Here is a 113,956-nt window from a genome sequence, read left to right as displayed (position 1 = left end):
TGGGTTAACGGGCCGGGGATGATCGGGGGATTGGCGCACGAGACGGCAGGGGGTTTGTAGCACCTCCGAAAACCAAGCGGCAGCTTCAGGGCCTTGGTCAAGGGCTTGGGTCTGGTTGCGCCAGATTGTCACAGGTTTGAGGGAGCCTACGGTTTTGGGAGACAGTTTCAGGGGCGAAAAATCATCAAAAGTTAAGGTGAGATTATCCTCTGTCATGTGGGGCTTAACCCTGGCCAGTTGGGGATATTGCCGTTGACTGAGAAATTTCCCGTCGGCATCAACAATCATCCATTGGCGATCGCCTTGAAAACCCTGGGTCAAAACTTCCACTGTCTCCAAAGCGATCCCGCCGCAGGACTTCACCGGATAAATCCATAAAGCCGAAACCCGTACCACTCGCTAAACCTCTAACAAATCGTGTTGGGCCATATAGCTAAGGAGCCAACTGGCCATGGTCGCCCGCCGCGTCAGGCGCGGAATCAGTTGATCAACTGTGTAGCCCTTAAAGCCCATTTTTTCCTTAAGTAGCGCTTTATAGGGTTTGGGGATCGAGCGGGTCAGTTGCACCGTGGGGGGACGCTCCTCGATAAATTTAGGTGGTTCTGGATATTTTTCGGCCCAGGCTGGATCAACTTGGTCAAGATTCCAGCATTTTTGAGTTTCATCGTAACGGTAGCCGAGGTAATGCCAGACCAACTGATGGAGCGTTTCATCCTCAAGGCGATCGTCGATGATTAGCTGAATGGTGTCCGTTGTTAGGGGAGGCAAAGTCACGATAACAGAAAGAAAAGGTGTAGAGAAAGCTGGTTCAATTTTAGGCGATCGCCTCCACAAAATATGTGGCCGTTGCGCCGGATTCCCAAACCGTCTAGGTCACTCTCCAGGAAGTCTCGATGCGAGCAATAGAGATGGGACAATTCCTATCCAAATTTACTCAAAATCCGTAGCTGTGACCCTGGAGTGGCACAAACCGCACAGCGATCGCCTTTTCCATTTCCAGGTCAGTGCTAGTTTTGTGGAGGACTTCAAGGCGTTGGCCGACGGTGCCCACAGGAATTACCAGGTGACCGCCCACGGCCAATTGTTGCAGTAACGGTTGGGGCCGATGGTCTGGGGCCGCCGTAACAAGGATCGCGTCGTAGGGAGCAAACTCTGACCAGCCCTGGTAACCGTCACCAATCTTGTAGTGAATATTCTGATAGCCCAATGCTTCCAGGCGATCGCGGGCTTGCCGGGCTAATTCGGGCACAACTTCAACGGTAAAAACTTCCTGGGCAATTTCGGCGAGGATCGCCGCTTGATAACCGCACCCCGTACCAATTTCTAAAACTTTGCTTCTGGGCGTCAGGTGGGCCGCCTCGGTCATGTAGGCGACGATATAGGGTTGGGAAATGGTTTGGCCATAGCCGATGGTGAGGGGTTGATCGGCGTAGGCGAGATGTTGGAGAGAATCAGGCACAAAGCGATGCCGGGGCACTTGCTGGAGCGCGGCTAAGACGGCTGGATCGTTCACGCCCCTGGCGATAATTTGCTGCTTAACCATCCGCTGACGTAAAGCAACGGTGGGATCGGCACAGAAATCATTGGTGGGTGGAAGATCCATGGTCGCTGGCGAGGATCATTTCAGTATGAATCCTTCGACTTCCTCCTACCTCCATTGTACTCCTGGAAGCTAGAGAAAGTCGGGCCGTTGTCGTTGGGTCGCTGTGAGGAATTGGGCGATCGCCTCCCAGTTTTCTGCTTCAAGATCTGCAATGACTTGATCTAACTGCTGCCGATAATGGGTGAGGGATTTTAACAACGCCTGTTGATTCCCCTGGGCCATCATCAACCCCAATTCTGGATTGCCACCGCCGACACGACTGGTATCCCGAAAGCCAGAACTTGCCAGAGCTTGGGCCATTTGTAGCACTTCTGGATTTATTTCCGACCCACAGGCGGCGATTAAACTGGCACTGACGTAAACGGGTAAATGGGAAATCCAGGCCACCGCTTGATCATGAATCTCCGGGGCACAGCAGTAGAAACGGCTCTGGAGCAGCGTGATTAAGTCCTTGAGGATTTTTACCGCATCCGGAGAGGTTTCGGGAGTCGGTGTTAAAACGTAAGGTGCGTTGATAAACAATCCGGGGAGCGCGGCGTCAATACCCTGTTCGGCTGTGCCCGCCATGGGATGTCCTCCGACAAAATTGGGCCACAGCGGGGCGATCGCCTGGACAATTTCCCCCTTCACCGAGGCCACATCGGTCAAAATCGCCGTGGATTTGAGGTGGGGAATAAGGGTTTGAGCCGTGGGCAAAATCGCTTTGATCGGCGTGCAGAGAAATACCACATCCGCATCCTTGAGAAGAGCAAAATCTGTGCTGGCTTGGTCGACAATTCCCTTCCTCAAGGCCGTTTCGCAGGTTGTATTTTTCCGAGAAACTCCCAACACTTCTAAGCCTTTTTCCCGGAAGGCGATCGCCAAAGATCCACCGATTAAACCCAGCCCGACAATGCCAATTTTCATGAATTTTTTCCCCATTAAAAATCCCCCGCACCGCAAGTGTCATCGGGGGAGCCGAACACTGTCACGCGACAGCAATCACAAAAAAATTTAGAGGTCGCCGCGAATTTCTTCAACAACACCATCCCGGACCACAAGTTCAACATTCAGCTTGCGCACCAGATTATCGCCCACTTTCACTTCAAAGAAACTCTCCATCTGACCCTGGAGAAACTCTTGATCTAATTCTAAGTTTTGTACCTGTTGGAGCTGCTGGAGCACTTGGTTTTTTTTCTCAAGGAGTTCCCGCTTTTTTTGGTTAACCTGGAGTTGAATATTTTCCATTTGTTGAGCGACCTGGGGGGTATTGCCCTGTTGTTGAAGTTCACTAATGGTGCGATTTCCTTGGACATCCAGTTGTTGTAATTGACCATCAAAAGTCGCTATTTGTCCCTGGAGTTGCTGCTGTACTTCCTCTTTCCAGCGGGGGGTCACGATGACCTTCAGATTAATTGGGCGTTTGAGGGTAACAGTAGGCACTTGGTTTCCGTCCATGTAAATGTTTTCCTAGAGAAATGTAACTCGGTTTTGTTAAATCAGTGGGCTAAGAGGGCCCTATCTACAAAATATTTTCAGGGTAGCATCAATACCCGAAGATTCCGCCATTCGGATCGCTTAATCTTTGTCGTAAAGGGAAGCAATTAAGGCCGCATATTTCTCTGCCACCACTGGCCGCTTTACCTTTAGCGTCTGGGTCATTAGGCCATTCTCAATGGAAAAAGGCTCTAGAATCAACGCAAAATCACTAATGCGGTCATCCACCCGATAGCCAGGCCGATTTTTAATTTCTCGATTCAGCTCCTGTTTAAATAAATTCAAGACAGGCTTACTGTACAGATCCGTTTGGGGCAGTTGTTCTGAAGGAATGTCAGGATCTGGCAATTGCAAACCGAGGCCACCCTGGGACACCCACTGACCGAGGGCTTCGAGGTTCGGCACAATTAAGGCACCGAGGGATTTTTGATCCTGGCCCACCAGCATAATTTGATCGATGTAGGGACTGCGGGCGCAGGCATCTTCAATGGGCTGGGGTTCGATGTTTTCGCCGTTGGTGAGGACAATAGTATCCTTTGCCCGGCCCGTTAAAACGAGATCCCCATGGGGCGTCACCCAACCGAGGTCGCCGCTGTCAAACCAGCCTTCGGGATCAATGGCCTTGGCGGTGGCTTCGGGTTTGCGGTAGTAGCCCTGCATCACCTGGGGGCCGCGAATAAGAACAAGCCCCTTTTGGCCTTGGGAGAGGGTTTGTCGCGTTTCGAGATCGACAATGCGAATTTCGGTGCCCTTGAGGGCGGGGCCAGCGGAGCCACGCACATTGCGTTCGGGCCGCCGGGCATTGGTCACTGGGGAGGTTTCAGTGAGGCCATAACCCACAAGGATATTGATCCCCACGATTTCAAAGAAGGTGTCGATGTGTTGGGCGAGGGAGCCGCCGCCGCTGATTACGTAGCGAATTTTGCCGCCAGTGGCCCCCCGAATTTTTTCGTAAACGAGTTTGTTGCCGAGGAGATGAAAAGGATAAAGGGCGATCGCCTTTGCTCTAGCCATTAACCGCGTTAGGGGAGAAACATGGAAATGCTCCAGGCTGAGGTTGTTGGCGATACGCTGGGCCAGGACATAATTTTGGGAGCAGGTGAGGAAAAAGTTCACCAGCTTTTGTTTCTTGGCGGGTTGTTCCCGGAGATTTTTCTGCACTCCTTCGTAAATCGATTCCCAAATGCGCGGTACCGCAACCATGTAACCGGGCTTGTAGGTTTGGAGATCTTTTTTGATGTTGCGGATATTGGTATAGATCTGGGTGCAGCCCTGGGACAGGAGAAAATATTCAGCAGCCCGTTCGTAGGAATGCCAGGTGGGGAGAATGCTGAGGGTGACATCGCCAGGATTCGGTTGGATCACCTGGTCGAGGTTGCGCACTTGGTAGAGGACATTGCCGTGGGAAAGCATCACCCCTTTGGGTTTGCCCGTCGTCCCAGACGTGTAGATCAGGGTCATTAAATCTTGGGGTGATCGCCCAGGCATCGTCAGGGGTTCTTGGCTGCCGAGGGTCATCAGTTGGGAAAAGTTGAAAATCGGAAGTTCCGTTTCTGGCACTTCTTCGTCGGTGAGGAAAATAACGGCCCTGGGTTGGAGATTTGTAATTTCTGGATTGAGGCGTTCAAAGGTTTTGCGGTCTTCGACGATGAGAAATCGACTTTCGCTGTCAGTGTAGATGTAGAGCAGTTCTTGTTTTTCTGCCTGGGATGAGCGCACCGCATTCACGGCCCCCGCCGCAATACTACCTTGATCGGCGATGAACCAACGGGGGCTATTATCCGCAATCAGGGCGACTTTTTCCTGGGGTTGAAGACCGAGGGCCTGGAGGCCAGCCCCAAATTGCTGAATCCCTTGCCAGAGCTGATGATAGGTCAGTTTGAATTCTGGTTTTTGGTGGGGATCATAGAGGGCAACAATGTCGGCATAACGCTCGGCGGCGATCGCCCAAATTTCTGATAAAGATTGGATCTGGTCGTAGGGAGCAGTGCTCATGGCAATTCCATTTAAAAGCGCAAAAAACAAGCCGAAATCATGGCTACAATCCTACTTTAAAACCAGATTTCACCCATCTCCCCAAAAGTAGACAGTTTTTCAAGTGTCACCCCCTTGGGATCGCCATCAACATTTCCTGACGAAGACCAGTGGCGATCGCCCTTGCAAGCTTTTGTGGAATCTGGAGGGGAGCTTATAATGATTTTTTTGCCACGGTAAGGAGCCGAAAACAGGATGAATGCACTCAAGGGTCGGGATCTTCTGAGCATTGCAGATCTCAGCAGCACAGAAATTATTACCCTGCTAAACCTGGCGGCAGATCTCAAACAGGGAAAAATCGCCCCCACCTGCCCCAAAACCCTCGGCCTGTTGTTCTATAAAGCCTCTACCCGCACCAGAGTCTCCTTTAGCGTGGCCATGTACCAACTGGGTGGCAATGTCATTGACCTGAACCCAAACCGCACCCAAGTGGGTCGCGGCGAACCCATCGAGGACACCGCCAGGGTTTTAGACCGCTACCTCGATATTTTGGCGATTCGTACCTTTGATCAACAGGATCTCGAAACCTTCGCTGACTACTGTGAAATGCCGATTATCAATGCCCTTACAGATCTAGAACACCCCTGTCAGATGTTGGCGGATCTGCAAACGATGCAGGAAACCTTCGGCCAACTAGAAGGCCTGACCATGACCTATGTGGGTGATGGCAATAATGTCGCCCACTCGATCCTCCTCGGTGGCGCGTTAGTCGGCATGAATATTCGCATCGCTACCCCCAAAGATTACGAGCCCAGCCCGAAAATTGTCGCCCAGGCCCAGGCCATTGCGGGCGATCGCAGTCAAATTTTAATTACCCATGATCCCAAGGAAGCCGCCGAAGGCTGCCACGCCATCTACACCGATGTGTGGGCCAGTATGGGCCAAGAAGACCTCGCCAACAGTCGCGTACCCATTTTCCAACCCTACCAAGTTAACGCCGAACTCATGGCCCTCGCCGATAAAGAGGCGATCGCCCTCCACTGTTTGCCCGCCCATCGGGGCGAAGAAATTACTGCCGATGTGATGGAAGGCCCCCAAGCCAAAATTTGGGATCAAGCCGAAAACCGGATGCACGCCCAAAAAGCGCTGATGGCCAGTCTTCTTGGTATTGTCTAACAGGATCTAGCGGAGGGTGATTTGTAGCTGGAGATTGCTCATGCCCCACATCGCAAAAAATTTCCGCGATAGCTCTAGGCTGGCTTCGGTCATATCACCATCGGGAGCAACCAGCCCTCCCTCTAGGTAGCGACCCCCGTCCGTAACCAGATCAAGCCGTTGTTGATCGTTTTCGATCGGGGTTAAGACTAGCTTCCCTCGCGCCAGAGTTTGACCAGCACGACTAATAATGGCACATCGCATCTTTTGGCGCTCTCCTTGAACTTGAATAAAAAAACCTTGTTGAGTATAGCCGAAAGCCCCGACCCCACAACATCCATTGGGGGATTTCTCACCTGTTTTCCCCTAGTCGATCTTGTTACGATACAAAGCAGTGCAACCCCACTTTTGGAGACAAAACACCACCATGACCGACAAAGTTGTCAAAACTGACGCCGAATGGCAAGCGCAACTTTCCCCAGAGGCCTACAAAGTTACCCGCAAACATGGCACCGAGCGGGCCTTTACGGGTGAATATCACGATTTTAAGGGGGAAGGCACCTACAATTGTGTGTGCTGCGGTGCGCCCCTGTTCACCTCGGAGACGAAGTTTAATTCGGGTACTGGCTGGCCGAGCTATTGGCAACCGGTGAATGATCAGGCGATCGCCGAAAAAAATGACTTTAGTTTCTTTATGAAGCGGACAGAAGTGCTCTGTGCGAAATGTGATGCCCACCTGGGTCACGTATTTAACGATGGCCCCCCTCCCACGGGCTTGCGCTACTGTATCAATTCCGTGGCCCTGAAGTTTGAACCGAAGACCGAGTAGACGCCCTCACACCCTCCGCCTTTGGCACCTCCCTCTAGGGAGGATTTTTTTATTCATTGACTATTCTCTCCTATGAAAACTCGCCTCGCTTTGACTATTGGTGATCCGGCCGGGATTGGCCCAGAGGTACTTTTAAAAGCTCTGGCGGATCCAGAAATTAGAGCGCTTTGTCCGATGACGGTCATTGGCGATCGCCCCTTGCTCGAAAAAACCTATCAGCACCTCAAAACTCGGACGGAATCTGATCTCCTTGATCCCAGTGAGTTAGAGATTGTCGAACCGAGTGGCAATGAATCTCTGAGAAATTTCACCTGGGGGGAAGGTTCGGCAGAAACAGGCGATCTCGCTTTCTGGTACCTCGACACGGCGATTGAAAAAACCCTGGGGGGAGAATTTTCGGGCATTGTCACCGCCCCCATTGCTAAATCCCTCTGGAAAGCAGCGGGCCACGACTACCCTGGCCAAACGGAGGTTCTCGCCCAAAAGAGCCAAACCACCCGCTATGGCATGGCTTTTATTGGCAAATCGCCCTATACGGGCTGGACATTGCGTAGCCTGCTAGCGACGACCCACATTCCCCTAAAAGCGGTGCCGGAAACCTTGAATCCAGGGCTGATGGATTTGAAACTTAGTCTTCTTTTGGAGTCGCTCCAGCAGGATTTTGGGTTAGCCAATCCCCAAGTGGCGATCGCCGGCTTAAATCCCCACAGTGGCGAAAATGGCCAGTTGGGCACCGAAGAAATGGACTGGTTAAACGATTGGCTCCAGAGAGTGCGGCAACAATATCCGAAGGCTAATTTGTTGGGGCTTTATCCCCCCGATACGATGTGGGTGAATGCGGGCAAAGCTTGGTATGGTAAGCCGGAATTTAAACCCGCCGCCGATGCTTATCTGGCCCTTTATCACGACCAAGGGTTAATCCCAGTGAAACTGATGGCCTTTGACTACGCGATCAATACCACCATCGGTTTACCCTTTATTCGAACCTCCCCCGACCACGGCACCGCCTTTGATATTGCCGGTCAAGGTAGCGCCAATCCCACCAGCATGAAAGAAGCGATCAAACTGGCCGCCAGCATTAGCCAAAATCGCGCCGCCACCACTGTCCCCCCACTTCTAACCCCCCTAGATCGCTCGTTGCTTGGATGAGGGGCGTTTTGTCCGGGGCGAATAGTTCAAGGGAAATTTGGCCCCGTAGAGTATCCTGACAACAAAACTGTAGGCCCGTGTGGGTCGGTGCTCGCAGGGGTTGTCCCGGTAGATCGGTTTTCCCACTGAGATGAACCGTAAACCCTTGGCGATCGCCTGCGGTCATTTCCCAACTTCCCCAGGGAGAAAAGTGCCAGGTGAGGGTACTTGTCCAGGGGGCAAATTCATAGAATTTTCCTTGGTGGTGAATGCCAATTAGACCAACTTCCTCTTCACTCGCTAAGATTTGACGGATACCAGCAGCGGCAGTGAGGGCGAGATCTTTCTCTTCCCTAAAGCCATTGCAATTGAGCCAAAACCAAGCCTTTGGAAAGGATTTGCCCCAATTTTTTTCGCTGTAGGCCGGGGCATTGCTAAATTCATAGCGTTTGCCCTGCCATTCGATCCAACCTGTACTCAACCCATGGGCCAGCAAGACTTGCCAACCGGGATCGTAAATGGGCAAAAAAGAATACCAGTTGGCAGTGGGTTTAGCGGGCGTTCCCCAACCGTAGATCGGCTTCGTTTCGTAGTGCCATTGGCAAACTTCCCCGCTGGCTGGGTCGATAACACGACCTTGGTTGAGGGTCGCTGTTGCTTGGTAGCCTTCATGGATTTTTTCCTGGAAAACCCTGGGAGCGAGGAGTTGGGGTTTTAAATTGGGGGGGCAATATCGCCAATGACCCAGGGCGAGGCGTCGATGATCGGCCCAAAAATTTTCGACATTCGGTAAAGTGCGCCAAAAATACTCATCCTGGAGGCCCAAAACTTGCACGGCACCACCACTATGGGGGCGATCACCAAGGGGATCTTCGATGGAATACATAAAGGCAAAATTGTCACCTAATTCTGCTAAGGTGACGCGAAAATACCAACCTTCAAAGAAACGGGGCGTGTGGTAATCCCAATGGTAGCCACTGTGGGGCGGTTCACAAAAATTCATACAAAAGGACGGTTATGGGCTTAAATCTAAAAGCGATCTTAAAAAAAATTGGTTTTCCAGGCTTAGACAGGTGTAATCGCCGCTGGTCTTCTCTTTTCTCGATAGGATAGGGACGATGGGGACGGCGTACTTTTAGGGGTTATATGAAGCAAGAAGAAGATAGATATATGGCGACTGTAAATCAAGTTAAACAATATTTAGCCTACTGGTTTCAGGTGGGTAAACCGGTGATTTGTCCCAAGGGCGATCGCCAAATTTTGCCGATGACCGTGCTCGAAGGAAATCAATATTCCCCAGATTTTGAGGCCTGTTGGCAAGACCTCAACGCAAACCGTGACTGTTATCTCCAGGGTACAACCCAAACCATCGCGGATCTGCTCTCAGAGCGGTGGGATATTGCCGATTGTCCCCGCTGTGCGATGCCGATGCCCTTCGATGCGGTGGGTTTGAAAAATGGCTGCCCCTGTGCGGATCTCGCAGATTGGCCGAATGTGAATATTCCCGTGCCCCACTGTCCTCACTATGCCCGCGACCAACTGTCTGCGATCCATAAACGCCTCCGGTCAAGGCAACACCATTCTGATCTATAGACCATAGCGCAGTCCGGTTTCCGTTAGGGAGTCACGTCCACCAGCATCAAATTCCATTGCCCCCGTTCGTTGCTCTGGAAAGCGACCCGACGTCCATCGCCGCTAATGGTGGGATTTTGTACCGACCCCCGTAAATTCACCGTTAACAACTGCGATCGCCCCTGGTTGCGATCATAGACAAACACATCCTGGCGGCCCCGTTCGGTGGAAACATAGGCGATAAAACGGCCATCTTCACTGAGATCCGGTTGGTCTTGGCTAGAGTCGCGGCGGTTGAGATTAGGCAGGTTGACTAATTGATTGGTTTGTAGATCGTAGAGAAAAATATTGCGGCGGCCATCCCGTTCTGAGGCAAAGGCGAGATAACGGCCATCACCGCTGTAGCTCGGAAATTCTTCGGCAAAATTACTATTGATTCCCCCCGTGGCAATCTGGGGCTGATAAAACAAGGCCCGACCACAGCCCCCCAAGATCAATCCCATCGCGGCGATCGCCAACGGCCAAAACTTTCCCATGGGATTAGTGGTCATTCGCCAAGATTGTGACCTGGGCATTGGGTTGATCCATGAATGTACTAGCCTTTTGTTCAACACGTTGGAGTTGCCTCAGGGCCAGGGAACAGGGGCTGCCATAGCGCTGTTCGACCCGCTTACTGGCCAGGGTCAGGGCCGTTTGGGAGCGATGCACAAAATCCGCCAGGGCGTAGCCTTGTCCTACCTGAAAGTAGTCATGGACGACGGTGGAGGGGGAATAGAACTGATCCTGGGAGCCGTCGGGCCAAACAATATCAAAAGTAACGGCTGGCATAGAATTTAGGAGCCTCCGGTAAAGCCAGTGAGCGGAACATGGTCGAGGTGCCAAAAATCGAGGCTAGTTTCCCCCAGTTTAAGGGTCAAGGTGTGGCCTGGGGTGATGGTGGCGATCGCCTCGGCGACTAACCCCTGATCTTTGCACAACATTTCTACTTCAGAGACCTGCTCTGGGGGCACAGTCAGCAAAAAACCGTAGCTTGGAAAACTGAGGAGCCATTGTTGCAAATCGAGCTGTGGTGGACAGGGAACTGCGCCAATATCCAAGATCGCACCGCAATTAGACGTTTCCAAGAGCATCAAAGTTGTGCCGATAATTCCCCCCATACTGACATCTTTTCCGGCGCTACATAAACCCCGTTCGGCGAAGAGCGGTAATAAATCCCACTGGGCTTGGAGTTGCGCTGGATCGGCTTGGGTGGCGGCATCCCAACAGTAGGGGAGGTGGGGCCGGGGTTGCCCCTGAAAATTAGCGACTAACACGAGGCGATCGCCCACCTGGGCATCAAAACTGGTAATCAGTCGTTTTGCCCGACCGAGAATCGCGACCCCCAAAGCATCATATTCACTATGGGTATTGGTATGACCCCCGACAATTGGTACCTGAAACTTTTCTGCCGCTGCCTGCATCCCGGCCCAAATCTGCCGCGCCTGCTGATCTCCACAGGCCCACAGAGCATCCACAACCGCCAAGGGTCGTCCCCCCATGGCATAGATATCACTGACATTCACGAGCACCCCACACCAGCCCGCAAACCATGGATCCTGTTGCACCAATGCGGGGCTCATGCCCTCTGCGGCGAGAAGGAGAAAACCAGCTTGGTCGGGAATGGCTGCACAATCATCCCCAAGGCGAATGGCTTGCCCCTGGGCTGTAAATTGCCGTTGAAATTGCCGGGAAGCGAGTTGAATATCCCGTTTATGTAAAAGGCCCAAATTGTGGCGTAGGGTCTCTGCCAACTGGGGTAAAGTGATGTTCACGCCAAGTATTTCGATTATTTTTTCCTTTAGGAAACAAGCCAAGTCCCCAGGTCAAGTTGGGGTCGCGGATTCACTGCCGGTGGGTAAAAGTTTAAATCTGCCTCCATGAGATGGTGGGGGCGATCGCAAATGTCCATTTCCGCCAGAGAATGCCAATGTTGCCGCTGGAAAAAACGCACATTCTGTCGCTGTACCGTCGCCAGAAACTTAGTACAGCCCCAACCATGGGCCGTTGTGACCGCTTTGTAGATTAACCCCTTACCAATGCGTCCCACGCGCCGAAACTCTGGCTGGACCCCCAGGCGGCCACCATACCAAACCTGAGGCTCACTTTCGTAGATGCGCACAACCCCAACCACCTTACTCTGGGGGGATGAGCTCTTGTCCAAGGCAACAATCGGATAGGCAATGGGATCGAGGTCATCAAAATCATTACCGCTAAAAATCCCCTGTTCTTCACAAAAAATATCCCGTCTCAGGGCAAAATAGGCGCGGATTTCCGCCGCAGACTGGGCGAGTTCAAACTGAAATCGTTGACGACTCATTTCCCGTAACCTCCCTAATTTTCAAAGGTAGACAATGCTGAACAGGCACCACATTTCGCACAACCAGCTTTAATTGCCTGGGAAGACATCCCCGCCTCCTTGAGAATCTGACCCACCTTTTGGTAGAGGGCAAACATGAACTCCGGATCAGGGGCTGGATGGGTTGCCAAGGGCGTGCCAGAAATGGGGACAAAAGGCACCACAAAGGGGTAAACACCAAGGCTGACTAATTTTTCTGCCGCCGCCACAAGGGTTGCAAAACTATCGCCTAAACCGGCTAGCAGGTAGGTGCTGACTTGGCCCCAACCAAATACTTGCACTGCCGCTGTATAGGCTTGGTAGTAGTAGGAAACGGGGACTTCTGCTTTGCCAGGCATGATTCTGGCACGGACTTCGGGATCCACGGCCTCTAGGTGCATTCCTAAACTATCGACACCAGCGGCTTTTAAGCACTCAAACCAGACAAAATCGGCGGGGGGTTCACATTGAGCTTGGATAGGAATATCGACTTTTGCTTTGATGGCAGCGGCACATTTGGTCAGGTAAGCTGCACCGCGATCGCCTGTGTTGGGAGTCCCTGTGGTCATGATCACCTGCTCAATGCCATCGAGCCGCACCGCCGCTTCCACAACCTCTGCTAACTGTTCCGGGAGTTTGCGGGCAATGGTGCGTTCTGCTTCTAGGGATTTTTCGATCGCACAAAATTGACAGGCTGTACTTTCGTCCCGGTAGCGCATACAGGTTTGTTGCACCGTTGTGGCGAGCACATTATTGCTATGGAGAAGGGCAATTTTCCAGTAAGGAATCCCTTCCGCTGTCTCTAGGTCGTAGAATTTGGGACGCTCTTGCAGGGTAATGGGGGCGATGTCTTGATGATGTTTTTGGAGCTTGGCTTCACTCTGTTGGGAATCTAGGGTGGCATGGTAAGGCGATCGCCCAGCACTATTTGTATAAACAGGAACCATCACCGTGGTGCCAGCAATGGTCACTGCCCGGTGATCCGAAGGCCCTGCCCCCCCTTGGCGTCCCGTCATCGTGGCCTCTGTCAGGCGGAGGCCGTGGGACTGGAGTTCTGTAATCAGACGTTGTTTATCCATGGGCATAGTCATAGGGATGGGTGATGGCGCGCTAGATTAGGGACAGGAGGCGGGAATATCTGGGGCCGGGGTATTCGGCAGTGGTGTTACTTCTGAGGGAAAGGGCAAGGAACTCGTGTTGAGGGTGGCCCAAGGTGCGTCATTGAGTTGTACCTGGAATAGATCAGGGCGGGAGTAATGTCCCACCGAATCCATCATCCGCTTACGTTTGGTAATCAGGGAGAAATCTAAATCGGCGATCGCCAAACCTTCCCCTTCATAAATGGGTTCACAGAGGTGTTTGCCTTCAGGACTAATAATGGCCGTATAACAACCACCACTAAGGGCCTTGTGCATCTTGTCATTGCTGGTCAATTGGACCTTCTGTTCTGCCGAGAGCCATCCCGTTGCATTGACCACGAAACAGCCGGATTCGAGGGCATGGTGGCGCATGGTCACTTCCATTTGCTCCGTAAAAATTTGCCCCACCATAGATCCCGGAAATTGACCACAATGAATCTGTTCATGTTGGGCCATCAGACTATAGCGAGCGAGGGGATTGTAGTGCTCCCAACAAGCTAAAGCACCCACACGGCCCACAGCTGTATCGACCGTCGTTAAACCAGCGCCATCCCCTTGACCCCAAACCATCCGTTCGTGGTAAGTAGGGGTGATTTTGCGGCGTTTAAGGCGCAATGTCCCATCGTGATCAAAAATCAATTGGGTGTTGTAAAGGGAACCTTCTTCCCGTTCATTCACCCCTAAAACCACGACCATGTCATGGGCTTGGGCCGCTTCAGCCACCGCTGTCGTGACTGGGCCAGGGACTGTGACTGCTTGCTCATAGAGCTGGAGATGGCTTTTCCCCATCAGCACCGGTGGCTCGATAAAAGAAAAGTAAGGATAGTAGGGGACAAAGGTTTCTGGAAAGACAATCAACTGCACGCCCTCCTTGGCCGCCTGGGTAATTGTCTCCAGCACTTTTTCCGTCGTACCTGCACAACTAAACAAAACCGGACTAATTTGTGCTGCTGCCGCCCGAATTGTTTTCGAGTAATCAAGCATAATCGCTACCGGAAAAATAACAAACTCACAAAAAACGGATTTGGTAACCGAAAATATTCCAACAAAACCCTTTTAAAAAATACTCGGAAGTTTTTAAAGAGTGCAAAAAAAATCTAAAAATCACTCTTGTGAACTCTTTGGAAATTTTCGGAAGTAAAACCTTTGTTTTTACATCGTCCAAGTATCAAGGATAAATGCCCCTTCTTTGCGATGCATTAAAATCAAATCCATCACATCTAAGGGATTAATCGGGCGGATACCAGGAATCAAAGAAGGTTCTCCGTGGCCATAAAAAGCTTGTAGTGCAAAACGACAGGCATAGACCTTTCCGCCAGATTCCATAATCTTGACCAGGCGATCGTTCATGGCTAAGTGCCCCGGAAATCCTTCATCGCCCAGCTTCGGGAAGCCCCGCTGCACCCCTAAAGTTACCCCAGGGCCATAAAGTAGCACAGACGTTTCAAACCCTTTTTTGATAAGGCGACTTGCTTGTAATAAATTGACTAAACCAATGGAACCCTCAAAGGCCACTGTATGAAACGTAATCAGTGCTTTTTCGCCAGGTTCTGCTTGGACATCAGGAAAAACCTTTTCTTCGTAATCGACAAGAAAGTCACCGGTCTGATGGGCAGGGATTGTTACTTCAGGCATGGGAAATTTTCCTTTAGTTTTTAGGTTTTAATGTGTTGAGTTGTGCCTCACTTTAAGGGGAGAACTCAAGGCGACCTGTATCATTGCTGACAAAAGGAGACCTTCTGTTTAAAGGAATAGTTTTTTGATTGAAAAGCCAATTTCTGGATTGTCTTTTTGGCTAGACTCAAGCTTGTTTGATAATAGCTATCTGAATGGTTTTGTCCTGATTAGAGGATAGTGATTGTGTCCTAAAAAGAACTATTGATTTTGCTAGGTTAGGCCACCAAAATAGCAGCTACTGGGTCGTAATTCATCGATCGCCTATGGGTAGTCACAAACCGCTGGGATCGGTAACAACCCTTACAGGAACGGGGGTTGACTAGGTTTACAGTTGAGCCAAACACACCTAAGAGCAACGGCAATGCAGACCCATTACCCGGTAATAATTGTTGGGGGTGGCCAGGCGGGACTTGCCCTCAGCTATCTCCTCAAGCAAAGCGACATTGACCACCTGATTTTTGAGAAACACAAAATTGGCCATGCGTGGCGTGATGAACGCTGGAATTCTTTTTGTTTAGTGACCCCCAATTGGCAATGTCGGCTCCCCGGTTTCCCCTATGCAGGGCCTAATCCCAATGGATTTATGGCAAAGCAGGAGATCGTCTCTTATTTAGAAGCCTATGCCCGCTCCTTTAATCCCCCAATTCGAGAGGGGGTCACAGTTTCAAGGGTGAGTTCGTCTGGAACCCAGTTTGCAGTGGCAACATCCATCGGTGATTACACAGCTGATCAAGTGGCGATCGCCACGGGTGGATACCACGTTCCAAAAATTCCGCCCATCGCCGCCCAACTGCCCCGTGAGTTGCAGCAAATCCATTCCGTACAGTACAAAAATCCCCAGGATCTTCCCGATGAAGTGTTGATTGTGGGCACTGGCCAGTCGGGTTGTCAAATTGCCGAAGATCTTCATTTAGCAGGGAAAACAGTTCACCTTGTTACCGGTAGTGCGCCCCGGGCGCCGCGCCGTTATCGGGGCAAGGATGTGGTAGAGTGGCTCGAACGCATGGGTTATTACGCCCTCCCCATCGACCAGCACCCCCAGAAAGAAATGGTTCGCCATAAAACCAATCACTACGTTACAGGACGGGATGGGGGCCGCGATATTGATCTGCGCCGCTTTGCCCAACAGGGAATGCACCTCTATGGTCGCTTGCAAAGTATTACCGGGCAGACTCTCCACTTTGGGAAAGATTTAAAACACAATTTAGATCAGGCTGATGCCACCGTGGTGCGCATTCAACGGAATATTGACAAATTTATCGCCGATAACAACATCACCGCTCCCCCAGAGGCCCATTATCAACCCGTCTGGGAGCCAGAATTAGAACCATCATCCCTCAACCTCAAAGAAACTAATATTGGTGCAGTTATTTGGGCGACGGGCTTTCGCTTGAACTTTAGTTGGATTGATCTCCCCGTCTTTAATGAATTGGGCGAACCCTTACATGACCGAGGGGTAACCGCCGTGGATGGATTATACTTCCTTGGTTTGCCCTGGCTCTATACCTGGGGTTCTGGTCGTTTTTCCGGTATTGCTCGCGATGCAGTATATTTGGCGACACAAATTACAGCAAGGCTTTTGGTTCCGGCTTCTGCTTAAATCAGACCTTGTTTTGTGGCTTGGTAAATGGCTTGGTAGCGGTTTTTAGCTTGTAGTTTACTCAAGGTGCGGTTTAGGTGGAATTTTACGGTACTTTCACTGATGTGGAGCTGTTGGGCAATGTCGCGATCGCGCAATCCTGTTGTGAGGAGAATTAAAATCTGACGTTCCCGTTGGGAGAGTGAATTCTTTGATTTGTGGGCTTGGGTAGTGGCCCCATAGGGCAAAGTGAGGCTAATTTGGTGAGCTGCTTCTTGGGAGTCGATCCCGACATTGCATTGTCCCCCAAGGGTTTGTACAAAAAATTCAATGTCGGCAAAAGGCGATCGCCCTGTGTTTTTCGTCGGGTTAGGGGCGGCGATAATCCCTTCGAGACAAATTTCCGTATCACCGTAGATGAGTCGGCAATAGTGACAGTTGAATTGATTGAGAATTTCTACGGTTTTGATTAAGAGATAGGTCGAACTTGGTGTCAGAGGTCGCTCCGTACCAATCAAACTAAGCTGGCTGGTACTTAAAAGGCTGCCCAGGTGATCCGAGAGGGGGTGAGATTCTCTTGTCTGGCTTTTGCTGGGATCTTGGGGGCTTTTTTGGGCGGCATCTAAGGCGATCGCCCCAGCCATACATAACACCTGCAAAACCTCTAAAAATTCTGGTAAAAAAGTTTCATGGCTAAAGGCCGCTAACACACCAATAATTCGCTGTTGACTGGCAAGGGGATAACCCGCAAAACCTTGAATTTCGTTGGCGATCGCCCAGTCACGGTCTTTTACCCAAGCTTCTTCCGCCAGGTGATTACTCAGGAAAGGAATCCCATTTTTGGCAATTTTTCCGACCTTATAGGCGCCCATGGGAACCCGTGCAAAACTGCCGTTAATGTTTTCAGACAGACCCGATGAGGCCACCAACCGGAGCGATCGTTGATCTGGCTCAATTAACCAAATTCGCGCAAAGGCGCAATTAAAGTCTTTAATCAATGCTTCGGTTAAACGTTTGGCGATCAGCGTTGGTTCCAGACAACCGGAAATGCCCTGGGTAATGCGCTGAACCTTTTGCAAATCAACAATCAAGCAAGCAGAATCAAGCACGGCATCGGTAAATTAAGCACAAAATCTCTTTCTAGTTAACGCGAGCCAGCTCACCTGCGTCAGTCAGTAGTGAACATTAGTACAGAAACCCGCAATTATCTGGAACTTTGGAGGGGATTAATCCAGAAAAGTTTCAGCGACTCGCTCTCCCAAAAGAGCGGCTTTCAGTAATTTGGCGTATTTGCGAATACTGGCTGTTTTTCTTTTGACACCCTATAGATGGCTGAAATCACACTATAAACGCCTTAGGAAAAACCAAAGCCAATGCTGCTGATTTCGGGTTAATTTTTCTGCCCATTGATTGAAACGATACTTTTCCCGTTGAGACCAGCCTTGGGTTAATTTCTGGCTATGCCAAACCAAAACAGCACAGGTATAGGCGACACAGATCGTCAAGGCAACGCTCGCCCAGTAATGGTAACCGAGACTCAAACGCACCACGGCCCAGGTGAGATAATCACGCCAGAGGGCAAATTCTCCCCGCAACGCCCAAATGCCGTAGCTCCCCAAGATCAGCCACAGCAAGGCGACCAATAGCCAACGCCAGAGGAAAGTAAACCGCACCAGCTTGCGGGCCAAGGGACTGAAATGATGGTCTGTTGGTGCTTCCTGAAGTTGGCGATCGCCCATATTTTTTCACCCTAAACATCTTTACCGAGTGGGTCAGGCCAAATCCTGGGATTGCTGCCGCCGTTACCGGGAAGTTCCCCTGCAATGGCTAGGACAATTCTGTGACATTCACCGCTTCTTTGGTGACCGTGGGGGGTTGGCCATTACGATTACGCCACCAGGCCAAGAGGGTACTGGCGACAAAAATACTAGAGTAAGAGCCGCAAATAAACCCAATAATCAAGGCGAGGGCAAAAAACTTGAGGGTCGAACCACCGAACAAAAAGATCGCCACCAGCGGCAATAGGGTCGTAAGGGTGGTATTGATCGAACGGCCCAGGGTTTGCTGGACGGAATGATCAACAACTTGATCGATGTTGTCTCCCTCGTCGGCCTTGAGATTCTCACGAACGCGGTCATAAATGACCACCGTATCATTCACAGAAAAACCAATAATCGTCAGTAGGGCCACGAGGAAAAGGCTATCTACTTCAACGCCCAACACCAGACCAAGTAGCGCAAAGACGCCAGCCGTGACCAGCACATCATGGAATAATGCGGCGATCGCAAACAGCGCATAATCGAACTGAAAGCGGATACTTAAGTAGACAATAATCCCGAAAAAAGAAACCAGGAGGGCGAGCATCCCTTGGACAAACAATTCCCGACCAATGGTTGGCCCCACCGAGTCAATTTGGATCGTGCCAGGATCTAGGGCGCCCACTTCGGATTCTAGGGCGTCGAGCAAACGGCTGCGTTGATCCACATCAAGCTGCGGTGTCCGCACCGAAAACGTTGTCCGCTCTTGGCCCAAAATTTGCACCGTACTACTGCCGACCCCCTGGTTATTCACCACGGTTTGAATTGTCGCTGTTTCTAAAGGATCAGTACAGTTGCCAGCCACCGTACAGTCGAGGGCCACTTGGATTTTTGTGCCCCCAACAAAGTCGAGACTGGGTCGGAGGGGTGCTTGAAGTTGGTTGAAGGAAATGCCCATAAACAACACACTCGCAAGGATGGCGATCGCCGAGATGGACCACCAAAGGAGACGCTGTTTAATGACGCTAAATTTAAAAGTCATCGGGTTAACAACAGACTAGAGGGCAAAGGAAATTAGTTGGGGACTTTGGGCGCAAACAACTTGGGATTTTGGCGCACCGCCGGTAAGCCCAATACCGTTAACAGCAGTAAAGTGCGGCTGCAAGTCACTGCCGTAAACATACTCACCCCCACCCCGATCGCCAAGGTCAACGCAAAACCTTTTACCAAACCCGAACCCAAGAAAAAGAGGGCCGCACAGGCGATCAAAGTGGTGACATTACTGTCGAGAATGCTGGAGAAAGCGTTAAAAAATCCCGATTCCACGGCCCGGTATAGGGTATTTCCCTTATAGATTTCCTCCCGGGTGCGCTCGAAGATCAGCACATTGGCATCCACGGCCATACCGATACTGAGAATAAAACCAGCAATCCCCGGTAACGTCAGCGTAACCCCCACAAGGGAGTAGCAGGCCAAAGTGAGGAGGGTATAAACCACTAACGCCACATCTGCGATCAGCCCTGGCAAACGGTAATAGACTGCCACAAAGACCAACACCAGAATTAGGCCCGCAATCCCTGCATAGATACTTTGGCGAATGGAATCTTGGCCTAGGGTTGCCCCTACGGTACGGTTCTCGACCACAGCCACCGGGAAGGGTAACGACCCACCCCGAATCTGAATGGCGAGATCACTGGCCGTATCAATGTCAAAGTTGCCGGTAATGGTCACGTTCCCCCCGGCGATCCCTTGGGCGGTATATTCTGGGCCAACGGTGGGGGCGCTGAGGAGGGCATCATCTAAGAAAATGCCGACACTCCGGCCTGTACCAGCTAGACCTTTTGTGATTTCTGCAAAAAGTTCGGCCCCTTCACTATTGAAATTGAGAAAAACTTGCCAACTGTTGCCCGTTTGGGTGGGGGCGGGTTGGGCATTGGTGACGTATTCGCCGACTAGACCAACGGGTTCAAACAGAGCGAGGATCTCTTGATCGAGACTGTCAATATTGGTTTCTAATTCTTCGATTTCGGCATCGCTAGCGGCAGGGCTTGCACTGCCACGGAGACTGGTTAACTGGGCGTCGAGTTGGCGACGGAGGGCGTACTTTTCTTGGAATTCGGCTTCGGTGCCAGGGTTTTGGGGCCGAAACTCGAGCTGAGCGGTGCCACCGAGAACCCGTTCAGCCTGCTCAGGATCTGTCACCCCAGGCAATTGCACGAGGATCCGGTCGTTCCCCACGAGTTGAGTGATGGGTTCGGCCACTCCTAGACCATTGATGCGATTTTCGATGACTCGCTTCACGGCAGCTGTATCATCGGCCTCAACGACGACTCCTTCAGCATTGGGTTGTACCTGGATCGTCAATTGGGCACCACCTTTGAGATCCAGACCGAGCTGGAGGGGTAAGGTTGTCAAAATCGTGATGGCGATCGCCACCAAAAAAAGAATTGCAACTATGATTAACCGTTGTTTTTGCATGATGGATCTAGGAGGATGAACCGCAGTTGGTCGCTGGTGTTTAGACGTTCAGGGCCAACATATTTTGCACTGCTTCGACGATGTTGTCCGGTTGGACGATGGTGAGTCGCTCCAGGGTGCCGTTGTAGGGAGTGGGAATATCCTGGGACGAGAGACGCATTACGGGGGCATCTAATTCGTCAAACAGTTGCTCGTTGATCAAGGACATCACTTCCGCCGCAATCCCCGCCGTTTTCATACATTCTTCGACGATGATCACCCGGTGGGTTTTCTTCACGGATTTGGCGATCGCCTCCATGTCGATGGGCTTCAGGGAGATGAGATCAATTAATTCTGGATCGATGCCTTGTTTTTCGAGGGTTTTAATCGCCTGGGTGCAATGGTGACGCATCCGCGAATAGGTCAGAATCGTCACATCTTTCCCTTCCCGTACCAATTCCGCCTTATCGAGGGGCAACACATATTCCCCATCGGGCAAATTCTCTTTGAGGTTGTAGAGCAGCACGTGTTCAAAGAAAAGCACGGGGTTTTCGTCACGAATCGCCGCTTTTAATAAACCTTTGGCATTGTAAGGGGTGGAACAGGCGACGATCTTTAAACCAGGGACAGCTTGGAAATAGGCTTCTAGACGCTGGGAGTGTTCAGCCCCCAACTGCCGACCGACCCCCCCAGGCCCACGGATCACCATCGGAATTGTGAAATTACCGCCGGATGTGTAGCGCAACATCCCAGCGTTATTGGAAATTTGGTTAAAGGCCAACAGCAAAAAGCCCATATTCATCCCTTCGATGATCGGCCGCAGTCCAGTCATGGCAGCGCCAACAGCCATCCCGGTGAAGCTGTTTTCTGCGATGGGTGTATCCAGAACGCGCAGGTCACCATATTTTTTCGCAAGATCCTTCGTTACCTTGTAGGAACCGCCGTAATGACCCACATCTTCGCCCATAACGAAGACAGTTTCGTCACGTGCCATCTCTTCATCGATAGCTTGACGCAGCGCATTAAAAAGTAAAGTTTCCGCCATATGAAATCGTTCTAAAACCTATCGCAGCAAGTGACATCGTATCATTCCTGAGCCTTTCTTGCGCCATCAATCTAGGTGGGATTGAAGCCGATATTTTTAGGGCTCTGGGGCCGGATTGAGAAACCCCGTCGGCAGGGAGGCTCTGTCCGGTGGCGATCGCCTTTTGCAGGGGGAATGGCCAACTAGCCCCAATGGTGATCGAAAAACCCTTAAAATTTTCCTAAAAAAATGCAATTTGTAATCCCAAAAAAAACAGCAATTCTGCGGTAATTCCACCAAAAAAAATACGGTTTTTGTCATCTACAAACCCCTTGAAGATAGTAGACAATAAAAATGTAGCAAGAAGTCGATTCTCTTAGGAGGTCATATATGTCTTTAGTACATTTCTCGCCGTTTTCTGAACTAGAAACAGTTCAGACCCAAATGAATCGCATTCTCGATGAACTTGCCGGCTGGCAAGGGGAAGGTCGCTCCCCCTGGCGTCCCTCTGTCGAGCTACTCAATGGGGACGCAGAATTAACCTTAAAAGCCGCCCTTCCTGGCATTGCCGCTGACGATATCGATATTCAGTTGACCCGTGAATCAGTCCGCCTCTCCGGGGAATATAAATACGAAGAAGAAAAAGAAGATGAAGGCTGCTATCATTCTGAATTCCGCTATGGAAAATTTGACCGCACCATTGCGCTTCCGGTCGCCGTCGACCATGAAAATGCCACAGCAGAATTTAAAGATGGCATTCTTACCCTGAAGCTGCCCAAAGTTGTTCCCGCAGCGAAAAAAGTTGTCAAACTACAACTGGGTAAAAGCCCCGAAACTCAAAAAGTTCTCGAAGAACCGACTGAATAGTTCACGGACTGTCATTTTCCATGACGCTGTCAAATCATAAACACTGTGCTGGCCTTCCCGAAAATTTTGGGAGGCCATTGTTTTTTTGAGTAACTGACAGGGCCTGCACCAATGTGAATTTACAATAAAGTTTGGCTATATATCTAAAGAAGAAATGAAGTATAAAGCTTTTCTTTGAATTGTCCAAGAAAGCAATGCTCAACAGACCTGGAACTTTATCATGGAGGTAGTCAAGAAAACTGGGGATTGCCGAGGGGAGAAACGTCATGAAGCAACTGTTGCCACTGAACCACCTACGGCCGATCACGTCGAAATCGGTTCGCCGCAGCCCAAAGACTGACCCATCAGGGCGAGCCAATGTATCATCGGAAGAGACAGTACTGCAATCAACAGAGATGATCCCGGACATGACTCCAGGCCGTGATTTTGAAACCTCCTTAGCTCCCGTAGAATCATCGTTACCGAAGCCAGAAATCCCCCCGGAACAGGTCATTTTTGATTTCTTTGCCCAAACGCTACAAACCGCTTCCCTTGATGAGTTCTTGGGGTTATTTCAAGGGTTTTTCGTTGGTTATGACAAGGCCCAATGTCCAGAACCCCTACAACAAGCAAGTTATCAGCTGATTATTGGCAATCGGCGCACGGGATTTATTGCGGTTCTTAAACGGTGTTGTTATCTATTTATCGAAACTTGCCTTAATCAAGAAAGCATCCAGCACATTACTCAACTGGCCCATTTGCTGTTGACGCCAACATCGCAGACGGGTGATGCGTCGTTGACCACAGAGCGATTTCAGGATTGGCTACGGGGATTTATTCAGAGTGAGGAATGTCGGGTCTTGCGGGTCTTGGCGCCTCCTAGTGAGACAAATCAACGGACTTGGGGCGATCGCTATGTCGGTTTTATGTTATTTGCCCAAGCGACAGATCCACAATCTTCCCCCGAACAACAACGGGCCTCTAAGCTGCTTTACCAACTATTTAATAACCGCTATCGCTACCGCTTGGTAATGTACCTGTCAACGAAGGGAAAAATGACAGCGACAGGGGAGGCCATTAAAAATCCTACCCTCATTGAAGATGTAACCCTGAATCTGATTCACCGTTTAGTGGTTAAAAAGCAGCCCAGTTACCCTGATATTGCCACGCAATTTTTAGCCCAGACAGATGAACATACCTTTGTCACTTGGCAGCCCTATTTTGTTGATTATTTGTTTTGTGCCATGACTTCACCACGCCGTTTGAAGTGGCTGCCCGATAAGATTTTGCAACATCTGAAACAATGTTATTCCGCAGGAGACACTATCACTTTAGGCCGGGCGCTGATTACTGATGTTTGCCGCAATTTGATTCATTACCTACTCAATCCTGAACATTTGCAAGATTTATCCCATCCTCTGCCGGTTTTAATGATTCAGCGGGAATATTTAACCCACAGTATTTTGTTGTTGAAATTGGTATTGGTCGCGCCAGAAACCTATGGTGAACTGATGCAAGCCCTCAATCTTCTGCTCGGACAATACCAAGACCAGCCCAAGGCAGAGTGCCAGTGGCTCATGGGCTTTTTTGAGACAGTTCAGGTTATTTTGGCGTTGGTGCTGACGGCTCCCCAGTATTGCCCGGTTGTGCCTGAGTAGTCGTGGTTAACTTTAGGCAGTCCCTATCCAAAAGCTCGAAAAAACAGGACAATAGAAAGGTTATTTTGATGTAAATCTTGATTTCTATTTGTTATGAGCGACAATCGACGTAGCCGGGTAGTCACCGAAGGTCATCAGCGGAGCCCAAACCGCGCCATGCTCCGGGCTGTGGGCTTTGGGGATGATGATTTTAGTAAACCAATTGTGGGCTTGGCGAATGGGTACAGTACGATTACGCCATGCAATATGGGAATCAATGACCTCACCCAGCGAGCGGATAAGGCGATCCGGGAAGCGGGAGCGATGCCGCAGATGTTTGGGACGATCACCATTAGTGATGGGATCTCCATGGGTACTGAAGGGATGAAATATTCTTTGGTTTCCCGTGATGTGATCGCTGACTCCATTGAGACGGCTTGTAATGGCCAAAGCATGGATGCGGTGCTGGCGATCGGTGGCTGTGATAAGAATATGCCGGGGGCGGTTTTGGCGATCGCCCGGATGAATATTCCCGCAATTTTTGTTTATGGTGGCACGATCAAACCGGGTCATCTGGATGGGGAAGATCTGACCGTTGTGAGCGCGTTTGAGGCTGTCGGTGAATTTAGTGCCGGAAAAATCGACGAAGAAAGATTATTAGCCGTTGAGAAAAATGCTTGTCCGGGGGCGGGTTCCTGCGGCGGCATGTACACTGCCAATACGATGTCCTCGGCGTTTGAGGCGATGGGGATTAGTTTGCCCTATTCTTCGACGATGGCCGCTGAAGACGAAGAAAAAGCTGTCAGTGCGGAAGAGTCGGCACGCGTTTTGGTCAATGCGATCAAGAAGCAGATTTTGCCGAAGGACATCCTCACGCGCAAGGCCTTTGAAAACGCGATTTCTGTGATTATGGCCGTGGGCGGCTCGACGAATTCCGTTTTACATTTGTTGGCGATCGCCAATACTATCGGTGTGGATTTGACCATCGACGACTTTGAAACCATCCGCCAGCGCGTCCCCGTCATCTGTGACCTCAAGCCCTCTGGTCGCTACGTTGCCACCGATCTCCACAAGGCGGGCGGCATTCCCCAGGTGATGAAAATGCTCTTGGATCACGGTCTTCTCCATGGCGACTGTCTAACAATTACTGGCAAAACCGTCGCTGAAACCCTCGCCGATATTCCCAGCGAACCCTCTCCCGATCAGGATGTGATTCGTCCCTGGGATAAGCCGATGTACGAAAAAGGACACCTGGCGATCCTCAAGGGCAACTTGGCCGAAGAAGGTTCCGTGGCGAAAATTAGTGGCGTGAAAAATCCCCGGATCACTGGCCCGGCGCGCGTTTTTGAATCCGAAGAAGAATGTCTCGATGCAATCCTGGCTGGCAAGATTGTTGCTGGTGATGTGGTGATTGTTCGTTATGAAGGGCCGAAGGGTGGCCCCGGGATGCGGGAAATGCTTGCCCCTACCTCCGCGATTATTGGTGCGGGTCTGGGCGATTCCGTGGGTCTGATCACTGATGGTCGTTTCTCTGGTGGTACCTATGGCCTCGTGGTCGGTCACGTTGCCCCGGAAGCGTTTGTGGGTGGGAATATTGCCCTCGTGGAAGAGGGGGACAGCATCACCATCGATGCCCACGAAAAACTGTTGCAAATCAATGTTTCTGATGAGGAACTGGCAAAACGTCGCGCCGCTTGGAAACCCCGTGAACCCCGTTATAAGCGTGGTGTTTTGGGTAAATATGCCAAGATTGTTTCCACCAGTAGTAAAGGTGCAGTGACAGACATCGATCTGTTTTAAACCAATAAACTAAATGAACTTAATCTCCGTGTTGTCTCCTTTCAACCGGAGATTTTGTCTTTTTCAATATTATGGATAACAAACACAAAGCTTCTAAGATTCTGAAGGTGTACGGACGAAAAACAGTACGTTGTACTAGATACATAAAATTGATTCGTTTTGATTGGTGTGGTAAGCAGCACCAAAAAAGATCGGTTTTCAATACATATACAGTCAAAAAAGTTTTTATGGCATGGAATACAATAACTAATACAAACATATTGAAGCAATAGTCGAAAAGCCAATGCATAGCTTTCAGGAATATTTAGAGGAATCAAAACTACATAGTCTTCAGGAACGTTCAGAAGAATTGCGACAAAAGTTAGGTAATGACTTTGAGTATCGACACACTACACAAGATTTTGGACGATATCTAATCATTGAGGTTTCAAAAAAAAATTCTCTAGACCATAGTATGACCAGAGTACAGTTGAGATTTAACAACTGTTCAGTGCGAAATCCAATCTCTCCTAACAAGATTAATGAATGTAGAATATTCTTAGATTCAGAAGTCGATGAAGATCGAGAGATCGATGTTGATTGATAAGTTGAGGATTTTAGATTTTTACACTTGTTGATATGTATTGTTGAAAATTGCTACTTTAAGTTACTTAGAGAATCGCTGTTTTGAGAAAGAGAATGAGCGATGTTAAACTGTGAATATATTTGAGATAAGGTAAAGAGATGACGGCTTTAACTTCTCCAGAAATATCATTACAAGATTTTTTAGCACGTCCTGAAACAAAACCTGCAAGCGAATATATCAATGGTGCCATCTACCAAAAGCCGATGCCAAAAGGGAAACATAGCCGTCTTCAGTTAAAACTCAACAATCATATCAATACTGTTACTGAAAAAACTCAACTTGCCTATGCCTTTCCAGAATTGCGCTGTAGTTTTGGCGATCGCTCCATTGTTCCTGATATTGCGGTGTTTCAATGGCCACGTATCCCGTTGGAAGCAGATGGTGAAGTCCCAGATAATTTTCTGCTGTGTCCAGATTGGACAATTGAAATTCTTTCCCCTGAACAAAGCCCCAACCGAGTCACTGGCAATATTTTGTACTGTTTAGAGCATGGCTGTCAGTTGGGATGGCTTATTGATCCAGGCGATCGATCAATTCTAATTTTTCAGCCTAATCAACAACCACAACTACTCACGCAAGAAGATGCACTCAAAGTTCTACCGAATATTCCCTTAACTTTGACCGCCGCTGAGGTGTTTAGTTGGCTAAAAATGGGGTCATGATTATTTTCTGATGTTTGATTTGAAGACAAAATAGTTTTCCATAAAAATTTTCAACCTTCATCAAAAGTAAGTGCTAAGTTATTAAAGCCTGGTCTTAAATTACTGAGATCTTAGTCATAACTTGATCGCCAAAAATAAATAATTACTCAGCACTAAATGGCTAATATCAAACAACTCCCTAATGATGTCATCCAGTTAATTGCGGCCGGTGAAGTGATTGATTCCCTAGCGGCAGTGGTACGGGAGTTGGCAGAAAATGCCATTGATGCCGGGGCGACACGCATTAACATCGATATTCAGCCCCAACGTTGGCAAATTCGCGTTGTAGATAATGGTCAGGGAATGGATTTGGAGGATTTGCAACAGTGCGCCCTCCCCCACCGGACAAGTAAGATTGGCGATCGCCAAGATTTAGCCCACATCAAAAGCCTCGGATTCCGGGGGGAAGCTCTCCACAGCATTGCCCAGGTGGCGAAGCTGACCATCGCCAGTTGCCAAGATGGGCAACCCGGTTATCAACTCACAGTGCAGCAAAATCATGTTTCGGAACCACTGCTCAAGCCGATGGCCGTGGGAACGATGGTGACGGTGACAGATATTTTTCAGAATTTTCCGGTGCGACGCCATGCCTTACCGGCGATCGCCCAGCAATTAAAAACCGCCCAGCAAATTATTTATCATTTAGCTTTATGTCAGCCACAAATTACTTGGCAAGTGACCCAAAATAATCAACCCTGGTTTGCCATTAGTGCTGGAAAAAATGCCCAGGATATTTTGCCGCAACTGCTGAAATCAATTAATATTCAAGACTTACTTTATCGGTGCTATCAAGCCGCAGATTTTCTAACAGAATATCAGCCTAGTTTTGTAACAAGTTATTTAGAATTAATCCTTGGTTTACCAGACCGTTGTCACCGCCACCAAGCTGACTGGTTAAAGCTTGGCATAAACGGAAGAATTGTGAGATTTTCGGCCTTAGAGCAGGCGATGATGAAAGCTTTTTCTCGCACACTGCCGCGCGATCGCCATCCCGTTTGTTTTGTCCATCTCCACGTGCCGCCAGAACAAATCGACTGGAATCGTCACCCTGCAAAAAGTGAAATTTATCTGCAAAATCAAGCCCTCTGGCAGGAGATTATCCCTCAGGCGATCGCCAAAAGTTTAAGTTTTAGTGAAGTGAGTTTGCCGCGTATCGAAAATCAACGGGTTTTAAATCTCATTCAAGCCGCAGAAAAATCAGAAAATTATTCACTCAAATCATTAGAAAAACAAGCTGATATTACCTCAGAAAATCCATTAAAAAAATCCTTAAAAGTGATTGGTCAAGCTCGCAATACCTATATTTTAGTGGAGCATACCGAAGGGATTTGGCTGGTAGAACAGCACATTGCCGATGAGCGGGCAATCTATGAAGATTTACACAAAAATTGGCAGTTGGTTTCTCTCTCCCAACCGATACTTTTAAACCATTTATCTCCTAAGCAAATCGAGCAATTAACAGAGAATATTGGCCTTGAACTGGAAGTTTTTGGGGAAAATATTTGGCGAGTGAATACCATTCCGAGCGCTTTGCAAGATAATCCTGACTTAGAAGCAGCTTTACTAGAACTCAGCCTAGGGGGAGATCTCGATGCCGCCCAGGTAGCGATCGCCTGCCGGACTGCTGTCCGTAATGGCACACCGCTAGATTTCCCAGCCATGCAAACAATTATTGATCGTTGGCAAGGGTGTCAAAATCCAAGCACCTGTCCCCATGGACGACCCATTTATCTGGCCCTAGAAGAAACATCCCTTTATCGTTTTTTCCGTCGCCATTGGGTTTTGGGCAAGAGCCATGGCATTACCGAAAAATGAGTATTTTAAAAGTTAATTAACCTTTTACCGTTATCTAGAAAAAAATGCTTGAGCTTGACCAGATTTTTGTCACTGCTGCCCAAATGCAGCACCTTGAAACAGCAATTTTTAACCAAGGAATGCCGATACCAGCCCTTATGGAAAAGGCGGCGGGGTTAATTGCCCAATATATTCAAAATCATTATCCTTTAAAAGATTATCGAAAAATTAGCGTTTTAGTGGGGCCTGGTCATAATGGTGGCGATGCCTTAGTTGTTGCGCGGGAGTTATCTTTTGCGGGTTATGAAATATGCTTATTTCGTCCCCTAGAAAAGCTAAAATCCCTGACCCAAAGCCACTGGGATTATGCACAATTTTTAGGAATTTCCCATACAAAAGATCTTGATATTTTTCTGGAAAGTCATTTAATTATTGATGGTTTATTTGGCTTTGGTTTAACACGGCCGATTACGGGAGATTTAGGTTTATTAATCGATGAACTGAATGAATCAGGACGGCCCATTGTCAGTATCGATTTGCCTTCGGGGCTCCATACCGATACCGGGGCAGTGTTGGGTACAGCGATTCAAGCAACGGAAAGTCTTTGTTTAGGGCTTTGGAAACGAGCCTACGGCCAGGATGCCGCCACGCCTTATCTAGGTAAAATTAACCGCCTTGATTTTGGTATTCCCTCCCATTTAATTGCAGAAACTTTATCTGCCAAAAATACGATTCAAGGCATTTCCCAAAGCTTGTTACAACGTTTGTTACCCCTGGGGCGATCGCCGTTAACCCATAAATACAAACAGGGCCATTTATTGCTCATTGGTGGCTCCCAAACTTACCTGGGCAGTGTGCTGCTGGCGGCTTTGGGGGCGCGGGCAACGGGGATTGGTATGCTCACCATTGCGGTGCCAGAATCCTTGAAATTATTGGTGGTGGCCCAACTGCCGGAAGCTTTGGTGCTTGGTTGCCCAGAAGATGAAACGGGGGCGATCGCCCAACTGCCAAGCCTAGACTTTTCCCGATACCAAGCGGTGGCCTGTGGCTGTGGTCTGACCCTTGCGGGGGCGATTAATTTAATGCCTGACCTCATGCCGCGGGAAGTGCCTCTAGTGTTAGACGCCGATGCCCTCAATTGGCTAGCCGAGGAAGATCTAGAAGTGCTTCAAAACCGTCATTTCCCCACAATTTTGACGCCCCATCTCGGCGAATTTAAGCGTCTATTTGCTGACCAAATCCCCATCACCGCCGACCGATTCCAGATGACCCAAAAGGCGGCCCAACTGACCGGGGCGATCGCCCTTTTGAAGGGGGCAAAAACCGTCATTGCCCGTCCCGATGGCGTGACCCATTGCATTACAGAAAGTACCCCAGCTTTAGCTAGAGGCGGTAGTGGTGATGTCCTCCTTGGTTTAATCGGTGGCCTTTTGGCCCAAGATCCAGAAGCACCCTTAGAGGTCGCCGCGGCAGCCGCTTGGTGGCATGCCCAGGCCGGAATCCTCGCTGCCCAGGCCAGAACTGTTGCCGGGGTTGATGGGGTCACTTTGGCGGAATTTCTCGTTGAAGTTTTACAGCAATGGCAAACAAAATCTGTCTGAGCACAAACTCTTGAACCCTTAGGAACGACCTATGGAGTAGTGGGCAACCGGAAAACTTGCAACAAAACCTTGAGGGGCGGCTTTTGCCAGTAATCGATGTGAGAGATGATCAAGTTATCGGCGTTGACCTCCAACAGGCTATGGCCAGAAATGCGCAACCGGGGTTGCCAGGGCAGAGGGCAAGTCATGGATAAAGTCCACTTGCTGCGGATGGTCTGTTGAGTTTGCTGGAGATCGTGGAGTTCCAAGTGAATATCCCGAAACCAGCGCCCTAAAAAACCAATCATTTTTTGATAGCGATCGCGCCCCCGGAACTGATTGAGGGGGTCTTGGAAAAAAACATCGTCGCTGTAAATGGCAAAGGTTTGATCCTGGGGAAAGTTTTGGTAATCCTGGCGCAAGATATCGAGGAGATCCATCGGCAAAACCGGTAACTACTGGGTACTAATTTCAAGGCGGGCTTGGCTGCTGGTTTCCGTTGTGTCTTCTGGGGGGTCAGCGGTGGCTTGTTCACCATAGCCCACCACGAGCCAGCGATAATCACCGGGGAGAGCCTCGGCCAGGTAAGTTTGGACGGCCTGGGCCTGCTGTTGGGCGAGGCTTGTCGCTTTAGTGGCATCCTCCCCAACTTGATAATTGCGAATGGTGATCGTTTGCCGCTCCTGCTGCTGGAGATCGATGGCGATCGCCCCTAGAATTTCGGCGGCATCGGCGGCGAGTTGCCCATCGGCACTAAATAGGGCATTGCTGGGCAGGGTGATTTTTAACGGTTCCGGAGTTTGCGAAGTTGCTGCGGGGGTCGCCTGGGGGTCAAAGGTGCTGGGATCAGCGGCGAGGAGTGCGGTCAAATTGATGAGGCGATCGCCGAGATCCGCCTGTTGTTGACTCAGATCAAGTTCTGCCTCTAGTTGTTGGGTGCGCGCTTCGAGGACATCCAGTTGGGCCTGAATGCCCGCAATTTCTTGTTCGATGGCGGCCCGGTCTTCAGCCGATAATTCAGCAATGGTTTCGTTGAGGGTCGGCTTGGCGATTCCAGCAGAATTTGTCGCCCATAACCGTAAAAATAATGGCGGTTTTGGCTCGGCCCGTGGCATAAAATGACCCACCAGGATCCCCAAGGCGATCGCCCCGAAACCAGAACCCAGCAAAAGCGCTGTGCGGCCCAAGGTTGCGATGATCCATTTTGTTACAGAAAAGCGGGATTTCGTTGACGGTATTGGGGGGTGGGGTGAAGATGAACTCACAGTTGTCGTCGCCATCGGCACAATAATTTATCGCTATTCTAATGCCCTAGAGACCCCACCGCTCAGGTTTATGTAAACCATTTCCTGGCCGTTCTGTCCTTTTTTTGCCGCTCTTTCCCCCCTGAGATCATGTCCATCTCCACCGCCGACCCCCAGCTCATTACGGATCCACTCCACAGCCCTTTCCCTATCCCTTGGCAGTGGATTTTAGAGACCCAAGCCACGGTGGCCGCCGGGAACCAGAGTAGCGCCGATGTGTGTCGCAGTCCTGCCTTAAATAATGGTCGCCATCAGTACGCCGCCTACAGTCGCATCCAGTTAGCACTGCGCCCGCAGCTCCAGGAGAGTCAGGTCACCAGTGTTTTATTTGTGGAAAATTTGCAAACAGGCATTTTAAGCACGGTAATGGCGCGATCGCCCCTCGCCCCTCAAGCATTTCAAGAAGTCGAAGGAAATGATGCTGCAGGTTTAATTTCGCTATTGATTCCCGTATCTTGGTCTGCCGATGGCCAAAGGCTCCTGGCGCGGCAGTTTGAAGGCTTTTTTAACAGTGGCGTGATGTCAGATTTTGCGGTGGTCTGGGATGCCAAAACCCAACGGAGTATCACCCTCCAACCCAATATCGAAGCCGAATATAGCCATGCCATTTTGTTGGGCTGGAGTGAGCAATATGCTGAGGATGTCCTATTCCAAACCGGGGTGATGGGGGAAGAAACCTGGCCCATTTGGCGGGTGAGTCCCAGTGGGGATACAAACCTTGCCAGGGAAAATCACGGCGTGGTCTACGGCGATCTCCTTTCTCCGGCTTGGTTTGGCAGTGACGGGGAATTTAACATTTAATGTCAACTTCGGAAAAAACTGCGGCGATCGCCCCCAGCCCCTTTTACACTGACTAAAAACGATATAAAGATTTTTATCGAAACTTGCTATGACACAGTTTTGGTCAGAGATTGCTCCCCAGGCCTATTTTTGGTTCAAGGCTTTCCATATTATCGGTGTGGTGGTTTGGTTTGCGGGGTTGTTTTACCTCGTGCGCCTTTTTGTCTACCATGCCGAAGCCGAAAAGGAACCCGAACCCGCCCGGAGCATCCTCAAAAAACAATATGAGTTGATGGAAAAGCGCCTCTACAACATCATTACCCAACCGGGAATGTTTGTGACTGTGGCCATGGCGATCGCCGTGATTAGTACCGAACCGGGGGTTCTAAAAGCCTGGTGGCTCCATGCGAAATTGGCCTTGGTTGTCCTGTTATTGGTCTACCATTTTTTCTGCGGGCGGATTATGCGCAAACTGGCAGAAGGCACCTGCACCTGGACAGGTCAACAGTTCCGCGCCCTCAACGAAGCGCCGACCCTCCTGTTGGTAACCATTGTGATGTTGGCCGTGTTTAAAAATAGTTTGCCCCTCAATTGGACAGGAGGTTTAATTCTGGCGTTGATTGTTTTTATGGCCGCCGCAATCCAACTCTATGCGAAAAAACGTCGTAAGGATCAAGAAAAACTCCGGGAAGCCCAGAGCCAAGTGGCCACCTCTAATCCTTAAAGTCAGCCCTTGATTTTGTACGTTTAAACCAAGTAAAAGTCCCTGGATTCTGTCAAAAATCTAGGGACTTTGCTATGTACATCAAACTTGAAATTTAAAAAAGAAAAACCCAGTGATTTTTAAATGGCTTACCATTTTTTGTAGGGTAAAAACTTACCGCACATGGTTACTTGCACGCGATCGCCTTTGGGGTCTTCGACCTTATCCACTTCAATGGAAAAATCAATGGCACTCATGATCCCATCGCCAAATTTTTCGTGGACGACTGCTTTGACGGGCATCCCATACACTTGCATTATTTCGTAGAAGCGATAGATCAATGGATCGGTGGGAATGACGGGCTCTAGGGAACCTTTGAGGGGCGGTTCGGTAAGTGCTGCGGCGAAATCTTCCGGTAAACCGATGGCGGTGACGAGGGTTTTTGCTTCCGTCTCATCGGCACTGGCTTGACGGTAGAATACAGCAGCGACCCAAGTTTCATCGCGGCCAACTTTTTCGCCGAGGGTCGCAAAACTAAGACCTGTTGCTTTTTTGGCAGCAAGTAACTTTTCGGTAATTACGGCGATCGCCATAGAAATGTTTCTCCGTTATCAAATAAATTCAACTGCACAGAATTTGCGGACAATTTGAGTAATTAACTCAGAGCAAATTTGTCCGGGCCATATCACGAAATATCAGCCCCTAACTTGATTTACTGAAATGATTTTTGTGAGGAAAATGTTCCAGCAAGTGTTAGGAGGAAGACTTTTGGTGGAGTGGTTGCTTGCTATTAAACGGTTTAAAAAATCAACGCAATGTAATTAAAGATACGCTTTTAAATGGCAACAATTGTATGTTGAACCTGGGAAACTATCACAAAAATCAACGCTCCACGACAAAAGCACATCGAATTAATCCTAAAAATACATGATGCAAATTGTCGCTCCGGCCGATGTAACTAAAGCTGGGCGATCGTCTTTCCCTCGGCTGACCCCGATTTGACAATGTGTTTTTAAAACACCACAATAAGGGTATGGCGAAAATATCTGTTGCCAATTGAGGTGTCGATGATGGCGAACCAACTACCCATTCCTGCTTTTTTTAATCCCCAGACCGTTGGTGAGATCTGGCGTGTCCCCTATCTAGACCGGGCTGCCGCGGCTGAAACCTGGGCCAAGGAACACGGGATTCAGCCGGCCACCACTGACCGCTGTCGTGTTTGCCTGCTGGTGGTCGATGTGCAGAATACCTTTTGTATCCCGGAGTTTGAACTGTTTGTCGGCGGCCAATCAGGGCTGGGGGCCGTGGAAGATAATCGACGTTTGTGTGAATTTATCTACCGAAATCTCGGAACAATTACCACCGTTACCCCCACCATGGACACCCACAAGGCGGTGCAAATTTTTCACCCGGTCTTTTGGGTCAATGGAGCAGGCGAACATCCCCAACCCGCGAGCAATATTAGCTTTGCGGAGGTTGAACAGGGTCTTTGGCGCGTCAATCCGGCGATCGCCTTTAGTACGAAGCGCGACTACGAAGACTTACAACAGTATGCCCGCCATTACACCGCCCAACTCAGCCAAGCAGGGAAATATCCCCTGACGATTTGGCCCTACCACGCCATGCTCGGAGGAATTGGCCATGCCCTTGTGCCAGCGGTGGAAGAGGCTCTGTTTTTCCATAATTTAGTGCGCCATAGCCAAACCCATTTTGAAATTAAAGGAGATAATCCCCTCACGGAAAATTATTCTGCGTTGCGGCCAGAGGTCTTAGATGATGCCCAGGGACAACCCATTGCTCAGGAAAATACCCGTTTCCTGCAAAAATTGTTGGCCTTTGATGCGCTGATTATTGCGGGGCAGGCGAAAAGTCACTGTCTAGCCTGGACGGTGGACGATTTACTCTCGGAAATTTTGCGTCATGATCCAGCCTTAGCAAAGAAAGTTTATCTTTTGGAGGACTGTACTTCTCCGGTCGTGATTCCTGGGGTAGTTGATTTTACAGCCCAGGCCGATCAAGCCTTTGATCGATTTGCCGCCGCCGGGATGCAGCTTGTCAGTTCGATGATGGCGATCGCCGATTTTCCGGGGTTAAATCTTTAGTTGTCTGGGGGAGGGAATTGTGTACAATCTAGCCAACGTGAAAACCTCCCCTACAATAGGAAAATAACAATACACAGACAAAAGAAGGGTCTATGGCTACGGAAAAGACGGCAAGTGAAGCGGCTTTATCGGAACGGGAGATCGAAATTGTCGATTTGGTGGCAGCGGGTCTGACGAACCATGAGATTGCGGCGCGCCTCGACATTAGCAAGCGCACGGTGGACAACCACATTAGTAATATTTTGACAAAAACGGCGACGGATAATCGCGTTTCCCTGGTGCGCTGGGCGTTACAGTGGGGGAAAGTGTGCCTGGATAATGTGAACTGTTGTGCCCTCCCGAATCAGTCTGCTACTTCGGATTCATGAACCATGCTTGGGCGATCGCCCTTCTAGGGGTTTTGTGTATCGGCTGCCAGAGTACCAGTTTTGTGACGCCCCCAGCCGACCCCCTTGGCAATAATCTCAATAGTCTCCACAGCGAAAAAAATCCTCGCCTTTCCGATGAAGGCCGTTATCTAGTCTTTAGTAGCGATCGCCGCCAACAACGGCGTATTTTTTTGTATGATCTCGCCCAACGCAAACTCTTGCCCCTGCCCGGTTTAAACCAACCCAATGTGTTCTACGACCAGCCAGACATTAGCCGCAATGGTCGCTTCATTGTCTACACTTCCGAGCAGGAAGGAAAAACCAATATTTATCTCTACGACCGCCAAACCTTCCAAAGCCAAAATCTGACCCGTACCTACATCGGTCAAGTGCGTAATCCTACCGTTAGTGGCGATGGTCGTTGGATAGCTTTTGAAGGCGATCGCACGGGGCAATGGGATATTGAAGTGATTGATCGCGGTGTTCAACCGGATTTAGTCGAAGCAGAATAAACCAAACCCCAAGATCTGCTCCTGTTAGGTCTTGAGGTTAATTTTATGTATTGTCCAAGGCATTGAAGTCTTGCCCTCAATCGAGCCATCGGCCTACAGCTTAATGATTTCAAAAGCGGCCAAAGCAACGGCGATCGCCCCTAAAATCAAGGTGCCAGCCCCAGCAATGGTAACCGTTTTCCCGATCACGCTGACCCAGGCAGGGGCGACCCATGGCGTTTCATCCCGTTCTTGGAAATAGCCCAGATCTTCTAATTGTTGACGATAATCAGCGTCATAACGGGGCATCCGTGCAAAGGGCAAATTTCCTTCTGTGCGCTGGGGTAAGATGCGTCGCCGCTGATAAGGGACAGTATCTAAGCCAAAATTGTCGAGATATTCCTCAGAGTTCAAGAGGGCATCCACAAAGCCATTTAAACCCTGGGTCGCCAACAAAATTGACCAAGCCAGAACCTCTTTCTGACCATAAACATCCCGGCCCAGTACCCGCTGCACGCACATCTGCACAAAGCGATAGTTATTGTTCACGTCATAGTTCCGTTGCCGGAAAGATTCAGACAATAACAACGCCCGGATAAAGTCTTGAACGGTGATAAAACCTGATTTCAGCTTAGATTCTTGAACTTTTAGGCGATTTTGTTCAAGCATCTGCTGCTCATTGAAAATTTGACGGTAGGCCGCCTGGATTAAGGTCTCAAAATCTGTTTTTGCAAAAGCCGATTCCACGCTAAATTGCTTGGGACTTTCTTCACTGCCGATAAAAAAATCTTGTACCCGTTGATTCTGAGAGCTTGGTTCGTAGGTCAATAGAGGTATAGTCATTTTTTTATAGTAAGTATTGACTTTAGAAAATGAAAAGAATTAAGTTTATAAAAACTATAGACTAGACCAGGCAAAGTTTCGGGAAAGTTGCTTTTTTTAAAGTAAGGTTTATTTTTCTTAAGTTTTCACCACAATCCCCCTAAGGGTCTATGGACAATAGGGCATTCGCCATTTAAGACAGTATGCTTTTTCCCTATTTTTAGTTGCCAATTACAACTAAGACAACAAAAATCATATAACGATTTATAATTCAGACAATCTCAGAAATATCATTGACAAATAAAGAAATAATTCTTGTTTGATTAGGAAAATATAAGCCTAATTTCTAGAAGTTTTATTGACTTAAATATTGGTCTCTTTGGATCTTTTGCCAGGGATGAAGCGGTAAGCATAAGTGCTATTAAGATCGTTATCGCAATGGAAACAAATTGACGCAGCTAATCTTTTGAAAATTATGTCAAGCGCCTCAATCCATCGCCTTGGTAGTCGATCTCCTGATGAATCATTGTCGCTGTATCCATCGATTGACCATTGACCACTCCATAGCTGGGTGAGGAGGGTGATCGTGACCTGTGCGGCATTTCCACTGGTGGGGAGTTTGCTTAATGGATTCGAGGGTCGTGTCGTCACACCATTAGCGGGCGTAGGAGGAGACGATTTTCTATTGGAAAAAATTACGGGGCAGTAAGCGCTAGATAATACTACCCGTGAGGAGATAAAAGCGCGCATGAACAACCTGGCGCAGGTCAGTGGGACAGGAGCTTGCTAGATTGAACTGGGGGAAGTAGGGGGTTGATGAGAGACCATTGGTCATTGGTGAGGTCTGTCGAACAGGATGCAGACATAATTTTTTTGTTTAGAGATCTTAGTACTTTTAAAGACTCAATCTCTTTTTTTCTGCCTGCCATATCTTTCTCAGAGATCCTCTAAAATAACAAAACTGCTCAGAATTGTGGGAAAGTCACGTTAATGATGGGATTTGTTTACGATTTTAGTCAACTGCCAAACTACCTTGAAATTCTCCGGAAAAAGTTAAGAATTGCCGTAATTCATGGGGGTGACAAAGCAGCACAGGGGGCCGTGATCTACCAAACCCACAATCCCCGCTCCACCAAAACCTACGAAGTGGTAGCCCATGACATTGCTGCGGCCCTCGAAGATTTAGGGTTTCAGCACGTGTTTGTGTTGCCCGATGATTCGACATTAGGCGATCGCCTCCGGAAACATCAAATTCATTTGGCTTGGCTGAATACTGGTGGGGTTCAGGGTTACAATCCCGTCTGCCACACCCCGGCAATTTTAGAAATGTTGGGAGTACCCTATATCGGCCATAACCCTTTAAATAGCTCGATTTTAGATAATAAACATAGCTTTAAACGGGAACTGCAAGGGCTCGGTTTTCCCACCGCGCCGTTCATGATTTGGCATCCGGCCCAGGGGCAATTTACTGCCAAGGACAACGCTCGTTTCCAACAGACTTTTGGCGATTACCAGGGCAGTTTTCTGGTTAAACCCGTGTCTGGTCGTGCCTCTTTGAACATTCATTTTGTGGATCAGCCCCAGGATCTCGGTGAGGCGATCGCCAACATACATCAGCAAACCCACAACACCGCTTTGATTGAACCCTTCTTAACCGGGCGCGAATTTTGTGTCTCTGTGTGTGGCTATGTGCGCCATCGTCAAGGACGGTTTGAAAAATTAGAATCTCCCTTTACATTTTCGATTTTAGAGCGTCTTTTAGAAGCCGATGAAAAGATTTTTACCTCGATGGATAAAAAGGCAATTACAGGCCAAAGAATTCGCTTTTTAGATGATAGTGACCCAGCCAAAAAAAAACTAGCAAAACTCGCCCAACAAGTCTACTGGGAATTTAGTTTAAATGCCTTAATTCGTATCGATGCCCGGATGGATGCGATGGGAAATATCCAAATTTTAGAGGCTAATCCCAAACCCGATCTTAAGCGGCCCGCTGCCAACGTCACTAGCCTCGTCGCCCAGGGACTATCAGAAGAGGGAATGACCTACGAGGATTTAATTTTGTCGCTGATTAGCGATCGCCTGGATTATTTATTGACCAACCACGCCCAGATTATTCCCCATATTACGGCCCTGCTTAATCCCTAAAGGTGCTTTTCTCCCAAGGCTCAAGGGGACTTCATAAATCTATTTACATCGGGGGCGATCGCCTGCTATATAATTAGACTCTGTTCGGTTTTATCGGGGATCAGCCGATAAAAGCAATGGGGAAAGAACGGTGCAAATCCGTCGCTGTCCCGCAGCTGTAAGGAAATTTTCCGCAATTTCTAAGTCAGAATGCCCGCCGAGCCAAGCGTAAACATTTTAGTAATTACCCATCTGCGAGGTACGGATGATGTTTTCTTTTAGCACTCAATCTTTTTCTGCTGCCCATAATTTCTATCTTCTGAGACTGCAATATCGCCGCAATCAGCAAACCCAGTCTCGTTAGTGAGTTTGTCTTAAACATTGCTTTAACCCGTTATTCCATCAGCATTAGCCTCATTCAATGAGGTTGAGAAATGCATTGATTTTGGCAAACCAGAAAAAATCGACGATGTTTTGATCGCTCAACTGCTTTGCTTTTCTTAAGGTTATTGACCAAGGCTTTTTATGACTTAAAAGTCTTGCCATTGCTTTATGAATTCTCCCTTCATTACATTAAAAATTAGCCCAAAATATTCTTAGATGACGTCATTTTTTACGCCCCAGATGATTTGCTTTACGATTGTTTGTTTTCTCTGTAGTAGTACCGCTGTTTTTGCTCAAGAAGAGAACGATCTAGATGATGAACAAGAGACCGTTGATTTTGAACTAACGGTCATTGAACAGCTATTAAATCAACCTGTATATGCTCCGTCGCGCCAGGAAGAAACGGTTCAAGATGCAACCCGTGCGGCCTATGTGATTAACCGGGAGCAAATTGAAGCCCAAGGGTATCGCACCGTCAACGAAGCCTTGAAATATTTCCCTGGGATTTTTATTGATAGCACGGCTGGATCTCGCCTTGGTGCCCAAAGTTCTCAGATTTTTCGGGGGGCTAATAGTTCTTCCCAAACATTAATTTTGCTTGATGGCAGGCCGCTGAATCGTTTCGATTCAGGGAACTTCGATCTGTCTAATTTGACTACCGATAATGTCGAACGCATTGAATTAATCCCTGGGGGCAGTTCGGTACTGTTTGGTTCCAATGCCATCGGCGGCGCGATCAATATTGTGACGCGCCAACCCGGATTTAACCAACCAGTTGCAGTAGAGACCGGGATCGATCTGGGGAGCTTTGGCTACAATCGCCAGAATATTGGGGTGAGTTTTGGTGCAGAAACCCAGGCAGTGCGACTGGCCTATGACCGAACCGCCGCAGAAAATGATTTTGACTATGACATTGCCACACGGGGTTTGTCGGGTGTCCGGGATAATGCGGCGACGAATATCCAAAACGTGAATCTCCAGGTGGTTAATCAGTTAGGCGATCGCCACCGTCTGCGCTTCAACGGCATTTACAGCAGTAAGGATTTAGAAATTCCGAGTGGTGTAGATTTCCCAAGCCCGGACGCAACGCAATATGATAATAACTGGCTACTGTCGCTGGATTTAGAGTCTCGCCTAGGGAATAGTGATGATTCTCTGTTGACGACAAAATTATTTGCTGACTTAAATGATTTTCGCTTCTTTAATACTCAATTTGGCGGTACAGATGCCCGCTATGAAAACAATTCCTTTGGTGCCCAGATTCAGCACAATTGGCAACTAAATGAAACCCAAAATCTCACCTACGGTTTTGATTATCGCTATTTGACTGCAAAAGCAGAAGATCCTGGCGTATTTGGCTTTAGTTACGACGAAAATCTCAGTCAAGGGGCAATTTTTGCTCGCTATGGCCTGGATATTACCCCGGAACTGGCTTTAAATCTGGGCGTGCGCCAGGACTTTAATAGTTTGGCTGATGGTTCAGTCACATCACCCAGCGCAGGGTTTGCCTGGCAAGTGGGAGAATCGACTCGCATTCGGGGTAACTATGCCCGCAATTTCCGGGTTCCGACTGCCGTGGATCTCTATTTTCCTGGGTTTAGCAATCCTGATTTAGTGCCGGAACTGGGTAATAGTTTTGATCTGGGCATTGACCATCGCTTTTCGGATCGTGCTTTGGTGCGCCTGACTTATTTTAATAACACTCTCGATGATGCCATCGTCTTTGATCTTGGGACATTCACTCCCCAAAATGTCCGGAAAGCCCGCAATCAAGGTTTAGAAGCAGAGGTGACGTTGCAATTGTCCCGATCTTTTTCTGCCTTTGCTAACTACACTTGGAACAACTCAGAAATTCTTGCTGATGCTGATCCGACAGTGGTTGGTAATGAGGTCGCCTTTGCGGGTACAGATTATTTCAATGTGGGCCTTGCCTACGAAAATCCCCAGGGAATTTATGCCGGAATCTTTTTGAAACGGGTAGGCGATCGCCTGACGAATAATGCCAATACTGAATCCTTGGCAGGCTACACAAACCTAGATCTGCGGGCGCGCTATCCCATCAGTGATACCGTAAATTTAACGGCGAGTGTGGAAAATTTGTTTGATGCGGATTTTGAAACATTCCCCGCTTACCCTGGAGTGGGGCGTCGGTTTCAGATTGGTGTCAATGCTCAATTCCGTTAAGCTGCTTTGTTTCGTTTCCCAATTTTGCCCACAATTTCCTATGGTTCTCATTGCCCAAATTACTGATACCCACCTCCTCGACCATCCCGATGCCGAAATGCGCGGCGTTAAAACCGATGCGTCTTTTCAAGCAGTCCTGGCGGCGGTGCAACAATCTAAACCAGATCGGCTAATTTTGACGGGGGATCTGGCCCATCATGGTGAGGCGATCGCCTACGAACGGCTACGGGATTTGGTCGAAGCAACGCAGATTCCTAGCTATTGGCTGCCAGGGAACCACGACGATCCAGAAGCAATGGCCGGGATTTTGCAGGGGGATTATCTTTCGCCAGACAAGAACGTTTCTTTGGGGAACTGGCAACTGTTGCTGTTGGATTCGTTTCTTGAGAACCCAGAATATGGCGAGGGTTTTTTAGATACGGCGCAACTGGCTTGGCTCGCGGAAAACCTAGAACAATCTTCAAACTCTCCGGTGGCGATCGCCATCCATCACCATGTGGTGCCAGCGGGGGTTGATTGGCTCGATCAAATCGATGTGACCAACCGCGATGAATTTTGGCAGATTATCCAGCACCATCCCCAGGTGAAAACGGTTTTCTTTGGCCATGTGCATCTGGAATACAGCGTCACCCAGGGGGGCATTCCTTGCTTTGGTACGCCATCGACCTGTACCCAAGTGACCCCCCCGGATCAGGAACCCATCGAAGGCGATCGCCAACTGTGGGAACAACCAGGTTTCCGTCTGTTTGAACTCCAGGATGATGGTCGCTTTCAGACAAAAGTCCAACGCATTCCGTGGTTTGCGTAGGAGAAAAAACGATGCGCTTCCCCTTCTTACCACACCGTTCAATTTCTCTGCTGGGCCTGGGTTTATCCCTGTGGCTAGGGGGTTGTGGCCCCACCCAACAAACCGTAGAAACCCCAACACCGACGGCGGCCTGTGTCGAAAACTATGATCCGGCGGTGGATTATTTCCCAGATAAGGTGACACCAGAATTTGCCAGGGGCTTTCAGGTGGCATACCACGACCATTACAAAGTGGTGACGGTGCGGCAACCCTGGGAAACGGCCCAGCAGGATTTAACCTATGTTTTTGTGCAGTGTGGTACGCCGATTCCAGAGGATTATCCAGGGGCGACCATTGTTGAAGTGCCCGTCAACCGGGTGATTGCTCTTTCGACGACTTATTTACCCCATTTGGAAGTTTTAAAGCAGTCGGAAAATTTGGTGGGGGTAGGCGATCGCCAATTGATCTATAGTCCTGAGATCCGGGCGGCCATTGAAGCAGGCGACATCCAAGAAGTCGGCAACCTCCAGCTAGACCGGGAAGCGATCCTGAGTCTCCAGCCCGATGTGATTTTGAATTATCGCCTCGATGCTAGCGAAGGGAACAATACCAGCGCCCTAGATTCTTTGGGGTTAACGGTGGTGTTAGACGCGGCTCACCTGGAACCCACTCCCCTGGGCCGGGCTGAATGGCTCAAGTTTACGGCTCTCCTCTTTAACAAAGAAGCTGAAGCCAATGAGATTTTTGGGGCGATCGCCAACCGTTACCAAGCCCTCGTGGACCAAGTCAAAGATTTAGACACCACGCCAACGGTGCTGAGTGGATCGCCCTACCAAGGGGTCTGGTATGTGCCGGGGGGCAAAAGCTATGTGGCCCAACTGCTGCGGGATGCAAACGTGAATTACCCCTGGGATGCGACAACGGCCCGCCTGAGCTTACCTCTAGATTTTGAGGCTGTTCTAGGTCGGGCAAAAACAGCGGATCTTTGGCTGAATGTGAATCCTGATTGGCAAACCACCGCCGATATTTTCCAGGAAGACCCGCGCTATGAACTGTTTGAGGCAGTGCAAAACCAGCAAGTCTATGCCGCCAACAACCGGGTTGCGCCTGGGGGAGGTAATGATTTTTGGGAAGGAGGCACCCTCAATCCTGATGTGATCCTCGCCGATGTGATCAAAATCGCCCATCCGGATCAATTACCTGACCACGAGCTTTATTATTACCGTCACCTGCAAGATTCCCCGTGAAAATTCCCTACACCACGACCCCTCTAACTTGTTTGTCCCTACCGGAACTGCGGTGGCGATCGCCTTCGTTATTTATCCTGCTGGGGGGATTGTGGGGGATTTTATTTTTCCTCAGTTTGAGTCTGGGCTCGACGACCATTCCCTGGGATCAACTATTGGCGATCGCCTTGGGCCAACCCATTGACAATCCGGTGTGGGCAGAAATCGTTTGGCAACTGCGCTTTCCACGGGCGATCGCCGCCACCTTTGCCGGGGCAGCCCTGGGGATTAGCGGCCTCCAGATGCAAACCCTATTTAATAATCCCCTCGCTGGCCCCTTTGTGTTGGGCATCAATTCTGGGGCGAGTTTGGGGGTGGCCCTAGTGCTGTTGGGAACGGGTTTTATGGGCGGTCTTTTTGGAAATTTGAGTGTGGCGATGGCAGCGAGCTTGGGGGCAGTGGCGGTGTTGCTACTTGTTTTGGCGATCGCCCGTCGGATTCCCCACAATGGCACTCTACTGATTTTGGGGTTGATGCTCGGCTATGTCAGCAATTCCCTCGTCACATTGTTGTTGCACTTTAGCCCCACGGAAGCGCTGCGCCTGTATCTCAGTTGGACGTTTGGCAGCTTTGCGGAAATCCAGCGGGAACAGTTGCCTATTTTTATGGTGTTAATTTTTGCGGGGGGACTCCTGGCTTTTTTTCAGGCGAAACCTTTGAATGCGCTTCTTCTCGGCAAACAGTACGCCCAAAGCGTTGGCCTCAACCTCAAGGCAACCCGCCGCCACATTATTGTTAGCACAGCACTCTTGGCCGGATCGGTAACAGCATTTTGTGGCCCGATTTCTTTCCTAGGGATTGCGGTGCCGCACCTCTGCCGGGGTTTACTGAAAACGGTTGATCATCGGCTTTTGGTGCCAGCGGTGACTTTATTGGGGTCTAGTCTGGCGTTGCTGGCGGATATTATTGTGCAATTGCCGGGAAGTGAATTAACATTACCTTTAAATACGGTGACAGCGATGTTTGGTGCACCGATTATTGTGATCTTAATTTTGCGGCGGCATCATTAACTATAGTTAAAGAAACAGAAGGATCAGGCAACTTTGCCAATTGGGAGTTTTTGTTTTAGTTACTTTACTGATTCCGTGGCAATTTTTATTGATTTTATAATATTGGAAGGCTACTCAATTTTTAGATCGACATATAAACTCGAATAAACCATCGTAATAATTGAACGTTTTTAATTCTTTATACTAATGAATGATAAATTTTGGGACTACCTTCGTAATGGCAAGAAAGATGTGGCTGGTTGGCTTCAGCGCGTAGATGCTGAAATTATCGGCTCTATATTAGAATTTCAATGCAAGCAAAATATTACTGGCGGCTTAGTCGAAATAGGAGTTCATCATGGCAAATCTTTTATTCCACTATGTATGGCGTTAAAGAAAAATGAGCTAGCGCTTTGTATTGATATATTCGATGACCAAAGTAAGAATCTTGACCTTTCTGGAAAAGGTGACTTTAATTTATTTCAGAAAAACCTATCCATGTACGATATTGAAAATTCAAATATTCGTATATTTAAGGGTTCATCAGAGGATGTTACTGATAATTACATCCTTCAACAGGTTGGCCCAGTACGTTTTTTCAGTATAGATGGTGGACATTGGAAATCGATTGTTCAAAATGACTTACGCTTAGCGGAGAAATCGTTATCTACAGATGGTGTTATTGCATTAGATGATTATTGTCGTGCTGACTGGCCAGATGTCACCACTGGCTATAAACTATGGCAAGAAGAAACTGAATCCGATATTATTCCCTTTGCTGCTGGGTCGAATAAACTCTTTTTATGCAGAAAAAGCTTTGCAAGTGCATACCGTGAGGCACTAAAAACTCCTTTTTTATGTCATTTCTTTTCAAAAACCTATCAATCCGAAAACTTTGAAGTTGATTCTTATCGAGTAGAGTTTGTGGAACAAGATGAAACATCAGTCAAAAGTGCACTTATACTATCCTTAAAGATGTTTCGTCCTGATATATTTATTGCATTGAAGAGCAAATTTCGTCGCTAATTAATTAAAGGCTTTTGGCATCTTCTAAGAAACCAGGTACACCGGAAGTGTTTTTAAAAGTTCTAAATTTAAGTTTTTTTTATGGCTTCTATTACCATTAATCTCTCAAATAAGCGGTTGAGTCGATTGCAAAAGTTGGCCCAGAAGAACCAAGTTTCTCCTGAAGAGTTACTGTATGAGAGCATAGAAGACTTGTTGACTAACCATAAAAAAGACTTTACCCAAGCATCAAGCTATGTGCTCAAGAAAAATGTTGAGCTTTATCGTCGTCTAGCATGACACGCTATCTAATTATTAGTGAAAGTAATCGATTACGGGAACTTTGAGCTTTTTGGCGGTTTCTAGCGATCGCCATCGTCGTAAGTTCGGTTGAGCAACAGTCATCCTTGTCCGTAGGCTATTATCATATTTGAAGCGCAACCCAACAATACATACTGGGACTGCTCTTTAGCGTCGAACGAGCTAGAGTTAATTTTATGAAATTAGACCGTATCAGCAGCAATCCCAATCGGATGAATGGACAACCTTGCATTCGTGATACGCGCCTTACCGTACGTCGCGTGCTTGAACTACTGGCAACTTACCCCGATCACCAAGAACTGTTACAAGAGTTTCCCGAACTAGAAGAGGCTGATATCCAAGAAGCCTTGATTTTTGCCTCTTCTTACTTGGATGATCGCATTTTAGAACTACCTCAAAGTGATGAAACTGCTGCTTGATCAGGGCTTGCCACGTTCTGCGGCAATGTTGCTCAGTGAGGCTGGAATCGATACGATTCACGTTGCTGAGATTGGTTTGTCGGCAGCAGATGATACCGACATCCTTCAAAGAGCAAAAGATGATGAGTGTGTAGTTGTTACTCTTGATGCCGACTTCCATGCTTTACTGGCTCTAAGTGAAGCAGCTTCTCCTTCCGTAATTCGCATCCGCATTGAAAGATTGCGTGCTCAAGCGTTGACCAATCTGCTCTTAAAAGTTCTTGGTGAAGTGACAGAGGATTTGGAACAGGGGGCGATTGTGACAGTTGAAACGAGTCGAGTTCGTATGCGCCGTCTCCCATTGATGAAAGAATACTAAATTCAACCGTTAAAAGGCTATCACAGGCAAAAAAAATAGAAGGATAAGGCGATCGCCCTACATTGAATATTTATCACAGGAATCTTGGCAGTTTTAGCTACTCAACTGTGCTGGAAGTGCTTTTTGAATGTCATGCTAGATTTATGACTGAATGAATACCTTATAAAAATTATTTTGCCATGAAGCGTTGGCTTGGCATTGATCCTGGTTTAGCGATTATCGGTTGGGCTGTCCTCGAAGAACAGGGACAAACGCTGCCACAAATCCTTGATTACGGCATTATCGAAACAGCCAAAAATTTATCGACGCCCCAACGACTCCTAGAGATTGAACAGGACTACACAGAAATTTTGGGGGAATTTCACCCAGAGGCGATCGCCATCGAGATGCCCTTCTTTAGCCGTCAGATCAAAGCAGCAGGGGGCGTATTACAGGGTCTAGGCATTTTAAACTTGGTTAGCCTGCGAGAATTAAACATCGAACCGATTTATCTGCACCAGTCCAGTTGGAAATGCCACATCGGTAATGCAAAGGCCGATAAGCGGGAAGTAGCGACCCTCGTGCAGTCGATTTTTGGGATGGAGACGATGCCTATCGATGACAGTGTCGATGCCATTGCGATCGCCTACGCCGCCGCTTGTGGTTTGCGTAATGACATTCGGTAAGTGAAAATTCCCCAGTCCAGCAGAGACAACGGATAACATAGAATGGCGCTCAGTACAGGACAAAAAGCTTGAAAAGGATAGAGGGAGAGGGTTTGATGGAAATAAGCACAAATCAATCAAGCCCTCATGAATCAGATTAGCGAAATTCGCCGCCAATTGCGACCTCATCTCGGATGGCATGGAGCCAGACTGTCATTTATCGCCCTCTTCCTGGTGGCACTGTTCCGGGCTAAAACCGTCAATCTCGCCGAACTCGCCACCGTCTGGGGAGGCAATGCAGCAGAAGAGTCTAATTACAAACGCATGCAGCGATTCTTTCAGTCCTTTGACGTCAACATGGACAAAATCGCCAGGATGGTAATGAATATCGCGGCTATCCCGCAACCTTGGGTCTTAAGCATCGACCGCACCAACTGGTCATTGGGGACAACTGACTTCAACATCCTAATGCTGTGCGTCGTCCATGAGGGTATCGGCTATCCATTGATGTGGACGATGCTCAAAAAGAAGAGGGGCAACAGCAATAGTACAGAGCGGATGGATTTGCTCGAACGCTTTGAAACCTTATTTCCCAATATCGAGATTGCCTATCTCACGGGAGACCGAGAGTTTATCGGCAAGCCCTGGTTATCGTATCTGATGCTCGATAAGCCTATTCCCTTTCGTCTGCGCCTACGTCAGACCGACAAAATAAGTAAAGGCAAAGGTCAACCCGCCATCGCGGGGTCACATCTGTTTCGCTCCTTAGCCATTGGCGAAACAAGAATACTGCCAGGAAAACGGTGGGTCTGGGGTCGTCAGGTCTATGTCATGGGCACTCGTCTCGACTCGAAACGAAGAGCTAGTAAAAATGAGGATGAGTTTCTGATTATCATCACCACCCATGACCCTCAAAATGCTTTAGCAGATTACCGTCGTCGCTGGGGAATTGAAACCCTGTTTGGAGCTCTTAAGACCCGTGGCTTTTGCTTGGAATCGACCCATTTTACCGATAAGGTGCGTTTGTCGAAGCTGCTGGCTCTGTTGGCCATTGGCTTTGTTTGGGCGATGAAAGCGGGTTTATGGCGACATATCCAAAAGCCGATTCGTATCATCAAGGCCCATGGCCGTCGAGCTCGGAGTTTGTTTCGCTATGGCTTTGACTTATTGCGTCGCTTTTTTACCGCTTCTCCCCAATCTCTACTTGGGTCAGAGTTTCACCCCATACAACTTTTGTCCTGTACTTAGAGAATGGCGACCTGCTAAACTTTTTGGAGCAATTTTAAGGAGCATATTTCAACCATGGATCAGGTGAATGGTGAACAACTCGAACCGATGAAACTTCCCAAAACCAGTGAATCAGACACCCTCAAGCGGATTCGCCACACCACCTCCCACGTCATGGCGATGGCAGTGCAAAAGCTATTTCCCGACGCCCAGGTCACCATTGGTCCTTGGACAGAGAATGGGTTTTACTACGATTTCGACAAGCCAGAACCTTTTACGGAAGCGGATCTCAAGGCGATCAAAAAAGAGATGGTGAAAATCGTCAAGAAAAAATTGCCTGTTATTCGTGAAGAAATTTCTCGGGCCGAAGCCGAAAAACGAATCAAAGAAATCAACGAACCCTACAAACTCGAAATCCTCGCAGGGATTCACGACCCGATCACCCTCTACTACCTCGGCGATCAATGGTGGGATCTTTGTGCTGGCCCCCACGTCGAAAATACTGGTGATATTAACCCCAAGGCGATCGCCCTCGAATCGGTCGCCGGAGCCTACTGGCGCGGTGACGAAAATAATCAACAACTCCAGCGCATTTACGGAACCGCTTGGGAAACCCCCGAACAACTCAAAGAATACCAACGCCGCAAAGAGGAAGCCCTCAAACGCGACCACCGTAAACTCGGTAAAGAACTGGGTTTGTTTATGTTCTCCGATCAAGTCGGCCCCGGTTTACCCCTCTGGACGCCGAAAGGGACGTTGATCCGTTCCACCCTCGAAAATTTCCTTAAAACTGAACAAACCAAACGCGGCTACCAAGGTGTCGTGACTCCCCACATCGCCCGCGTGGATCTTTTTAAAGTGTCCGGTCACTGGCAAAACTACCGCGAGGACATGTTTCCGATGATGGCGGATGGCGACGCAGAACGGGCGGCGGAACAGGGTTTTGTGATGAAGCCGATGAACTGCCCTTTCCACATCCAAATTTATAAAGATCAACTGCGCTCCTATCGGGAATTGCCGATCCGTCTGGCGGAATTTGGCACGGTTTATCGTTACGAGCAATCCGGTGAATTGGGCGGTTTAACGCGGGTGCGGGGCTTTACTGTGGACGATTCTCATTTGTTTGTCACCCCCGACCAACTAGAGGAAGAATTCTTTAACGTTGTCGATTTAATTTTGACCGTCTTTAAGAGTTTGCAACTGAAAAATTTCAAGGCGCGACTGAGCTTCCGTGACCCCAACTCCGATAAATATATTGGCTCCGATGAGGTGTGGGAAAAGGCGCAAAACGCAATCCGCAAAGCGGTCACCAAGCTGGATATGGACTACTTTGAAGCTGAAGGGGAAGCCGCTTTTTATGGCCCGAAACTCGACTTTATTTTCCAAGATGTCCTCGAACGGGAATGGCAACTGGGCACGGTGCAGGTGGATTACAACCTCCCCGAACGGTTTGAACTGGAATATGTCGCTGAGGATGGTTCCCGCCAACGGCCGATCATGATCCACCGCGCGCCCTTTGGTTCCTTGGAGCGATTGATCGGCATTCTGATTGAAGAATATGCCGGTGATTTTCCCCTGTGGCTCGCCCCCGAACAGGTTAGAATTCTCCCTGTCAGCGACGAGTTTTATGACTACGCCAAAGCCCAAGCGGACAAACTGCAAGCTGTGGGAATCCGCGCCGTGGCTGATGCCTCTGGGGAACGTCTCGGTAAATTGATCCGCAACGCCGAAAAACAGAAGGTTCCTGTCATGGCGATCGCCGGTGCGAAAGAAGTTGAAGCCAATAGCCTCAGTATCCGCACCCGTGCCTCTGGAGAACTCGGCGCGATTCCGATGGAGGAAGTGATTTCCCGCCTCATCGAAGCCAACACGAACCACACCAATTTCTAATATCTGTAGGGGTTTACCACGGTAAACCCTTTTTCGCTTCATTGCGAGGGCTAAATTATGACCCAGGCAAAATCAAAAACCCTCTATGATCAAGACTTTTATCAATGGATTGAACAAACCATCTCTGACTTAAAATCAGGTGACTTAGAAGCCCTTGATCGAGACAATTTAATCGAGGAAATAGAGGCTTTGGGTAAACGAGAAAAACGCGAGTTAGAAAGCCGTTTAATTACTTTATTTGAACATGCCCTCAAACGAAAATATGTCCCTTTAGAAGAATGCCATCGCGGTTGGGACGTGACAATTCGACGCACCCAAAAAGAAATATTAAAAATTCTTAGGGACTCTCCCAGCTTAAAAAATTATCTTCAAGAAATTTTCTTAGATTGCTACCAAGAAGCCCTTGAAAATATGCAAATTAAATATGATGTAGAATTCCCTCAGAATTATCCTTTTCCAATAGAGTTCAATCAATTATTAACACAATCCTTAAGCTAATCTAATCAAGTATCCAAACAGTAATTTTAATTCTCTCCCTTCACAATTCATGAGTATCATTACCCTTCAATCCATTAAAAAAGATTTCGGCATTAAAGAAATTCTCAAAGAGGCGAGCTTGAGTATTGATGATGGTGAAAAAGTCGGCTTGATTGGGGTGAATGGTGGCGGAAAATCAACCCTTTTAAAAATGATTGCGGGGATTGAACCCATTGATGGGGGACAGCGGCTCGTTCGTTCTGGGGCAAGGATTATCTATCTACCGCAACAACCAGAAATTGATCCAGAAAATACCGTTTTAGATCAGATTTTTGCCAATTGCAGTGAACAAATGAAATGGGTTAAAGCCTACGAAGATTTATCCCATAAAATGGCAAAAGCTTCTGGCGATGAATTGAATAGTTTAATGGGAAAATTGTCCAGCATTACCGAAAAAATGGATGCCCTGAATGCTTGGGAAGTGGAAACCAATGCCAAGATTATTTTGAGTAAATTAGGTATTGATGATTTTGAGACAAAAGTAGGGGACTTATCCGGTGGTTACCGCAAACGCATTGCCCTTGCTTCAGCATTGTTATCAGAACCTGATTTGCTCCTAATGGATGAACCAACGAACCACCTAGATGCCGATTCAGTGGAATGGTTGGAGGGCTATTTAACTCAATTTTCGGGGGCATTACTGTTAATTACCCACGACCGTTATTTCCTCGATAAAGTCACAAACCGAATTATCGAAATTGATCGAGGGGATCTGTATACTTATGCCGGAAATTATTCCTATTACCTAGAGAAAAAGGCTCTAGCAGAAGAAGCAGCAGTTAGTAGTCAACAAAAACATAAAGGGGTATTGCGGCGGGAATTAGAGTGGCTAAAACGGGGGCCAAAGGCGAGAAGTACCAAACAAAAAGCACGCATTGATCGAATTGCCGATATGCAAAATACAACCTTCAAAGAAGCCCAAGGTAAAGTTGAAATTGATACACCGGGGCGACGGATTGGTAAAAAAGTTGTTGTCGTCGAGAATCTCTATAAAAGTTTTGGCAAAAAAAACATTATCAAAGATTTTAGCTATGAATTTAATCCCGGCGATCGCCTCGGTATTATCGGCGGCAATGGGGCGGGCAAATCGACCTTTTTAAATCTGATTACAGGACGACTTGAGCCCGATAGCGGCACAGTAGAAATTGGTAGTACGATTCATATCGGCTATTTTGACCAACATTCCGATGATTTACTTGATGAAGCCACACAAAATCAACGGGTAATTGATTACATCAAAGACGTTGCCACCTATGTACAAACAGCGGATGGCACACAAATTACAGCGTCCCAAATGCTAGAACGATTTTTATTTCCGCCCGATCAACAATATGCGCCGATTCAGAAACTTTCGGGAGGTGAAAAACGGCGTTTATTTCTGCTAAAAGTGCTGATGGGTGCGCCGAATTTACTCATTCTTGACGAACCCACGAATGATTTAGACGTACAAACCCTTTCTATTTTGGAAGATTACCTCGAAGACTTTAATGGCTGTGTGATTATCGTTGCCCACGACCGTTATTTTCTCGACCGGACAGTGAACATGATTTTTGCCCTCGAAGGCAATGGACTGCTGAGACAATACCCCGGCAATTATTCCCTTTATTTAGACTATAAACAGGCAGAAGCCGCCCAAAACCCACCGGAAAATCCTCCCCCAAAAGAGGCGATCGCCAAATCACAAACCCCTAGCAAGCCAAAAGCAGCCCCATCCCGTCGCCTGTCAAACTACCAACGGCGCGAACTAGAACGCCTCGAAAATGAGATCATTCCTGAGCTAGAAATTCAGCGGGAAGCATTACAGATGGAACTCAGTAACCAAGTTGACTATGAGCAATTGCAGACCCTTTCTTTAAAATTAGAAGCCCTAAATCAAGACATCGAAGCGAAAACAGAACGGTGGTTAGAACTAGCAGAAATGGAGCATTAACCATCGCCTTTAAAGCCATAAAAAAGCCCTAGACAACACGTCTAAGGATTTCGTAAATAGGTTCTAAATTAGAACGGAGAGAGAGGGATTCGAACCCTCGTTAGAGTTACCCCTAAACAGCATTTCCAGTGCTGCGCCTTCAACCGCTCGGCCATCTCTCCAGATGGGGCACGGTTAATGATTATACAATAACTAAAGGAAAAGGCAAATTTTTATTTTTTCTGCTGTAACCATGGCTAAAACTCACAAAATCACGATTAATTACCGGCAAATTAACGAAACCCAGACTTTTACCGTCCCAGAAGACGAATTCATCCTGCGGAGCATCGAAAAACAAGGGTTTCAGATTCCCTTCTCCTGTCGCAACGGGGCCTGCACGACCTGCGCTGTGCGGGTTTTGTCTGGGGATCTCGAACAAAAATATGCCATGGGACTTTCCCCGGATCTGCAACGCCAGGGTTATGCGCTGATGTGTGTGAGCCATGCCAAAAGTGATTTGGTGGTAGAAACCCAGGATGAGGACGAAGTGTATGAACTCCAGTTTGGGCGCAACTTCGGTAAGGGTAAAATTCGCTTTGGCCTACCCCTTGATGAAGACTAACGGTATTTAGACATCCCCATTATCAACTCTGATCCTGGGGCGATCGCCACTTTCTTGGATTCCAAACTCTGCTCATCTCCTTTTAAATATCTCTATGGCCCTTCCCTCCCTACCCGAACGCCAAACCTACCTCGACATTGCCACAGAAGCCGCCCTCAGTGCTGGCGCAATTCTCAGAAAATACTACGGCAACCTCCAGCAAATTCGAGAAAAAGCCACCCCAGGCGATCTGATCACAGAAGCGGATACCACCTCCGAAGCCGCCATTATCGAGCTGCTCCAAAGACATCTACCGGATGTGCCGATCCATGCTGAAGAAGCAGGCCAGTTAGCCACAAATCAGCCCAGTCCTTACCTCTGGATGATCGATCCCCTCGATGGCACGGTGAACTATGCCCATGGCTATCCGATGTTTTCGGTTTCCATTGCTCTGTTATATGCTGACGAACCGTTAGTCGGCGTTGTTTACAATCCCTACCGCGATGAACTCTTCCGCGCCGCCCAAGGATTAGGGGCCACCCTAAATCGCCAACCGATCCAAGTTTCAAAAACAGATCAGCTACAAAATAGTCTCCTTACCACTGGTTTTGCCTACGATCGCCGGCAAACGAAGAATAATAATTACCGTGAATTTTGTTACCTCACCAACCAAACCCAGGGGGTCAGACGGGGCGGATCGGCGGCCCTTGATCTCGCGGATGTGGCCTGTGGTCGCCTAGATGGTTACTGGGAACGGGGCATCCAACCCTGGGATATGGCGGCGGGCATCTGCATTTTGCGGGAAGCGGGCGGCCTCGTCACCAGCTACGATCAAGCCCCCCTCGATATGGGCAGTGGTCGGCTCTTGGCGACGAATGGCAAAATTCATACCCCGTTGAGTGTCGCCCTCCAAGAGGCCCAAGGATGGTTTCAGAGTTATTACGCTGCGGATTCATAAAAACCATCATTAAACGGTTGTACCTTTTTTAGAATCAGTCATAATTAGTTCAATGGGACCCCCACAAACATATGTCGCTTGCCATTAACCAAGGATTATTTGCTCGAAAAATTGCCGACCATTTTGCGGTGCTCGGCTTGCCCATTGATGCGAATCCAAAAGTCGTGCGCAAAGCCTATTTACAAATTGCCCAACGGCTCCACCCGGATACCTGTACCCTAACCCAGGCTCTGGATAAACGCTTGGCCAGTGAATTTTTGTCAAAGCTCGTGAATCCGGCCTACGAAAAACTGTCTAAACCGGCTTCCTGGTCGGAATACCAAGTGATTCTGGTGCAATTGAGTCAGCAATTGAGTAATGAGACAGATAACCTTGTCCTCACTACGACGGAAGCCCAGGAACTCTTCGATACCCCAGGGAATATTTCGACGCTCTACCGGGAGAAGGTGGCCGCTTTGGCCCAGGCAAATTACCAAACGATGGCCACAGTCCCCCAGGCGATCGCCACCTTAAGCGAACTGAACCTCGTCTATCTCCAGTATCTCGGCAAGGTTAAAAAAGTCGAGACCAAAGAAACCATGCCCCAATATCCTGGGGAAACCATGGCGACATCAGGCGCTACCGTCAGCCCGCCGCCGAAAAATACCAGCACATCTTCCCTAGATGCAGCCCTCTGGCGAGGGGAAGAACACCTAAAAAAGAAAAATTATGCCAAGGCCGTGCTGGAATTCCGAGATGCCCTCCAGCTCGATCCCAACTGCATCAAGGCCCACGCCCTCATGGGACTGTCCTATCTCAGCCAAAACCAACTGGCAATGGCCAAGGTGCATATCAAAAAAGCTTACCTCTCCAAACCAACAGATCCCCTCGTGCGCCAAGCCAAGCAAGCCCTCGAAAAAGTGATGGGCAGCGCCCTAGAGACCCAACCAGGGGCCAAGAAAGGGAGCTCCGATAAACAAGGGGGTTTATTTGGCGGTTTGTTTGGCGGGAAAAAGAAGTAGAATAGGCGACGGCAAAGCTCAACATACGGATTTCATGATTCATCAACCCCCCGCAGGTGCCAGGGATTTATTACCCCTCGAAGTTGCTCAAAAGGCCTGGATTAATGACAATCTCCAACGGGTTTTTCAACAGTGGGGCTACCAGCGGATCGTCACCTCTACTTTGGAATGGTTGGAGACGCTCACGGCTGGCGGGGCGGTGGATCGCACAAAGGTCATTCAACTACAAACAGCAGAAAGTCAAGCTTTGGGTTTGCGTCCAGAGTTAACGGCCTCGATCGCCAGGGCGGCTGTCACCAGAATGGCCGAAAATACCTTTCCCCAACGGCTTTGTTACCGGGCCAATGTGTTTCGCCATCCCCCCCGGGGTAGCCACGGCAAACAGATGGAATTTTACCAAGCGGGAGTAGAGTTACTCTTTGCGGCAGGAATTGTGGCGGATGCAGAAATTTTATTGCTTCTAGCAGATTCCCTCGATGCCCTGGGTTTAGAAGATTGGCAGTTAATTTTAGGGGAGGCGGCCCTGGGGCGATCGCTCTTGGATCCGTTTCCTGAACCAATAAGAGAAACAGTTCGTCATTGTGTGGCCAATTTAGACCGGGTTGGGTTGCAGGAATTGCCCCTGGATGAGGATCTCAAGGCCTATGCCCTGGACATTTTTGATCTGCGTGGCGAGCCGGAAACCGTATTGGCGCGGGTGAGTCAGTTTGATCTGGGGCCAGAGGCGCAGGAAATCGTCGCGAATCTTAAGGCTCTCTTTACGTTATTGGCTGGGAGTACCCGGAAACAACTGCCAATTATCTTGGATTTAACCCTAATTCAGACCTTTGATTACTACACGGGCATTGTGTTTGAGGTGGTTAATTTTGCCAATCATCAGTCTTATATCTTGGGTCAAGGTGGCCGCTATGATCAGCTTCTGGGCTTGTATCATCCCCAACGGGAAAATCACCCCGGTATTGGCTTTTGCTTGAATATTGAAGAACTACACACCTGTCTGTTGACAAGTCCCCAACTGCCCAAACAACTCGCTGGCAGTGCTTGGCTGGTGATTGCGACGGAACCTAATGCCCAGCAGCAGGTATTTCACTATGCCCAAACCCTGCGTCAAGGGGATGAAATGGTGCGCGTCGAAGTGGAACTGGGAGGGCGATCGCCTGCCGAAATTTATGCCTATGCCCGCAGCAGCCACATTACCCACCTCGCCTGGATTGACCCCAGTGGCGAACCCAAACTCGAAACCCTCTAACTTAAATTCTTTTTCCTTAAGATTTTTGAATCACTGCTAACGAAAAAATGCTTACCATTGCCATTCCCAAAGGTGGCCTCCTCCCAGAGGCGATCGCCCTCCTCCAACAAGTCGGGTTAGACTTTAGCGCCTTCCTCGATAAAAAAAATCGCCAACTGCAAATCACCGATCCCACTGGCACCGCCCGGGCGATGCTCGTGCGCACCCATGACGTTCCCGTCTATGTCGAATATGGCCAGGCCCAACTGGGCTTTGCGGGTTACGATGTCCTCCGGGAGAAAAAACCCGATGTCGCGAATCTGTTAGACTTAGGATTCGGTGGTTGTCGTCTCTCCGTTGCCGTCCCCAAGGCCAGCCCCTACAAAAATCCCCGGCAACTCCCCCCCAACTGCCGTGTAGCCTCCAAATTTGTCAACTGCGCCAAAGACTACTTCCGCGATCTCGATCTCCCCATCGAAGTCATCCCCCTCCACGGCTCCGTCGAACTCGGCCCCATTACCGGCATGTCCGAGGCGATCGTTGACCTTGTTTCCACTGGAAATACCCTCAGGGAAAATAACCTCGAAGAAGTTGAAGTGCTCTTCCATAGCACCGTTCGCCTCATTGCCCACCCCACCAGTTACCGCGCCAACCGTCACAATATGCTCGATTGGGTGCAAAAATTGGAGCAAATCCTCTAAATTTTTGGGCAAATGGTAACAAGGTTTGCTGACAAATTCCTAAAAAATATTTCAGCATCGCCCCAAGATCCGTTACAATGCATTAAGAAATCGTTCCTAGATCTTGACCTGAACTCCGTTCTTTACTAGAAACTGCATGACCACAAAACCGACAATCGCCATTTCCCATCTTGGTTGTGAAAAAAACCGCATCGATTCCGAACATATGATTGGGCTATTGGTAAATGCTGGTTATGAGGTTGATGCAAACGAAGAACTAGCCGATTACGTCATCGTCAACACCTGTAGCTTCATCGAGGATGCTCGCGCCGAATCTGTGCGTACCCTAGTGGAATTGGCAGAGGCAAACAAGAAAATCGTCATTTCCGGTTGCATGGCGCAACATTTCCAAGAGCAGCTTTTAGAAGAATTGCCTGAAGCCGTCGCCCTCGTAGGCACTGGGGATTATCATAAAATTGTTGACGTGATTCAACGCACCGAACAGGGTGAGATTGTAAAGGAAGTTTCCCAAGAAATCACCTATATCGCTGACGAAACTGTGCCCCGCTACCGCACCACCAACGAAGCGGTGGCTTATCTCCGGGTGGCGGAAGGCTGTGATTACCGCTGTGCCTTTTGCATCATCCCTCACCTCAGAGGGGATCAGCGATCGCGCCCCATTGAGTCCATCGTGGCCGAAGCCAAACAATTGGCTGAGCAAGGCGTCCAGGAAATTATTCTGATTTCCCAGATCACCACCAACTACGGCAAAGATATCTACGGCAAACCCAAACTGGCAGAACTCCTCAGAGCCTTGGGGGGCGTCGATGTCCCTTGGATCCGCATCCACTATGCCTATCCGACGGGGTTGACCCCTGAGGTAATCGCCGCGATGCGTGATACCCCCAACGTTATTCCCTATCTGGATCTCCCGCTACAACATTCCCATCCAGATATTCTTCGGGCGATGAATCGTCCTTGGCAAGGTCGCGTCAATGATCGAATCATTGAAGACCTGAAAGAGGCGTTACCCGATGCAATTTTGCGCACCACCTTTATCGTGGGTTTCCCCGGCGAGACGGAAGAACACTTCCAGCACCTCGTGGATTTTGTGAAACGTCACGAGTTTGATCATGTGGGTGTGTTTACTTTCTCGGCTGAGGAAGGAACCCCTGCCATTGATTTACCGAACCAACTACCGCAATCTGTCAAAGATAGCCGTCGGGATGCTCTGATGGAAATTCAACAACCGATTGCTGCCCGCCGCAATGAACTTTGTGTCGGACAAACGGTGGATGTGCTGATCGAACAGGAAAACCCAGCGACTGGTGAATTAATCGGGCGATCGCCTAGATTTGCCCCAGACGTTGACGGACTGGTATATGTCACCGGAGAAGCCTCCCTCGGCAGTATTGTCCCTGTTCAAATTACCGCTGCGGATATTTATGACCTCTACGGCACCATCGTGGAAGCATAACTAGACCGTCCAGCCACACCCCCGGCATTGTCCAGACTGCCAAGAAGCATCCAATCGGTTTTATTTCAAAGAACCCAGTTTGGGAAAAGGGTTGGGGGAGGGATTGCCCTTAAACAAGACGCATTCCCAATTTTTGTCAAACCTTAGCAAAAACCCATCCATAAACCTTACAACTTTTTTATGACCACTTCTTTTCAAACCATCGGCTTATCCGACGCCCGCGTTGACCTGTTAGAAAATATTGGCTTCGAGAAGCCCACCGAAATTCAAAGTAAAGCGATCCCCGCAATCCTCGAAGGACGGGACGTGGTGGGACTATCCCAAACAGGTACAGGTAAAACCGCCGCCTACTCCCTGCCTTTCCTTGAAAAAATTGACCTGGAACAAAAGACTGTCCAGGGCTTGATCCTCACTCCTACCCGTGAACTGGCGGTGCAGGTGACCCAGTCCCTTAAGGAATTCGCCGTGGATCGTCGTCTGTGGGTGCTCACCGTCTGCGGTGGTCAATCCATGGAACGGCAAATTCGCAGCCTACAAAAAGGCGTCCACATTGTTGTGGGCACGCCGGGCCGGGTCATCGATCTTCTCGAACGGGGTAAGTTGTCCTTTGAAGAACTCCGTTGGGCGGTGCTCGACGAAGCCGATGAAATGCTCAGTATGGGCTTCATTGATGATGTGAAAAAGATTTTGCGTCAGTCCCCCAAAACACGCCAAACGGTTTGTTTCTCGGCGACCATGCCCCCCGCAATCCGGGACCTGGTGGAAAATTTCCTCAATGACCCGATCAACATCACGATCAAACAGCCCCAGGTCACGCCTGACCGCATTGCCCAAGAGGTCTACATGATTCCGCGCGGTTGGTCAAAAACCAAGGCGTTACTACCCATCTTGGAAATGGCAAACCCAGAGTCGGCGATTATCTTTGTGCGCACGAAACGCACAGCTTCGGAGTTGACCAATGAGTTGGTTGAAGCGGGCCAAAGTGCCGATGAGTACCACGGCGACCTCAACCAAAACCAACGGGAAAAACTGGTACGTCGCTTTAAAGACGGCAAAATCAAGATGATCGTCGCCACGGATATTGCGGCGCGGGGTCTGGACGTGGAAAACCTCAGCCACGTGATTAACTTTGATTTACCGGATAATACGGAAAGTTATATCCACCGGATCGGTCGGACGGGTCGGGCTGGTAAAACGGGTACTGCGATCGCCCTCGTCGAACCCAGCGATCGCCGGTTGTTGCGTCAAATTGAACGGCGCGTCAAACAGTCCCTCAAAGTTTCGACTATTCCGAGCCGCACTGAAGTAGAAGCCCAACGGGTGACCCGCCTGGAAACCCAAGTACGGGAAGCCTTGGCTGGGGAACGGATGGCCTCCTTCTTACCGATTGTGAAGCGTTTGGGTGATGAGTATGATCCCCAGGCGATCGCCGCGGCGGTATTGCAAATGATGTACGACAATAATTCCCCCGAATGGCTCAACGAAGATTGGGAAGTACCGGAAGTCAACACTAAGACAGGTCTCCCCAAGCCGACGAAAAAAGGTGGCCGCAGCGGACGTCGTTCTAACTACAAAGGGAGTGGCGGTGGCTACAAAGGCGATCGCTCCCGGGGACGCCGTTCCTACAGTTCCAACCATTCCTAAAAATGTGATATCGCTAGACTCCCCAGGTGATCCAACTCACTAAATCTAGGGGAATGCGACAAGCATTATAGAAATAAAAAAGAGCCTCCACTTCTCATCGGAAATGGAGGTTTTTCTTTGGGTAAGGCTTTATAAAAATGCAGCTTTAGTGGTGTATTTAAAGCACGGCAATACATTCAATTTCGACGAGGACATCCTTCGGCAGACGCGCCACCTCAACACAAGCGCGGGCCGGAGCAGTGGCTTCATCAAAATAGGTGGCATACACAGCATTAACCGCCGCAAAATCATTCATATCCTTGAGAAAAACGCCCGTTTTCACAACATTTTCCCAGGTGGCGCCAGCTTCTTGTAATACCGCCGCTAAATTTGCCATGACTTGTTTCGTTTGGGCTTGGACATCCCCCTCAATAATTTGGCCCGTGGCGGGATCAAGGGCAATTTGGCCAGAACAAAATAACATCTTGCCTGAAGCGGCGATCGCCTGGTTATAGGGGCCAACGGGGGCGGGGGCATGATTAGTTTGAATAACTTGTTTTTCCATCACTAAATTCTTAAAACCGTTAAAAAATTGCAGATTACGTTAAGCACCCAAACGGGGACGCATCCCGTGGTGGCGGTAAGACCAATAATCCTGCAAAATGCGCCCATGATCAAAACATAAATTTTGCGGAACTTCCCACGGCTGAAAAATGCCGACCGTTTTTGCATCATCTGCCGCTTTGGGGTCTCCCGTTGCCGTAGCGATAAAGACCACACTAATGGTGTGTTGGCGCGGATCACGGGCGGGATCAGAGTACACACCCAATTGCTCAACCAGTTGCACCTCTAGGGAAATCTCCTCTAAAGCTTCCCGTTTGGCGGCTGTCTCTACTGTTTCGCCATAATCCACAAAGCCCCCTGGAATTGCCCAACCAAAGGGTTCATGTTTGCGTTCAATCAAAATAATTGGTCGATGGGGGCGATCGCAGAGTTCAACAATGATATCGACAGTGGGAGCGGGATTACGGTAAGCCATGGCAGAGAAAGGCAAGTGCAATCAGGATCATAGCAGTTTCTCTGAAGCCAGTTTGCAGACTTATTGTCTTTTTAGGAATTTTTTCGGGCCATGTTCGCTAGCTCAATTTGGCGCGCCCGGAGATGTTGCCAACTGCTGCCAGCTCCTTCGACGATGCCCCTAGCGATTAACCCAAGGGCCCGGCCAATCACATTGGTCAGCACATAAACTAAAATTTCACCGAGCCAGGCCACGAGGGCGCGAATCCGGGGGGCAAGGGCATCCCTCAGTTCCAGGAGAATCGTCACCAGCCAGGGAATCCCCTCAAGGTTGGCGAGTTCTGCGGATCGGGGTTGGTAAACGGCCGTTTGCACGATGCCGACTGGACTAACGCTCAAAAATTGATGTTGACTTTCAAAAATGGCCTTCGGTTCTAACCAATATTTGCGCAGGCGATAGGCCCACGATAGATCATTGCGAAAACGGGCAATGTTGCGGGAAGAGCGCAGTTTTGGCTGGTAAATTTCTGCCTTGAGTAATTCTGGCTCCGGTAGGGTATTCAAGATAAATTGCAGGATATCGTTACCGACGGTGATCAACAAATTTTCTAAAATGAGTTGGCTGCGTCCCAGGGCTTCCCTGGCCTCAAGACGATAGGTGACATTATCAATCTTGAGGGGCTGGTCTTGTAGTAGATAGGCGAATAAGTCGTCGCTTTGGGGTAGTCTTTGGTTTAGGTCTGGGGCATTGGCGATCGCCACCCGATTGAGCAACTCCAAAAAGCCCTCGGCCTGATTGTCAGCGGTGAGGTGGTAGCGGCCAATAAATTCCTGGGCGCTAAATTTCCAGAGGTTACGAATGCTGCGTTGATGTTGGGCTTGGAAGGCTTCGGGATCTAAATTTTTCCACTGGGGATCATTAAAAATAAAATTGAGTTGTTGCAGAATGATATAAAGCAGTTCCCGCCGTTTTTCTGGGGTGACAATCTCTAGTTCTAGGCTACTGCCAGTGGCATTTTTCAGGGAGCCATTGAGCTTCACAAAGGTCTTTTCGAGGAGAATTTGCCAGCGGCTATTGGTCGTCGTGATCTCTACGGGTGAGGCAATGGCGATCGCCCCGGCGGGAGGCGTTTGGGGCTGGGCGGGAGGAACTGTATTGAGGAAAATGGCACTTTGGGGCAGACAATGGCGCAGGAGCCAGGCTGCTGTTTTGAGTTCCCGTTGTTGTCCAGCGAAAACTGCACGGTACAGGGGCGGGAGATTCTCTTGGGCGAGGTAGGTTTCGACGCGATCTAGGGCTGTGTAAATCTGGTTAAGGCCCCGGCGACGCATTCCAGCGAACAAATTTTGGTTAATGCCCTGGGGACGTTGGGACCAAACTTTACCACCAGCGGCGATGGTACTCAGCTCCGGGACGAGATCGGCGATCGCCAATCCTTTCGGGAAATAACCTGCCAGTCCATCCCGTTTTGCCTGTAAAATCCGCTCTGAATCCAATTGTGCCGTGCAAAGAACCAGGGGCGTTGTGGGGTAAAGGCGTTGTAGTTCGCGGTATCGACGCCAATGACGATCCCCCTGCCAGGCGGGATCACAGAGAATTAGATCCAAATCCTTGCGGGGGGATGCTGCCAAAATGGTGCTGAAATTTTCTGCGGCGATCGCCCAATCCGTTTCCTGGGCCAAAGCGGTACAAAAGCCTAGACGAAAAATGGGATCATCATCTACCAACAGCAGTTTCATGGGAAGCTTACGAATGTCTTACACTGAGTTACCAATGCTCCCAGTGTACTGGTTGACGCCTGTAATACATCGCTCCCCACAAACTTCTTGTGGATTTTTTGCTTAGGGGCTACCTGTTAACCTCTTAAATAACGATAAACCTAAACAAGAATATGGTTTGACCTATTCCCCAATAATTTCAGGCTGGGTCAGTTCGTCGGACATCTCAATAATGGCGCGGATCGGCGGCTTCATTAACGGATCTTCAACGGCATCAAATTCTTCGTAACGGCGGCGCTTAGCCCGCTGAGCCACCTGCACAGTAATGCGGTAACGATTGGATGCGGCCTGCATGAGATCTTCAGCCCGGTGCATAATTTCTGCAGAATCGAAGGAGCTACGTTTTTGCATACGAGGTGGTAATAAATCTGTGGGTTGGGTGTTCAGGCTTTCCATTATAACGGTGTGGGGGAGTTCGCCTGGTTATTCTTCCATGAGGCGATCGCGCTCTAGGAGCAGTAAATCTCGCAGTTGATTCGTATCCAGTTCCGTCAGCCAATTTTCTCCCGTATCAACGGTTTGTTCGGCCAGTTCTTTTTTGCTGGCGATCATGGCACTAATTTTTTCTTCGAGGGTGCCGGTACTGACGAATTTGTGCACCTGGACATTTTGTTTCTGGCCAATGCGGAAGGCGCGGTCGGTGGCCTGGTCTTCTACCGCCGGATTCCACCAGCGATCGACGTGGAACACATGGTTAGCGCGGGTTAAATTCAATCCGGTGCCCCCTGCTTTGAGGGACAGGATAAAAATGGGGGGGCCATTGGGATCATTTTGGAAGCGATCGCACATCTGTTGGCGGGCCTCCCGTCGGGTCGCGCCATAGAGAAAGAGGACGTCCTGGCCGAGGCGTTCCTGGAGGTAGGGTTGGAGCAGTTTCCCCCATTCAGAAAATTGGGTGAAGATCAAAGCGCGATCGCCTTCGGAGATTAATTCTTCGAGCATTTCTTCAAGGCGGAGTAGCTTGCCGGAACGGGGGGCGAAATTTTTGCCGAGTTTGGGTTTGCTCTGGAGCAGTACAGGGTGATTACAAAGCTGTTTGAGCCGTAGCAGCAGGGTGAGAATTAAGCCGCGCCGTTGGATGCCGTCGGTGTTTTCGATTTCCGCGAGGGATTCATCCACCAGTTTTTGGTAAAGGTTGGCTTGGTCTTTCGAGAGGCTACAAAAGACTTCCATTTCCTGTTTTTCGGGCAGGTCTTGGATAATTGTCTTGTCGGTCTTGAGGCGACGCAGGATAAAGGGTTGGGTCAGCTTACGGAGGCTCTGGAGGGTTTGGCGATCGCCATATTTTTCGATGGGAATCGCAAAGCGCCGTTGGAAAAATTGTTGCGTACCGAGGAAATTGGGATTGAGAAAATCAAGGATTGACCAGAGTTCCTTGAGGTGATTTTCCACAGGGGTTCCCGTGAGGGCAATGCGAAAACCACTGTCGAGGGCGCGCACCGCTTGGGACTGTTTCGCCTGGGGATTCTTGATATTTTGGGCTTCGTCGAGGATCATGCCTTGCCAAGACACCGTCGCTAAATCTTTTTGATCCCGGAAAACCAAGGAATAGCTGGTGAGAATCACATTATATTTTTGGGCCGTGCTCGCAAAAGTTTTTCCTTTGGCGCGGCGATCGCCATGGTGAATCAGGATTTTCAAACTGGGGGCAAACTTGTGAAGTTCTCGTTCCCAGTTACTGACCACGGAGGTGGGACAGACCAATAGCACCGGCTGGGTTAGTTTTTTGTTTTCCTGGAGGGTCAATAAAAAGGCGATCGCCTGGATCGTTTTTCCCAGGCCCATATCGTCGGCGAGGCAAGCCCCCAAGCCCCATTTTTGTAAAAAGCTCAACCAGCTCATCCCCTTGTGCTGGTAGGGCCGGAGCGTCCCTTGCAGAGAGTCAGGCGGCTCAATTAGCTTCAGGGCTTCATTATTTGTCAGATGGTCAAGGAGTTCTCGCAACGCCCCCGACGCCTCAAAGCCAACCACGGGCAACTTCGCAAACACCTGACCCGGTTCTGCCCCCAAGCGCAGGGCGTCCTCGACCCGCAGCGGTTGTTCAGCCATTTTTGTTTGGTAAATTTCCTGGGCGGCCCGCACATCGGTGGGTTGGAGGGCGAGCCATTGACCATTGACTTCTACCAAAGGCGATCGCCGCGCGAGGAGATCCTGAAATTCCCGTTCTGTGAGAGTCGTTTCGCCAACGGCCACCTCTAGTTTGTACTGCAATAGACTCTGGAGATTTAACCGACTTTCATCTTTGACCTGGGCAGAAATTTTAATGCCAAGGCGTACTTCATTACTCCCGGCCTCTAAACCTTCTGGTAGGATGACCCCCAGGCCCTTATCGCGCAGTTGCCAGGCCACCGAACGGATAAACTCATAGGCTTGGATCGCATCGAGGGGACAACCACAGGGCTGCGGCCCCCCTAAACTTTCACCAATGGGCTCGTACAACCGAGACGCCAGGCCTAGACCCTTTAATAAAATTTCCTGGGGTTGGCTGGGATCTTGCCAAACCTGATCCGCCGTGACAATACTTGCCGCATTTCCCAAGGCCTGCAAACCATATTGCAATTGCCAATGGTCTTGGGCGACGGTGGGGGGCAGCAGTTGAAAACAGGCGCGAAATAGGGGCTGATTCAGGGCAAAATCCGGCGGATTTACCAAATATTCCCGCACGGGGAATGTCCAATTTTCGTAGGCATGGCCCAGTTGACGGGGCAGATCTTCAAAGGTGGCCTTGGCTTTGGAAAGGCGATCGCACCAGGGAAACACCACAGAGGTTTTCGGAAAATTTTGTAGGGGCTTGGCATGGGGACGCACCTGGGCATCGACCATCGCCGTGAGAAAACTCAATAACACCTGGGCTGGCGTTTGGCCGACCGCACAAATGCCAGGCATCTGTTGCAAAAACTGGGCAAACCGCTGTTGTTCTGTGACGCTATCTAACAAAGGGACCCACGTCGCCAGGGCTTCTCCCGTTGGGAGGAGGGTCACATGGGGCAGAAATTTACGCCGCACAACTAAATCAAGGCTCCAGCGGCATACCTGCCACCAAAACCGGAGATCCCCCGCGAGGGCGTCATCGGTGAGGGGTAATGTTTGAATAATATTCGTGGCTTGGCGAGCGTTTAGGGCGAGGCCCATAATTTGCCAGTCGGCCCAACTAAGCTGATCGGGAATCTGGGTTTGATTAGACAAGAGTGGGATCGAGGGTTTGGTCTTGGTGCCTTTGGTACTGGGTAGAGAAAGCGTCGTTTCTAACCATTGGGCATTTTCCGGCACCGTCACCCCATAGGCCTGGAGTTGGGTTTCGAGGCTTTGGCGATCGCCCCCAAAAGGATAAGAGGGCGGGCTGACTGCGGACTCACTGCGCCAGACCTCACTCCACAGAAAAAAGTAGGATTGCTGTGCCTGAAAAATCCAAGTGCCGTGTACCAGTGCCATAGACGATATGTATTTGTCGAGAAAAACGGACGCAGCAGGATTCGAACCTGCGACCGACCGCTTAGAAGGCGGTTGCTCTATCCACTGAGCTATGCGTCCAAGGGTTTTGGGCTAATAAAGTATAGCAGATTGAAGTTTGGCTGTAGACCCCGATCTATCTCCATTGCCGGGGATAAAATTCTACTCGCTGCGGAGGGCAACAATCGGGTCTAAACGAGCCGCTTGCCGCGCCGGAAACACCCCAAAAAATAAGCCAATTCCCCCAGAAACACCTACCGCCATCACAATCGCTGTCACAGAAATAGGGGCCGCTAGGGGAGTAAAGACATTGGCGAGAAACACTCCCCCTAGACCCAGACCCGTCCCAAAGATCCCACCGATTCCCGCCAGGATCACCGATTCAATCAGGAACTGATACAAAACGTCGTTTTCTGTGGCACCAAGGGCCTTACGGAGACCAATTTCTTTTGTCCGCTCGGTGACAGACACCAACATAATATTCATGATGCCAATCCCACCAACGAGGAGAGAAATGCCAGCGATCGCCGCCAACATTGTGGTTAAAGCCCCGGTAATTGTATTTGCCACGTCCAATAAATCCTGTTGACTTTGGACGCTAAAATCATCCTCATCGACGATCTTATGGCGGAGCCGCAATAGATTTTCGATCTGAAACGTCATCGCCCTGACTCGGTCTTCACTTTCGCCGGAGACGGAAATAAAGGTTAACTCGGTGCCATAGGGGGATGTGCGGCCCACCACCTGGTTGGACATCGTGGTGAGGGGCATGTAAACGGCGTTGTCCTGGTTTGTGCCAAAGGAAGCCCCCTTTTCTTCGAGAACGCCAATCACATCAAAGGTGAGGTTTTTGACCCGGAGTTTTTGGCCCACCGGTTCAATATTGGGGAAAAGCTCCGTGGCAATTTCAGAGCCAATCACGGCGACACGCTTGTTGCGTTCTACATCACTGTCGGTCACGAACCGGCCTTGGGCCAGGGTAAATTCGCGCACATCAATGAATTCGGGGGTAATCCCCAAGAGCAAAGAATCTTTATTAATCCCCCGAAATGTCACTAGACCGCGACTATTAATCTGGGGCGCCACCGCCGCCACATTCGGCACCTGTTCGGCGATCGCCTGGGCATCTTCCCAAACGAGGGTCTTGGGTAAATCAATGGTGGTGCGTTGGGCCGCCCGGGAGCCGGGAATGATAAATAAAACATTGGAACCGAGGGATTCAAACTGCTCTGTGGCTAATTTTTGGGCACCTTGGCCTAAGCCAACCATGGCAATCACGGACGCATTGCCGATGATGATGCCGAGCATCGTTAAACCACTGCGCATTTTGTTGGTGCGGAGGGTGGCGATCGCCATTTGTAAATGCTCAAACAGATGTAATCCCATGGGGCCGTCGTCGATAAAGGTGCTTCTTCTCTACTGTACGCAAAAGACCCAAGCCCTGGCAGAATTTTGTCCGAAAAAAGCTCAATGGTTCACGAGGCAATCGTACTGACTCTGGTTAATGCGGCCCGCTTGGAAAAGGGTTTCGGTGATTTCAGAAATGGTTAAAATGGCGTGGGCTTGATATCCCTGGGCCTGGAGCCGATCCTTAACGCCCGCTTCGTGGTCAATGAGAACCACCATCTCCTTCACGGTGAGGCCCGCCGACTCCAGTTTTTTCGCCCCCTCAACGATACTTTTGCCCGTAATCAGCACGTCATCGACGACCAAAATCGTTTCCCCTGGCTCAAAATGGCCCTCAATCACCCGCCTCGTCCCGTGGGCCTTAACTTCCTTACGGGGGAAAATCATCGGGTAATTTAATTTCAGGGCCAGCCCCGTTGCCGTCGGGAGCGAACCATAGGGAATCCCGGCGATACGGTCAAATTTTAGGTTTTTGGCGATCGCCCCGTAGGCATTGAGCACCTGGTTAAAAACCTGGGGGTTAGAAATAATTTTGCGCAGGTCGATGTAATAGGAGAACGTCGCCCCAGAGGCCTGGACATATTCCCCAAAGAGCAAACAGCCCAGGTCAAATAACTGCACGATCAACTCCGCCTGGGGGTGCGCTGCGGGGAAATTTGTCGGTACTTGGAGCAAATCACAGCGGGCATTACTGGGGGTATAACGCTGGCGAATGTCTTCAATCTTTTGCCGTAGCTGGGCGACGGGTTGCCGACAATCGGTTTGACTCAGGTCATCGTTAGGAATGGGAATTAAGAGGCCAGACCCATTGGAATTTAAACCCTGGTGCACGATTTCTTCAAGGTTTTCGCTCCGTTGCCAGATACTGCGGGCGAGGATCCACCGTTCCGGGGCAATGGCACGCACTTGACGAAAAACCGCCGGGCGATCGCCTCCAATTTCTAGGAAAAGTTGTTCCGGGGTGCCCCACTGTTTAATTTCTTGGATCAGGTGCAGATAAAAAGGCCGTTGCGGGTCGGGATAATTTTGCAGGGGAAAGGCACCGGGGTTAGAGGTGCGACATTGCAAGAAAACGCCTTTGTCGGGATAGAGCAAAAAAGGGGCAACGTGGTCTTGGCCGGGGTAGGCGCTGAGGGTAACTGCATCCACTTGCCACACCTCAAAAATCGCCTGGGCGAAAAGGCTGCTGGTATTGAGATCGGCGTGTTTCGCATCGAGAATAATGGGGATATCAGGCGGAATATGGGCTAAAACCGTTTCTAACAGTTGCAACCCCGGCACCCCTAAGGCTTGATAAAAACCGAGGGTCGGCTTGTAGGCACAGACGAGATCCTGGGTCTGGTCAATGATCCCCAAAAGCCACGTTTTCAGGTTCTGAATTAAATCTCCGGTGCGTAAAGTATCCGGTAGCATTTCCGGGTTCGGATCGAGGCCCGCCACGAGGAGGGTCTTTTGGGCGGCGATCGCCCCGGTGAGTTTTTCGGTGAAAGTTGCGGGTGCTAGCTCCAATCCTGTTGCTCCTCGCCATGGCGTAGATGTTTGTAGGCCCGCCCGGCCGCATGGATTTCCCTTGTTTTGGCGAATAAAACGTCCTCTGTCAGGCCCCACTGTTGGAACAGCAATTTCAAATCCTGTTGAATTTCCCTTGCCCCAGGGAAGCCATCATAGCGCAGATGGAGCCGTGCCAATTCCACCAGAGCATTTTCTGTGGGTTCTCCCTTGAGGAGACTATCCACAATCAGGCGATCGCGGTTGGCTTGGGGGTGGACTTGATCTTGTTGGGGCATCGTCGCGAATGGAACTAACAGTGCAAAAAGGGCTAAATCATGGCGCAAGACTGAAGGAACTTTCTCGTCAACTATTGCGTTAAGCCGTGCTTGAGGGCGTAGCGTACCAATTCTGTCCGACTATTGGTTCCCGTTTTGCTAAATAGGCGACTAACATACTTTTCAACGTTGCGGACGCTGGTTTCGAGCTCCTTGGCAATTTCTTTATTCATCAGTCCCTGGGCCACGAGATCGAGGACACTTTGCTCCCTAGGGGTCAGGTCAATTTTTAAAGGCGGTGGGGTGGTGACCAGTTGATTTTGCTGGCCGAGGAATTGCTTAATCTCCCGGAGATCCTGGGCGATGCCTTCGAGATTACTGCCGCCACCATCTTGCTGTTCGGCGATCGCCGCTTCTCTGGTGAGGAGATTTTTGACAATGGCTTCGAGTTCTTCGGGTTCAAAGGGTTTCGGTAAATAGGCATCACAGCCTGCTTGGTAGCCTTGGATGCGATCGCCAGTCATGCCACGGGCCGTTAGAAAAATTACCGGAAGCGTTTTAAAGCGCGGATCTTCGCGCAGTTGCCCCAAAAACTGATAGCCATCCACCTGGGGCATCATAATGTCAGAAATGACCAAATCCGGTGTAAACGTTTGCAAAACATCCCAGGCTTTTGTGGCATTCTCAGCGGTGGTGACGGTGAGGGCTTCATCATCTTCTAAATAGGCTTGAACCGCCTCCCGGACGCCCGGTTCATCATCGACAAGCAAAATATTGTAGCGTTTATCCATCGCCCATTTTCCCCTTACGAAAGCGCATGATCTTGCCCCTGATTATAGCTTTTCGCGGTTTCGCCCTCTGTTGTTTTTTGTCGGAAATCACACCATGCTCAAGGTTTTCGTGTATGGCACCCTCCAGCCAGGAGAAGCAAATTTTCCCCGCTACTGTGCCCCCTATCACCCCCACATTGAGAAGGCTTTCATTCCAGGGAAGCTTTATCAGTTACCGGTGGGTTATCCGGCCCTCACCCCAGAGCCTGGCTGGGTAGAGGGTTGTCTGTTGCGATTCAGGGATCCCAATGTTTTAGGGAAACTAGATGTCCTTGAAGATTATCAACCGGGGCGATCGCCAAGCCTCAATGAATACCAGCGGCTTCAAGCGCCTGTTTACACGGAGACAAAAACGATCCTGACAGAGGCTTGGGTCTATGGGATGACCCCAGAAAAGGTTGCCCAACTGGGAGGGACGCCTTTTTCTGGTTCCCGCTGGACGGCTAACCAAAACTTCTCGAACTTCTAGGTGGGGCTAGAGTCACCATACCAAATGGCTTCAATTTGCTGGGCGATCGCCACCAATGTTTCTCGGTCATTTGTTTCACTTAAAACTGTGACATGACCGAGTTTTCTCCCTGGGCTGGCGCTGGTTTTGTCGTACCAGTGGACATGGCTATGGGGAAATTGGCTCAGCATTTGCCGCTTGTGGGCATAATTCCCCGTACTGTGCTCAAACCCTAGTAAATTCACCATCACCGCCCCAGGGGTGATCATCTTGGGGTTCCCTAAAGGCAGATCGGCGATCGCCTGGAGTTGCATTGCAAACTGCGAAGTCTGACAAGCATCCAAACTAAAATGGCCGGAATTGTGGGTGCGGGGCGCGATTTCATTGACTAATACTTGCCCTTCGGGAGTGAGAAACAACTCAATCCCCATAATGCCCACCAGATTTAACCCCTCAGCTAAGGTGCGGGCAATCTTTTCGACCTGATTCACCACATCTTGAGCGACCGCCGCAGGGGCCAGCACCCAACGACACACTTGATCAATCTGTTGGGTTTCCACCGTCGGAAAGGTGCGAATTTCTCCCCGGCGGTTGCGGGTCACCATCACCGCTAATTCCTGCTCAAAGGGCACAAACGCTTCTAACAGTAAGGGAGTATCAGTTAAATCCGTTGGTAAAGTCTGTAAAGCAGCTGCATCTTTCACGATAAATGTCCCTTTGCCGTCATAACCATGGCGACGGGCCTTCACGACCAGTGGAAATTCCCAACCAGAGGGCAGCGGTTCCCCCAGTTGCCAAGGGACAAAGGTCGGCACCGGAATGCCAAACCGTTGACAACAGCGCCGTTGATCATATTTATCCAAGAGGGCAGCGAGGAAAGGCAGAGAAGGGAAGAATTTTGCCCCCCGTTTAACGAGGGTATCGAGGGCTTCGAGATCAACAAATTCATTTTCAAAGGTGACCACATGGCAGTTTTCCACCAGCTTGGCCGTAGACTCTAGATCGTCGATCGCCCCAATGATCACTTGATCGGCATTAGAAACCGCCGGATCACTGGCGTTGGGTGTTTGTACCCACAGTTCCATGCCGAGGCTCCGGGCTTCTGCTCCCATCATCCAGGCGAGTTGTCCGCCGCCAATGACACCCACTTTATGTTTCATGCTCTTGTTTTGCCGTTTTTATATGGATTGCCCGTGCCCCATTAAACCCTAGGAGGGCTGCCGGATGTCAATTGTCTAGATCCGCGAGCCTAAGCCTGAGCTTTAGTTGCCTCTGGGGCAGACTGGGTCTCAGAGGCGTTACTCTCTCTAGTTGCTTCTGTGGAAACCATCGCCGCCATTAACTGGTCTGGGTTGACGGTAAAGGGTAAACGGTGGATGTCTGACTGAGGCTGACAGGTGATCTCTGCCACCTGGCGCAGCTCGGCCAAGGTCATTGTATTCAGACCGAGATCAGCGAGGCTCTTTGGTAAGCCAATATCGCGGTAAAACTGGAGGAGCTGTTGGCGGGCGGTCTCAGCCAGTTGACTTTTTTGGCAAATTTCTTCGAGGCGGAGTTGCACCAAAATGCCGTAGGCAACTTTTTCACCATGCAAAATGCCATGGGCCGCAGGTAGGTGGGTTAACCCATTGTGAACCGCGTGGGCGGCCACGGTGCGACAGTTGGCCCCTCCCAAGCCACCGATCACGCCAGCGAGGAGAACCGTTGCATCAACGACTTCCTGCCATTCGGGACTGTGGACATCGGCGATCGCCTGGGAGGATTTTTGAAAGAGGAGATCCCGGAGAATCCGCGCTTCTTGGACGGCGGCAATGGTGAGGGTCTGGGGGGAATGGCCACTGCTGACAGAAGCTTCGTACCATTTGGCGATCGCATCCCCAATCCCGGCAATCAGAGTCCGTTGCGGCGCCGTGCGTACCAACTCGTAGTCCAGGATCAACAGATTCGGACATTGCTCCAAGGCCACATCATATTGAAAGGCCCCTTGATCAGAATAAATATTCGACAGAGCCGTCCAAGCGGCACAGGTGGCCGCCGAGGTGGGCACGGTCACAATGGGACAACATTGTTGGTGGGCAAGGAGCTTGGCTGTATCGAGGGCCTTACCGCCGCCGATACCGATGACAAAATCTGCTTTGTGGGCTTTGAATTTTTTGTTGAGTTCCTTGAGGGACGCTTCGGAGCAGTCAGGACTGTAGCTGCCACTGGCGAGATCGAGTTTTTCTTGCTCGGCTAGGGCTTGGAGCAGATCTGCCAATTTTTCAAGGCTCTGCTGCCCTCCCACCACAAAAGGACGTTTTCCCCACCGGGCGATCGCCGCACCAGCTTGGGCCAGGGCATTATTTCCCTTGAGCACTTGGGCCGGCGCAATCAGCACTTGCATGGGAACAGTTTGGGTTTGGGTAGCAGCAGGCTTTTTCATGGGTATTGGTAGCGAAGAAATGGCAACGAAACGGGTGAAGTAAACTTCCCTAGATCCTAACTAATCGCATTGGGTTGGGGCAGCTTTTTGAGATTTTCTGGATAAAGCTGGATGTCCAGGGCCCCATTTTCGCGGTCGGCAATGGCGCGTTGGACTTGACCTAGATAGAGGGGTTCAGAAACGCCGGGTTCGGGATGGCTCATGACCCGGAGGCGCACGGTAAATTTATTATCGCCATTGCCAATGCGGCCGTAGGAAAAGAGGTCATTAGAAGCTTGGCGGAGGGTTGCATTGACTTCCTCGGCAGTCACTTCAGGCTTCACGGAGACAACGGCTAGGTTTGCACCATTGTCATAAACCAGGGCATAGCGCACGGCCCCCGGCACGACACTACGGCTAAAGAGTCCTAAGCTGAGGCCAAACAAACCAATGGTGAGCACAATCATAAAGCCGGTGGTGCCGACTAAGCGGAAACGGATGCCCCACTTGAAAAGAAACGCGGCGATCGCCAAGACCGCAAAGAACAAGGTGGCGTAGGCAGACCACTGGGTATAAAGGGCAAAATCTAAATTTTCCATGGGTCAGTTCGGTAAAAACGTTTTGGCACAAGGCCAGTGCAGTTAATTAAGGGATTATTAAAAGTTGTGGCTTCCATTATCCCAGCAAGGGCCCCAAGAAAAAACCAGCGAGGCGATCGCTGGCATGACTCAAGCTTGTTGTTGTTTTTGCATCGAAAAAAATACAAGATTTCAAACCACGCGTTCCCAGCACGAAGCCCGAAATATTTCTTTACACAACGCTAAGTGTAGCAGAACATACCATTTTTGATCAGGGAATTTTTCAACTTTTCGCGACATTTTCCCTCAGCCTGGGTCATGTCACGCAGATCTATATGCTGGAGAGATTTTCTTTAGAATAATTGCCAATCCCGCGAAGACAAAGCCTTGAGTCGTTCTAGTCGCTGGGTGAGGTAGTGACGATCCAGTTGGCTGTTGTTAAAAATTTGAATACTGGTGAGACTGATGCGCCACGACCAAATATAAGCCAGTTGGGTGAGGGCCTGGAGAGCCGCCTGTTCCTGGGCGACAAAGGTGGTTTGGGACTCATAGCCCGCGATAAAGGCTTCTCGCACCCGTCGCTGGAGACCTGTGGTGAGTGCCCCCTGGAAAAATTTGCCAATTTCAAAGGCGCGCCAACCGTAACCGCATTGGTCAAAGTCGAAGAGGGTGAGCTGATGATCTTCGGTGAAATGAACGTTGCCGCAGTGGGCATCACCCCAACAGACCGACCAGAGGGGCTTTTCCTTGGGGAGTTGCGCTAAAGTTTCGCGGATTTTGTGGGCAATGTCCTGCATGAAACCCCAATCCCGGGGGCGATCGCCAAAAAACGGCAAAATCACGCCCAAGGATTCATCCAACAAATACTCAAGGTCTAGGGGTTTGCGCGGGTGGTCACAGATAAAGTCTTGGCTGACCTGATGGATCTGCGCCACCACTACCCCTAAATGACGACTTTGGCTTTCGTTCCACCCCCCTAGGGCAATTTCTCCTGGGGCAAAGGGAAACAGAGTGGCATAGCGATCGCCTTCTGGAGCCTGAATTTTGACCGCCCATTCACCAGCTTCCGTCGCTAGAGGAGCCGCCACCGGTAAACCCTGGGCCTTGAGAAAATTCAAAAAATCTAGCTCGAAAAAAATTTCCGTGGGCGATCGCCAATGGTGGTGGGAGACCCGCAAGACAAACGTATCCTGGGCTGCTTGCACAAAATAAATATCACTCAAGCCCCGATTCCATAACTCACATTGGCTGACGGTCTTAAGGCCATATTGCGGCAGTACACGCTCCCGGAGGGCGATCGCCGATAGCGTGGAGTAAATGACGGGGAAATCCGAGCAGACCATAGACCGCAGCCCCTCAGGTGCAGGACAAATCAACTATCAACCTAAAAAGATATGGGCCAAAAATCTGTAGCCCATGGCACCATCTTCCAGAACATCAAGAAAAAGTTTGCAATTCTTTTCTAAAATGGGATAAACGCTTACACTTGCAGCTTTTGTCAACCTCGAAAAATAAAATGTTGCAAATTGTTACAAAACTTGTTAATCTTGAATCAAGATAAAAAACAACCTAAATTTACCCCAGATAACAATATGGCTAAAAAATACCAAGGCAACATCATCGACGACCAAGGCAAAATGAACACCTTTGCCGTAGAGCCCACCGTTTACGTCCAAGAAAATCCCCGCGTCGGCTTTACCGAATACGCAGAAAAATTCAATGGTCGCGCCGCAATGATCGGTTTTGCTTCTCTACTTCTTCTCGAAATCTTTACCGGCCACGGTGTCATTGGTATTTTTCAGTAAGACCAACAGCTTTTAATTTTTTCAAACAACATCTCAACAGCATAAGTTTGTCTAGGGCGGCCCTTGGTCGTCTTTTTTTTTGCAAATTTCCTTAAAATAGAAGTCGCTGCCCGGCGCTCCCGGTTAACTTTTTTAATTTCTCATTTAGATATTTAATTATTTAACGCCCATGCCCGTCCTTGTCGTCGCCACCGGAAACCCCGGTAAATTACAGGAAATGCAAGCTTATCTCCAGGATTTGCCCTGGGAATTGCAGCTCAAGCCCCCGGAACTCGACATTGAAGAAACAGGCACAACGTTTCTCGAAAATGCAGCTCTCAAGGCCTCTCAGGTGGCAAAGGCCCTCAACCAATGGGCGATCGCCGATGATTCTGGTTTAGCCGTCGAAGCCCTCAACGGTGCCCCTGGTCTGTATTCAGCCCGCTATGGCACCACCGACCAAGAACGCATCGAACGTCTGTTAACGGAACTGGGCAACAATCCCAATCGCCGCGCGAAATTTATCTGTGCGGTGGCGATCGCCAAACCAGACGGAACCATTGTCGCCCAAGTCCAAGGAGACTGTCCCGGAGAAATCCTCCCGGAACTGCGGGGGGGAGGGGGCTTTGGCTATGACCCCATTTTTTATGTGCCAGAATATCAACAGACCTTTGCGGAAATGTCAGCGGCACTCAAACATAACGTCAGCCACCGGGGCCAAGCCTTTGCACTGCTGTTGCCGCGTCTTGCCACACTCCTCGATTAACAATGCCTGCTCCCCCCACCCCAGAAGATCGCAACCCTGAAGCGTCCCTCCGAGAACTCCTCACCCTTGGAGGAATGTTTATCTGTGCGATCGCCCTCTTGATTTGGCTATTAAACTTCAGTGTCAACTGGCTCATTGTCCAGATGCCCGTGAGTTGGGAGCAACGGTTAGGGCAAGCCCTGGTCAAAATCTACGAACCCCAAGCCGAACCTTCGCCCGCCCAAGACGAACTCAATGCCCTGCTCGACCGCCTGGAAGCAGAAATTCCTGCTGGCGCTAAAGAAAAACGCGACTACCAACTCCTCTATATTCCCCAGGATGTGGTGAATGCCGCGGCTCTGCCGGGGGATACGGTATTGGTCTATCAAGGCTTGTTAGATCAAATGGACTCAGAAAACGCCTTAATGATGGTGTTGGGCCATGAAATCGGTCACTTTGCCAACCGAGACCATCTGCGTAATATTGGTCGGGCCCTCGTAATCCGTACAGTGATCTCTTCTATTTTTGGTGATGTCAGTTGGTTGGGAGATGTCGCGCAAATTGTCAGTACCTCGCGCTTTTCCCAAGCCCAAGAAAAACAAGCCGATGAATATGGTTTAGATTTGCTCTATGCCACCTATGGACAGGTCGCTGGTGCAACAGATTTCTTTGAGGCGATGAGCCAAAAACAAGGGGCCAATTGGGATTTTCTTGCGACCCACCCGGCCCCCGCGAAACGAGTGCAACACCTCAAAACGTTAATTCAGCAAAGGGGCTACCCCATCGGTGAATATACCCCTCTGCCAGAGGTATTAACCCAAGATTAATCTACCGCTGTTTGGGATAATTTTCCCCTAAACAAGGCGAAAGCCTACTCAGGGGAGCAGGCTTACAATCCAAATTTAACTAACAAAAAGATTTACCAAACAACAAAACGAGGTTAACAACGAACCCAACAAGCGCTTCTCGAAAAACGGTACCTAACAGGCGGTGATTATAGCCCGATTACCCGATTCCGTTAGGGGGAATAACCGAGTCTATCTTCAACTTGAAATGTTGAGAAGGACTTCTGGGCGAGACCGAACAAAGGAGGTACAACCGCTCAATCTCTTCGTCCGAATAAAAGCTTTTTCAGAACTTTTATTTTGTACCTTGCTTATAAAGTATCAGCAAAGATAGGTAGCGGTGATGGATACTTTATATCTTGTAATATTTGCTTATCGATCTCGTGGGCGATGTTGGCAACTCTTCTGAGGGAATAAGGGTTTAGGACTACATTCGGTCTAACACCTCAATCCCCAGGAGAGATAAACCCAACTTGAGGGTGCGGGCCGTGGTGTCGGCGAGGATTAACCGGGAAATGCGGCGATCGCCTTCTGCCTTGAGGATCGGGCAAGCCTCATAAAATTGGTTGAATTTGCGACTGAGGTCATAGAGGTATTCACAGAGGCGATTGGGCATCAGATCCTGCTCAACGCTCATCAGGACTTCACTCAGTTGCAGTAAGTGTTTAGCCAGGGTCAGTTCAGCGGCCTCTTCAAGAATAATCGGCGTATCGGTGGGTAGGGTGCTGAGGTCAATGCCCCCTTGGCGACTGACCCCTTGGACACGCACATAGGCATAGAGCATATAGGGGGCGGTGTTGCCCTGGAGCGCCAACATTTTATCGAAGCTAAAGATGTAATTACTGGTGCGATTTTGGCTCAGGTCAGCATATTTCACAGCCCCAATCCCAACCACTTGGGAGACTTTTTCGACGAATTCTGCTGTTTCTTGGCGTTCATCTTCGGCGAGACGTTTTTCTAAATCAGCGCGGGAGCGGTTAACAGCTTCATCCAATAAATCCTTGAGCTTGATCGTATCGCCAGCACGGGTTTTGAGCTTTTTGCCATCTTCCCCTTGCACAAGACCGAAGGGCACATGGACAACTTCCACATCATCGGGTAAGAACCCAGCACGCTCTGCCACCTGGAACACCTGGGCAAAATGTCCGGCCTGGCCAGAGTCTGTCACATAGATGATCCGTTTGGCCTGATCTTCCTTGATGCGATAACGAATTGCTGCTAAATCAGTGGTGGCATAGTTAAAGCCCCCGTCAGATTTTTGGACGATCAATGGTAGGCGATCGCCATCTTTATTTTTAAAGCCTTCGAGGAAAACACATTGTGCCCCGGCATCTTCTTCTAATAAACCCACTTCGTCCAATGCCGTTAGGACATCCGCCAGATACGGATTGTAAAAAGACTCGCCCCGTTCCGTTAATTTGATATCTAGAATGTCATAGATCTTTTGGAATTCCCGGCGGGATTGTTCACAAAGTAATTGCCACGCTTTTTGACTTTCTTCGTCCCCAGATTGCAATTTTACGACTTGATTTCGAGAGGCTTCTTTAAAGGCTTCATCTTCATCAAAACGTACCTTTGCTTTCTTATAAAATGCGACCAAATCACCAATGTCTAGGGCATCTGCTTTCGTCAAAGCATCGGGATAAACTTCCTTTAAATAGGTGATCAACATCCCAAATTGCGTGCCCCAATCCCCCACATGGTTGAGGCGTAAAACATCCTGGCCCCGAAACTCTAAAATCCGTGCAATAGAATCCCCAATAATCGTTGAACGGAGGTGACCCACGTGCATTTCCTTAGCAATATTCGGACTAGAAAAATCTACAATGACTTTCTGGGGATTTTCTGCTGGGTCAATGGCCAGGCGATCGCTTTGCTGAACTTCCTTTAAAAGTGTGGCTAAATAGCTCGGTTTGAGGCTGAAGTTAATAAAACCAGGCCCAGCAATGGTCGGATTTTCACAAAGATCAGCAATGTCTAAAGCTTCGATAATACTTTGGGCAATTTCCCTAGGATTTTTCTTCAGTGTTTTCGTTAGCGATAGGGCGACATTAGACTGATAATCACCAAATTTTGGATTGCTGGCAGGGACAACGAGGGGATCAGTATCTTTAAGATCTCCGCCAAATGCCTTGATCAGAGCCTCAGAAACAGCCGTTTTTAATTGCAATAAAATAGACTTCATGATAAATAATTATTTTTTTAAGTTTTTAGTTATAGAAAAGGGTTTTATATTTTATCTGCTGTAGAAAAATATGCGAATTAGTTTGGCGAAATATTATTCTTACTTGAAGATCGCATTGACAAACATCTTTTTTTTAGATGTGTTTCAATTCAATTAATCTTGAATGTATTCTGTGCCGGAAAGAAGGGCGATTTCTGCTTTGACAAATTCCCGTCCGAGATATAGGGCATGATCTAACTTGGAAATGGGACAGGGATCGGCTTTTTCGGTGATTTCAATGCCTAATTCTTTTGCGGTGCGGCCAGTGTAAACAGTGACATGAGTCCGTTCTAAACTACCTTTGCAGGCGAGGACTTCTCCGGTTTCTGGATCTGTAGCTAAACCTTTATCGTTAATCGTATTGGTGTAATGTTTCGCGCAAATTAAACCCTGTTCATGGTCTAGATAGATAATAAAATAACCGTCGGGATCGAGGTCAATAAACCGATTGGATAATTCGTTGTCGAGTTTAGCCCGTTCTTCGGCGTTAACAGTCATGGTGAAGTAATCTTGGATGGCGTTTGGCACAGCTTTTTAGTATAGCCTACGGAGTTTAGTCACCAAAAATTCTTGAACTAAAAGGCGATCGCCTTTGTAGACAATCGCCCCTGAAACTTTTATGGATTCAAAATCGCCTAAATTTCGGCCATTGCTCCTTTGGCCATTGCGGCGATCGCCTGATCTGTGGCCTTGGGCAGACGGTAATATTTACCACCCGCTTTAGCAGCTAATTCTTTACCGAAGCCAGAAGAAATAAACTTCTTCTCTGTGTCAATAATCAGCAGTTTCATCCCAGAAGCACGGATTTTACCGGCAATATCTAGAAGTTCTTCTTTGATATCAGGTTTTTCCTCCCCTTCCTCTGGTTTCTCGCCGAGGGAACGCGAGAGGGGAATGTTGCCCCGACCATCAGTAATCGCGACGATTACCACTTCCCCCACATCACCGGACATTTGCGCATTTACACCAATATGCACAGCCTGGGTTAAACCATGGGACAGCGGTGAACCACCACCACAAGGCAACGTTTCCAATCTATTGCGCGCCAAAGTAATCGAACGGGTAGGAGGTAAAAGCACCTCCGCCATTTCGCCCCGGAACGGGATCAACGCAATTTGGTCACGGTTTTCATAGGCTTCTGTCAGCAGACGCATCACCGCCCCTTTCGCTGCCTGCATTCGGTTCAGAGCCATAGATCCAGAGGCATCAACAAGGAAAATCATCAAAGCCCCTGCTTTACGGGCCATCCGTTTAGAGCGCAGATCACTTTGCTCGACGATCACTTTTCGCTCAGGGTGCCGCAGTCGTCGCGCCTTTTGGTAGGGAGCCGCCGCCCGCAGGGTCGCATCCACCGCAATGCGCCGTACTTTCCCCCGCGGTAACATCGGCTTAATGTAACGGCCCCGGTCATCGGAGAAAATTAAGCCCCGTTTCCCGGAGTTACCTTTGTTTTGCATCATCTGGGCAAAGGCGAGAATCCCTGGGTCAAGCACAACCCCCTCTGGGTCAAATACAAATTCCTCGGGAATCGTCGGCTCCTGTTCCGGCTGTTCCTCTTGGTCTTCGTTTTGATCGTCGTCGTCTTGATCCTCTTGATCTTCGTCCTGGGATTGATCCTCCTCGTCCTGTTGATCGTCTTGGGATTGAGGGGGTGGCGGCGGTGGAGGTGGCTGCATATCCTCATCTTCTGGGGTGGGGATTGTCGTGGCCCTGGGCAAAATCACCAGTTCGACCGCTGTGCGGAGATCATCGGCAATCACAACATTACGGCCATCAAGGGCGGCAGCAGCCATGGCAACGCGTACGGCAAACAGTTCGGCTCGGTGACCTTCGACACTACCACGCACTGCTTCGCTCACGAGGTAGGCCACTTGGTCTTTGCTGATTTTGACTTCCTTGAGCCATTCCCGGGCCAGGATAATTTGGGTGCGGAGGGCATCAAGGTCTTCTTCATAGCTTTGGAGAAAATCCTTGGGAGCCGTGGCATATTGCACGACTTGATCCACTGCTGCTACCCGTTCTTCGAGGCTGAGGGGGCGATCGGCGGACAGGGTAATGGCGATGCGATCGCGGAGGTGTTCCCGCAGATTTCCTTCTTCGGGGTTATAGGTGGCAATGAGGAGGGGCCGACAGGGGTGCGAAAAACTAATACCTTCCCGTTCGATTTGGTTGCGTCCTTCGGTTAAGACCGTCAGGAGTTGGTTAGCAATTTGGTCATCAAGGAGGTTGATTTCATCGATGTACAACACACCCCGATGGGCTTGGGCCAATAGACCAGGTTGGAAAACAGGTTCTCCCTGGCGCACGGAAGCTTCGACATCCACAGAACCCAAGAGACGATCTTCGGTAACGCCCAGGGGAATTTGCACAAAAGGCGCGGCAATCACTTCTGTGGGAATGTTTTCGCTGGCCGTTTCACCATAGGTCGCTGCGGTGAGATCGTCCCAATCACTGCGGTTCTGCACATCACAGTTAAAGGGATTGTCCTTAATAACTTCGATGGGGGGCAAAAGAGAATGGATTCCCCGGGCCATCACGGATTTTGCGGTGCCCCGTTTCCCGGCGATCGCCACCCCACCAAGGGCAGGATCAACGGCCCCCAGCAGGAGAGCAGTTTTGATTACATCTTGACCAACCACCGCTGTTAGGGGAAAGGTCGTGCGCGATGTCGTGAGAGTAGGCATCTATCAAAAAAGTTTTTATAAAAATAAAAGTTTGGCAATGTGGAAATGAAAAGATGATTAAAACGTAGGGGTTTACCATGGTAAACCCCCACCCAATGAAAAATTGATTAGAACTTACACATAGTTCACCAAGCGGGCAAAACTCTCTGCCTCTAGGCTCGCACCACCTACCAAGGCTCCATCAATTTCGGGCTGGGCCATAATCTCATCAACGTTATTCGGTTTAACGGAACCACCATATTGAATGGTGACATTTTTATTGGTGAGTTTTTCGCGGATCAGACCAATGACTCGGTTTGCTTCGGTGGCATCACAAGTGTCACCTGTGCCAATGGCCCAAATGGGTTCGTAGGCAACAACCAAGTTATTTTGATCAATATCGACTAAATCTTGCTCTAACTGGGCAAAAATCACCGCTTCCGTTTCGCCAGCATCCCGTTGGGCTTTGCTTTCACCAACACAGAGAATCGGCGTTAGACCGTGGCGTTGGGCCGCTTTAAGGCGTTGATTTACGGTTTCATCGGTTTCACCAAAATATTGCCGTCTTTCGCTATGGCCCACAATGACATAACGGACGCCCATTTCCGTCAGCATTGACCCGGAGATTTCCCCAGTAAAGGCACCTTCGTCAGCCCAGTGGATATTTTGTGCTCCTAGACGTACCCGCGTTCCGTGGAGACTCTTGGACATTAAGCCTAAATCGGTAAAGGGCGTACAGAGTACCACTTCTCGTTCTTCATGGTCATCGGCGATTTTGGGCAGTAATGCTTTGAGAAAGTCTAAAGACTCGGCTTGAGTCTTATACATTTTCCAATTACCCGCAATAATGATCTTTCGCACGGCTTTCCTACTAATGCTTTCCTTACAATGCACAGGGATCCAGTTTACCCCATTGCCGAAGCGGTGCTAATGGGGGGTCGGCTTCTCCGGGAAAGAGAGTAAACCGCGATCGCCATCTAAAATTACCGGAACCCCCACGGGTAAAGCGGCATTAATCCCATCATGGCCAAAGGGCAACTCGGCGACAATCGGAATGTTTAAATCCTGGAGGCGATCGCCAAGCACTTCCATAACGCTAAAACTGTCCGCTGAACCCAACTCATCACATTGGCTAAAACGACCGAGGGCAATGCCTTTGATTTTTTCAAAAGCCCCCAGCAGTCGCCATTGAGTTAACAGGCGATCAATGCGGTAGGGCGCTTCTGTCACGTCTTCGAGGGCCAGAATGACATTCTTAAAATTCGGCTGTAACGGTGTTTTGAGAATGTGGGTCGCCACCGTCAAATTTGCGGGCAATAAAATTCCTTCAGCTTGGCCATTGCCCCAGCCCTTGCCCTGGAGCGCTTCAAGGGGTTTTCCCGTCAAGAAATCAAATAATCTTTGCCTAGACCAATCGGGTTCTGCCGCAAAAGTAGTTAAAACGGGGCCGTGGATACTGGCAATGCCCACCGTGCCTAAACTCCACAATAGACTGGTAATGTCCGAAAAGCCGATCAGCCATTTGGGAGTCACTTGGTCGATTTTCCAGTCCCAATTTTCTAGGAGGCGCATCCCGCCATAACCGCCCCGCGCACAGAGAATGCCTTTGCAATCTGGGTCAAACCAAGCTTCTGCTAAGGCGTCCCGTCGCCCCTGATCGTTGCCCGCTAAATAGCCCCAGCGCGCATCCCAACCCGCCGTCAGTTCTACCTGATATCCTTGCGATCGCCAAATATCTACCCCAGCCCAAAAAGCATCCTGCTCTAGCAAACGACCACTAGGGGCAATCACTTTCAATAAATCCCCCGGTTGTAACCAAGGGGGCAGCATCAGTTTATTCATTCAAAATCAACGGGCCAATTGGTGAGATCCAGCTTATTCTTTCTCCTGACTGGCGAGTTTCTTTTTGTTTTCCCAGCGCCAGAGAAAAATCATTAACCCCACAACCCCAGCCTGCACCGCCAGATTCGGAATCGCTTGGTCTAAATCTCGCCCAGCGGCAATTTGCAACAGAAAAATCATCCCCCCAACGCCCCCAGACAACCCAAAGCATAGATAAATAAATTGGCGGAGCGAACGGTAAGGATTTTTGGCTTCCGCCCGTAGACGGGCCATTTTTTCGGGGGTGAACTTTTGACTCATGGTTGTATCAATTGCGAGGGATTAACCAGCGTTAACCCCTACGGAACAAAGAAATTAACGAATTAAATTTTGGAAAAAAGCCAGGTTGACGGTGTCGCGCACGATGAGAAAAACCCCAAGGCCAAGTAACAGGACTAAGCCCGTTTGCATAATGTTTTCCTGGAGGCGCATCGGCAGAGGTTTACCACGAATTCCTTCTACTAGGAGAAAGGCCAGTTGGCCGCCGTCTAAAGCGGGTAAGGGCAAAATGTTAATAATCGCCAGGTTAATGCTAATGAGTGAACCAAATTGGAACAGATTACTCAGATCATCTTTCGCTAAATCGGCTCCCACCGCCACGATCGCCACGGGGCCAGCCACCTGTTGGGCTGTTTCTTGGAAATTGAAGATGAGTTGACCAAACCCTTGCACTGTGAGACTGGCAAGCCGCTGAAACTCCCGGGAGCCTGCCTGGAGGGCCGCAATGGGATTACCGGCACGGTTGCGCACAATTTCACCATTGGGAGCTAACATCACCCCAATTTTCCCTTGCCCATCACTCCCCGCATCGGGGGTTACATCTACAGTGAGTGTTGCTTCGCCCCGTTGGAGTTGTAGATTAAGGGTTTCGTTGGGAGCCTCCTGAATCAGCACCCGCAATTCCTCAAGGGCGGCTTGGCCACTGGGGAGGGTTTGGCCATTAACAGCTAGGACAATATCTTCGCTTTGAATACCTGCTGCGGCTGCTGGAGAGTCTACTTCGGTTAATACTTGGGGAATGCGTACACCCGGTTGATAGTTAATGTCTTGAAAACCCACGGTGCCTGCCTGTACCACGAGGAGGAAGTAGGCAAAAATTAAATTGGCAATGACCCCGGCACTGATCACGATCGCCCGGTCAAAGACGGGACGATTGCGCAAGAGGTTCGGGTCTTCTGGGGGAATATCACTGTCTGGATCGTCATCGGGGAAGCCCACATAGCCACCGAGGGGGAAGGCGCGCACGGCATACTCGGTTTCTTTGCCTTGGTATTTGAGCAGGGTCGGCCCAAAGCCAATGGAAAAGCGGTTGACATGGATATTTTGAAGTCGGGCTGCTGAGAAGTGACCCAACTCATGGATCACGATGAGGAGTGCCAAAACTGCGATCGCCGCCAGTACGGACATAACGTTCTCTTGATGTTGTAGTGATTTTTTATGTTCTAGCTATTGTAGGCGATCGCCATCGGAGTTATGGGAGAAAGACCTGGGTGAGCGGCAGCCTCAAAATTGAGATGCTAGAATCAGCGGCGATAAAACCTTTAAGAAACATTAAGTTTTTTGCCTGCTATTCTCCTCCTTGGTGCTCTCCTATGGCTCAGCAATTTCATCTCCCCATCGGTGCCTGTTTATCCCTAACCCTGGCCTTTGTTTCGACGGGATGCGCCCTCGAACGAAATAGCAATGCCCAGCCAGCGGGCCGCCTAGAACAGTCAGACCAACCGCCCCTAGTCGAGGTGGCGATCGCCACTGGTACAGAAACAGCTCCCACCGCTAGCTACACCGGCAGCACCATGGCCCTGAAAAAAGTCGTAGTCCGCTCCCGGGTCGAAGGACAATTACTCACCCTCAATGCAGACGTAGGAGATTTTATCCGCCAAGGTCAACTGCTCGCCACCGTGGAACAGGACTTACCTCGCACCGATGTTAGTGAAGCCCAAGCCGAACTGGCCGCCCGGCAATTTGAAGTAAAAGAAGCAGAATCTGTTCTTGCCGAAGCCAAAGCCCAGGTGGAACGGAACCGGGCCGAACTCAAACAAGCCGAAGCCGATGCCCGCCGTCTCCAACAGTTAGCCGAAGCGGGGGCGATCGCCGCCCAACAAGCCGAGGTTGCCCAAACCCAGCAAGCCACCGCCGCCCAGGTACTAAAAGCCAGCCAAGAACAAGTCATTACCCGTCAACAAGCGATCGCCGCCACCAAGCAACGGGTGACGGCCCAACAAGCGATCCTCGCCCATGCCCAGGAACGCCTCACCTATACTCAAATCACAGCGCCCCAAAGTGGCATTCTCCTCAGTAAGCAAGCCGAAGCTGGCGATACGATTCAAGGGGGGCAAACCCTCGTCGAAATTGGCGATCTGAGCGCCATTAAAGTTGAAATCCAGATTTCTGACCGGGATCTGAGCCAATTTGCCCAAGGTCAACGGGTTAATGTGGCCCTCGATGCCTTCCCTGGGGAAACCTTTCCCGGCGAAGTCACCCGCATTTCTCCTGTGGCCGATGCCGCTGCCCGTTTAATTCCCATTGAAGTGACCATCCCCAATCCCGCAGGAAAAATTGCCACGGGATTACTGGCGCGGGTCAGCCTCACAGATCCCAACCTCACCACGGCTGTCATGATTCCCGCATCCGCCCTCACCACGGGGAATAATGGCAACCAAACAACGGTATTTGTGCCCGTTACCCAGGGGGACACAACAACTGTGCAAGCGCGTCCGGTGCAGGTCGGCCCCGAAGATAATGGGATGGTCGCTGTTTTGAGTGGCCTCAGTGCTGGGGAACGGTATGTTGTCCAAGGCGATCGCCCCCTGGAAACTGGACAAACAGTCCGCTTAAGTTTGCTGTCCGAATAATCATAAAATATCAACTATTCTTGATTTAATGTCCCTCACCCAAGACCTAACCTTAATTTTGCAGGGTTTCAAAGCCTTAGGAGATCCCATTCGTCTGGAGATCATAGAACGGTTGCGGGCCCAAGAGCTATGTGTTTGTGAATTGTGTGATGTCTTGGATCTCAAGCAATCTAAGCTTTCTTTTCATCTGAAAATCCTTAAAGAGAGTGAGTTGGTACTAACCCGGCAGGAAGGCCGCTGGATTTACTATCGGCTGAATTTAGCCCAATTTATCGCCCTAGAATCTTATTTGGCGGAATATCGGCGTTTTGGGGAAATTTTGCCTGCTCGCCCCTGTGCGGATTAAGATTTTAATCCAGAATGCAAATCAATTTTTTTTGATATATTGAGTCCTGTAAGCCTCAGCAGGATTTTTTTAGTCATGGTCAAAACCAAGGCGGTGCAGGCAGGGGGACAGCTCAATATATTTGAGAAATACCTGACCCTCTGGGTGGCCCTTTGTATCGTTGCGGGGATTTTGCTCGGTCGTCTCTTTCCGGCGATCGCCCAAAGCCTCGATGCACTCAGTCTCTACAATGTGTCGTTGCCGATTGCGGTGTGTCTATTTTTTATGATGTACCCGATCATGGTGAAAATTGATTTTTCCCAAGCCGTCAAAGCAGCCCAAACCCCAAAGCCAGTGACCCTCACGTTGGTGATCAATTGGCTCATTAAGCCCTTTACGATGGTGTTTTTTGCCCAGTTTTTTCTGGGGTATTTATTTCGGCCTTTGCTCAGCGCCACGGAGATCATCCGGGGGACAGAAATTGCCCTGGCGGATTCCTATATCGCGGGCTGTATTCTGTTGGGAATTGCCCCCTGTACAGCGATGGTGCTGATGTGGGGCTATCTGTCCTATAGCAACCAGGGTCATACCTTGGTGATGGTGGCAGTAAATTCTTTGATGATGCTGTTTGTCTATGCGCCCTTGGGAAAATGGCTCCTGGCGACGAATAATTTGACGGTGCCTTGGCAAACCATTGTGTACTCGGTTTTGATCTATGTGGGTTTACCGTTAGCGGCGGGCATCTTGAGTCGGCAATGGCTGCTGCGCCGCTATGCTCGGGCCTGGTTTGAAACCCAGTTTTTGCAATTTCTCACCCCGGTGGCGGTGCTGGCGCTATTAACAACTCTGGTGCTGCTCTTTGCCCTCAAGGGGGAATTGATCATCAATCAACCTCTGCATATTCTGCTGATCGCCATCCCGCTCTTGATCCAAACTAATGTCATTTTTGCGATCGCCTATGTTGCGGCCCAGAAGTTGGGATTTACCTATGAAGATGCGGCCCCGGCGGCCTTGATTGGGGCGAGTAATCATTTTGAAGTGGCGATCGCCACGGCGGTGGTGCTGTTTGGGTTAAATTCTGGGGCTGCCCTCGCCACGGTGGTGGGGGTTTTGATCGAAGTGCCAGTGATGTTGATGTTGGTGAAGGTGTGCCAGAAAACCGCCTTTTGGTTTCCCCGGGAGCCGGAAAAAGCGACGCTACCCGATCCCCGTTGTCTTAATTCGTGCAATTTCTAGGGAAGTAAAAAGTGCCATGAAAAAGATTATGTTCGTCTGTCGGCGCAATTCCTGTCGCTCCCAAATGGCGGAGGGTTGGGCGAAACATCTCGGTGCAGACAAGGTGATCGTCCACAGCTCTGGCCTGGAAGCTTCGCGGGTCCATCCAGGGGCGATCGCCACCATGGCTGAAGTGGGTCTTGATCTGACGCCGCAAACCTCTAATGCTTTAGCCGAATTTAACCCAGAAGATTACGATGCGGTGATTTCCCTCTGTGGTTGCGGGGTCAATCTGCCCGCCGCCTGGGTGACACGGCCCATATTCGAAGATTGGCAAATTCAAGATCCCGATGGACAGCCTCCCGAAATTTTTCGGAATGTCAGAGATGAAATACAAGGACAAGTCAACCAGTTGCTAAAAAAGTTAACATCTTAGGGCGATTTGCAGGAGGTAGCGGTTTTTTGGCTAAATTGACAAATTTTGAACCAAAGATTGCTCCCTAATGTCTAAAAAGTAGCTTCTTCTTGTCCAATTTCCCGGTGCATCCGCCATGAGCGCAAAATCAAATCTAAGCTTGACGACCCTCGCCATCCGGCGTCATATCGGCACCCTGATGTTGGCGATCGCCGTTGTGGTGATGGGATTTTATGCCATCTTCAGGATGCCCGTGGATTTACTCCCTTCCATTACCTATCCGCGCATTGGTGTACGGGCTGATGCCCCCGGGGTCGTCCCCGCAGTGGCCGTTAACGAAATTACCAGACCCCTCGAAGAAGCCCTCGCCGCCACGGAAGGGGTGACTCAAATTTTTTCCCAGACCAGGGAAGGCCGGATCAGTATCGATCTCTTTTTTCAGCCTGGCGCTGATGTCGATCAAGCCCTGAACGACACAACAGCAACCCTTAACCGGGCGCGCAATTCCCTCCCCGACAATATCAGCCAGCCTAGGGTATTTAAATTTGATCCGTCCCAGTTGCCTGTCTACGAGATGGCCTTAACCTCCAGTACCCTAGCGCCGGTGGATCTACGAATTTTTGCCGATAATGACCTGGCGCGAGAATTAATCCGGGTGCCGGGGGTCGCCAATGTGGATATTTCCGGTGGGGTTGAAGAAGAAATCCAAGTCAACCTCGATTTAGAACGCCTCCAAGCCCTGGGTTTAGATGTCCCCACCGTCCTCAACGCCCTGGGGGAACGGAACCAAGATGCTTCTGGTGGTTTGTTGCGGGGCGGTGATCAAGAATCCCTCACCCGCCTGCTGGGACAATTTAATAACGTAACGGAAATTCGTAACTTACCGATCCGCCTGGGCACCCCAGAAAATCCCCAGACGATCACCCTCCAGGACGTGGCCCAGATTACGGATGGCACGGTGGAGGAACGGTTAATCGTTACCCTCAATGGCCAACCAGCAGTGAAGGTGAGCGTCCAGAAACAACCCGATGCCAACACGGTGCAAGTGGTGGATGGGGTGAAAGCAAAGTTAGCAGAACTGCAACAATCCGGCCTGATCCCTGCGGATATGGATCGTACGGCAACCTTAGACGAGTCGGTGTTTATCCGCAGTTCAATTCAGAATGTGGCGGTGTCAGGACTGACCGGGGCAACCCTCGCGGCGATCGCCGTTTTATTGTTTCTAGGCTCAGTACGCCAAACCCTCATTATTGTTTTGTCTATTCCCCTGGCGACGTTGACGGCACTGATTTTGATGTTTACCTTCAATCTCTCCCTCAACGTGTTTAGTTTGGGGGGCCTAGCCCTGGGGGTCGGGGTCGTGGTGGATAACGCCATTGTGATGCTCGAAAATATCACCGCTGGGGCCGAAAAAGTGAAGTCCGAGCATGGTTCACGCCGGAAATTGCAGCGCACCGTCGAAGCCAGTAGTCAGGAGTTGGAATCGGCCTTATTTGCCTCGACGACGACAAACCTGGTTTCCGTGTTGCCCTTTCTGTTGGTGGGGGGCTTTTTAGCGCTGATTTTTAGCGAACTGATTCTAACTATTAGTTTCTCGGTGGCCGCTTCTCTGATTATTGCTCTGACAGTAGTACCTGCCCTTTCTTCACGACTACTCGCGGTACGTTGGTCTAGTAACCTCCAGCGGGCACTGCCGATTCAGTGGTTTGGTGCTTTTATCAATCGCTTAACGACCCTCTATAGTCGCGTTTTGGGCCTGATTCTGCGGCGGAAATTATTGGTGATTGCCGGGGCGATCGCCATTTTTGGGGGCAGCAGTTTGTGGATGGTGGGCCAATTGCCCCAGGAAATTCTGCCCCGGATCAATACAGGCCAAGCGGAATTACGGGCCACTTTCCCCCCAGGCACTACAGTCGAAGAAAACCGCACAGTCATGCAAGCTGTAGAAGAGTTGCTGCTCGCTCAACCAGAGACAGAATATGTTTTTACCACTTCCGGGGGGGCTTTATTCGGCACTTCAACGGTCAGTAACGCGCTGCGGGGGTCGAGTAGTGTCACCCTCAAGCCTGGCAGCAATGTCCAAGCCTACACCGACCGGATCAATCAGCTCGTGGCCGAACAAATTCCGGCGATTGGCACCTCAATTCGGATGCGACCGGGCAGTGTGCGGGGCTTGATTTTGAGTAATTCTCCGTCCCGGGCCGATGTGGATGTGATGCTCCAAGGTGCAAATACAGACATCCTTGAGCAGGCGGGCGCACAGGTTTTAGCGGCCCTGGAGTCCCAGGCAACCCTCGCTAGCTATGAACCCGATGCGGCTCCCCCCCAACCGGAAGTACAAATCCGCCCCGATTGGCAACGGGCTGCTGCCCTAGGTCTTTCTGCTGAAGCGATTGGCAGCACGATTCAAACGGCCCTCGATGGCTCTGTGCCCACCCAACTGCAACGGGGCGATCGCCTGGTGGATATCCGTGTCCAACTCGAACCCCAGACCATTCAACGGGCCGCCCAATTACGGAGTATTCCTTTATTTACCAGCACCCGACAACCGGTACAACTAGGGGATCTCGCCACCATTACCTCCGGTGATGCCCCAGGGGAAATCCAACGCATTAACCAGCGACAGGTGTTGATCCTCGAAGGAAATCTTGTCGAAGGGGCCAGCCTGAGTGACGCCCTCAGCGAAGTAAATCAAATCATTGCCGGTCTTGAGTTGCCAGCAGGGGTGAGCCTCTTGCCCAGTTCGGCAGCAGAAACCAATCGTCAAATTCAACTGGCCCTCCAACTCCTTGGGGGGATGGCGGCTTTCCTCGTGTTTGTTGTGATGGCGGTGCAATACAACTCCCTCATCGATCCGTTGGTGATCATGCTGACGGTGCCCCTAGCTTTGGCAGGCGGCATCTTAGGTCTATTCGTTACCCAAACGGCAATTGGGGCGACGGTGATTGTTGGGGCGGTGCTCTTGGTGGGGATTGTCGTTAACAACGCGATCATCATGGTGGAACTGGCGAACCAAATTCGAGAACGCGATCGCCTGAGTTACCGGGCAGCGATTTTGGAGGCGGCCCCCCAGCGTCTCCGGCCGATCCTCATGACAACGATTACGACGGTCTTGGGCTTATTTCCCCTGGCTCTGGGCATTGGCGAAGGATCAGAATTTCTCCAGCCCTTGGGGGTTGTGGTCTTCTCCGGCCTTTCTTTGGCAACGGTGTTGACCCTCTTTATTATTCCCTGTTTTTATACCCTGCTCCATGAACTGGGTACCCCCCGCACCAAGCGTCCCCGCCCGGTGGTTGTAGAAGAAGAGCTGCCGACTAAAGTCCTACGTTAGGGCCGAAAAAGTGCTTAGAAAAATCCCTCTACAATGGGGAAATGATCTTCGTTATGAGAAAAAATTGCCATGGGCGATCGCCTCCTGTTTCACCTTGCAATTCCGATTACTGACCCAGTTGTCGCCAAAAAATTCTATGCCGATGCCCTCGGTTGCACGGTGGGACGAGAAAATAGCGGGGCGGTGATTTTTAACTTCTTTGGTCATCAACTGGTGGCCCACGTCACTAAGGAACCCCTCAGCCCCCAAAAGAGCGTTTATCCGCGCCATTTTGGTCTAAATTTTCTCGATGAACAGGATTGGCAACAGGTCTTAAATCGGGCAGAAAACTATCAACTCCCCTTCCGCGATCGCCCCCGCCTCCGGTTTCCAGGAAAATTAACGGAACATCGTACTTTTTTCCTCGAAGATCCGTTTTTTAATCTATTGGAATTCAAATGGTATCGCCATCCAGAGGCAATTTTTGGTGGTCGAGAAATCACCGAAATTGGCGATCGCCCCGAAACTCACTAGGTTTTGCTTTGAGATTATGCGGCTTTAGTAAGTTGCATCACTGTTATTGATGCCGTTGGTCGTCAAAAAAATAAAGGGGCAAAAATCGCCCAATTTAAGTGCTTTATTTGGTGACGACATAAAAGCTTGTGGGATGCGCAGCTAACGCTTAACCACGGCCAATGCCATTCAATTACAGAAAAATTGCAGGCATTCCAATGGTTTGTTTCAGTTCTTCTGGTTAGATCAATTGGTTTTTGCCGGAGGATTTAGTGACAAGTAGTAGTTTAAAGTTTTTTGACTTAAACTAAGTCATTAGCTCCTAGGCCGCGCAATTTTTCCCGTTGCCAAGCTCGCTAGTGGGCAATTTTTAAACTATTTTCAGCTGGACCCTTAGAAGCTAATGTTCGCTTTTCGAGATTTTCTTACTTTCAGTACCAGTGGCCTCGTGGTCCTCTCTGGTGGTGGGGTGGCGATCGCCCAAACAACCCCGCCGCAAATCGCTACGCCAGAGCCTCCCGTCGGTCAGGCCCCCCAGGCGCCATTGCCACCATTGGCCACTCCTGGCGTTGATCCCCTCGATACAGCAGCCTTTTTACCCAGCCTCGGTGGTCTCAGCAAGCCCACAACCCTGGCGGCTCTGCCCCTACCTGCCGCAGATCTCGATTTAACGCCGACTGCTCACCTCGGCACCATCCAGGCCCCTGCGCCCCTCCTCGCCCAGGGAGATGCCACAGAAACCCCCTCAACAACGGGAGTCGATGTAACGCTGCCCACCGCAGAGACAAACCCGACAATTCCCCTTGTGCAACCCTTACCGCCGGATCGGGTGATTAATGAAGATCTAAATCAGCTTCTAGAACCCATTGAGAATCCGGCAGTGACAGTCCCCCAGGAGGCCACAGCGGTGACGGCTGATAATGTTGTTGACCTCACCCTAGAAGAAACAATTCGTCTGGCCCTAGAGCGCAATGAAACACTCCAGGAAGCCCGTCTGAACTACGACCGATCAGAGGAATTTGTGCAAGAGGCGATCGCCGCCGAATACCCAAACCTCAGCAACCAATTCGACATTACCCGCACCGACAGCGCCAACGGAGAACTCCAGGCCCGGAACCTAGGCAGAGACAACAACGCGACCACAGCGATCAATGGCCGTCTCGAAGTCAGCTATGACATCTATACCGGGGGGCGTCGCTCTGCGCAAATTGAAGCGGCCCAGACCCAATTGCAAATTGCCGAACTAGACATTGAGCGCCTCACCGAAGAAACTCGTCTAGCCGCTGCGGTGAACTATTACAACCTCCAGAGTGCCGACGCCCAGGTGGTCATTGAACAAAGTTCGGTGTTTGATGCCACCCAGAGTTTACGGGATGCCACCCTACTAGAACAGGCAGGCTTGGGCACAAAATTTGATGTGTTGCGGGCCGAGGTCGAACTCGCCAGCGCCCAACAGCGGCTTACCAGGGCTGAAGCCACCCAAAGAACCGCCCGGCGTCAACTGGCTCAACTCCTGAGTTTGGAGCCGACCATCGATCCCCGCACCGCCGATGAGATTAACCTCGCTGGAAGATGGGAAATTTCTTTAGAAGAAACCATTGTTCTGGCACTGCAAAACCGCCAAGAATTGCGCCAGCAGCTCCTTCAACGGGAAGTTGATGGTTACCAGGAACGGATTGCATTGGCTGCCGTGCGACCTTTGGTCAGCGTTTTTGCGAATTATGATGTCTTGGAAGTGTTTGATGATAGCCTTGGCCCCGCCGATGGGTTAACGGTTGGGGCCCGGATGCGTTGGAATTTCTTTGATGGGGGTGCAGCGGCCGCCCGGGCAAATCAAGAGAAAGTTGATCAGGCGATCGCCGAAAATCGTTTTGCTAACCAAAGAAACCAAATTCGCCTGGCGGTGGAAACGGCCTACTATGACTTTGAAGCCAGCGAACAAAACATCACGACGGCAGCCGCCGCAGTCACCTTAGCAGAAGAAAGTTTACGCCTGGCTCGTCTGCGCTTTAATGCAGGGGTCGGCACCCAAACCGATGTGATCTCTGCCCAAACGGGTCTGAATACGGCCCGGGGGAACTATCTCCAGGCAGTCACCGATTACAATCGTGCCTTTGCCCAACTGAAGCGGGAAGTCGGTTTAGGGGATGCGGTGATTGCCCCAGCGGCTCCCTAGGGATTATTGAGCGATCGCCTTGGTTTGCAGCCAGGTTTCAATTGCCTTGGCGATCGCCCCGGCGAGTTCTTCCTGGGCCTGGGGATCGGTAATCCACTCAAACTCCGTGGGATTAATCATAAAACCCAACTCCATTAAGACTGCTGGGGCTTCCTGGGGCCGGGTCAAGGCCAAGTTATTCCAAAAGACACCATAACTGGGACGGCCTAACTGCGTCGTTAAATCATCGTGGAGAAACTGCGCCAGGTCATGGGCCTGGGGATGGTACCAAAACATCCCGATACCCGCCGTATTTTCTGCGTCCCCCGCATCGGGCAGGGCATTGTAATGGACAGACAGGGCCAAAGTGGGCTGGAGTTCACGAATCGCGGCCTGGCGATCGCCTAGGGATAAATCTTGATCCGTGGTACGGCTGAGGATCACTTCCGCGCCCTTGGCTTCCAGTTGTTTTTGAATTTTTTGGGAAATAAGCAAATTAATTGCTTTTTCGGGGTAGCCCGTTGGCCCCAAGGCACCGGATTCAGCCCCCCCATGGCCAGGATCGAGCCAAATGGTCGCGCCCCGGAGCGAATTCCCCTGGAGTTGTGGCGGGTGGCGGAGGGACAAAATTAAATTGCTGCCTTCATAACGCAGTGAATGGCCCCATTGTTGGTCTGTTTTGAGGCGAAAATCATAGCGGATCGTTTCTGGATCAATCTGCGCCCAGTCGAGGCGGCGGATAATTGGACTTTCATCTAGATAAATGGTGTCAGTTTGGGCGATCGCCTGGTGGAGCGTCAGGCTAAAGGTGTCGTCATTTTGACTGACGGTAACTGGTACGGGCCTTTGGAGGGGAAAAATGACATTTGTTGCTGTGGCGGTGGTTTGCGATCGCAGGCTGCGAATCAATGTTGTCGGCGGCACTGCACCCTGGATCGGTGTGGTCTCCGAAGCGCGAATCCAAGCGCCATAGTCTAAACGCAGCCAATCCCCTTCTTTACCGGTAACCAGGGCCTGGGTTCCCTGGGGCAAGGGCGTCAGCCGCGAAAAATTGGTACTGGGACCTGTGCGGGCCACCCCAGCTAAACTGATGACGGCGATCGCTTCAGTATTTTGGGCGTCTAAAATTTCTACACGACCAGGGCTAGTGGCGGTACTGGTTTGTCCCTGGACATTCATCTGGTAACGGGCTTGGCCGAGGTTCCCGCCTTGGGTAAAGTGCTGACAGCCCCCATAGGTTCCCGTAAAAACTTCGGCAGGAGCTTCATTCTCTAGGGTTAAGACGGCGGCATTGCTAGGGAGCGTCACCGTGGTCTGGGGTTGTAGGGGAAAAGATTTTCCGCCGAGGGCAACCCTAACTTGGGCTTGGGCTGGCCCCTGGACTTGGAAACAAATTGTCTCGTCGGCTTGCCGGGCAATATCCACCGCCGGGAAAGGGGCTTCGAGTTGGTTGGGCGGTATTGTATTGTTAGCCAAGCGCTCAACGGTGAGGGTTTTTGTTTCCGTCTGTCCCGAAGGCTGACGATAGGTCAGGGTGATTTGGTTTTGACCCACCGCCAAGGGCAAACTGGGGGCAAAATGGCCCAAGTCACTCCGGGTAATCGGTTCACCATTGATCGCCACGGTGCCCGCCGCTGGGGCTGAGCCAATCAAGAAAATCTGGGCGGCGCTGGTCTGGTGATTGTTTGGGGGGTAGACCAGTTGGAGGCGATCGCTTTGGCGAGGAAACTGGGCGATCGCCGGAAAGGTCAGGGCCACGGCAATACCAGAACTGAGGGCGATCGCTTTAAACATAAATCTTGTCCTTAACTTTTTAAGCTTACAAAGGCCATCTCCATTGAGACAGCGTTCTTTGAGGCGTTGAAACCTAGAGGGTGCTATCCCCCTGAACCACCTGTTTAATGGTCGTAAAACTTTCGAGGCCAATTAAACCCCGGCGATTTCCCTTTTGGTTCGAGACCCCAAGAAATACCGAATCGCTCCCCAGGGGATGACGCGAAAAACAAGGGGAGGCATTGATATAGATCAAAGCACTATCGAGGCCCATGGAAAATTGCCGACTTTCATGGTAGGACTCCGTGACAATACAATCAGCATGGCCACCGGAGTTGCAATTAATCTCGGTGATGGCAGCGGCCAGATCCGGCACCCGTTTAAACGCCACAATTTTTTCTAAATAAGCCTGCTGCCATTCTTCTTCAGTGCTAATGGGGGCGAGGTGTTCAGGAAATTCTTCGACGAGGGACGCATCCCCCCGTAGCTCAAAGTCTTGTTCTTGGAGGGATTTAAACAGACTAATTAAATGGGATGTTTTTTGCTCAGGACACACCAGGACTTTTTCGATGGCATTGACGGCATCGGGTTCGTAATTATGGCTGTCTTGGATCACCCAACTGGCCAATTCCAGATCACCGCTGGGGGCGAGGTAGAGGTAGCAATTGCCTACGGTGGTTCTCAGGACAGGGGTGGTGGCGTGTTGCACCACCTGTTGAATCATGTTGGGACGGCCATAGGGAATGATCAGGTTCAAGTAGCGATCCTGGGCCACTAGCTGTTGTACGGTACAACCTTCCTCAGAAGAGAGAGATTCTAAACAGCCTGCGGGTAAACCCTGGTCAGCAAGGGCCGTTTGCATAATCTCAGCGATCAGATGATTGGTATGGCTGGCATCACCGCAACCGCGAATCACGAGGCTATTGGCTGTCTTTAAACAAAGTCCAGCGGCGATCGCCCCTAATTCGGGCAAGGCTTCATGGATCAGACAAATCACCCCCAGGGGCATCCGTTGGGAATAGGTCTGGTAACCGCTAATTTGATAGGTCGCATTTTTCACCCGTTGCAGCGGATCGGGTAGTTTTGGCAGTTGACGCAGCAGACGCACTGTTTTTTGCAGCCGTTCGGGGGTCAACTTTAACCAATCCAGAATCAGCTTCGGCACGGCCATTTCGCGGCTGGCCTCTAAATCCTTGGTATTCGCTTCGAGGATGACGGAAATATTGGCCTCTAGGGCGGTGGCGATCGCCTCAATACCCAGATGACGTTCACTACCTTTGAGTAACTCTAGTTCTAGGGAAGCCTGATGGGCCCGCTGCAAGGCTGCCGTAATCGGATCACTGCTCTCTAACGGGGGAGTAGATGCCATTTGATTACCCATGAAGTCCCAATGTACTCGCGAAAGTTTGCGTAAAGCCTCACCAGATCATACTGATTGCCCTAGGGGATCGCAAGAACCTGCCAGCTAGCAAGGTTGCTTTCTCCCAACTTTTTTGTCAAAAAGGCCAGTTGCTCTTATTAAAATATGTTTTCTGTATCAAATTTTACAGAAAATAAAATATAATGAGGTAGAGAACAAAGCATAAAACACAAATCCCCCGTGTTTCGCGGTCGGTCAGGAGCAAAACCATGAGAACCCAACAACAAGCCCGTGCATTAATGATGCGCCATCACCACGCCATTAAAAATCGTCAAATGTCCCTCCTGAACCGTTCTGCCACAGAAATCGGCATGGCACCAGAAGGAGACTATCAAGGCACGATCCAAGGTAAACTCCCTCGTCAAGTGCGTGCGGACTATGGCCCTAGTCATGCCACCATGAGCTAACGAAATTTACTGGGAAAATTCTGTTTTCTAAAAAATGATCGATGGTCACCGCCGTTTCAGGATGGTGGCTTTTTTCGTCGGTATTACAAACGCTGGCTCCATTGGTCTTGGGACAAAAAGGGGCGATCGCCACTGATGGTTGCCACGGGTTCGGTAAGGGTAAAATCTCCGGCTTGAATCCATTGTTTGAGGGTTTCTGCCACTTGATCCGCGAGATATAGACTCGTGACCGGAGCAACTTTTACGGTTTTTCCCTCAATGGTTAATTTCCCAGTTTTAAGCTGGCCATAGCTCACCAAACCAAAGGTGGGCCGCACCCGGCGCGGAATCGAAAAATCCATCACCGGGGCGACAATTTCTTTATCTTGGACGGCACAGTGGGCGATGACTTCCTCGTGGAGAACTGGCAGGGGCACCCCCACGCCCAACATTAAAGAAGGGCCGTACTTGGTGAAATAACAACCCCGTACCCACTTGGGATCCATTTGTTTTGCGTCGCCAATCAAGGCCAAAGTGGAGGCTGGCCCCAGGGGTGTGCGATTGCCCAGACGTTTCTGGAGGGGAAAATGCTGGGTGCCTTCCCAGGCCACGTAACCAATACCGCCCCCCAAGAAAATTTTGCTGCCGACCCCAATTAACTCTAGATCGGGATCATTTAACAAAGGAGAAATTGCTCCGGCACAAGCATAGACGGCATTTCCCAAATGGGGCTGGAGGGGGCCGAGGTAAGTATAGAGGGGGCGATCACCACCGTTAACACCCACAATAAAATTTTGATAAAGATTGCGGGGATTGAATAGATAAAACTGATTAATTTGATCTTTCGTGAGGGTATTGTCCCAGGTAGCGCGCGGATAACAATCGGTTACGTGGCCCAGGGCATGGAGATGGACGGTTTTACCCGCGATCAGATCTTCAATCACATGGCCGCCGCCTTTCTGGGAGAGGGGGCGATCGCCAATTTCCGCCGCTTCATTTTCCAGGGGATCTTCCATCATGGTTGCCCCTAGGTAAATATCCACCGCCCCCAAGCCAGGATAAGCAGGCACTCCATTAAGCCAACACTTGCGAATTTTAATGGGGGGATCCGTATGGCCCAGGTTGAGCATTGCCCCCGAAGATTCCATCGGCTCAAAGGTACCTGTGGTCACCACATCAACGGTTTCGGCAATTTTTTTGATGCCCCATTCCGCCACCCGTGCTTTCACTTCAGACACCGTCCAGACAACGGCCTGGTGGGCGAGAATCTTTTCGTTGATGCTGGCGATCGTTCTCATGGTTGAACAGAGGGGAAGCGTACCCTTTCATCCTAGGAGAAAATCACCCTTGGTTACGCCGCCGCCGGCACCGCTCCGAACAATATTTCACGTCATCCCAGCATTTTTCCCATTTTTTGCGCCAGGTAAACGGCAGTCCGCAAACGGTACAAATTTTCGTCGGGAGATCGGCTTTTTTACGCTGTCGTACCATGGTCAATCATTGCAACTGGATGTCGCCTTGTTTCATGTTGCTTTTTTACTTCAGGGTGCGGCCTAATACATCCGGCCCAAAACGTAGTCAATGAGATCCGTGAGGGCATCTTTGGAGGGAGACGGATCTAAGCATTCCAAACTGTGGCGAGCCAATTGACCGTGGTGGGCGGCAAGTTCTTTAGCGCGACTGATCCCATTGCTGTTGCGCACAATTTCGAGGGCTTTTTCGGGGTCGCCATTTTCGGCAAATTCCCGCTCGATCAGTTGGGTTAGGTTGGGATGCTCTTCCATGGCAAACAGGGCTGGGGCGGTGATGTGGCCGCCGATTAAATCAGATCCGGCGGGTTTCCCCAGGACATCGGTAGAGCCAGTGAAGTCGAGGATGTCATCGACAATCTGGAAGGCCAAGCCTAAATTACGGCCATAGTCGTAGAGGCGATCGCCAATTTCTGGGTCAACCTCACTGAGAACAGCCGCCGCTTTGGCACTGTTTCCAATCAACGACGCTGTTTTGTAATAGGATTTTTCGATGTAAATTTCGAGGTTCATTCCGGTGTCGAAGCGGTTCAGCCCCTGTTGAATTTCCCCTTCGGCGAAGTCTTTGATCACCTCAGAGAGCAATTTCACCACGGTGAGATTGTCTAAATTCGCGAGGTACCAAGAGGACTGGGCAAAGAGAAAGTCTCCGGCCAGAACCGCGATGCGATTATCAAAAAGGCTGTTAACAGTAGGTACACTCCGGCGGAGGGCCGCTTCATCGACCACATCGTCGTGGACAAGGCTCGCCGTGTGAATCATTTCGGTAATTTCTGCCAGGCGACGGTGCCGCTGGGTCAAAGGGCGATCGCCTAGGGTTGCCCGGGAGGCCAAAAGCACAATGGCGGGTCGAACTCGTTTCCCCCCCGCAGAAAACAGATGCTCTGCCGCGGCCCCCAAAATCGGATGTCGGGCGCTAATTAGCCGCGTCAGATTTTCACTGAGCTCCTTGAGGTCGGCTTCGACGGGAGAAAAAAGGGTAGTCGCTGAAATCATTATTAAGCCGAGGGAAACGAAATTTACGAAAATTTACATATTCTATATTGTATGGCAATGGATTCGTTTCAGCAGAAAACGGCTCTTTTTTGCGGGTCTACCCTGGCCCGATCGCTCGTAGGGACACCTGTTTCAGGCAGGCGATCGCCCTTTAGCCATTGGTGATCGAAAGGGGCGATGTATTCACCATGAGGTTTTTTAAGTCCACCTGTTCCACTAGGGGCTGATGTCCAAGCCATCCCTTCGCCGATTGGGCGAACTGGTCTGGGCAACCGCTCACCGCAAAGCGGGTTGGTAATGGTGACTGGGGATTTTTCCAGCCCATCAATTCCAATTCCTGTTCCGTGGCACTGACCACATATTCCGCCGGATCGACACAAATCACATGGCTCGGCAAAATTGATTGAATCACCCCAGACAAGTGGCGATAGTGGGTACACCCATAAACCAGGGTATCAATGCCCTGTTCGAGGAGTGGTTGCAGACGTTTCTGAACAATGCGTTTCGTGTGGGGATCGTTAATGCGATTGGCCTCAATGAGGGGGACAAATTCTGGGCAGGGCATTTGCCATACCGCCGCCTCTGGGTTCGCTTCCAGAATCGCGTTTTCGTAAGCGCCGCTATTCACTGTGGCCTGGGTAGCGATGACTCCGATGCGTTTCCCTTGACTGACTGCCCCCCTTGCTCCGGGAAGAATCAGCCCTAAAACGGGGGTCTTAAATTCTGAGCGGATCACGTCCAAGGCGATCGCCGAGCTTGTATTACAAGCCATCACCACCATCTTCACCCCTTGGGCTTCCATCCAAGTCAGAATTTCGCGCACATATTGAATCAACTCTTCGGGTGAACGATCACCATAGGGTAATCGGGCCGTATCGGCAAAATAGATAATCGACTCTTGGGGGAGTTGTCGGTAAAGGGCTCGAAGGACGGTGATGCCCCCCAAGCCACTATCAAAAATGCCAATGGGGTGTTGCTGTTGGTTGCCCATAGATTCTCGTTCACACCAAATAAATTAAACAAAGATTAGCGCAGTTTTAAGGTATTTGCGCTTATTTCTGTGGCGAATTACTGATTTTCTGGCAACCCCCTGGGCTAGCGCACATTGTTTTGGATATATTCCAGGATGCCAGCGGCGATCGCCTGGGCCATTTGGCTCCGAAATGCAGGATCATTCAAGCGGGGAGCATCTTCCCGACCCGTGACAAAACCTGTTTCCACGAGCACTGAAGGCATGGATGTATTACGCAATACATAAAAGCGCGCCGTTCTCACACCCCGGTCTCGCATCTGAATCCGTCGCATAATATTGCGGTGGATAGATTCAGCTAAGGCTCGACCACTTTGGTGATAGTACACTTCCAAGCCGTTCACATCGGGACGACTCATGCTGATGGCATTGGCGTGGATACTCACGAATAAATCAGCATTGGCATTGTTAGCCAGTTGGGTACGTCCTTCTAGGCTGACAAAATAATCCGTATCCCGGGTCATTCGGGCGGTGATGCCACTCTGTTGCAGAATTCGGGCTACTTCCTGGGAGATGGGCAGAATCACGTTTTTTTCCTGTAGGCCGCCAATCCCCACAGCACCAGGATCACGACCACCATGGCCGGGGTCGATCATGACCATAATATTGCTCCGGGGCGGGCGAAAATTTGGCAGTACCGCTTGGGTTGTGGGGGGCGGTGCCGTTGGGGCCGGTGGCACAAACAGGGGGCTTGTCGTTTGGGGACGATTGAGGTCTAGGGCAAGAAACTGGGCGTTGGGTTGACTGAGACTCCCAATTTGTACCCCCTCGGCGGGTTCAATCTGGACGAGCACCGTATTGGCCGTTTCCTGGCGGATGGCAATGCGGGAAATGGGACTATCTCCCCCCCACTGGGGGCCACGCACAGGTTGAGCAAGGCGGGCGTTGTTAATGCGAATTTGGTAAAGACCTTCGTTCCGATTCCAACCACCGTCGGCCTGGAGGCGATCGCTGCCACGGATGACTAACTGGGTACTGTTGCGGGCAAGTTCTAGGGCTTCAACGATGGTTTGTTGAGGCTGGGCTGTGGCGACTGATTGTTGGGTAGGCACGGCGATCGCCCCAGTTTCTCTTCCCCCTAGGCTACTGGTGCCCCCATCCGGAAGCAGCACTAAACCGCCATCACCGTAGGTGGTATACAGCGCACGCCACCGAGGGCTACCGGGTTCTAAATTTAAGGTAATGCGGGCTTCGGTACGGCTGGGTTGCTCAAATTTGATTTGGCGGACTTTGTAGCGATTAACGTCTAGGGTCTGATTTTCTAAGCTCCGGGGCAATTGCAAATCCCGCAGGGTAAAGGTAAGGCGATCGCCATCTTGGTCGGTAGTGATGCGACTACCGGGCCGGGGATCCAGGTTCACGAGGAATCCCTGTTGGGTCACCCGCACCAAGTTATTAAAAAAAGCTTCTTCTGGAGCGGCGTTACTGGGATTTCCAGGATTGGCAGAATTGTTAAAAATTTCTGGGGTACTGGGAGCTACTGGGGCCACGGGAATGAGTTCAGGTTCTGGTAAATTCACAACCCAATCCGTCGGCGATCGCCCTTCAAAACGAATTGCCTCAGGATCTAAGGTATAGCCAGGGGCTAATTCCACCACCAACCGTGTGACATCTGGCGCAAACTGACCTAGCCGTACGCTCGTAATTTTGCCGCCATAGCTGCGATTGACCGTAGAGCTTCCCAGGACAGTGCCCGGTAAATCAATCACCAAACGGCTGGGATCTGGGATCAGTTGCGCTTCGGGCTGCACCCGTTCATTGGTGCGAAACTGCAATTGACGTCGTTGGGTATTAAATTCCCAAAAGACCAATTGACCTGCCCAAGCCGGTAGTTGCCAAGTGGATAGCGTCAGTAGCGTCAGAAAAAACCAGAAAAATCTCACAGTTAAAAATCCTCGACTCACAAGGGAAAATGCCACGCCCTCAAGATATGGAACAACTCCGGTGGATAGAGATAAAACCTCTTCCTACCGTTCTCCCAAGGGACGTGGGTCGCTTAGGATATGTTTCAATGGTTGCCCAAGGCTGAATTATTGTAGCTTCTCCGGCGTCTCTCCAGTGGCGATCGCCGCCTGGGGTTCCTTAAAGACCAAACGCAAAAATGGCGGTGCAATAAATGTCGTCAAAATGACCATCATAATAATTGCCGCTTCCGTCGATTCCGAGAGGGCGCCACTGGCCGAACCAACCCCTGCAAACACAAGGCCCACTTCGCCCCGGGGAATCATGCCTACCCCAATCGCCAACTTGTTCAACTGGTCTTGGCCAAAGACTGTAAAGCCCGTAATAACTTTCCCGATAATTGCCACCACGATCAAAAAGGCGGCAATAATTAATCCCTCACGGTTGGCGGGGACAGCCGGGTTGAGGACACTGAGGTCTGTTTTCGCACCGACGCAAACAAAAAAGATGGGGACAAACAAATCCGCCACCGGCAGCACCTGTTCTTCTAATTCACCCCGTTTATCCGTTTCCGCCAGAATCAGTCCAGCCGCAAAGGCTCCAAGAATCGCCTCCAGTTGGATTACCGTTGCAATGTAGGACAGCACAAAAGCAAAAACGACGGATACAGTTAACAGTTGGCCTCTGGTTTTCATGCCATCCACCAAACTGACAAATAAAGGACTCAGGAGACGACCCACAATAATCGCACCAATGAGAAACGCCCCAGCACTGACAATGAGCCAGATAGTGCTGACAACCTGCACTTCTCCTGTTTTCGCCAAGCTTGCAACCACAGCGAGGACAATAATGCCGAGGACATCATCGAGCACGGCTGCCCCAATAATAATTTGTCCTTCCTTGGTGGTCAGTTGACCCAATTCTGCTAGCACCTTAGCGGTGATCCCGATGCTGGTTGCCGTGAGGGCTGCCCCCGCAAAAATCGCCGGCACTGTACTCAGGTGGAATAAAAAGACCAAACCCGCTGTCCCGGCAGCAAAAGGTGCCACGACTCCCACCACGGCGACGATGGCCGCTTGGGGGCCAACTTTAATCAATTCTTGCAGATCCGATTCAAGACCAATTTCAAACAGAAGGATAATGACCCCTAGTTCTGCGAGGACAGAAATCACTTCGCTTTGGGTGGCAAACACTGCCGGGGCTGCTTCAGGACTTAAACCGGCTGTATTTTGCAGAAATTGCATCAGTAGTGATTGGGACGCTTCGATGCCCCCTTCTGGAAAGACCAGTAAACTCAGGGCAGATACGCCCACCAATACTCCGCCGACTAATTCGCCCAGCACTGGGGGGAGGTTGATGCGGGAACACAGCTCTCCGCCCACTTTACTCGCAAAGTAGATGACCACAAGGCTCAGTAGCACCGCAGCCAGAATCATGGAGGGTTCCGCTGCTTCACTGGCGGGGGGCGCATTGAGAAGGAACGATTGAAAATACGGCATGAATTTTTGATTACAAGGTAACGACAAGCGTAGGGACCAAAGTTGTCCGGGGAGGTTTGGCTTCGGTCAAAAAACGGGGCAGAATAACCAGAGGCTTCCTGGTCGCGTTTTACCAGATTAATGTAACAAACCCCTGGATCATTAAAGGGTTTATTCTTGACGGATTTATCAGCAACTTTTCGTTTTGGGACAATAATTAGAAGGTGTTTGCCCTGGAAATTGCCATGTCAGAACCGTTATTTTTAGTTGCGAATCTATTATGCCGAACGCCGACTGCTGTTCATTCGGTCAAGGCGATCGCCCCCCAAACTTGCATCCAAAGGGCGAGCAATCCAACGGCTACCAACCTTTGGGCAACGGCAACACCGCAATATTCATCTAGCCCTCGCTTTCGTTCCGGGGCGCAACTCTATACTTTTCGTCTCAATGCTTTACTGCGGGGACAGATTCAGACCGCCCTCAAGGCAGGAGCAAGTACGCGGTTATGGACAAATGGAGCGCCTCAGCCCACTTATCAGCAGTGGCAACAACTCTTGAGCCAAGAAGTACACTTGGCGGCGCAATATCAAGGGCGGCAGTCCCTCGGCATTTTATTAGGGGATTCCCTGAGCCTCTGGTTTCCCAATGACCTTTTACCGGCTTCTAAAATTTGGCTGAACCAAGGAATTTCAGGGGAAAACACAAGTCAAATTCTGGCGCGTCTCGGCACGCTTAATGGTCTCCAACCAAACACAATTTATCTCATGGCCGGCGTTAATGACCTCAAGCAGGGGGTTTCTGAAACGACATTACTGAATAATCTGCGGGCAATTATTCGTCAATTACGCTGCCAACATCCTAAGACGTTGATCGTCGTGCAGTCCCTTTTACCCACGAATCACGGCTATTTACGCAAAGACCGGGCCATTCGTATCAATCAACAACTCCAGGCGATCGCCTCCCAAGAAGGTGTCAATTACCTCAATCTTTATCCCTTATTCACCGACGCTAATGGTGGACTCCGGTTGGAACTAACCACAGATGGCCTCCACTTGAGCGATGCTGGCTATGCCCAATGGCAGGGGGCTTTACAACGCCTAGAAGATTGTTTGGCCCAATGATTTTTAGGAGTTAAACCTTTTAGGAGTTAAACCCGATAAGATTCCGAGCATCACCCCTAGATTTTTTTAGGCAATTTGGCGGGAAGCCAATTTTTCCAAGTGGAGTTGGGATTCATGGAGCAACTGATGCCGACCATCCTGGGGATGTTCTAGGGAAGGCACGAGATTCTTGGCCTGGAGTGCCATATGGAGCTGCAGTTGGGCCACGTATTCACCCATCTCTTCTGCCCAGGGATTGACTTGATTCTTTGTAGAGTAAATAGCAGTCATTGCTTTCACAGTTGTTCGAAAACATTTCAAGTTCGCTGGCTATGAGGTTACCATGCCCAGGAGAAACAACGGACGCCCTCCAGAGAACTGCAATATTTCTCAATGGGGAACCCGCAGAGTCTGTTATAAATCTTGATGTTTTGTCGGCTTTTGATCCTAGGAAGCCGCCGCAATCTCCGTTTCGAGTAGTTCCCGGAAGCGAATTTCATCTTTATGGGGATCGGCTTGGCTTACTTTTACTTCCAGGCGATCGCCCAAGGCAACGGCCCGTTCAAAGCGATGGGGGAGTTCTAGACCCAGTTCTTCCAAGAGGATAATGCCTAATTTTTCATCTTCCCGGAGCCAGCGTAGGACTAACCCTTGCCACACTTGATCCGCATTACGACGTAAATATTCGAGGCTCCAATAGCGGTTGGTTTGGCGCTCTACATGGACGGCTTCCTGACTGGAAGTGACAACGCTGTAGAGAATTTCCTTGAGTTCATCCACCGAGAAAGGCAGTTCATCCCCCCGCAGATGAGCCTTGATTTGAAAATGGGCCAACAGGTCAGTGTAACGACGAATGGGGGATGTGACTTGGATATAGGAATCTAACCCCAAACTGGCATGGCGTACAGGATTGGTGCCCATTTCACTGCGGGGCATACAACGCCGTACCGCACAGGCGCGCACAGGCCCGGCGGGTAATAATAACAGTTCCTCTTGGGGGGGAAGTTCCGGTTGGGGTTGTCCCCGGAAAGGCAGCGGTAAACCATGGGTACGCCCATAATGGCCTGCCACTTCGCCAGCGAGGATCATCATTTCCGCAACCAGTTCCCGGGACATGGAGGCATGGAGGACTTCGATAAAAATGTTTTCGTCCTGCACCTTAATGGAGGCTTCTGGCATCTTAATACTGATGGAACCTTGGGCATCTCGCCACTTTCGGCGTTTGTGGGCAAAATCCGCAAGAAGAGCGATTTCTGATTCGGCCTGGATCCGCAGATGAAGCATTTCGTCCACGTCGTCATAGGTCAGGCGATAGGTGGGCTTCACCCAACTGGGGGTGATTTCATAATCGGCGATCGCTCCATTGTCTGTGAGCAAGACCCCAAAACTGAGGGCCGCACAGAGCTGACCTTGGCGTAAGCTCATCGGCCCCGTCGCCAGCTCTTCCGGGAACATGGAGATCATCCCCGTGGGTAAATAGAGGCTGGTACTACGACGTCGGGCTTCTAGATCGAGTTCATCCCCAGGGCTTAACAAGCGGGTGGGATCCGCGATGTGAATCCAAACTTTATGGCGACCGCTTTCTAGGGTTTCGATACTGAGGCCATCGTCAATTTCTGAGGTACTCTCATCGTCAATGGTGTAGGTCTTGAGATGGGTTAAATCGATACGGTTCCCCTCATCGGTATCACCGGGCGAGGCTGACAGGCGGGCATGGGACACATCGAGTACCTTCTGAGAAAATTTTCTGGGGTAACCGCTCCGGAGGAGAGCAAGATTTTCGTGGGAACTCCACCAGCCAAGGGAGACCAAGAGGCGGAAAGCCTGTTCTGTCGTGGGCGATCGCCCCAGCATTTCGAGGAGATCGTGGGCGGCTCTGGCTGACTGCTCCGGGTAGAGGACAAATTTTTCTAGGCTTTCGAAACGTTGCCGATCACTGTCTTCCCAGGTTACTGTTTCTCCGGCGATCGCCTGGTTAACCCGCTGTAAAAATTCTGTTTTTTCACGTTCTTTCTGAGCTTCAACTTCTAGTTGATGCTGAATTTCGCGGACCTGCGCCTCTGCACGGGGTTCGTAGTAATCCCCTTTGCGTTTGAAGAAAATCTTATCTTCCGCCAACATCAAATGACAGGCATAACATTGCTGGGGCGTTTTGGCTGAAAACAAAAGTTGCGCGAGGGATTCTGGGGTTGCCGGTTCCGAGGCTTCGACGAGAAACTCCCAGGCGACGGCCAGATTGTCGGGATCAACTAATGCCTGACTTTCTGTGAAAAAGCTGGGGATCTCAGTTGGATCGTAGGGGGAACCCGCCACGGTGTATTCAACCCTTTGGGGACGCAGCTTATGGGATTGCCCCCGTCCATCGATTACGATCCAATCTTTTTTTCCTTCAGGACGCTCAGCGACAGCAAGTACTCGTTCTCCCTGTAGCCGAAACTCAATCAGTTGTCCTTTTTCCACCAGCTTTGTTGCCTAACGCGACTATACAAGAGCAATCCTAAACTCAACACCTAGAATTGCTTGGCATCACTTTAGCCTTCTTTGTTGATGAAGGGCAACAGGGCCAGCATCCGTGCCCGCTTAATGGCGGTATTGACATCCCGTTGTTGACGCGCTGTTAAGCCGGTGATCCGACGGGGTAAAATTTTGCCGCGCTCGGTGATGAATTTGCGGAGGAGTTCGACATCTTTGTAATCGATCGGCTGGCTAGGAGGAATCGGAGAAAGACGTTTACGGTAGTAGGCCATGGTTAATAAATAACGTTAAAAAATAAAAAATTTGTCGATAAAATTTCAGTGGTAAAGGAATTACCTACTTAATTTCTTTGTGGACAGTGTGCGCGTTGCAGTGGGGGCAGAATTTTTTGATTTCGAGCCGCCCGGTGGTGTTCCGACGGTTTTTGCTAGTGGTATAGCGGGAAACGCCATTGGAGCGCTTGTTGGTATTGGTGCGACATTCGGTGCATTCCACGGTGATGGTAATGCGGACGCCTTTTTTGCTTGCCATAATTTTTTACTAGATTAGCGGTTGTGGATCGCTAAGGTTTACACACAAATTTCTATTTTTGCATATTTTGTCTTAGCTCGGCAAGGATTTGTTTGAGACGTAAATCTAGGGAAAAACCGCGCTGGGTTTGGATCATATAGGTTTCGGCGATGCGATCATGGAAGGCTTGGTTGAATTCTTCGTCGGCGATCGCCACGCCACAGGAGGCCAACAGGGGAGAGATTAACAAAATCAAAGAAATGCCGTTCCCCATCAGAAAAAAACTTTGGATCCCATACATGGCGAGCATGGCGGCAAACCCTAAAATGCCTTCTCGTTTGCTGAGGTTGATAATTTCTGGCACTCGATAACGGATGTCGATTACTTTGATATCAAAGGCCCAACTGCCCAGGCTTTGACCCTGGTTACGGCTGACGAGAAAGACCCGCAGGCCAAACCAGACGACGAGAAAAACCAACCACTGTAGGGTTAAACCCCCTAAGCCACTGACAATCCAAGCGACGATAAAATCCACAAAAAAAGCCCAAAAGCGTCTGTCTAGGGGGACTTTTGGGAAACGGCGGACGGGACGGTAATCTTCTTCGTCATACATAGGCGGGGAAATCGGGCAAAGACGGATTGTTTTTATTGTAGAGGGTTCAGGGAAACGGGGATGCGGCCTATCGAGGGAGTTGTTGCGATCGCCAACCCTGGGGATTTTTTTCGAGCGATCGCCAGGTTTTTCCTTCCGGTTGCCGCTGGAGATAAACCTCAAAGGGATTGCGGCGACGATTTTCTGTGCGCTGGGAAGGAAAATTCAGTACCACATCATAGGTGCCCTGGAGGTGATAAACCGGCAGTGCCTGGAGAAAAAAAGAATCGAGCTTTTTGACCTGGATATTTTTCAGTTCCAAGTTGGGCGGCGGCGCATTAATGGTCTGGCTCAGTTGTTGGTAATGGCTTCTAAGTTTGGTGGCGATCGCCCGTTGGATCACCTCACCGTCCGGGGCAAATTCCCGGGGAGCCTCCGTCCCAGTACAACCCCAAAGATTGAGTAAAATGACACCGAAAATGACGAGCTGCCCCAGACGTTTCCACAAGGGCCTTATTTTTTGGAAGATTGGTAACTCTGGCGCAGGGTTCGTCGCCGCACCAAGGAAAACTTTATCTGTACACTGGGGAAATGTCACAATAGCAATTGTTGCAGAATAATTTTCATCTTATCTGTTAAGTCCTATGCTGCTTAAATCCACGACCCGCCACGTCCGCATCTACACTGCCGAAATTCAGAAAAATGAATTAATCCCCAGTGAAACCGTGCTCACCTTGGATGTCGATCCAGATAACGAATTCGTTTGGCCCGAAGAAAGTCTCCAGAAAGTCTATCGCCAGTTCGATGCCCTCGTGGAAAGTAACAGCGGCGAGGATTTGACCGAATACAACCTGCGGCGGATCGGCTCTGACCTAGAAGCCTTTATCCGTGACCTCCTCCAAAAAGGTGAACTCCGCTATAACCTCGACTCACGGGTAATGAACTTCAGCATGGGCTTACCCCAAATGGATCACCCCGATAGCCAAGGCGCTTACCTCCAGTAAGGTTTAGTCTAGACTTAAAATTCACACAAGAAAAACCCGCAGTCTTTGATGAAATTCCCCTCGGAAAAACAAAAGAAACTGCGGGCGATCGCCCCAAAAAATTCAGCAGAAAATCTTGTGAAACTGTAAGCCCTATCCCTAATGAGAATGGGAATGAATAGAACTCAGTTGACCCCGAATAGCACCGTTCGGGAACTGGGGATTATGAACATTGATATAAAAATCGCTGGGATTCTCTAAAATACGTTGCACAATTCCGGTTTCACCCGTGGGAAATTTCCCTTCTTCCCCTTCTGTCAGGCAGTCCGCAGCATTGCCATCCTCTGGCCCGGCTAAAACTGCGACCACTGGGCCATTTTCATCCATTGCGCCTTCGTGAATATGGGCCGCCATCCCAGAGCCGACGGGAACGAGTTGGATCCCAGTGACCGTCATCGAATAACAAAGGGTGGTCGGATCATTATCAATGCCAAAAACGTAGGCATGGCCTTCACCATTGGCATCACCGACAAGCATTTCCATATTGCCGTCTTCTGGCACCTCTGCGCTACCATCCATCATCGTGTGCAAAATCGTATTGGTATGGCCGGCGAGGGCAACCGAGGGAACCATTGCACTAAGGGCGAGGACGAGATAACTATAAGCGCGTTTTAGGCGTTTTGTTTGACTTTTCATCGGAACTCCTGATTGAAATTGAGATAGCTTTGCAAAAAGCAGCGATCAGAACTAGCTATTGATCGTTGTACTATCTCAGCGAAAATAAAGCTTGAATTTGGACGTCAAAGCTCACTTTTTCCGCATTTTGGCGCAGATATTCGGATTTTTAAATTGTTTTGTGAAACAATCAGCTAGGAAATGTTTCTTTGATCCTGCTGACATCAGCAAACTGTCTCATTGTAAGTATTTTTAACTACTGTAAATTGCCTAATTTGCCTCCGGCGATCGCCTAAAGATTGTGAGCTTTGCCGCAAAAAAAAGCCGCCCCAAATTTATAGATGCGGCAGCTCCTTGGGATTAGTTGGCGTTTGTCAAGATAAACCCAAACTTAATTGAATCGCTTTGGTCATCGGCTACGGTTAACCGAAAGTCGAACCATTCCAGCCCCACATACTGCCTTTGGCATCGGCAAACTCAATGTAGATACGGTTTTTGGCAACACCAAGACTCTGGTGAATTTCATTACAGAAGTCTTCACTCATGGTGCGGGTGCGATCGCCCATGGTGCCCACACTTTTGATCTCCACATAACAAGCCGGATCAATCGACCCCCCAAAGGTCATGGGAATCCCGGCCTCAAAAGCGGTCATCACATAGGCTTCTGGCTTGCCGAGGTGCGCCGCGAGTTTGCGGGACAAATTGAGCAAAAGGGCTTCTACATCCCCTTGGGAAGCGGGCGGTAAAGATGTTTGAACTTTAATCAGAGGCATCGTTTTAAATCAGGAAAATTTTGTTAAAAGACTAGGTCGGTTTTCGGCAAAATAGAGCCTTACTTTTAGCCGCCGTAACTCCAGCCCGTGCTCTCTAGGTCGAGAATTTTGCCTTCCCGATGTACGCCTGCGCCGATCACTTCGCCCACAAAGACCGTGTGATCGCCTTGTTCAACGGCCCCGACCACTTTACATTCCACATAACCAAGGGAATCTTTAATCACGGGGCAGCCCGTTTCAGCCCCTTCGTAAAATTCCACATCTTCAAATTTGTTGCCGACCCGACGTTTGGGTTTGAAGAAATTGGCGGCCATATCTTTTTGGGAGTCGTCGAGAAAACTCAGGGAAAAGACGCCGGTTTTTTTGAGCATGGCGTGGGAACCAGAATCGGAGCGGACACAATTGACCACGAGGGGGGGCTTAAAGGAACCTTGCATCACCCAACTGGCAGTAAAGCCATTCATCTCATCACCATCCCGCACACCGCAGATATATAATGCGTGGGGAATGTGGAGGAGCATTGTTTTTTTGGCCTGTTCGTCTAGCATTTTTTAACTTCTCCTGTAGGGGTTTGTTGTCACAACCATTGTTAATCATCTTTGCTGATCATGCTGCAACCTCATCCTGATCCTGCTGCGCGTGTCGTCCGTTGTGGGGTTATCACTGTCAGCGATACGCGATCGCCAGAAACAGATAAAAGCGGCCAGTTAATTCAAGCATTACTCACCGCCGCAGGCCATGAAATCGGGGATTATGAGGTGATTAAAGATGATCCAGAGGCGATCGCCCATCGTTTGGAGAG

The 113,956-nt window shown here is 50.0% G+C and carries 114 protein-coding genes, 2 tRNA genes and 1 riboswitch (2 of these 117 running past the window's edge); of the genes, 53 read left to right on the top strand and 63 right to left on the bottom strand.

What is annotated here, in order from left to right; translation table 11 throughout:
- The 6 genes from AWQ23_RS03555 to AWQ23_RS03530 form a co-directional block, all read right to left on the bottom strand.
- On the bottom strand, positions 1-396 hold the beginning of the coding sequence (locus AWQ23_RS03555) for an MOSC domain-containing protein (protein WP_062432587.1). It extends 414 nt beyond the left edge of the window; 396 of the gene's 810 nt are visible here — the first part of the coding sequence; the start codon lies at positions 394-396; the stop codon falls past the left edge of the window.
- A 3-nt stretch (positions 397-399) separates the two neighbouring features.
- Entirely contained in the window at positions 400-777 is a 378-nt protein-coding gene (locus AWQ23_RS03550) for a DUF1823 family protein (protein ID WP_030005923.1), read from the bottom strand.
- Between the two features lie 157 nt (positions 778-934).
- Positions 935-1,603 (bottom strand): protein-L-isoaspartate(D-aspartate) O-methyltransferase, encoded by a 669-nt coding sequence (locus AWQ23_RS03545; RefSeq protein ID WP_062432585.1) that lies wholly within the window; start codon positions 1,601-1,603, stop codon positions 935-937.
- 69 nt (positions 1,604-1,672) lie between these two features.
- Complete coding sequence (locus tag AWQ23_RS03540; protein ID WP_062432582.1) at positions 1,673-2,509, bottom strand: prephenate/arogenate dehydrogenase; 837 nt, start codon at positions 2,507-2,509, stop codon at positions 1,673-1,675.
- An 87-nt stretch (positions 2,510-2,596) separates the two neighbouring features.
- Positions 2,597-3,040 (bottom strand): YlqD family protein, encoded by a 444-nt coding sequence (locus tag AWQ23_RS03535; RefSeq protein ID WP_012306305.1) that lies wholly within the window; start codon positions 3,038-3,040, stop codon positions 2,597-2,599.
- Positions 3,041-3,160: 120 nt separating this feature from the next.
- Positions 3,161-5,074 carry a long-chain fatty acid--CoA ligase gene (locus AWQ23_RS03530; protein ID WP_062432579.1) on the bottom strand — a complete coding sequence of 638 codons (1,914 nt, stop codon included), beginning with the start codon at positions 5,072-5,074 and terminating at the stop codon, positions 3,161-3,163.
- A 234-nt stretch (positions 5,075-5,308) separates the two neighbouring features.
- Here AWQ23_RS03530 and argF point away from each other — a divergent pair, with 234 nt between their 5' ends.
- Positions 5,309-6,229: an ornithine carbamoyltransferase gene (gene argF / locus AWQ23_RS03525; RefSeq protein ID WP_012306303.1), complete on the top strand. Its 921-nt coding sequence runs from the start codon at positions 5,309-5,311 to the stop codon at positions 6,227-6,229.
- Between the two features lie 6 nt (positions 6,230-6,235).
- Here the strand turns inward: argF and AWQ23_RS03520 are convergent, their stop codons facing one another.
- Positions 6,236-6,472 (bottom strand): hypothetical protein, encoded by a 237-nt coding sequence (locus tag AWQ23_RS03520; protein WP_062432576.1) that lies wholly within the window; start codon positions 6,470-6,472, stop codon positions 6,236-6,238.
- 163 nt (positions 6,473-6,635) lie between these two features.
- On the opposite strand from AWQ23_RS03520, the gene msrB reads away from it, so the two are divergent.
- Positions 6,636-7,037, top strand: coding sequence for a peptide-methionine (R)-S-oxide reductase MsrB (gene msrB / locus AWQ23_RS03515; RefSeq protein WP_062432573.1), 402 nt, complete (start codon positions 6,636-6,638; stop codon positions 7,035-7,037).
- Between the two features lie 72 nt (positions 7,038-7,109).
- Complete coding sequence (pdxA, locus tag AWQ23_RS03510) at positions 7,110-8,186, top strand: 4-hydroxythreonine-4-phosphate dehydrogenase PdxA (protein WP_062432570.1); 1,077 nt, start codon at positions 7,110-7,112, stop codon at positions 8,184-8,186.
- Here the strand turns inward: pdxA and AWQ23_RS03505 are convergent.
- Positions 8,116-9,168, bottom strand: a complete 1,053-nt coding sequence (locus AWQ23_RS03505) for a tocopherol cyclase family protein (protein ID WP_062432567.1) — start codon at positions 9,166-9,168, stop codon at positions 8,116-8,118. The two genes, pdxA and AWQ23_RS03505, sit on opposite strands and share 71 nt — an antisense overlap.
- Before the next feature lie 167 nt (positions 9,169-9,335).
- Here AWQ23_RS03505 and AWQ23_RS03500 point away from each other — a divergent pair, with 167 nt between their 5' ends.
- A complete protein-coding gene (locus AWQ23_RS03500) occupies positions 9,336-9,758 on the top strand; it encodes a hypothetical protein (protein ID WP_012306298.1) in 423 nt (140 codons plus the stop codon).
- Between the two features lie 23 nt (positions 9,759-9,781).
- Here AWQ23_RS03500 and AWQ23_RS03495 read toward each other — a convergent pair whose 3' ends face one another.
- The 7 genes from AWQ23_RS03495 to AWQ23_RS03465 all read right to left on the bottom strand — a co-directional run bounded on the left by AWQ23_RS03495 (position 9,782) and on the right by AWQ23_RS03465 (position 14,885).
- Complete coding sequence (locus AWQ23_RS03495; protein WP_157072189.1) at positions 9,782-10,273, bottom strand: PD40 domain-containing protein; 492 nt, start codon at positions 10,271-10,273, stop codon at positions 9,782-9,784.
- Positions 10,274-10,277: 4 nt separating this feature from the next.
- Positions 10,278-10,565, bottom strand: a complete 288-nt coding sequence (locus AWQ23_RS03490; protein ID WP_062432560.1) for an MSMEG_0570 family nitrogen starvation response protein — start codon at positions 10,563-10,565, stop codon at positions 10,278-10,280.
- A 5-nt stretch (positions 10,566-10,570) separates the two neighbouring features.
- Positions 10,571-11,548, bottom strand: coding sequence for a sll0787 family AIR synthase-like protein (locus AWQ23_RS03485; RefSeq protein ID WP_083500683.1), 978 nt, complete (start codon positions 11,546-11,548; stop codon positions 10,571-10,573).
- Between the two features lie 26 nt (positions 11,549-11,574).
- Complete coding sequence (locus AWQ23_RS03480; RefSeq protein ID WP_062432557.1) at positions 11,575-12,093, bottom strand: MSMEG_0567/Sll0786 family nitrogen starvation N-acetyltransferase; 519 nt, start codon at positions 12,091-12,093, stop codon at positions 11,575-11,577.
- 14 nt (positions 12,094-12,107) lie between these two features.
- The gene (locus AWQ23_RS03475) at positions 12,108-13,190 is read right to left on the bottom strand and encodes an MSMEG_0568 family radical SAM protein (RefSeq protein WP_062436482.1); all 1,083 of its coding nucleotides are present in this window, start codon (positions 13,188-13,190) and stop codon (positions 12,108-12,110) included.
- 36 nt (positions 13,191-13,226) lie between these two features.
- Entirely contained in the window at positions 13,227-14,234 is a 1,008-nt protein-coding gene (locus tag AWQ23_RS03470) for a Nit6803 family nitrilase (RefSeq protein WP_062432554.1), read from the bottom strand.
- 168 nt (positions 14,235-14,402) lie between these two features.
- Positions 14,403-14,885: an MSMEG_0572/Sll0783 family nitrogen starvation response protein gene (locus AWQ23_RS03465; protein WP_062432551.1), complete on the bottom strand. Its 483-nt coding sequence runs from the start codon at positions 14,883-14,885 to the stop codon at positions 14,403-14,405.
- 403 nt (positions 14,886-15,288) lie between these two features.
- Here AWQ23_RS03465 and AWQ23_RS03460 point away from each other — a divergent pair, with 403 nt between their 5' ends.
- On the top strand, positions 15,289-16,527 hold the full coding sequence (locus AWQ23_RS03460) for an MSMEG_0569 family flavin-dependent oxidoreductase (protein WP_062432547.1): 1,239 nt from the start codon (positions 15,289-15,291) through the stop codon (positions 16,525-16,527).
- On the opposite strand, the gene AWQ23_RS03455 is transcribed toward AWQ23_RS03460, so the two are convergent.
- The 5 genes from AWQ23_RS03455 to AWQ23_RS03435 all read right to left on the bottom strand — a co-directional run bounded on the left by AWQ23_RS03455 (position 16,524) and on the right by AWQ23_RS03435 (position 21,765).
- The gene (locus AWQ23_RS03455; protein ID WP_062432544.1) at positions 16,524-17,615 is read right to left on the bottom strand and encodes a LuxR C-terminal-related transcriptional regulator; all 1,092 of its coding nucleotides are present in this window, start codon (positions 17,613-17,615) and stop codon (positions 16,524-16,526) included. The two genes, AWQ23_RS03460 and AWQ23_RS03455, sit on opposite strands and share 4 nt — an antisense overlap.
- 234 nt (positions 17,616-17,849) lie before the next feature.
- A complete protein-coding gene (locus AWQ23_RS03450) occupies positions 17,850-18,245 on the bottom strand; it encodes a hypothetical protein (RefSeq protein ID WP_062432541.1) in 396 nt (131 codons plus the stop codon).
- 88 nt (positions 18,246-18,333) lie between these two features.
- On the bottom strand, positions 18,334-19,305 hold the full coding sequence (secF, locus tag AWQ23_RS03445; RefSeq protein WP_062432539.1) for a protein translocase subunit SecF: 972 nt from the start codon (positions 19,303-19,305) through the stop codon (positions 18,334-18,336).
- A 32-nt stretch (positions 19,306-19,337) separates the two neighbouring features.
- Complete coding sequence (gene secD / locus AWQ23_RS03440) at positions 19,338-20,741, bottom strand: protein translocase subunit SecD (protein WP_062432536.1); 1,404 nt, start codon at positions 20,739-20,741, stop codon at positions 19,338-19,340.
- Positions 20,742-20,781: 40 nt separating this feature from the next.
- Complete coding sequence (locus AWQ23_RS03435; RefSeq protein ID WP_012306284.1) at positions 20,782-21,765, bottom strand: alpha-ketoacid dehydrogenase subunit beta; 984 nt, start codon at positions 21,763-21,765, stop codon at positions 20,782-20,784.
- A gap of 369 nt (positions 21,766-22,134) precedes the next feature.
- Between AWQ23_RS03435 and AWQ23_RS03430 the strand changes: the two genes are divergently transcribed.
- The 6 genes from AWQ23_RS03430 (at position 22,135) to AWQ23_RS03405 (ending at position 30,748) form a co-directional block, all read left to right on the top strand.
- Positions 22,135-22,611, top strand: a complete 477-nt coding sequence (locus AWQ23_RS03430) for an Hsp20/alpha crystallin family protein (RefSeq protein ID WP_030005901.1) — start codon at positions 22,135-22,137, stop codon at positions 22,609-22,611.
- 266 nt (positions 22,612-22,877) lie between these two features.
- Complete coding sequence (locus AWQ23_RS03425; protein WP_198158687.1) at positions 22,878-24,248, top strand: hypothetical protein; 1,371 nt, start codon at positions 22,878-22,880, stop codon at positions 24,246-24,248.
- Positions 24,249-24,341: 93 nt separating this feature from the next.
- Positions 24,342-26,027 carry a dihydroxy-acid dehydratase gene (ilvD, locus tag AWQ23_RS03420; RefSeq protein ID WP_062432532.1) on the top strand — a complete coding sequence of 562 codons (1,686 nt, stop codon included), beginning with the start codon at positions 24,342-24,344 and terminating at the stop codon, positions 26,025-26,027.
- Positions 26,028-26,750: 723 nt separating this feature from the next.
- Positions 26,751-27,314 (top strand): Uma2 family endonuclease, encoded by a 564-nt coding sequence (locus AWQ23_RS03415; protein ID WP_062432530.1) that lies wholly within the window; start codon positions 26,751-26,753, stop codon positions 27,312-27,314.
- A 156-nt stretch (positions 27,315-27,470) separates the two neighbouring features.
- The gene (gene mutL / locus AWQ23_RS03410) at positions 27,471-29,168 is read left to right on the top strand and encodes a DNA mismatch repair endonuclease MutL (RefSeq protein WP_062432526.1); all 1,698 of its coding nucleotides are present in this window, start codon (positions 27,471-27,473) and stop codon (positions 29,166-29,168) included.
- A 44-nt stretch (positions 29,169-29,212) separates the two neighbouring features.
- Positions 29,213-30,748, top strand: coding sequence for a bifunctional ADP-dependent NAD(P)H-hydrate dehydratase/NAD(P)H-hydrate epimerase (locus tag AWQ23_RS03405; protein ID WP_062432524.1), 1,536 nt, complete (start codon positions 29,213-29,215; stop codon positions 30,746-30,748).
- Between the two features lie 29 nt (positions 30,749-30,777).
- On the opposite strand, the gene AWQ23_RS03400 is transcribed toward AWQ23_RS03405, so the two are convergent.
- Together AWQ23_RS03400 and AWQ23_RS03395 are read right to left on the bottom strand one after the other, a co-directional pair.
- The gene (locus tag AWQ23_RS03400; protein ID WP_062432521.1) at positions 30,778-31,167 is read right to left on the bottom strand and encodes a DUF2358 domain-containing protein; all 390 of its coding nucleotides are present in this window, start codon (positions 31,165-31,167) and stop codon (positions 30,778-30,780) included.
- Positions 31,168-31,182: 15 nt separating this feature from the next.
- On the bottom strand, positions 31,183-31,914 hold the full coding sequence (locus AWQ23_RS03395; RefSeq protein ID WP_198158686.1) for a hypothetical protein: 732 nt from the start codon (positions 31,912-31,914) through the stop codon (positions 31,183-31,185).
- A gap of 7 nt (positions 31,915-31,921) precedes the next feature.
- On the opposite strand from AWQ23_RS03395, the gene AWQ23_RS16140 reads away from it, so the two are divergent.
- The 3 genes from AWQ23_RS16140 to hemJ all read left to right on the top strand — a co-directional run bounded on the left by AWQ23_RS16140 (position 31,922) and on the right by hemJ (position 33,535).
- Entirely contained in the window at positions 31,922-32,068 is a 147-nt protein-coding gene (locus AWQ23_RS16140) for a hypothetical protein (protein WP_156785464.1), read from the top strand.
- 53 nt (positions 32,069-32,121) lie between these two features.
- The gene (locus AWQ23_RS03390) at positions 32,122-32,832 is read left to right on the top strand and encodes a hypothetical protein (RefSeq protein ID WP_062432515.1); all 711 of its coding nucleotides are present in this window, start codon (positions 32,122-32,124) and stop codon (positions 32,830-32,832) included.
- A gap of 88 nt (positions 32,833-32,920) precedes the next feature.
- On the top strand, positions 32,921-33,535 hold the full coding sequence (hemJ, locus tag AWQ23_RS03385) for a protoporphyrinogen oxidase HemJ (RefSeq protein WP_012306273.1): 615 nt from the start codon (positions 32,921-32,923) through the stop codon (positions 33,533-33,535).
- 128 nt (positions 33,536-33,663) lie between these two features.
- Here hemJ and cynS read toward each other — a convergent pair whose 3' ends face one another.
- A complete protein-coding gene (gene cynS / locus AWQ23_RS03380) occupies positions 33,664-34,107 on the bottom strand; it encodes a cyanase (RefSeq protein ID WP_062432512.1) in 444 nt (147 codons plus the stop codon).
- A gap of 477 nt (positions 34,108-34,584) precedes the next feature.
- Here cynS and AWQ23_RS03375 point away from each other — a divergent pair, with 477 nt between their 5' ends.
- The 3 genes from AWQ23_RS03375 (at position 34,585) to AWQ23_RS03365 (ending at position 36,496) form a co-directional block, all read left to right on the top strand.
- A complete protein-coding gene (locus tag AWQ23_RS03375; protein ID WP_062436480.1) occupies positions 34,585-35,616 on the top strand; it encodes a hypothetical protein in 1,032 nt (343 codons plus the stop codon).
- Between the two features lie 92 nt (positions 35,617-35,708).
- Positions 35,709-35,984, top strand: coding sequence for a LuxR C-terminal-related transcriptional regulator (locus AWQ23_RS03370; RefSeq protein WP_012306270.1), 276 nt, complete (start codon positions 35,709-35,711; stop codon positions 35,982-35,984).
- Positions 35,981-36,496, top strand: coding sequence for a PD40 domain-containing protein (locus AWQ23_RS03365; protein WP_062432509.1), 516 nt, complete (start codon positions 35,981-35,983; stop codon positions 36,494-36,496). The genes AWQ23_RS03370 and AWQ23_RS03365 overlap by 4 nt, the downstream gene beginning before the upstream one ends.
- A 93-nt stretch (positions 36,497-36,589) precedes the next feature.
- Here the strand turns inward: AWQ23_RS03365 and AWQ23_RS03360 are convergent, their stop codons facing one another.
- A complete protein-coding gene (locus AWQ23_RS03360) occupies positions 36,590-37,318 on the bottom strand; it encodes a phycobilisome rod-core linker polypeptide (protein WP_062432506.1) in 729 nt (242 codons plus the stop codon).
- 969 nt (positions 37,319-38,287) lie between these two features.
- On the opposite strand from AWQ23_RS03360, the gene AWQ23_RS03355 reads away from it, so the two are divergent.
- From AWQ23_RS03355 to AWQ23_RS03290, 14 genes are all read left to right on the top strand, one after another.
- Positions 38,288-39,442: a D-alanyl-alanine synthetase gene (locus AWQ23_RS03355; protein ID WP_062432503.1), complete on the top strand. Its 1,155-nt coding sequence runs from the start codon at positions 38,288-38,290 to the stop codon at positions 39,440-39,442.
- A gap of 68 nt (positions 39,443-39,510) precedes the next feature.
- A riboswitch (cobalamin riboswitch) is annotated at positions 39,511-39,658 on the top strand.
- 363 nt (positions 39,659-40,021) lie between these two features.
- Positions 40,022-41,989, top strand: a complete 1,968-nt coding sequence (locus AWQ23_RS03350; protein ID WP_062432500.1) for a TonB-dependent receptor — start codon at positions 40,022-40,024, stop codon at positions 41,987-41,989.
- 40 nt (positions 41,990-42,029) lie between these two features.
- The gene (locus AWQ23_RS03345; protein ID WP_062432497.1) at positions 42,030-42,797 is read left to right on the top strand and encodes a phosphodiesterase; all 768 of its coding nucleotides are present in this window, start codon (positions 42,030-42,032) and stop codon (positions 42,795-42,797) included.
- Between the two features lie 11 nt (positions 42,798-42,808).
- Positions 42,809-44,023, top strand: a complete 1,215-nt coding sequence (locus AWQ23_RS03340) for an ABC transporter substrate-binding protein (RefSeq protein WP_062432494.1) — start codon at positions 42,809-42,811, stop codon at positions 44,021-44,023.
- Entirely contained in the window at positions 44,020-45,072 is a 1,053-nt protein-coding gene (locus AWQ23_RS03335; RefSeq protein ID WP_062432491.1) for an iron ABC transporter permease, read from the top strand. Before AWQ23_RS03340 ends, AWQ23_RS03335 begins: the two co-directional genes overlap by 4 nt.
- A gap of 186 nt (positions 45,073-45,258) precedes the next feature.
- A complete protein-coding gene (locus AWQ23_RS03330; protein WP_062432488.1) occupies positions 45,259-46,077 on the top strand; it encodes a class I SAM-dependent methyltransferase in 819 nt (272 codons plus the stop codon).
- Positions 46,078-46,158: 81 nt separating this feature from the next.
- Positions 46,159-46,356: a hypothetical protein gene (locus AWQ23_RS03325; protein WP_062432485.1), complete on the top strand. Its 198-nt coding sequence runs from the start codon at positions 46,159-46,161 to the stop codon at positions 46,354-46,356.
- A 197-nt stretch (positions 46,357-46,553) separates the two neighbouring features.
- Positions 46,554-46,796: a DUF433 domain-containing protein gene (locus tag AWQ23_RS03320; protein ID WP_012306261.1), complete on the top strand. Its 243-nt coding sequence runs from the start codon at positions 46,554-46,556 to the stop codon at positions 46,794-46,796.
- Positions 46,780-47,154: a DUF5615 family PIN-like protein gene (locus AWQ23_RS03315; RefSeq protein WP_062432482.1), complete on the top strand. Its 375-nt coding sequence runs from the start codon at positions 46,780-46,782 to the stop codon at positions 47,152-47,154. The genes AWQ23_RS03320 and AWQ23_RS03315 overlap by 17 nt, the downstream gene beginning before the upstream one ends.
- A 179-nt stretch (positions 47,155-47,333) precedes the next feature.
- On the top strand, positions 47,334-47,819 hold the full coding sequence (locus AWQ23_RS03310; RefSeq protein WP_062432479.1) for a crossover junction endodeoxyribonuclease RuvC: 486 nt from the start codon (positions 47,334-47,336) through the stop codon (positions 47,817-47,819).
- Between the two features lie 126 nt (positions 47,820-47,945).
- Positions 47,946-49,046, top strand: coding sequence for an IS4-like element ISSysp2 family transposase (locus AWQ23_RS03305; protein ID WP_062432013.1), 1,101 nt, complete (start codon positions 47,946-47,948; stop codon positions 49,044-49,046).
- 54 nt (positions 49,047-49,100) lie between these two features.
- The gene (gene thrS, locus AWQ23_RS03300; protein WP_062432476.1) at positions 49,101-50,915 is read left to right on the top strand and encodes a threonine--tRNA ligase; all 1,815 of its coding nucleotides are present in this window, start codon (positions 49,101-49,103) and stop codon (positions 50,913-50,915) included.
- A gap of 57 nt (positions 50,916-50,972) precedes the next feature.
- Entirely contained in the window at positions 50,973-51,413 is a 441-nt protein-coding gene (locus AWQ23_RS03295; protein ID WP_198158685.1) for a DUF29 domain-containing protein, read from the top strand.
- A 49-nt stretch (positions 51,414-51,462) separates the two neighbouring features.
- On the top strand, positions 51,463-53,382 hold the full coding sequence (locus AWQ23_RS03290; protein WP_062432471.1) for an ABC-F family ATP-binding cassette domain-containing protein: 1,920 nt from the start codon (positions 51,463-51,465) through the stop codon (positions 53,380-53,382).
- Between the two features lie 74 nt (positions 53,383-53,456).
- Here AWQ23_RS03290 and AWQ23_RS03285 read toward each other — a convergent pair.
- Positions 53,457-53,543 (bottom strand) — tRNA-Ser (locus AWQ23_RS03285).
- Between the two features lie 71 nt (positions 53,544-53,614).
- Here AWQ23_RS03285 and AWQ23_RS03280 point away from each other — a divergent pair.
- From AWQ23_RS03280 to AWQ23_RS03250, 7 genes are all read left to right on the top strand, one after another.
- Positions 53,615-53,983, top strand: a complete 369-nt coding sequence (locus tag AWQ23_RS03280; RefSeq protein WP_012306254.1) for a 2Fe-2S iron-sulfur cluster binding domain-containing protein — start codon at positions 53,615-53,617, stop codon at positions 53,981-53,983.
- 94 nt (positions 53,984-54,077) lie between these two features.
- Positions 54,078-54,920 (top strand): inositol monophosphatase family protein, encoded by an 843-nt coding sequence (locus AWQ23_RS03275; protein WP_062432468.1) that lies wholly within the window; start codon positions 54,078-54,080, stop codon positions 54,918-54,920.
- A 71-nt stretch (positions 54,921-54,991) separates the two neighbouring features.
- Complete coding sequence (locus tag AWQ23_RS03270; protein ID WP_062432465.1) at positions 54,992-55,921, top strand: J domain-containing protein; 930 nt, start codon at positions 54,992-54,994, stop codon at positions 55,919-55,921.
- A gap of 34 nt (positions 55,922-55,955) precedes the next feature.
- Positions 55,956-57,170 carry an ATP phosphoribosyltransferase regulatory subunit gene (locus AWQ23_RS03265; protein ID WP_062432462.1) on the top strand — a complete coding sequence of 405 codons (1,215 nt, stop codon included), beginning with the start codon at positions 55,956-55,958 and terminating at the stop codon, positions 57,168-57,170.
- Positions 57,171-57,217: 47 nt separating this feature from the next.
- Positions 57,218-57,850: an ATP phosphoribosyltransferase gene (gene hisG, locus AWQ23_RS03260; RefSeq protein WP_012306250.1), complete on the top strand. Its 633-nt coding sequence runs from the start codon at positions 57,218-57,220 to the stop codon at positions 57,848-57,850.
- A gap of 136 nt (positions 57,851-57,986) precedes the next feature.
- Positions 57,987-59,306 carry a 30S ribosomal protein S12 methylthiotransferase RimO gene (rimO, locus tag AWQ23_RS03255; RefSeq protein WP_062432459.1) on the top strand — a complete coding sequence of 440 codons (1,320 nt, stop codon included), beginning with the start codon at positions 57,987-57,989 and terminating at the stop codon, positions 59,304-59,306.
- A 180-nt stretch (positions 59,307-59,486) separates the two neighbouring features.
- Positions 59,487-60,950, top strand: a complete 1,464-nt coding sequence (locus AWQ23_RS03250) for a DEAD/DEAH box helicase (RefSeq protein WP_012306248.1) — start codon at positions 59,487-59,489, stop codon at positions 60,948-60,950.
- A 157-nt stretch (positions 60,951-61,107) separates the two neighbouring features.
- Here the strand turns inward: AWQ23_RS03250 and AWQ23_RS03245 are convergent, their stop codons facing one another.
- From AWQ23_RS03245 to AWQ23_RS03200, 10 genes are all read right to left on the bottom strand, one after another.
- Complete coding sequence (locus tag AWQ23_RS03245; protein WP_062432456.1) at positions 61,108-61,494, bottom strand: RidA family protein; 387 nt, start codon at positions 61,492-61,494, stop codon at positions 61,108-61,110.
- A 39-nt stretch (positions 61,495-61,533) separates the two neighbouring features.
- The gene (locus tag AWQ23_RS03240) at positions 61,534-61,968 is read right to left on the bottom strand and encodes an NUDIX hydrolase (RefSeq protein WP_030005870.1); all 435 of its coding nucleotides are present in this window, start codon (positions 61,966-61,968) and stop codon (positions 61,534-61,536) included.
- A gap of 71 nt (positions 61,969-62,039) precedes the next feature.
- Positions 62,040-63,686 carry a DUF3685 domain-containing protein gene (locus tag AWQ23_RS03235; protein ID WP_062432453.1) on the bottom strand — a complete coding sequence of 549 codons (1,647 nt, stop codon included), beginning with the start codon at positions 63,684-63,686 and terminating at the stop codon, positions 62,040-62,042.
- Positions 63,687-63,848: 162 nt separating this feature from the next.
- Positions 63,849-64,076, bottom strand: coding sequence for a DNA-directed RNA polymerase subunit omega (locus tag AWQ23_RS03230; RefSeq protein ID WP_012306244.1), 228 nt, complete (start codon positions 64,074-64,076; stop codon positions 63,849-63,851).
- 72 nt (positions 64,077-64,148) lie between these two features.
- The gene (locus AWQ23_RS03225) at positions 64,149-67,157 is read right to left on the bottom strand and encodes a DEAD/DEAH box helicase (RefSeq protein WP_062432450.1); all 3,009 of its coding nucleotides are present in this window, start codon (positions 67,155-67,157) and stop codon (positions 64,149-64,151) included.
- 26 nt (positions 67,158-67,183) lie between these two features.
- Positions 67,184-67,256: transfer RNA gene (locus tag AWQ23_RS03220), tRNA-Arg, on the bottom strand.
- Positions 67,257-67,337: 81 nt separating this feature from the next.
- Positions 67,338-68,561 carry an ABC transporter permease gene (locus AWQ23_RS03215; RefSeq protein ID WP_062432447.1) on the bottom strand — a complete coding sequence of 408 codons (1,224 nt, stop codon included), beginning with the start codon at positions 68,559-68,561 and terminating at the stop codon, positions 67,338-67,340.
- A gap of 81 nt (positions 68,562-68,642) precedes the next feature.
- Positions 68,643-70,091, bottom strand: coding sequence for a bifunctional orotidine-5'-phosphate decarboxylase/orotate phosphoribosyltransferase (locus AWQ23_RS03210; RefSeq protein WP_062432443.1), 1,449 nt, complete (start codon positions 70,089-70,091; stop codon positions 68,643-68,645).
- Positions 70,082-70,369: a DUF3288 family protein gene (locus AWQ23_RS03205; protein ID WP_012306240.1), complete on the bottom strand. Its 288-nt coding sequence runs from the start codon at positions 70,367-70,369 to the stop codon at positions 70,082-70,084. Before AWQ23_RS03205 ends, AWQ23_RS03210 begins: the two co-directional genes overlap by 10 nt.
- A 71-nt stretch (positions 70,370-70,440) precedes the next feature.
- On the bottom strand, positions 70,441-71,139 hold the full coding sequence (locus tag AWQ23_RS03200; RefSeq protein WP_012306239.1) for a response regulator transcription factor: 699 nt from the start codon (positions 71,137-71,139) through the stop codon (positions 70,441-70,443).
- Between the two features lie 94 nt (positions 71,140-71,233).
- Between AWQ23_RS03200 and AWQ23_RS03195 the strand changes: the two genes are divergently transcribed.
- Positions 71,234-71,647, top strand: coding sequence for a gamma-glutamylcyclotransferase (locus AWQ23_RS03195; RefSeq protein ID WP_062432440.1), 414 nt, complete (start codon positions 71,234-71,236; stop codon positions 71,645-71,647).
- Here AWQ23_RS03195 and AWQ23_RS03190 read toward each other — a convergent pair.
- The 4 genes from AWQ23_RS03190 to AWQ23_RS03175 all read right to left on the bottom strand — a co-directional run bounded on the left by AWQ23_RS03190 (position 71,644) and on the right by AWQ23_RS03175 (position 75,948).
- Complete coding sequence (locus AWQ23_RS03190) at positions 71,644-72,786, bottom strand: 5-(carboxyamino)imidazole ribonucleotide synthase (protein WP_062432436.1); 1,143 nt, start codon at positions 72,784-72,786, stop codon at positions 71,644-71,646. The genes AWQ23_RS03195 and AWQ23_RS03190 overlap by 4 nt on opposite strands.
- Positions 72,787-72,875: 89 nt before the next feature.
- A complete protein-coding gene (locus AWQ23_RS03185; RefSeq protein WP_062432433.1) occupies positions 72,876-74,048 on the bottom strand; it encodes an iron-containing alcohol dehydrogenase family protein in 1,173 nt (390 codons plus the stop codon).
- 56 nt (positions 74,049-74,104) lie between these two features.
- Positions 74,105-74,626: a Ycf51 family protein gene (locus tag AWQ23_RS03180; RefSeq protein ID WP_012306235.1), complete on the bottom strand. Its 522-nt coding sequence runs from the start codon at positions 74,624-74,626 to the stop codon at positions 74,105-74,107.
- Positions 74,627-74,958: 332 nt separating this feature from the next.
- Positions 74,959-75,948: a phosphotransferase gene (locus tag AWQ23_RS03175; protein ID WP_062432430.1), complete on the bottom strand. Its 990-nt coding sequence runs from the start codon at positions 75,946-75,948 to the stop codon at positions 74,959-74,961.
- A gap of 249 nt (positions 75,949-76,197) precedes the next feature.
- Between AWQ23_RS03175 and AWQ23_RS03170 the strand changes: the two genes are divergently transcribed.
- The 3 genes from AWQ23_RS03170 (at position 76,198) to AWQ23_RS03160 (ending at position 77,961) form a co-directional block, all read left to right on the top strand.
- Positions 76,198-76,410, top strand: a complete 213-nt coding sequence (locus AWQ23_RS03170) for a high light inducible protein (RefSeq protein ID WP_012306233.1) — start codon at positions 76,198-76,200, stop codon at positions 76,408-76,410.
- A gap of 169 nt (positions 76,411-76,579) precedes the next feature.
- A complete protein-coding gene (gene rdgB / locus AWQ23_RS03165; RefSeq protein WP_062432427.1) occupies positions 76,580-77,155 on the top strand; it encodes an RdgB/HAM1 family non-canonical purine NTP pyrophosphatase in 576 nt (191 codons plus the stop codon).
- A 2-nt stretch (positions 77,156-77,157) separates the two neighbouring features.
- A complete protein-coding gene (locus AWQ23_RS03160) occupies positions 77,158-77,961 on the top strand; it encodes a M48 family metallopeptidase (RefSeq protein WP_030005859.1) in 804 nt (267 codons plus the stop codon).
- Between the two features lie 445 nt (positions 77,962-78,406).
- Here the strand turns inward: AWQ23_RS03160 and argS are convergent, their stop codons facing one another.
- The 7 genes from argS to rseP all read right to left on the bottom strand — a co-directional run bounded on the left by argS (position 78,407) and on the right by rseP (position 86,154).
- Positions 78,407-80,164 carry an arginine--tRNA ligase gene (gene argS / locus AWQ23_RS03155; protein ID WP_062432424.1) on the bottom strand — a complete coding sequence of 586 codons (1,758 nt, stop codon included), beginning with the start codon at positions 80,162-80,164 and terminating at the stop codon, positions 78,407-78,409.
- A gap of 153 nt (positions 80,165-80,317) precedes the next feature.
- Positions 80,318-80,701, bottom strand: a complete 384-nt coding sequence (locus tag AWQ23_RS03150; RefSeq protein ID WP_062432421.1) for a DUF4346 domain-containing protein — start codon at positions 80,699-80,701, stop codon at positions 80,318-80,320.
- 137 nt (positions 80,702-80,838) lie between these two features.
- Positions 80,839-82,887, bottom strand: a complete 2,049-nt coding sequence (gene bchD / locus AWQ23_RS03145) for a magnesium chelatase ATPase subunit D (RefSeq protein ID WP_012306227.1) — start codon at positions 82,885-82,887, stop codon at positions 80,839-80,841.
- 114 nt (positions 82,888-83,001) lie between these two features.
- Positions 83,002-83,727, bottom strand: coding sequence for a triose-phosphate isomerase (gene tpiA, locus AWQ23_RS03140; protein WP_012306226.1), 726 nt, complete (start codon positions 83,725-83,727; stop codon positions 83,002-83,004).
- A 66-nt stretch (positions 83,728-83,793) separates the two neighbouring features.
- Complete coding sequence (locus AWQ23_RS03135; protein ID WP_041443771.1) at positions 83,794-84,699, bottom strand: LD-carboxypeptidase; 906 nt, start codon at positions 84,697-84,699, stop codon at positions 83,794-83,796.
- Between the two features lie 42 nt (positions 84,700-84,741).
- On the bottom strand, positions 84,742-85,008 hold the full coding sequence (locus AWQ23_RS03130) for a DUF3493 domain-containing protein (RefSeq protein ID WP_062432418.1): 267 nt from the start codon (positions 85,006-85,008) through the stop codon (positions 84,742-84,744).
- Between the two features lie 54 nt (positions 85,009-85,062).
- Entirely contained in the window at positions 85,063-86,154 is a 1,092-nt protein-coding gene (gene rseP, locus AWQ23_RS03125) for an RIP metalloprotease RseP (RefSeq protein WP_062432414.1), read from the bottom strand.
- Positions 86,155-86,339: 185 nt separating this feature from the next.
- Between rseP and AWQ23_RS03120 the strand changes: the two genes are divergently transcribed.
- The 7 genes from AWQ23_RS03120 to AWQ23_RS03090 all read left to right on the top strand — a co-directional run bounded on the left by AWQ23_RS03120 (position 86,340) and on the right by AWQ23_RS03090 (position 95,553).
- The gene (locus AWQ23_RS03120; RefSeq protein ID WP_071884944.1) at positions 86,340-87,599 is read left to right on the top strand and encodes an efflux RND transporter periplasmic adaptor subunit; all 1,260 of its coding nucleotides are present in this window, start codon (positions 86,340-86,342) and stop codon (positions 87,597-87,599) included.
- Between the two features lie 28 nt (positions 87,600-87,627).
- Positions 87,628-87,945 carry a helix-turn-helix transcriptional regulator gene (locus AWQ23_RS03115; RefSeq protein WP_062432410.1) on the top strand — a complete coding sequence of 106 codons (318 nt, stop codon included), beginning with the start codon at positions 87,628-87,630 and terminating at the stop codon, positions 87,943-87,945.
- Between the two features lie 75 nt (positions 87,946-88,020).
- Positions 88,021-89,160, top strand: a complete 1,140-nt coding sequence (gene arsB / locus AWQ23_RS03110) for an ACR3 family arsenite efflux transporter (protein ID WP_062432407.1) — start codon at positions 88,021-88,023, stop codon at positions 89,158-89,160.
- A 16-nt stretch (positions 89,161-89,176) separates the two neighbouring features.
- The gene (gene arsC, locus AWQ23_RS03105; RefSeq protein ID WP_062432404.1) at positions 89,177-89,575 is read left to right on the top strand and encodes an arsenate reductase, glutathione/glutaredoxin type; all 399 of its coding nucleotides are present in this window, start codon (positions 89,177-89,179) and stop codon (positions 89,573-89,575) included.
- Between the two features lie 115 nt (positions 89,576-89,690).
- Positions 89,691-92,885, top strand: coding sequence for an efflux RND transporter permease subunit (locus AWQ23_RS03100; protein WP_062432401.1), 3,195 nt, complete (start codon positions 89,691-89,693; stop codon positions 92,883-92,885).
- A 69-nt stretch (positions 92,886-92,954) separates the two neighbouring features.
- On the top strand, positions 92,955-93,398 hold the full coding sequence (locus AWQ23_RS03095; RefSeq protein WP_062432398.1) for a VOC family protein: 444 nt from the start codon (positions 92,955-92,957) through the stop codon (positions 93,396-93,398).
- A 382-nt stretch (positions 93,399-93,780) separates the two neighbouring features.
- Entirely contained in the window at positions 93,781-95,553 is a 1,773-nt protein-coding gene (locus AWQ23_RS03090) for a TolC family protein (RefSeq protein ID WP_030005845.1), read from the top strand.
- A 3-nt stretch (positions 95,554-95,556) separates the two neighbouring features.
- On the opposite strand, the gene AWQ23_RS03085 is transcribed toward AWQ23_RS03090, so the two are convergent.
- Complete coding sequence (locus tag AWQ23_RS03085) at positions 95,557-97,326, bottom strand: N-acetylmuramoyl-L-alanine amidase (protein ID WP_062432396.1); 1,770 nt, start codon at positions 97,324-97,326, stop codon at positions 95,557-95,559.
- A gap of 73 nt (positions 97,327-97,399) precedes the next feature.
- On the bottom strand, positions 97,400-98,674 hold the full coding sequence (locus tag AWQ23_RS03080; protein WP_062436476.1) for a glutamate-5-semialdehyde dehydrogenase: 1,275 nt from the start codon (positions 98,672-98,674) through the stop codon (positions 97,400-97,402).
- Positions 98,675-98,934: 260 nt separating this feature from the next.
- Here AWQ23_RS03080 and AWQ23_RS03075 point away from each other — a divergent pair, with 260 nt between their 5' ends.
- Positions 98,935-99,132 carry a hypothetical protein gene (locus AWQ23_RS03075; RefSeq protein WP_012306213.1) on the top strand — a complete coding sequence of 66 codons (198 nt, stop codon included), beginning with the start codon at positions 98,935-98,937 and terminating at the stop codon, positions 99,130-99,132.
- Positions 99,133-99,215: 83 nt separating this feature from the next.
- Here the strand turns inward: AWQ23_RS03075 and AWQ23_RS03070 are convergent, their stop codons facing one another.
- From AWQ23_RS03070 to AWQ23_RS03045, 6 genes are all read right to left on the bottom strand, one after another.
- A complete protein-coding gene (locus tag AWQ23_RS03070) occupies positions 99,216-100,409 on the bottom strand; it encodes a homocysteine biosynthesis protein (protein ID WP_012306212.1) in 1,194 nt (397 codons plus the stop codon).
- Positions 100,410-100,452: 43 nt separating this feature from the next.
- Complete coding sequence (locus tag AWQ23_RS15700) at positions 100,453-100,602, bottom strand: DUF2256 domain-containing protein (RefSeq protein ID WP_071884901.1); 150 nt, start codon at positions 100,600-100,602, stop codon at positions 100,453-100,455.
- Between the two features lie 62 nt (positions 100,603-100,664).
- On the bottom strand, positions 100,665-101,636 hold the full coding sequence (gene sds, locus AWQ23_RS03060) for a solanesyl diphosphate synthase (RefSeq protein ID WP_012306211.1): 972 nt from the start codon (positions 101,634-101,636) through the stop codon (positions 100,665-100,667).
- Between the two features lie 151 nt (positions 101,637-101,787).
- Positions 101,788-102,627 (bottom strand): glutamate racemase, encoded by an 840-nt coding sequence (gene murI / locus AWQ23_RS03055; protein ID WP_030005842.1) that lies wholly within the window; start codon positions 102,625-102,627, stop codon positions 101,788-101,790.
- 104 nt (positions 102,628-102,731) lie between these two features.
- Positions 102,732-104,549, bottom strand: a complete 1,818-nt coding sequence (locus tag AWQ23_RS03050; RefSeq protein ID WP_062432391.1) for an N-acetylmuramoyl-L-alanine amidase — start codon at positions 104,547-104,549, stop codon at positions 102,732-102,734.
- Positions 104,550-104,696: 147 nt separating this feature from the next.
- Positions 104,697-106,004 carry a cation:proton antiporter gene (locus AWQ23_RS03045; protein ID WP_397428317.1) on the bottom strand — a complete coding sequence of 436 codons (1,308 nt, stop codon included), beginning with the start codon at positions 106,002-106,004 and terminating at the stop codon, positions 104,697-104,699.
- Between the two features lie 287 nt (positions 106,005-106,291).
- Here AWQ23_RS03045 and AWQ23_RS03040 point away from each other — a divergent pair, with 287 nt between their 5' ends.
- Positions 106,292-107,167 (top strand): GDSL-type esterase/lipase family protein, encoded by an 876-nt coding sequence (locus AWQ23_RS03040; protein WP_157072187.1) that lies wholly within the window; start codon positions 106,292-106,294, stop codon positions 107,165-107,167.
- A gap of 66 nt (positions 107,168-107,233) precedes the next feature.
- Here AWQ23_RS03040 and AWQ23_RS03035 read toward each other — a convergent pair whose 3' ends face one another.
- The 6 genes from AWQ23_RS03035 to AWQ23_RS03010 all read right to left on the bottom strand — a co-directional run bounded on the left by AWQ23_RS03035 (position 107,234) and on the right by AWQ23_RS03010 (position 111,321).
- Positions 107,234-107,437: a hypothetical protein gene (locus tag AWQ23_RS03035; RefSeq protein ID WP_012306206.1), complete on the bottom strand. Its 204-nt coding sequence runs from the start codon at positions 107,435-107,437 to the stop codon at positions 107,234-107,236.
- Positions 107,438-107,593: 156 nt separating this feature from the next.
- Positions 107,594-109,606 carry a ribonuclease catalytic domain-containing protein gene (locus AWQ23_RS03030; RefSeq protein WP_062432383.1) on the bottom strand — a complete coding sequence of 671 codons (2,013 nt, stop codon included), beginning with the start codon at positions 109,604-109,606 and terminating at the stop codon, positions 107,594-107,596.
- A gap of 71 nt (positions 109,607-109,677) precedes the next feature.
- Positions 109,678-109,893, bottom strand: coding sequence for a 30S ribosomal protein S18 (rpsR, locus tag AWQ23_RS03025; RefSeq protein WP_012306204.1), 216 nt, complete (start codon positions 109,891-109,893; stop codon positions 109,678-109,680).
- Between the two features lie 64 nt (positions 109,894-109,957).
- On the bottom strand, positions 109,958-110,152 hold the full coding sequence (gene rpmG, locus AWQ23_RS03020) for a 50S ribosomal protein L33 (RefSeq protein ID WP_012306203.1): 195 nt from the start codon (positions 110,150-110,152) through the stop codon (positions 109,958-109,960).
- A gap of 52 nt (positions 110,153-110,204) precedes the next feature.
- Complete coding sequence (locus tag AWQ23_RS03015) at positions 110,205-110,744, bottom strand: RDD family protein (RefSeq protein WP_012306202.1); 540 nt, start codon at positions 110,742-110,744, stop codon at positions 110,205-110,207.
- A 67-nt stretch (positions 110,745-110,811) separates the two neighbouring features.
- Complete coding sequence (locus AWQ23_RS03010) at positions 110,812-111,321, bottom strand: hypothetical protein (RefSeq protein ID WP_062432380.1); 510 nt, start codon at positions 111,319-111,321, stop codon at positions 110,812-110,814.
- Between the two features lie 46 nt (positions 111,322-111,367).
- On the opposite strand from AWQ23_RS03010, the gene AWQ23_RS03005 reads away from it, so the two are divergent.
- On the top strand, positions 111,368-111,727 hold the full coding sequence (locus AWQ23_RS03005; RefSeq protein ID WP_012306200.1) for an NAD(P)H-quinone oxidoreductase subunit M: 360 nt from the start codon (positions 111,368-111,370) through the stop codon (positions 111,725-111,727).
- 138 nt (positions 111,728-111,865) lie between these two features.
- On the opposite strand, the gene AWQ23_RS03000 is transcribed toward AWQ23_RS03005, so the two are convergent.
- The 3 genes from AWQ23_RS03000 to AWQ23_RS02990 form a co-directional block, all read right to left on the bottom strand.
- Positions 111,866-112,402: a CHRD domain-containing protein gene (locus tag AWQ23_RS03000; RefSeq protein WP_062432376.1), complete on the bottom strand. Its 537-nt coding sequence runs from the start codon at positions 112,400-112,402 to the stop codon at positions 111,866-111,868.
- A 401-nt stretch (positions 112,403-112,803) separates the two neighbouring features.
- Positions 112,804-113,154, bottom strand: coding sequence for a phenylpyruvate tautomerase MIF-related protein (locus AWQ23_RS02995; protein WP_030005835.1), 351 nt, complete (start codon positions 113,152-113,154; stop codon positions 112,804-112,806).
- A 65-nt stretch (positions 113,155-113,219) separates the two neighbouring features.
- A complete protein-coding gene (locus AWQ23_RS02990; RefSeq protein ID WP_030005834.1) occupies positions 113,220-113,702 on the bottom strand; it encodes a flavin reductase family protein in 483 nt (160 codons plus the stop codon).
- A gap of 60 nt (positions 113,703-113,762) precedes the next feature.
- Between AWQ23_RS02990 and AWQ23_RS02985 the strand changes: the two genes are divergently transcribed.
- Positions 113,763-113,956, top strand: the 5' end (the start) of a protein-coding gene (locus AWQ23_RS02985) for a molybdenum cofactor biosynthesis protein B (protein WP_062432373.1). Its footprint extends 319 nt past the window's final position; only the first 194 of its 513 coding nucleotides appear in the window; it begins with the start codon at positions 113,763-113,765; the stop codon falls past the right edge of the window.

It is taken from the genome of Picosynechococcus sp. PCC 73109, from assembly GCF_001521855.1.
In the GTDB taxonomy this organism is placed as follows: domain Bacteria; phylum Cyanobacteriota; class Cyanobacteriia; order Cyanobacteriales; family MRBY01; genus MRBY01.
This window is presented reverse-complemented; position numbering and strand designations above follow the sequence as displayed.

Excerpts from the sequence above, each read along its gene's own strand:
- AWQ23_RS02990 (WP_030005834.1), bottom strand. The coding sequence starts at position 113,702 with ATGCTAGACGAACAGGCCAAAAAAACAATGCTCCTCCACATTCCCCAC.
- AWQ23_RS03460 (WP_062432547.1), top strand. The coding sequence starts at position 15,289 with ATGCAGACCCATTACCCGGTAATAATTGTTGGGGGTGGCCAGGCGGGA.
- mutL (WP_062432526.1), top strand. The coding sequence starts at position 27,471 with ATGGCTAATATCAAACAACTCCCTAATGATGTCATCCAGTTAATTGCG.
- rpsR (WP_012306204.1), bottom strand. The coding sequence starts at position 109,893 with ATGGCCTACTACCGTAAACGTCTTTCTCCGATTCCTCCTAGCCAGCCG.
- AWQ23_RS03080 (WP_062436476.1), bottom strand. The coding sequence starts at position 98,674 with ATGGCATCTACTCCCCCGTTAGAGAGCAGTGATCCGATTACGGCAGCC.
- AWQ23_RS03175 (WP_062432430.1), bottom strand. The coding sequence starts at position 75,948 with ATGGTCTGCTCGGATTTCCCCGTCATTTACTCCACGCTATCGGCGATC.
- AWQ23_RS03500 (WP_012306298.1), top strand. The coding sequence starts at position 9,336 with ATGGCGACTGTAAATCAAGTTAAACAATATTTAGCCTACTGGTTTCAG.
- AWQ23_RS03530 (WP_062432579.1), bottom strand. The coding sequence starts at position 5,074 with ATGAGCACTGCTCCCTACGACCAGATCCAATCTTTATCAGAAATTTGG.
- sds (WP_012306211.1), bottom strand. The coding sequence starts at position 101,636 with ATGATTTCAGCGACTACCCTTTTTTCTCCCGTCGAAGCCGACCTCAAG.
- AWQ23_RS03130 (WP_062432418.1), bottom strand. The coding sequence starts at position 85,008 with ATGAGTCAAAAGTTCACCCCCGAAAAAATGGCCCGTCTACGGGCGGAA.
- AWQ23_RS03215 (WP_062432447.1), bottom strand. The coding sequence starts at position 68,561 with ATGGGATTACATCTGTTTGAGCATTTACAAATGGCGATCGCCACCCTC.
- AWQ23_RS03405 (WP_062432524.1), top strand. The coding sequence starts at position 29,213 with ATGCTTGAGCTTGACCAGATTTTTGTCACTGCTGCCCAAATGCAGCAC.
- AWQ23_RS03280 (WP_012306254.1), top strand. The coding sequence starts at position 53,615 with ATGGCTAAAACTCACAAAATCACGATTAATTACCGGCAAATTAACGAA.
- AWQ23_RS03250 (WP_012306248.1), top strand. The coding sequence starts at position 59,487 with ATGACCACTTCTTTTCAAACCATCGGCTTATCCGACGCCCGCGTTGAC.
- AWQ23_RS03400 (WP_062432521.1), bottom strand. The coding sequence starts at position 31,167 with ATGGATCTCCTCGATATCTTGCGCCAGGATTACCAAAACTTTCCCCAG.
- AWQ23_RS03100 (WP_062432401.1), top strand. The coding sequence starts at position 89,691 with ATGAGCGCAAAATCAAATCTAAGCTTGACGACCCTCGCCATCCGGCGT.
- AWQ23_RS03195 (WP_062432440.1), top strand. The coding sequence starts at position 71,234 with ATGCTCAAGGTTTTCGTGTATGGCACCCTCCAGCCAGGAGAAGCAAAT.
- secD (WP_062432536.1), bottom strand. The coding sequence starts at position 20,741 with ATGCAAAAACAACGGTTAATCATAGTTGCAATTCTTTTTTTGGTGGCG.
- AWQ23_RS03150 (WP_062432421.1), bottom strand. The coding sequence starts at position 80,701 with ATGACTGTTAACGCCGAAGAACGGGCTAAACTCGACAACGAATTATCC.
- AWQ23_RS03095 (WP_062432398.1), top strand. The coding sequence starts at position 92,955 with ATGGGCGATCGCCTCCTGTTTCACCTTGCAATTCCGATTACTGACCCA.
- AWQ23_RS03370 (WP_012306270.1), top strand. The coding sequence starts at position 35,709 with ATGGCTACGGAAAAGACGGCAAGTGAAGCGGCTTTATCGGAACGGGAG.
- AWQ23_RS03200 (WP_012306239.1), bottom strand. The coding sequence starts at position 71,139 with ATGGATAAACGCTACAATATTTTGCTTGTCGATGATGAACCGGGCGTC.
- AWQ23_RS03015 (WP_012306202.1), bottom strand. The coding sequence starts at position 110,744 with ATGTATGACGAAGAAGATTACCGTCCCGTCCGCCGTTTCCCAAAAGTC.
- AWQ23_RS03305 (WP_062432013.1), top strand. The coding sequence starts at position 47,946 with ATGAATCAGATTAGCGAAATTCGCCGCCAATTGCGACCTCATCTCGGA.
- AWQ23_RS15700 (WP_071884901.1), bottom strand. The coding sequence starts at position 100,602 with ATGGTACGACAGCGTAAAAAAGCCGATCTCCCGACGAAAATTTGTACC.
- AWQ23_RS03185 (WP_062432433.1), bottom strand. The coding sequence starts at position 74,048 with ATGAAAAAGCCTGCTGCTACCCAAACCCAAACTGTTCCCATGCAAGTG.
- AWQ23_RS03265 (WP_062432462.1), top strand. The coding sequence starts at position 55,956 with ATGATTCATCAACCCCCCGCAGGTGCCAGGGATTTATTACCCCTCGAA.
- AWQ23_RS03430 (WP_030005901.1), top strand. The coding sequence starts at position 22,135 with ATGTCTTTAGTACATTTCTCGCCGTTTTCTGAACTAGAAACAGTTCAG.
- rseP (WP_062432414.1), bottom strand. The coding sequence starts at position 86,154 with ATGTCCGTACTGGCGGCGATCGCAGTTTTGGCACTCCTCATCGTGATC.
- bchD (WP_012306227.1), bottom strand. The coding sequence starts at position 82,887 with ATGCCTACTCTCACGACATCGCGCACGACCTTTCCCCTAACAGCGGTG.
- rpmG (WP_012306203.1), bottom strand. The coding sequence starts at position 110,152 with ATGGCAAGCAAAAAAGGCGTCCGCATTACCATCACCGTGGAATGCACC.
- cynS (WP_062432512.1), bottom strand. The coding sequence starts at position 34,107 with ATGGCGATCGCCGTAATTACCGAAAAGTTACTTGCTGCCAAAAAAGCA.
- AWQ23_RS03035 (WP_012306206.1), bottom strand. The coding sequence starts at position 107,437 with ATGACTGCTATTTACTCTACAAAGAATCAAGTCAATCCCTGGGCAGAA.
- AWQ23_RS03350 (WP_062432500.1), top strand. The coding sequence starts at position 40,022 with ATGACGTCATTTTTTACGCCCCAGATGATTTGCTTTACGATTGTTTGT.
- AWQ23_RS03225 (WP_062432450.1), bottom strand. The coding sequence starts at position 67,157 with ATGGCACTGGTACACGGCACTTGGATTTTTCAGGCACAGCAATCCTAC.
- AWQ23_RS03085 (WP_062432396.1), bottom strand. The coding sequence starts at position 97,326 with ATGTTTAAAGCGATCGCCCTCAGTTCTGGTATTGCCGTGGCCCTGACC.
- AWQ23_RS03475 (WP_062436482.1), bottom strand. The coding sequence starts at position 13,190 with ATGGATAAACAACGTCTGATTACAGAACTCCAGTCCCACGGCCTCCGC.
- murI (WP_030005842.1), bottom strand. The coding sequence starts at position 102,627 with ATGGGCAACCAACAGCAACACCCCATTGGCATTTTTGATAGTGGCTTG.
- AWQ23_RS03180 (WP_012306235.1), bottom strand. The coding sequence starts at position 74,626 with ATGGAAAATTTAGATTTTGCCCTTTATACCCAGTGGTCTGCCTACGCC.
- AWQ23_RS03295 (WP_198158685.1), top strand. The coding sequence starts at position 50,973 with ATGACCCAGGCAAAATCAAAAACCCTCTATGATCAAGACTTTTATCAA.
- AWQ23_RS03330 (WP_062432488.1), top strand. The coding sequence starts at position 45,259 with ATGAATGATAAATTTTGGGACTACCTTCGTAATGGCAAGAAAGATGTG.
- AWQ23_RS03120 (WP_071884944.1), top strand. The coding sequence starts at position 86,340 with ATGGCTCAGCAATTTCATCTCCCCATCGGTGCCTGTTTATCCCTAACC.
- AWQ23_RS03230 (WP_012306244.1), bottom strand. The coding sequence starts at position 64,076 with ATGCAAAAACGTAGCTCCTTCGATTCTGCAGAAATTATGCACCGGGCT.
- AWQ23_RS03465 (WP_062432551.1), bottom strand. The coding sequence starts at position 14,885 with ATGCCTGAAGTAACAATCCCTGCCCATCAGACCGGTGACTTTCTTGTC.
- AWQ23_RS03355 (WP_062432503.1), top strand. The coding sequence starts at position 38,288 with ATGATGGGATTTGTTTACGATTTTAGTCAACTGCCAAACTACCTTGAA.
- AWQ23_RS03435 (WP_012306284.1), bottom strand. The coding sequence starts at position 21,765 with ATGGCGGAAACTTTACTTTTTAATGCGCTGCGTCAAGCTATCGATGAA.
- AWQ23_RS03315 (WP_062432482.1), top strand. The coding sequence starts at position 46,780 with ATGAAACTGCTGCTTGATCAGGGCTTGCCACGTTCTGCGGCAATGTTG.
- AWQ23_RS03365 (WP_062432509.1), top strand. The coding sequence starts at position 35,981 with ATGAACCATGCTTGGGCGATCGCCCTTCTAGGGGTTTTGTGTATCGGC.
- AWQ23_RS03470 (WP_062432554.1), bottom strand. The coding sequence starts at position 14,234 with ATGCTTGATTACTCGAAAACAATTCGGGCGGCAGCAGCACAAATTAGT.
- ilvD (WP_062432532.1), top strand. The coding sequence starts at position 24,342 with ATGAGCGACAATCGACGTAGCCGGGTAGTCACCGAAGGTCATCAGCGG.
- AWQ23_RS03205 (WP_012306240.1), bottom strand. The coding sequence starts at position 70,369 with ATGCCCCAACAAGATCAAGTCCACCCCCAAGCCAACCGCGATCGCCTG.
- AWQ23_RS03320 (WP_012306261.1), top strand. The coding sequence starts at position 46,554 with ATGAAATTAGACCGTATCAGCAGCAATCCCAATCGGATGAATGGACAA.
- AWQ23_RS03170 (WP_012306233.1), top strand. The coding sequence starts at position 76,198 with ATGGCTAAAAAATACCAAGGCAACATCATCGACGACCAAGGCAAAATG.
- AWQ23_RS03545 (WP_062432585.1), bottom strand. The coding sequence starts at position 1,603 with ATGGATCTTCCACCCACCAATGATTTCTGTGCCGATCCCACCGTTGCT.
- AWQ23_RS03115 (WP_062432410.1), top strand. The coding sequence starts at position 87,628 with ATGTCCCTCACCCAAGACCTAACCTTAATTTTGCAGGGTTTCAAAGCC.
- AWQ23_RS03075 (WP_012306213.1), top strand. The coding sequence starts at position 98,935 with ATGAGAACCCAACAACAAGCCCGTGCATTAATGATGCGCCATCACCAC.
- secF (WP_062432539.1), bottom strand. The coding sequence starts at position 19,305 with ATGACTTTTAAATTTAGCGTCATTAAACAGCGTCTCCTTTGGTGGTCC.
- AWQ23_RS03005 (WP_012306200.1), top strand. The coding sequence starts at position 111,368 with ATGCTGCTTAAATCCACGACCCGCCACGTCCGCATCTACACTGCCGAA.
- arsC (WP_062432404.1), top strand. The coding sequence starts at position 89,177 with ATGAAAAAGATTATGTTCGTCTGTCGGCGCAATTCCTGTCGCTCCCAA.
- AWQ23_RS03535 (WP_012306305.1), bottom strand. The coding sequence starts at position 3,040 with ATGGACGGAAACCAAGTGCCTACTGTTACCCTCAAACGCCCAATTAAT.
- AWQ23_RS03450 (WP_062432541.1), bottom strand. The coding sequence starts at position 18,245 with ATGGGCGATCGCCAACTTCAGGAAGCACCAACAGACCATCATTTCAGT.
- pdxA (WP_062432570.1), top strand. The coding sequence starts at position 7,110 with ATGAAAACTCGCCTCGCTTTGACTATTGGTGATCCGGCCGGGATTGGC.
- msrB (WP_062432573.1), top strand. The coding sequence starts at position 6,636 with ATGACCGACAAAGTTGTCAAAACTGACGCCGAATGGCAAGCGCAACTT.
- AWQ23_RS03390 (WP_062432515.1), top strand. The coding sequence starts at position 32,122 with ATGTCCATCTCCACCGCCGACCCCCAGCTCATTACGGATCCACTCCAC.
- AWQ23_RS03540 (WP_062432582.1), bottom strand. The coding sequence starts at position 2,509 with ATGAAAATTGGCATTGTCGGGCTGGGTTTAATCGGTGGATCTTTGGCG.
- AWQ23_RS03425 (WP_198158687.1), top strand. The coding sequence starts at position 22,878 with ATGAAGCAACTGTTGCCACTGAACCACCTACGGCCGATCACGTCGAAA.
- AWQ23_RS03160 (WP_030005859.1), top strand. The coding sequence starts at position 77,158 with ATGCCTGCTCCCCCCACCCCAGAAGATCGCAACCCTGAAGCGTCCCTC.
- argF (WP_012306303.1), top strand. The coding sequence starts at position 5,309 with ATGAATGCACTCAAGGGTCGGGATCTTCTGAGCATTGCAGATCTCAGC.
- AWQ23_RS03360 (WP_062432506.1), bottom strand. The coding sequence starts at position 37,318 with ATGACTATACCTCTATTGACCTACGAACCAAGCTCTCAGAATCAACGG.
- AWQ23_RS03340 (WP_062432494.1), top strand. The coding sequence starts at position 42,809 with ATGCGCTTCCCCTTCTTACCACACCGTTCAATTTCTCTGCTGGGCCTG.
- thrS (WP_062432476.1), top strand. The coding sequence starts at position 49,101 with ATGGATCAGGTGAATGGTGAACAACTCGAACCGATGAAACTTCCCAAA.
- argS (WP_062432424.1), bottom strand. The coding sequence starts at position 80,164 with ATGAAGTCTATTTTATTGCAATTAAAAACGGCTGTTTCTGAGGCTCTG.
- AWQ23_RS03240 (WP_030005870.1), bottom strand. The coding sequence starts at position 61,968 with ATGGCTTACCGTAATCCCGCTCCCACTGTCGATATCATTGTTGAACTC.
- AWQ23_RS03490 (WP_062432560.1), bottom strand. The coding sequence starts at position 10,565 with ATGCCAGCCGTTACTTTTGATATTGTTTGGCCCGACGGCTCCCAGGAT.
- hemJ (WP_012306273.1), top strand. The coding sequence starts at position 32,921 with ATGACACAGTTTTGGTCAGAGATTGCTCCCCAGGCCTATTTTTGGTTC.
- rimO (WP_062432459.1), top strand. The coding sequence starts at position 57,987 with ATGACCACAAAACCGACAATCGCCATTTCCCATCTTGGTTGTGAAAAA.
- AWQ23_RS03000 (WP_062432376.1), bottom strand. The coding sequence starts at position 112,402 with ATGAAAAGTCAAACAAAACGCCTAAAACGCGCTTATAGTTATCTCGTC.
- AWQ23_RS03040 (WP_157072187.1), top strand. The coding sequence starts at position 106,292 with ATGTCAGAACCGTTATTTTTAGTTGCGAATCTATTATGCCGAACGCCG.
- AWQ23_RS03235 (WP_062432453.1), bottom strand. The coding sequence starts at position 63,686 with ATGAAACTGCTGTTGGTAGATGATGATCCCATTTTTCGTCTAGGCTTT.
- AWQ23_RS03275 (WP_062432468.1), top strand. The coding sequence starts at position 54,078 with ATGGCCCTTCCCTCCCTACCCGAACGCCAAACCTACCTCGACATTGCC.
- arsB (WP_062432407.1), top strand. The coding sequence starts at position 88,021 with ATGGTCAAAACCAAGGCGGTGCAGGCAGGGGGACAGCTCAATATATTT.
- AWQ23_RS03480 (WP_062432557.1), bottom strand. The coding sequence starts at position 12,093 with ATGAGTCGTCAACGATTTCAGTTTGAACTCGCCCAGTCTGCGGCGGAA.
- AWQ23_RS03495 (WP_157072189.1), bottom strand. The coding sequence starts at position 10,273 with ATGGGAAAGTTTTGGCCGTTGGCGATCGCCGCGATGGGATTGATCTTG.
- AWQ23_RS03090 (WP_030005845.1), top strand. The coding sequence starts at position 93,781 with ATGTTCGCTTTTCGAGATTTTCTTACTTTCAGTACCAGTGGCCTCGTG.
- AWQ23_RS03520 (WP_062432576.1), bottom strand. The coding sequence starts at position 6,472 with ATGCGATGTGCCATTATTAGTCGTGCTGGTCAAACTCTGGCGCGAGGG.
- AWQ23_RS03310 (WP_062432479.1), top strand. The coding sequence starts at position 47,334 with ATGAAGCGTTGGCTTGGCATTGATCCTGGTTTAGCGATTATCGGTTGG.
- AWQ23_RS03190 (WP_062432436.1), bottom strand. The coding sequence starts at position 72,786 with ATGAAACATAAAGTGGGTGTCATTGGCGGCGGACAACTCGCCTGGATG.
- AWQ23_RS03505 (WP_062432567.1), bottom strand. The coding sequence starts at position 9,168 with ATGAATTTTTGTGAACCGCCCCACAGTGGCTACCATTGGGATTACCAC.
- AWQ23_RS16140 (WP_156785464.1), top strand. The coding sequence starts at position 31,922 with ATGATCCATTTTGTTACAGAAAAGCGGGATTTCGTTGACGGTATTGGG.
- AWQ23_RS03290 (WP_062432471.1), top strand. The coding sequence starts at position 51,463 with ATGAGTATCATTACCCTTCAATCCATTAAAAAAGATTTCGGCATTAAA.
- AWQ23_RS03045 (WP_397428317.1), bottom strand. The coding sequence starts at position 106,004 with ATGATTCTGGCTGCGGTGCTACTGAGCCTTGTGGTCATCTACTTTGCG.
- AWQ23_RS03270 (WP_062432465.1), top strand. The coding sequence starts at position 54,992 with ATGTCGCTTGCCATTAACCAAGGATTATTTGCTCGAAAAATTGCCGAC.
- AWQ23_RS03325 (WP_062432485.1), top strand. The coding sequence starts at position 46,159 with ATGGCTTCTATTACCATTAATCTCTCAAATAAGCGGTTGAGTCGATTG.
- AWQ23_RS03375 (WP_062436480.1), top strand. The coding sequence starts at position 34,585 with ATGGCGAACCAACTACCCATTCCTGCTTTTTTTAATCCCCAGACCGTT.
- AWQ23_RS03345 (WP_062432497.1), top strand. The coding sequence starts at position 42,030 with ATGGTTCTCATTGCCCAAATTACTGATACCCACCTCCTCGACCATCCC.
- rdgB (WP_062432427.1), top strand. The coding sequence starts at position 76,580 with ATGCCCGTCCTTGTCGTCGCCACCGGAAACCCCGGTAAATTACAGGAA.
- AWQ23_RS03070 (WP_012306212.1), bottom strand. The coding sequence starts at position 100,409 with ATGAGAACGATCGCCAGCATCAACGAAAAGATTCTCGCCCACCAGGCC.
- hisG (WP_012306250.1), top strand. The coding sequence starts at position 57,218 with ATGCTTACCATTGCCATTCCCAAAGGTGGCCTCCTCCCAGAGGCGATC.
- AWQ23_RS03245 (WP_062432456.1), bottom strand. The coding sequence starts at position 61,494 with ATGGAAAAACAAGTTATTCAAACTAATCATGCCCCCGCCCCCGTTGGC.
- AWQ23_RS03415 (WP_062432530.1), top strand. The coding sequence starts at position 26,751 with ATGACGGCTTTAACTTCTCCAGAAATATCATTACAAGATTTTTTAGCA.
- AWQ23_RS02995 (WP_030005835.1), bottom strand. The coding sequence starts at position 113,154 with ATGCCTCTGATTAAAGTTCAAACATCTTTACCGCCCGCTTCCCAAGGG.